Here is a 115343-nt window from a genome sequence, read left to right on the forward strand (position 1 = left end):
CCACAAATAGATTGACCAACCATTCAATTAAAAAAAGTTTACTGTATCGTTAAACTAACGTTAAAGAAGACTACCAAACGTTAATTAAATATTTTATAAACAACAGTATAACAGCAATACTAAAAACAAATTAAAACACTAAATATCAAATAGATAATCTCAAAAAAGGCATTCTATTATGTATCTACAATAAGAGTTTTAGAAAAACCACCTATACTATCGAATCATATTCCTAGTATAGTATTCTTAATTACAGAAAAGCTAAAAAATCGAGTTTAAAGCTATATTTTTGAAAAAAAACAAACAGTCAATGGGCAGAAAAAACCTAAGTGAAATAAGACAAAAAGAAATAATCATTGCTTTTTACACAGTAGCAAAAAAAATAGGCTTAGAAAATACTTCTATAGCAAAAGTAGCAGAAGAAATGGGGATTAGTAAAGGTTTAGTCATGCACTATTTTGAAACAAAGGAAAGCCTTCTCGTAGCTCTAAAAGATTATATTCTAGAAAAATATCTAAGTTTTATAGATTCAGAAAAACATAAATCTATCGATTGTAAAGAAAAACTAGAAGAATTTATTACACTACTATTCTCTAGAAAATGGAATGATTATGTGGATGATGGTCTTTTTTATAGTTTTTATGCCCAAGTATATAGAAATAAAGAGTTTAGTAAAAGTTTTAAATCTTTTTCAGAAACTCTTCATAACGTACTAAGAGAAAAACTCTTTGATGCAAAAAACAATGCTATCATCAGTAATACTAATATAGAGGAGCTTACAGAAATTATTTTTGCATTAATTGATGGTGCCTATTATTATCTAGGAACTTTTACCGAAAATGAAGAAGAATACGAAAAGCAGGTTACTATATATAGGAATCATGTACAGCAATTAATTAAATATACTTCTTATTAATATTTTATTTCTTTAGCTATCATTAGTCAATCGAAGGTGTGTGTTTTTATTATAATTTTAAATATAGATAGTATAGCAATTAAACCCCAAACTACATTTACTGCAATTGTGGGATAATCATTAACCGGCATTGCATTGATAATCAAACATAAGGCTCCCAAAGCATTTAAAACATGAAATGATTTTCTTTCTGATTTTAAAACCCCTAGACTCAAAAGTAAATATGCTACTACATAAGCTATAGCTCCAATCCAACCTATCAATTGTGTTATAGTCATCTTCTTTTTTTATATCAAATAAACTTCTATTTTTTCGAATTATATTTATATAACTACTCATATTTACATTTTAATAACATAACAATACTCCATAAACAATTCAGCCTAAAAATTCGACAGTTCAGTAGCTTTACTTCGTAAATAGGTAGATTTTTATAGACTTTTGAGTAAATCACTAAATATAATTCTATGAAAACCTTAGCTACATTAATTGCATTATTAATCTCTAATTTTTTTCTCCAAGCCCAAAAAGAAGATAAAGGAGTACCTATAACTGTAACTGTTGAGAATATTAAAAGTTCTGAAGGAGAAATTTTATTTGGGCTTTATGATCAGAATACTTTTATGAAAACTGCTCCTATAAAAAGTAAGAGTAGTAAGGTCATAAATGGTACTACTCAGATCACATTTACTGATATCCCTAAAGGAATCTATGCTATTTCTTGTTTTCATGATATGAATGGAAATCATAAAATGGATTTAGAATCTAATGGCATCCCAAAAGAGCGTTACGGAATATCTAATAATATAAAAAGTTATGGTCCTCCGCAATGGAATGATGCAAAATTTGAAGTAGAGGCAGAAAATCTAAACATTAAAATAAACTTACGAAATTGAATCATAAATAAGTAATCAAAAATCAAACAATTATGTAAACAAAAAGTGTAGTTTTGCCAACTAATATTTAATAAAAAAAATTATTTATGAGAATTATTATCAATAATTTATCAATTTTATTTAGCATCATATTTTTATTTTCCTGTAATACTGATGATGATGATACTCTAGAAAATCAGAGTAAGCTAGCTCTTATTACCGATTTTAAAGTTGCTCATAATAATGTTTTTATCAATGCTTATATTGACGATAAGTCATCTACCATACTTCTAGAAGTTCCTAATGATTTATCAATCAATTCAATTTCTCCAAAAATCTCTACTTCTATAAACGCTAGTGTTCATCCTAAATCAGGAGAATCAATAAATTTAAATAATTCCGCTATTTATACAGTTACTGCCGAAAACGGTGATAAGAAAGAATATAAAATTAATATGTATACAAAAAACTTATTAATTAATCCTAGAGGGGAAAATAATGGAGCAAACTGGGAGTTTACTAATAAAACAAATGCAGGAATTGAAAAAAACTCAAAAGGAGAAAACATCTTTTATATTATTCAACAGGATGATGGTAGAAATGAAACCATTAGTCAAAACATATCATTATCAAGAGATTACAGCAACAAATACATCTTATTTATCGGAGACATGACAACCGAAAAAGTCGTTAATAAATCAATTACCAGACATCCATATTTTTGGGGACTTCAGAAAGGAGATTTTAGTAGTGATATAGAACCAATTGACCAAGTAATACAAAGTGGTATGATGCATGATGAAGAAGCTAATGTTTGGCAAGTCGTATCTGGAACACATTTACTCTTACCAAATGTTAATGAAATATATTTTCAAATAGGTCAAGCATCAATGGTTGGTGATCCTAACGATGGCACAAAAAGTATGTGTAAAGATATTGAAGTTAGAATTTTTCAATCTAAACAAGATGCAGAAATTTATGTTAGTAAACTTTATCGATCATAATGATTAGTCAAAAAATACAATAGTTTTTAAATTGTTATAATATTACAAGGATTAAACAATAGATAAAATAAATTTTTAATATTTAATTAATAAATAATATCAATAGCTTTTATATTTTTGTTGTTCAAAATATAAACTATGACTATAACACAATTAAGATATGTTTTAGCAGTAGCAGAACACAAGAATTTTACGAAAGCAGCAGAAAAAACTTTTGTAACACAGCCTACATTAAGTATGCAAATCCAAAAGCTTGAAGAAGAATTAGATATTTTAATTTTTGACCGTTCTAAAAAACCAATCGAACTTACTGACATTGGCAATAAACTTGTACAACAAGCTAAAAATATTGTAAATGAAAGTGAGCGCATACAAGATATTGTAGACCAACAAAAAGGATTTATTGGAGGTGAGTTTAAATTAGGTGTAATCCCTACGATAATGCCTACTCTATTACCTATGTTCCTTAACAATTTTATAAAAAAATACCCGAAGGTAAAGTTAAAGATTGAAGAACTAAATACAGAGGCTATAATCGAACGACTTTTAGACGGTCATCTGGATGCCGCTATTGCAGCAACTCCTTTAGAAAATGAGAATATAAAAGAACGTGTATTATATTATGAACCATTTGTAGGATATATCCCATCGGTACATAGATTAAATCAAAAGAAAAAGATTGATATTATAGATCTTGATATTGATGATATGCTTTTACTTGAAGATGGGCATTGTTTTAGAGATGGCATTATAAATTTATGTAAGACTAAGAAAAGTTATGAGGAAGATCATTTTCAATTAGAAAGCGGGAGTTTTGAGACGCTTATAAAATTAGTAAATGAAGGTTTAGGAATGACACTTCTACCCTACTTACATTCATTAGATATAAAAGATAATGAAAAAAATAACCTTCATCACTTTAATGACCCCTCTCCTGCAAGAGAAGTAAGCTTAATATTTAATAAAAATGAGCTAAAAATGCAAATTATAGAAGCATTACACGCTACTATTGCCGGGGTTGTAAAAGGAGCAATTACATTTCAAAATGTAGAAATTATAAGTCCTATAAAAATAAAGAGCGACTAAAAAGTCGCTCTTTATTTTATGATTTTAAATAGATTAAACAAGATTGCAATTCTGGTTGTTTTACTGCAAGTGATTGAATCCAGATTTTTAATTCTTCAATCTCATGAGGAAGTAGTCTATTTAGTGCTTTTAAAACTTCCTTTGTAAATAAATTAACATCAAAACTTACTTTATTAAGAACAGTTTTGGTGTAATCGAACATTGCTCTAGCCATAAATTAATAGGGGTTTAAAAATGTTATGTTTAAACGAGTAATTGTAGGAATAATCTTATATTTTTTAAAGTTGTCTTTGCTAATGTATGTAAATATAACTAAAAAAAATGTCTTTTGGCGCTTATTTAACATTGTTAAAAACTATTATCACCATCTAACAGGTTTCCTATACCTCCTAAAATGCTCCCCTCTCCTTTACTTTTTCCTCCTGCTCTAGGTGCTAAAGCTAACACTCTATTAGCTAACCTACTAAATGGTAATGATTGAATGTAGACCACTCCTGGACCTGTCAATGTAGCAAAAAACAGTCCTTCTCCGCCAAAAATAGTATTCTTAATACCTCCTACAAATTCTATATCGTAATGCACTCCTTTAGAAAAGCCAATGATACAACCTGTATCTACTTTTAATTTCTCTCCAGATTGCAATTCCTTACGGCATGTAGTTCCTCCTGCATGAACAAAAGCCATACCATCACCTTCTAACTTTTGCATAATAAACCCTTCTCCGCCAAATAATCCTCTTCCTAATTTTCTAGAAAATTCTATTCCTACAGAAACTCCTTTAGCCGCGCATAAAAATGCATCTTTTTGACAAATAAATTTCCCTCCATAATTTCTTAAATCTACTGGAATAATTTTTCCAGGATATGGAGAAGCAAAACTCACTTTCTTTTTTCCACCTACTTGGTTATAAAAAGCGGTCATAAACAAGCTTTCACCTGTTAACAATCGTTTACCTGCACCAAATATTTTACTCATAACTCCCGTATCTTTTGCAGAGCCATCCCCAAATATTGTGTCCATTTTTATCCCATCGTCCATCATCATAAAACTTCCTGCTTCTGCAATTACTCCTTCTTGTGGATCTAGTTCTATCTCTACATATTGCATTTCTTCACCTATTATCTCATAATCGATTTCGTGTGCTGTCATAATAAATTTGTTTTTATATGATTTCTAAGAAAATAGAAATCATGTTATTAGATTGATTAATGAATGATTGTATACACTATATGCTGTTTGAATCTCTCAGAAAGGAAAAGCCAAAAAACATATACTACTATATGAGTAAACTATTATTAAAATATGTTACAGCATTATATTAAAAATAAGTTCTAAAATATAGCCTCATTCTTACAACTTATTATAAAGATGGTTTTTTTAAAAGCATATCATCTTTCCAGATTTTTTGATTTGTTACATGGTCTATATTACTTCCAGAAAGTAGTATCACTATTTTTTTCTTTTTAGATTGCTTCTGCATCCACTGTTTTGCGGCTTCCATTGATAGTGCACTTGTTGGCTCAATTCTTACTTTTAATAAATGGGTTAACCACTGAGTCCAGTAAATCATTTCTGATTCTTTTATTTCATAAAACTCGTCTAACTTTTTTAAATATTCAAAAGTAATATCGCCTACTGCTAGAGTCATTGCTCCATCAGCTAGAGTTTGTGGAGTTGATGTTAATCTTTGGATTGTATTTTTTTGCAATGACATCGAAGCATCATTAGCATTTAAAGGTTCTGCTCCTATTACTTTAGTTTTTGGAAACAATCCTTTTGCAGCAATTAAGGAACCTGATAACAATCCACCCCCTCCACATGGTGCAAATACAGCATCTACCTCTCCTATTTCCTGAAGTGTTTCATAGATAGCAGTACCTTGTCCTAAAATCACTTGCTCATGATTAAATGGTGGTATCCAGTATACATCATCTTTTTTTGATTCTTGTATTACTTTCTCATCTACCATCGCACGAGACTCGCATAGTACCACATTTGCACCATATGATGATGTAGCTTGTATTTTAACTTTTGAAGAAAAATCTGGCATATATATCGTAGCAGGTATATCAAAAATTTTTGATGCCCATGCCACAGCCTGAGCGTGATTACCTGAACTATTTGCTATAATATGATTAGGTCTTTGATTATTTTCTATCAACCATGCAATTGTATTACAGGCTCCTCTTGCTTTAAAAGCACCTATTTTCTGAAAACCTTCTGCTTTAAAATAAACTTCGTGTCCTAACCATTTATTTAACATAGATGATGTGAGAACAGGAGTATTATTAATTAATTTATTGATTCGGTTCTTTACAGTAATTATGTCTTTTATAGTAGCATTCATATTTTCTTAAAAAATCAACAACCTTAGAGTAAGTTTCCGGGGTATGTTTCTGAAAGTATATTTTGTTTTCGAGGCAAATCTCTACAAGTTAACCTCTCTATAAGGGATTACATCAATAAACTTATATCACTTCATTTTTACTGTCCATTCAAAATTAAATGTAGATACCTCTACTCCATCTTTATTAGTACCAATAGATTTCATCTGTATAATCTGTCCCTCTCCTGTTTTTATCGTTTTTTGTATCGCATCTTCTACCAAATATCCATCTGTACATAAAAAAGTAACTCTACCTGTAGCCTTTTTAGTAAAAGTAGCATTATTGTTTGCTACTAACATTGATATCTTCTTTCCACTGTTTCTTATATACCCCGTTACCAAAGCTCCAGTAGTCAGCTCTGCGGCCATACCCTGTACTGCCCAAAACATAGAATTAAAAGGGTTTTGATTGATCCATCGATGCTTGACACTTACTGTACAACTTGTATTATCTATACGCTTTACTCGTACGCCACAGAGCCAAGCAGAAGGTAATTTAAATAATAAGAATAGATTAAGTTTTCTAGGAGTGATATTCATAAGTTTCTTTTTTTATACATCACAATATAAACAAAAGAAAGCCTCTACAAAACAAATAAAAATCTTAAATTAATGTTAAAATATGGTACTATGTTTTGCATAATACCTTTTTTTAACCATATATTTGCATAAGAAACTATTATATACTTTATAAAATGTCAATCAAAAATCATAATAACATATCAACATTCATCCATTTAGGAGCATTCTCTAAATACTTTATTCCGTTTGGAAATTATATCATTCCGTTATTATTATGGACTACGAATAAAGAAAAATCTAACTTCATCAATGAGCACGGTAAAGAAGCTATAAATTTTCAATTAAGTATTTTATTATATACCATAATACTAGCATTATTCTCTTTTCCATTTTTAATTTTTAATATTTTTGGGGATGCTACAGTATATGATTTATTTCACTTAGATGATATCTCTATCAATCTCTCTAATGCAGGAGGGTTTAGAACTCTAATTGGTGCTTCATTTATTGGAGTTATAGCTTTAATTGGTTTTTTTCTAGAAATAATTTTTATAATTAAAGCTGCTATAAAAGCAAATAATGGAGAGAGTTATAAATATCCTTTATCAATACGATTTATAAAGTAATGACCATGATTATATAGAAAACAAGAAAATATCTCTAAAATCTAACTTCATCAATTATATTTTAAGATTTTCTACACTGTACACTTTATAGTACTGTCAATATTTAAAAATCATCAATCATCAAAATCAATCAAAAAATGAACAGTTTAACAATTAAAAATTAGTTTTATGAAGATCGAAAACACAAAAGCGCAAATGCGTAAAGGTGTTCTGGAATACTGCATACTTTCTATACTTAAGGATAATGATGCTTATGTAGCTGAGATTTTAGAAACCCTTAAAGATGCAAAGATGCTTGTGGTAGAAGGTACTATATATCCCTTACTAACCAGACTAAAAAATGCTGGATTACTAAGCTATCGTTGGGAAGAATCTACCTCAGGACCACCTCGAAAATATTACGGACTCACAGAAACAGGACAACTCTTTCTAAAAGAATTAAATATTACTTGGAGTGAATTACAGAATGCTGTAAACCTGGTAACCAAACAAAAAAAGAAGTAACATGAACAAGACAGTTAATATAAATTTAGCAGGCATATTTTTTCACATCGACGAAAACGCTTACCTAAAGCTGCAACGTTATCTAAATGCTATCAAACGTTCTTTTACCGATTCGCAAGGTAGAGATGAGATCATAGCTGATATCGAAGCTCGTATTGCAGAGTTGTTTAGTGAAAAAATAAAAGATGAAAGACAGGTTATCGGTAACAAAGAAGTAGAAGAAGTTATTGATGTAATGGGGCAACCTGAAGATTATAGATTAGATGAAGAGATTTTTGAAGATGATATCAATACACCTCTTCAAAAACCTAAAACATCAAAACAGCTTTTTAGAGATACTACAAATTCTTACATAGGAGGAGTAAGTTCTGGATTAGGAAATTACTTTGGTATTGATACAATTTGGATACGGTTAGCTTGGATATTATTTACTATTTTTTCTAGTGGAGCATTCATACTCATCTATATTGCATTCTGGATTTTTGTTAAAGAAGCAAAAACAACAGCAGATTTTTTAGCAATGAAAGGAGAGGCTGTTACCATAGGTAATATAGAAAAAAAAATTAAAGAAGGACTTAATGATGTAACAGATACTGTAAAAAGTGTCGATTATCAAAAATATAGTAGCAAAGTAAAAAGTAGTTCCACTACATTTTTTGAGGCCTTAGGAGATGTATTTCTTTTCTTTTTAAAAGCTTTTTCAAAATTTGCAGGTATATTTCTTATTCTATTTTTTGGAGCTACTTTAATTGGTTTATTTATTGGATTATTTACAATAGGAACATTCGGATTTATGGACACTCCCTGGACCGAATATTTCGAAGTAAGTAGCGCTCCCGAGGTTCCTTTATGGGTGATGTCATTACTAGGATTTTTGGCCATTGGAATACCATGTTTCTTTTTATTCATTATCGGATTAAAAATCTTAATAAAAAATCTAAAATCTATAGGTAAACCCACTAAACTAGGTTTATTAGGTGTTTGGATACTTTCGATTATAGGCTTAGTAATTCTAGGAATCAGACAAGCCACCCTAGAGGCTTATGATGCAGAGGTTATTATCGAAAAGAAAATGCTTCCGATTACACATAATGATACCCTAACCATAAAAATGGTAGGAAATAATCGATATACTAAGCAACTTGGACATAGACATAATTATAAAATCAAAAGAGATGACCAAGGAAATCGTGTGATCGTAATACAAGATATAGAGGTATACCTAAAAGCTGCAACAATAGACTCTACAGTAAGTATTGCAGTAGAAAAGAAAGCCGAAGGAAAATCATATGACGAAGCTTTAAAAAGAGCTAAAGATCTTAAATATACATATACAGTTGAAGGAAATACACTACTCCTTAATGGGTATGCTATCACTGATTATGTAAACAAATACAGAAGTCAAGAAGTAAAAGTAATTCTAACATTACCAGAAGGAATTACAGTATTTGCTGACGATAATACATCAGAGTATAATAACACTTGGACATATGATGATTATATCACAATTGATGGTAAAGAAGAATACTTCAATACACTAATCAATGGAAAATTAGAATGTGAGCAATGCCCAGATAATGAAAATGATTGGGAATATCATGAGTCTGATGATGATGGTATAAACATTAACCTAAATTCTGATGAAAATGATTTTAAACTAAAAATTAATGAAGATGGAGTAGAATTAAATAATGAACCCGTAAAAGTAAAAATAGACGAGAATGGAATAGAAATCAAAACCAAAAAATAATCCATACATATCAATCTACAAATACATCAAAAAACGAACAGTATATAAAAACAATCAATCATGACAACACTAGCCAAAATATTAGTAACTTTTTGTTTATCAATCTCTTGTTGCTCTTGTAATATCTCTTTTAATGGTATTAAAGGACAAGGAGAAATTATCAAAAAAGAAAAAACCATTAATGAAGATTTTACTGCCATAAAAGCCAGTAGAGGTTTAGATGTTATTCTAATACATAACTCTGATAAAAAAGTAACTGTAGAAGCCAATAAAAATCTACATGACTATATCAAAGTAACTGTAGAAAACAACACATTACATATAACTTCTGATAAAAATATATACGCTGCAGATAAAAAAAACGTATATGTATCATATCATCAGCTAAATAAAATATATGTTAATAGTGGTGCTAGCATATCTTCTAATGAAGCTGTTATTCAAAAAAACCTTGACCTTAGTGCTACCAGTGGTGCGGATATAAAGTTAAATATAAAGGCTAAAACTATAGCAACTTCTGTTACCAGTGGAGCTATGATGGATCTCGCCGGAAAAGTAAATAACCATAAAGCAAACGCTACTAGTGGTGCTAATCTCCGTGCAGAAGATCTGTTAAGCCTTAGATCAGAAGCAAAAGCGACTAGTGGAGCTTCTATTCGGATTCATGCAAAAAATGAATTTACAGGAAAAGCCACAAGTGGAGCAAATGTAGTATACTATGGTAAACCAGAAAAAGTATCCGAGGTAGATAACTCAGGAGGAAATGTTAGAAGACATTAAAATATAACAACCTAATCAATCAAAATCATACTGCCTAGTAAACAATCATTATGTATTGTTTACTAGGCAGTTTTTTACTACTGATCATCATTTGTTTTAATACTGATTTGTATTTCACACATTTATCATTCCTATTATTTTACAACTCTTATATAACTGATGAATCTATTATATTTGTAACAAGTTTTATACAACACTATACTTTACTATAAAAAAAACTGTTTAGTATATAAATTTTGCATCAATATGAGAACACTATCATTTATATGTATATGTCTTCTGGTTATAGGAAATACATATAGTCAAAAAGAAAAAATTAAAGGTAATAAAATCGTAAGTACAGAACGATTTGATGTTGATGGATTCCATACTATAGAAATATATGAAAACTTTGAAGTTACATTAGATGAAAGAAGTGACAATCAGGTAAAGCTTGAGACCGATAGTAATTTACAAAAAGTTATTCAGGTAGAAGTAAAAGATAGTATTCTAACGATTACATCCGACAAAGAATTACGACGTGCAAAAGCATTAAATTTAGACATTTCTTATGCTTCAGAATTAAAAAAAATAATACTCCATGATAAAGTTATTGTAAAATCATTATCTCCTATCAAAACCAATCAGCTTATACTAAATGTAAATGATTATGCAGATGTATTTCTATCAATAGATGCCAACAATATAAGCTGTACTGCTTATGGTAAACCAGAAATAGAATTACATAGTACTGCTAAAGAGGTGATGTATCAACTTAATGACAATTCAAAATTAAAAGGAATCGTTACCGCAGATCATCTTAAAGTAGATTTATACCAAAAAACATCTGCTAAACTCGAAGGAGAAGTACAGTCTATGTTAGTTCGAACAGATAACGATACTGATTTCTATGGTGAAAAATTAAATGCGATGAAGACATCATTAATCGCTGAAGGATCTAGCGATTGTTATATTCTAACCAATGAAGAAATTTCTATCGATGCCAAAGAAAAAACTGAAATTTACCTCATCGGAAACCCTAAAATTACTATAGAAAGTTTTACTAATGAAGCTATTTTATATAAAAAAGAAATAGACTATACTCCTAGTAGATTTAGATACTAATACTATTTATTGTTTAGGTTTAAAATAGAAATAAATTGTAGTTTTTACTACCATAAAAAAAGAGATATCTGTTAGTTTACAGATACCTCTTTTTTTTATGTATGTATATATATAAATTAAGATTTAGTATCAATTATGCCGACACTTCTTCATTAGTTTCTATAGTTGCTAAATACCGTTCTGCGTCTAGTGCTGCCATACATCCTGTTCCTGCTGCAGTAACAGCTTGTCTATATTCTTTGTCCTGTACATCTCCTGATGCAAATACTCCGGGTAAATTCGTTTTTGTAGACTTACCCTCGGTAATAATATACCCAGTATCATCCATATCAATCTGCCCCTTAAAAATATCGGTATTAGGCTTATGACCTATTGCGATAAACAAACCAGTAATTTCAATTTCTTCTTTTTCTCCAGACTGATTATTTACCGTACGTAATCCTTCTACAACCTGCTCTCCTAATACCTCATCTACCTCTGTATTATATTTTACAGTAAGATTCGGAGTATTATTTACACGATGTTGCATAGCCTTAGAAGCTCTCATAAAATCTTTACGCACCAACATAGTTACATGAGAACATATATTAGCCAGATATGTAGCTTCTTCTGCTGCAGTATCTCCTGCTCCTACTATAGCTACATTTTGATTTTTATAGAAAAAACCATCACATACTGCACAAGCTGATACTCCTCCTCCTCTTAATTTTTGCTCACTTGGCAAACCAAGATATTTAGCAGTAGCACCTGTAGAGATAATTACAGCTTCTGCTTCAATCTGCGTTGTATTATCAACAGTAACCTTATGGATACCTCCTACTTCTTTACTAAAATCAACCGCAGTTACCATTCCAATACGCACTTCTGTACCAAAACGCTCTGCTTGCTGTTGTAATTGCACCATCATTGTTGGACCATCAATACCTTCTGGATATCCAGGAAAATTGTCTACCTCTGTAGTTGTAGTCAATTGCCCACCAGGTTCCATACCAGTATACATAATGGGTTTAAGATCTGCTCTTGCTGCATATATTGCCGCAGTATACCCTGCAGGTCCTGAACCTATAATCAGGCATTTTATTCTCTCTATTGTATCAGACATATTCGCTATCTTTTTATGTACTGTAAAAGTAGCAATTTGATTAGAAACCTTACAGTAAAATTATTAAGAATTATTATCTACCTATAAAGACTAGTTATTAAACTTTTCTAAAAAACCTAAAACAATATAGCAATTATAGCTCTAAAAAAACGCCAAGATAAAAATACTCGACGTTTTTAAGAGCTATTATATTAATAATAGTATGTTACTATACAATCATTGTTTTTTTAGTATTTGTCTAAACTATTTTTAATTAAAAAAACTTATTTATGTAAGAGTTTTAAAAGCATTAGTTCTAATTTACATTTATCTTGCTTCCACAACTTTGATTAGCGGTAACAATTAAGGTACCATTACTTGCAGACGAATTTCCATCAAAGCTATAATATTGGTTTTTCTTACAATTAAAAGTGCCTCTTCCATTTGCAGAAACTCTTGATCCATTGCTAGAGCCTTCTTGATATATATAAATATCTTTTCCTGTATTATTATTAATAGTCACTTCGTTTTCAAGACTGCTTTGTCTAGCATCTGCATTTCTTTCTTTAATACGCTTATACTCTGCAGAATTATACCAATCATCTCTTTGCTTATTAATAGCTCCTATTATAAATTTTCTAATCTGATCTATATTTTCAATAAGTGCTTCATTTTTAGGAGTCTGTATCCATTTTGCATATACTTCTTGTTGTTTATTATATGCATTATCCAAATATTCCTGAAGGGTTTTATGAGGTTGCATCGCCTTCATTTTCTTAGGAGATTTCATCACTTCTTTCATCTTTTTTAATCCTCCCATTTTTTTAGCTTGATACTCTAATACAGCCTTGAGTTCATAATTATCCTTATCAACCCATTCTTTGATCACATAAATTTTACCCTCTATGAAAACCAATCGGTTTCCATCAGACAGTCTATTAATTCTAGGAGAGTACCCTATTTCTTTTTGCATTGCTGGGCTTCCTTCATAGACTTTTTGAACATAGGTTATCGGGAATGCTTCATTATCTGGTAAAAACATGGTTTCTTTATGGTCATCGGGACGATTAACATCTTCTCTAAATAACATATATACTTCCTTATGAACCCCAGGTTGAACTGTATAGTCTTTAAAATTGGTGATTTTATATAGTAATACATCCAATCCTCCTTCATAATCACCACTACTACTTTGCTGTGTTAAATACGCTGTATAATTTCCTAACTGTATCGACTCTAGTTGTTGGGTTTGATGTTTTATCTCTCCCTGTGCTTTTAGATTATGACTAAAAAACAGTATGCATACTACTGCTAATAATGTGATATTTTTCATAAAATATTTTTTAAAATTTTATATTTGATAAATAATGAGACATATTAGAAGTTATCTTCCCAAATCGCTTTTACTTCATCAACACCTAAGGTTCTGTCATAGAATGCCATATCATCAAGTATCCCAATGAATGGAACTTCGGAACACACCTCTCCATTACTGTTTAATCTATTTCCTAATCCCAAATGACTCGCTGTATCTTCTATATCAAACGGAAATGTTCCTCCACTTTCATTAGCAGTAAAAGACTCTGTTGCACCATTAAGAAAAATTTTAATTCGATCAGTACCGTCGTTTGTATCTACTGTACCATCATAATTTAATACCACATGATACCATTGATCTAACTGTACATCGGTCTCTCCTCTAAAACCTCTATAAGCATTAGTCGTATTACCGTAGTATACAGGTGCTATCTTACCATCTTTAATCCTCAGAATAAATTCCTGCTCATTCTCCCCACAGCTAGTATTTTGTGAAAGTTTTGATACTATGGTACTATTACTAACAAAGGTTGTTGGTTTCATCCAAAAAGATATTGCAAACTGCTTATCTTCTCCTGCAAAATGCATAACGTCTCCCAGACCTGCAAATACACCCGCTTCAGAAAAGTTTAGAGCTTTACCTGTTTTATCATTTCTATCATTTGCTGGAGTTAGTGCATTCATTGTACCATTGTTATTTGCTGTATCATCTACTACATCTCCCTCTAATTTATAATAACCTACTAATCCATTTTGTGGAATCTTTACATCATTAAGGGTTATAGTGATTTTAGCATTTTTTGAAGCATCACCAGTAGACACTTCCACAACAGCAGTTATAGAAGGGTTAGTTTCAAAATCGAACAACGCTTTATTTTTTACGGTAAGCTCGCCAGAAGTAGTGTTTATACTTAATGCTCCTGATGGTTTTTCGTCTTTAAGCTTAAACGTTACTTTACCCTGATTTGCAGTACCCGACACTTTGGTTATGCGTGCTCCCGATTGTGGGTTCTCATTGATAGAAACAGCTACATCCTTAGTGGATATTGTGGTAACAACAGTTACAGTAGCATCATCATCTTTGCTGCAATTGGTAAACATTAAAACAGCACTAATTGCAAATGGGATTAAAGTTTTTGATATTTTTTTCATTTTGTTTATTGTTTAAATTTTGGGTACATTATTGTTTTCTTATCCATCAACCTGAGATCAGGTTTATTCAATCTATTTCTAAGATGTTTGCTGAAAAGTTATTTTTCGAATGCTCTTATTTTTTATATCACCTACGTAAAGATTTCCAGAAGCGTCTATTGTTATACCCCCTAATTCATTAAATTTTGCCACGGTTCCATCACCATTTTGGTTACCTGCATTTCCTGATTGTCCTGCCACAGTGGTAACCTCTCCTGCAGGAGTTATTTTACGTATTGTATAGGTTTCGCTAACATATAGATTTCCAGAAGTATCTATTGTTATTCCTGTAAGATTATTAAACTTTGCTGCACTACCTGTTCCATCTGCATAACCTCTAGATGAACCTGCCAAAGTAGATACTTGACCAGAAGGGGTTATTTTTCTGATTCGATGATTACCATCTGTTACATAAAAATTACCCGAAGCATCTATAATCAAATCTTTTGGAATAGTAAATTCGGCAAAGTTTGCTCCTCCATTCATACTTCCAGCTCCATTTCCTCCAGCAAAAGTGGTTACCACTCCTGCAGGTGTAATTTTTCTGATAGCATGGTTATTACCGTCTGCTACATACAGATTTCCTGAAGCATCTATAACGATACCTGTTGGACTGGCAAAACGAGCTGCAGAGCCTGTACCATTAACCAACCCTCTATTGTTTGGAGATCCAGCAAAAGTGGTAACATCTCCTGCGGGTGTAATTTTTCTAATAACAGCTGTACCTTGATCACATACATAAAAATTACCTGAAGCATCTTTCACTATTCCCGAAGGGTTACCAAATCTAGCCGCTGTACCCATAGCATCTACTGTACCATATTGCCCACTACCTGCAAATGTACTTACTACTACTGAACCGGTTCCCTGTATCATTTTACGAATATGATTACGGTTTTTATCTGCTACATAAAAATTACCCGAAGCATCTATAATAAGATCTCTGGGGCTAAAAAGAACGTTTTTTGACGGTGATCCTACAAATGTACTTACCGTTATACCAGATGTTGTTTCTACTACATCGGTTACATTAATTTTTACACCATGCTGCAAAACTATTAGATCTCCATCGGTTACCTGTACTGTAACTGTATGACTTGTTTGGGTTTCGTAATCCAACATTTTTCCCGTTGCCAGACTTATTTCTCCTGAACTATTAATCTCAAAAAGATTACCTGGGTTATTATTAAGGGTATACATTAGAGTATCGCCATCAGGATCCGTTGCTGCTACCGTACCTATGATAACCGTATCATCGATATCTTCTGGTTGACTAAACGTATAATTCTGATCTGGGATTGTTGGTGCTTCATTTACATCGCTTACATTAATAGTAATCTGAGCAGATGCGGTAAGTGTACCATCATTTACAGTAACTGTTACCGTATGACTTGTAAGGACTTCATAATCTAAAAACCCTGATTTTAGTTTAATCTCATTACCTGTCATCTCAAACTCGGCTAAAGCTCCTGTTGAATTAGCGACAGTATAAGTTAGGTTATCGCCATCAGGATCCGTAGCAATTACAGTTCCTATCACAGTACCTAATGGTGAGTTTTCTGCTACACTAAACGTTTGGTCTGCAATTACCGGTGGCATGTTTTCATCTACATCGATAACAGTAATCGTTATTTTTGCAGCGGCTTTGGATTTACCATCGGTTACTTCTACAGTAATCTCATGAGTTGTTTTGGTTTCAAAATCTAATGTTTTTCCTGCTGCCAGGCTTAGTGCTCCTGTTTTGGTGATTTCGAATAGGTTATCACTGTTTGCTGTAATGCTATAACTTAATTCATCTTTATCTGCATCGGTAGCTTTTACAGTACCAAATATGTCTGCATCTGTTGCAGATTCTGATGCGTTAAAGGATTGCGCCTCAATCTTTGGTGCTTTATTCGTTGGTGTAGGAGTTGTTGCATCATCATCTTTGCTACAAGATAATGCTAGTATCGCTATAGATAGCAATAGTAGTTTAATTATTTTTATAGTATAGTTTCTCATTCTGGGTTACTTTTTTTGATTTTTGTATTCAATTTATAATAGGGAGTAATAGAAAAGCTAAAGGTTACCCTCTTAAATATTCTTTTTTTTAAGAACATCGTATTCTCTAGCATTTATCTAGTATTAAAACATAGGGTAAGATTTTGTTTTAGTGAAGTAATCAAACTCTGTTGTAGTATTAAAAAATGTATCACATATCATTGTAGAGATTCCATTTAGGGTAATTTTTTGTATCATACTTTTTGTTTTAGAATTTATAATTCTCAACAAGAATACAGACAACTGTGCAAAAGCATACAAATGAGTTTGTGAAACGCTATTTGAGTTTGTGAATGGAAAAAAAACGCCTAAAAAACATATAATCTATTGATAACATGAAATATAAAAAACAGAAGCCCTTTACATTTTTATAAAATTTACTCACACCCTTGCAACAGTTATTTACATTTTTGTGAAGAACTCTTGCACCCCTGTAACAGCTATTTACATTTTTGCGAAGAACTCTCGCACCTCTGCAACAGCTATTTACATTTTTGCGAAGAACTCTCGCACCCTTGCAACAGCTATTTACATTTTTGCGAAGAGCTCTCGCAGGGGTGCGAGAGCTATTTACATTGTTGATAATTAGTGTTTTGCAATAACAATGGATATCCTCTCCATAGTGCATCAAAATCTATACTAGATAGCATTAGAATAAAAGATAAAACTATAAACAACCAGAAACTAATAACTCAAAAATGATACGTAAAAACCACATAAGTTGTGTGGTTATTGATCATCGATTAAACCATGTTTTTATAATATATTTACCGACCTCGTTACCCCTTTACAATTTTAGTTAACATAAAGAATAGTAGTTAGATATAATCATAAACTAAAACCATAAACTAATCAAAGAATAAAGGATGGCATTACATAATATAAGTGTTTATATAGGCGGGAAACCACTATTACAGTATACCTATTTTAAAAGAAGTACCATTAAAGTAACACTCTCCGATAAAAATATCTTATAAAAACAGCACCATGCCACATGATTTAGAATATATCGTAAAAGACGCATTAATGATGTGTGATAAAGGAGCACTACCCGCCCCATTTACTCCCACATCTAATACCCATATAAAAATCAATAGCTGTTTAGTCACCACCAAATCCGATAAAGCCCCCATGACTAATATCCCTTCTTTTGGTGCATGCGCTGTAAAAAACGGGAACCCTTGCACACCTGCCCCAATAGATTGGACAGATACCTATAAGGTAAAAGTAAAAGGGCAAGAAACCATACTTTTTAAAAGTAAAATGCCCTGTAGTACAGGTGGTAAAATAGAATTTATTACCAGTGGACAAATACCCATACCCCCAGAAGAGTATGACAAACTCATGGAAGAACATGGAGAAGATGATGATAGTGGTTGGGGTTGGTGGGATACCGCAGAGTTAATACCCGTAGTAGGTAATATTATCGGTATGGTGCGCGAGGGAGCAAAAGGCAATTGGGGTATGGTTGCCCTTAATGCAGGGTTTTTGGTCTTAGATATTGTTACATTGGGTACAGCCTCCATTGGTACAGCTGCTGTAAAAGGAGCAATAAAAGGAGGTATAAAAGTAGCCGCTAAAAAAACAGCTCAAAAAGCATTACAAGGAGCTGTAAAATTAGGAACCAAACAAGGTCTAAAACAAGTAGGAAAAGGTTTTGCCAAAGCTGCTGCTAAAAGGGTAGATGCTATTGCTAGTCTCTCAAAAAAAGTTTGTGTCTTTGCTTGTTTTACTTCGGGTACAAAAGTTGCGATAAAAGAAGGGCATAAAAACATAGAAGATATACGAATAGGAGATCTCGTATGGGCATATAATGAAGAAACAGGAGAAAGTGACCTAAAGCCTGTAGTTACCATTATGGAAAAAGAAATTGATGCCACCATACAACTTACTTTAGGTAATGAAGTGATAGAGACCACCGCAGAACATCCATTCTATACCCAAAACGGATGGAAAGATGCCGCAGACCTTACCACTACCGATCAGGTAAAAACCAAGAATGGCAATTGGCAACGTATCGAAGCCACTAATTTTTTGTATAGCAAAAAGAAAGTCTATAACTTTGAGGTAGCAGATTGGCATACCTATTTTGTAGGGGCATGGGAGTGGTTAGTACATAATGCAAAGGTGTGTTTACACGCTCTAGCAAAGACAGGAGTAAAATATGCAAAGAACATTCTTAATGGACAGATGTTTGACAAGGCTATGCGAAAAGCATATGGAGCTGCCAATTCGCAGATTAAAATGGCGAATGGGAAGTTTCTAGATGTATTAAAAAATAACCAGATAATTTCTCATAAATTTACCCAACTATCAGACGTAACTTTTAATACCGCAAAAAAATATATCGATGAGATTGGTAGTAAATATGCTAATCAAACCACAAAAAGTAAAAAGCTGATAAAACAAGTCGAAACTAAAAAAATGAATCACATACTCGAAATCCCACCGCAGAAAAATGGGATTCCTGACGAGATTTTAAAATATGCAAAGAAGAAGGGAGTGAAAGTTAGAGAAATTAGTGGAGAAGCATTAAAACAATTTAATAAAATGAAATTCTGGTAAACAAATGAATATATATTTATATCAAAATTGGAACAGACCATATAACGAGATGCAAAGTGAAGAAGATACACTTTGGTATTATGGAGATCTATACAAACCCAAATACGACCCTAATCGTGGTGATATAAGCACCCAAAAAAAAGCTAATAAATTTTTAAAAACCTGTAAGAGTGGTGAAGAATGGGCACGATTCGCCTATGAACACGGCTTAGAATTTCAAGTTTGTAAAATGGATGGGCATTTAACAGAGTCTAATCTTGAACAAGATATTTTAAATGACATCGTAATTTCTTTTCTTGATGATGATAATGATATTTTTATGTACTATGTTTTTAGACCTCAAGAAAATGGAGATTATTTTCTTATCGGCATGAAATTTTGGGAATGGAAAGATGATAAAAAAACAGATGATGATTATACCAAAGAATGGGTCTATACCTTTGAGCCCAACGGTAACGTACAGGTAGTAGAAAGAGAAAAAGATGCAGAAGAAGAATGTGTATGGACTAGTAAAGAACCTCTAAATGTATCTAGTAACTGGGAGCCAAGACCAGAATTTGGTAACTGGGATGGCTTTTTTAAGATGAAACGTTGGGAAGAAGGAGAAATTGATGCCTTGTCACGATCACAGACACAAAAAAAATATATCTATAAAGATTTTAGTAGATTCTATAAAGATGAAGATGGTAACCTGATCGAAGATAATTAAGCATAAATCAAGAATATAATAAAGAGATAACACGCGACTACTGTTATCTCTTTTGGTTTAAAAACACAAGTATCTTGCTAGTATTAGTAGGTGTATACCCAACTATCAGAAGTAACTTTTAATACCGCAAAAAAATATATCGATGAGATCGCAAAAAAATATAAAAAAGGTAAAGCAATACAAAATACCAAACGGGCAGGTGCAAAGGAATTAGATGGAAAATATGTTTTACAAATCCCTAAACAGAATAAAGATATCCCAAAAAAGATAGTAGACTATGCTAAAAAGAAAAGGGTTGAAATTGATGAAATAAAAGATGTGACTATGGATATGCTAAAATGGTGGTAACAAATAATACGAAACTATGAAAAATTTAAAATATATATTAGAGGGCTGGAATGATGCCTATGGAGAGTTACAAAATGATGAAGACACCTTAGATTTCTATAGAACAACCTATGAGGATGAGATTGATAAAACAATCTTAGAAGAAGCACTATCTTCATTAGAGTCTTGGTCTAAGTATGCGTATAAAAACAAATTGTTGTTTCATGTAACCGCAATAATGGAGAATGACCAACCCTATGCTAATTTAATTTTTAATGAAGGACATTCTTCAGTAGAATTTATAGATGAATATAATAGAATATATTTAAGATATTCATTTGGAGGAAACCATCATCCTGAGCAACTTTTTTTAGAAAGTCTACACTATTTTATATACCCCGATAGTATTAAAGAATTTACTAATGATGATATCAGAGATGTACAATATATTTTTACCCCAGAGGGTAAATTAACAATCTGGGATCGATATCTAGAGAAGGGTAAATGGTATGAAGAAGCTAAAGAAGCAGAAGAGCCTGTTAATGTAGCTTCTAACTGGGAACCTTATCCACAATTAGGAGATTATCAGAGTATTATACGATTAGAACGCTGGGAAGATAATGAGCTAGCACAACCATGGGTAGAAAAATATATTAAAAAATATATCTATAAAGATGGTAGCAGATTCTATAAAGATGAAGATGGTAACCTGATCGAAGATAATTAAGTATAAATCAAGAATATAATAAAAGAGATAACACGACTACTGTCATCTCTTTTGGTTTAAAAACACAAGTATCTTGCTAGTATTAGTAGGTGTATACCCAACTATCAGAAGTAACTTTTAATACCGCAAAAAAATATATCGATGAGATTGGTAATAAATATGCAAATCAAGCCACTAAAAGTAGAAAATTAACAAATCAAACAAGAACTGATGATTTAAAACAAATCCTTGAAATCCCTCCGCAGAAAAATGGGATTCCTGACGAGATTTTAAAATATGCCGATAGAAAAAAGGTAGAAATACGTGAAATCAGCGGTGAGGCATTAAAACAATTTAATAAAGTTAAATTTTGGTAAATGAACATATATATATATCAAGACTGGTTTAGAGGTAAAAGAAAAATGCAAAGTAAAGAAGATACACTTTGGTATTATGGAGATCTATACAAACCCAAATACGACCCTAATCGTGGTGATATAAGCACCCAAAAAAAAGCTAATAAATTTTTAAAAACCTGCAATGATAGTGAGGAATGGGCACGATTCGCCTATGAACACGATTTAGAATTTAATGTTTGTAAAATGGATGGGCATTTAACAGAAGCATACCTATATCAAGATTTTTTAAAAGATATTGGAATTGCTTTTCTTGATGAAGATAATGATGTATTTATGATTTATACTTTCCGAAAAGAGGAAAATGGAAAATATTTTTTATTTGATATGATTTTTTGGGAATGGGCAGATAATAAAAAAACAGATGATGATTATACCAAAGAATGGATATACTCCTTTGAACCTAATGGAAACGTACAGGTAGTAGAAAGAGAAAAAGATGCAGAAGAAGAATGTGTATGGACTAGTAAAGAACCTCTAAATGTATCTAGTAATTGGGAGCCAAGACCAGAATTTGGTAACTGGGATGGCTTTTTTAAGATGAAACGTTGGGAAGAAGGAGAAATTGATGCCTTGTCACGATCACAGACACAAAAAAAATATATCTATAAAGATTTTAGCAGATTCTATAAAGATGAAGATGGTAACCTGATCGAAGATAATTAAGGATATAAATAAGCCGAGAGCAAAATCTGACAAGTGATTTAAAGTTAAAACTGGTTTCATCTACTGAAACAGAAAAATTTATTAATCTAATAATAAATTTTTCTTACTGCCTCGAAGATAATTTCTCACATCTATTAAGTTATATATTCTCAGAAAAGTGCTTTTCATATGTCAATACTATAGCAACATTAAATCAAAGTGATAATTACTTTTTGTTATACAAAAGCAATCATGAAAGCCCTATTGGTTATATAACACTACAAAATTTTCATCCTACATTGAACAGATGTGACCTCATTTTTTTTATCGACTCTAAATTTGAAAAACTTGGATATTGTACTTTAATGATCCGAGAAATTATTATTATTTGTTTTGAAAAACTCAATTTAGAAAAAATAATTGCAAAAGTAATACCATCAAATAAAGCAGCAAAAAACATCCTTGAAAAAGTTAATTTTTTGAAGGAAGCAACATTTTGCAATGAGATATTAACTTATAAGAATGAACTTAAAGATATTGAATTATATGGTTTAATTTCAGAAGATTTTGACATTGACTTTGATAATAGTCCTAATAAAACATTTTCTATTTGATGTGAATTCAATCTAACAAGAGATATTTATAAGTATCGAAAAAGTAAAACATTTTGTAAATAAAAATTTTAATTAAATAACATATATAACTCACTTAATAACATCACCATACAAAATAAAAAAGAGTATTGTTCTTCTACTCATATACACTTCTATTAATATTCCTTTTTATACGGCATTCTTATTTCTACCTTCGTACCCATTGCAAGCGCATCATCATATAAATCAAACACCTGATACCCTACATCTTTACCATATTGTTCTTTTAGGATTTCTAATCGCTGTTCTATGGCTTCTAAGGCAAAAGACTCATGATATCCTCCTTGTCTTTGTTGAATTTTCTTTGCTTCCTTTCTTCCAATACCATTATCGGTAACTGTACATAAAAGATGGTCTGTAAATGTAAAATCTATTGTGAGTTGCTTTTTACCTGATTTATGTAGTAACCCATGTATTAATGCATTTTCTATAAAAGGTTGTACAATTAATGACGGAACAGATAAACCTTCTGTATTAATATGCTGTATCGTATATGTAAGATCATCTTCAAATCTTAATTTCTCTAACTGAAGATAAATTTCTAAAAACTCTAACTCTTTTTCTATAGCAATAAAATTTTTGTTAGAATAGTTTAAGGTATTTCTAACCAATTGCGAGAACAATACTACATAATCGTATGATGAATCTGTATTTTGCTGAAGAATTAAGTCCTGTATCGAATTAAGAGAATTAAATATAAAATGGGGATTCATTTGTGATTTTAATGACTTAAGTTCTAAAAATGCCAACTCATTCTTTTTACTTAGCTCTAATTCTTTATAAGCGGCTTCAAGAGCTTGCTTACTTTTATTTAATTCAATTTCTTTTTTTCTATTTAATGATTGCGAATAATTTAGGATCACATAAGTAGCTATAAAAATGGCCAATATATAAATTGGATTCATCATTTTTTCTGGATACAACTCTGCAGTCGTTATAAGAGGGATACAATGTAACAACCAACAAAGTATCATTATGGATAAGGTTATCCACTTTTTATCGATTAACACAAGAGCTACCAAAGGGTATATAAAGTAAAAGCTCTCCATTAAACGAGAGGGTTCATAAAAATATGCAAAAACAAATGTGACAAAAATTATTACTAAAATAAACAAGACACGAGCAAACAACAACTTTTTATGTTTTTGTAAAAAAAACACACAACCAATTACCAAAATAGAAAAGAGATGCACTTTAAAATTATCTAAAAAACTTCTAGAAAAAAAAATGTCTGCTGTTATAAAAAAGAGAAGAAATACAAACCATGTTAAACCAAAGGCATTTAACAATCGTATCCTCTTATGTTCTGTTTTATTATCTGCATACACGCCAGTATTTATAAATTGTTTGTACCGTTTTTTTATTTTGATCATTTATTTATATTTATCTTTTTTTAATAAAAAATGCTTAAATCAACTAGTGTATTAAATTACATTTTGAGCATTTATCTAATAACATTTTCAAAGGCACTAAAACGAGTTCTTGATATTTTGGCTGTTATATTTTGTGCTAATTGTATGGTTAAACTCGATTTATTAACGATTTCAATATATTTTAAATTTATAATCCATGTTCTATGCGAGCGAAAAAAAGAAGTGTCTTCGGGAAGCAAGTTTTCAAAGTATTTTAGATTCTTGCTTGTCGTTACAGGATTACTTTCTGTTGTATACATCTTGCTATACGATCCATCTGCTTCTATAGCAATTATGCTATTAATGGCTATAATACGTCTATTTCCTAATTCAGGAAGTATAATCTGCTTGTACTCTTTTTCTTTTATAGTATTTAATAATATGCGGTAGTCCTCGATCTTTTTTTGCTTTTCTATTTTACTTTGCAGTTTTTCTACGGCTTCTATTAATCGTTTTCTATCTATTGGTTTTACCAGATAATCTATAGCCGATAGTTCAAAAGCTTTTATAGCATACTCATCAAAAGCAGTTACAAAAATGATTTCAAAATTCATTTCTTCAAAGAAATTTGCGATCTCATATCCTGCATAATTTGGCATCTGTACATCTAAAAAAACAACATCGGGTTGCAACTCTTTAATCTTTATAACAGCATCTTCAAGACAACTGCATTGCGCAAGAATATCGATATGCAAACTACAACGTTTTATCAAATTTGATAAAACATTCCTTGCTCTTTGCTCATCATCTACTAATATTGCTTTAATTACATTCATATAATAAAAATAAAGTATTTATTATTAGTGGTTATAAAACAGTTTACGAATCTCAATTTGAGTTTATGAATAGCAAAGATCATTATACATAAATGTTTCTTTTTTACTTAGAAAATAAGGCGGTTTATCAAATCGCTTTCACTTTGACTACGCTCAGTGACCGCTATACTTTATTCTTATTCAAATTCTCTTACTCCGAGGACTGCGCAAAGCCGAAGTCTAGTGCTCTAAAAACTATAGAATCTTAACTAAACGGCATTGCTATGATAATTAATTAGTATACGTACATTCTAAAATATTCTGACCAGGAACAATACCTTCTGTAAAAACTTTTTGATAACCACTACCATTATATTGTTGTGCAAATGTTGCATGATGAAAACTGCATTTACCATCTTTGCGTTTCATAACAATAACACCAGAAATTCGTCTACCCAACTGTGCCCCTGTTAGTGCATTTCTATAAATACTCCAATCATTACTTGTAAAATAGGCTTTAGTAATCGTTTCTTCCCAGTTATATTGATTTGCCCAGGATTTTGCAGCTATTGTAGCTTGCTTTTCTAAATCTGCATTGCTTACCCCTTTTGCTGGTAACCTTCTGCTTTTTATATCTTTTGCTACTTTGGCTGCATAGGTCTTTTCGGTGTACTCTTTTGCTTTTAATGACCAACCTGCCAGTTTTGTATCTATTTTATCCTGAGCTTCTTTACTCACCAATAAATTTCGTATTACTTTTTGATCTTTATGGAAGTAGTTAAATTTTTCATGGGCACCCCATGTAGATTTCCCTAAACCACTTCCTGAACTATATCTCCCCCATATAATAGAAAGTGGGCTTTCTACAAACATATATTCTCGTCTATTACCTCCAACATCATAAACATCAACCTCTAAAACCTTACTCAATTCTGCCATATAGCTATAACGCTCACCATAACCATTAGGAAAATTAAGACGTATCTCTTTTCCTTTTGTAATGTCTATAGTAACAGAATTAAATGACTCTCCATTATGTAGTTCTTTTCCCGCTGGATAATACAAGTTACTTTTACTATCTACGGCTTGTGCGCCAACTCCTCCTGTCATAATTTGTTTTGAAAAGTTTATCGCCCAAGCCTCTACTTTATTTTTAGTCATACCGGCAACTTTAGCTTTATCTGTGCTAAAAAAATTAGCATATAAAAAAGTCTCCCAAATTCCTTCTCCTATAGCTACCGCTGGCGTTTGGGGAGCTACAGCTACATAACTATTTTCATCATATGGAATCACATAAATACCCGATCCACCATAAATAAGTTTGCCTGATGCTTTACTAGCCTCTAGATTATGAACGAAAGCTGCTGGTACACACCGTTTACAAGAAGCCATTGCTAATATCTTTACTCCATTGTTTTCTCCAATTTGTAAAATTTGTTGTTTTTGACCATCTCGGGAAGGTTCTAATAAATGAACCACTTGATCTTGTGCATTAAGTTGATTACAAAGTATAAAACTTAATGCTAGTAATGTATGTAGGTAGTTTTTCATTTTCATAATATACGGTTTAAATAGGCTATTAGATTTATTAAGTTTTTAATAAATATATGTAGTTCATTATTAGTATATATAAAGCAGTTTGTGAATGGCAATTTGAGTTTATGAACCACATTGCTAAAATTACTTCATAGAGGACAGCTATTTTTCTTTATATGATAGTACACCTCATTTGAATATTTTAAAATTAAATTAGATAGCTTACATTTAACCCCAAATTATTTATTTAATGACATTGATAATTTGGGTTTAACTACAAAATAAATAAAATGACCATTTTTACCATTCTAGATATTTTAGGAACTATTGCATTTGTTATATCGGGGGCGCTAAGTGCAATGAATCGAAAGTTAGATCTCTTTGGTATTTTTATTATTGCATTTGTTACCTCTATTGGTGGAGGTACTATTAGAGATATACTCATTGGTAATACTCCTGTATCCTGGATGCAAAACACTACTACTATGTATCTAATAGGTGGAGTTACTGTATTCTCTATAATTTTTAGAAACAAACTTGATTATCTCAAAGGATCAATTTTCTTATTTGATACCATTGGACTGGGAATTTTTACAATTATAGGAGTAGAAACAGGAATCAATGCAGGATTAGAACCCATTATATCAATCGCATTAGGTACAACAACAGGATGTTTTGGAGGAGTAATCCGTGATATCTTATGTAATGAAATACCTGTTATTTTTAGAAAAGAGATTTATGCTACAGCTTCTATTGCTGGGGGGATTTGTTTTATGATCTTATATTCATTTTCTATAGATCAGAATATTATATATATTTCTACCGCACTACTCATCATTCTAATTCGTTTATTGGTTGTAAAATATAAAGTCTCTCTTCCATTATTCACAACCAAAAATCCGAATGATACAATCGTATAATTTTATAAAAACCTTAATACCTAAATTAAATCAAAATATTTATATTTCTTGATTATCAATACCATATAAACATGAAAGAAATTATACTATTTCTAGTACTTATTACATCACAGTTCACTATTAGTCAAGAAAAAAGCGATATTCACCCAGTATTAAAAAAAATAATGGTGCAATTTCCTACTGTAAGGGATTTTACAATAGCTCCAACTGAGGATGAAGCTTATTTTACAGTACAAGGCTACTCAGGAGAACTTTCTACTATTGTAAAAGTGTCTAAAAAAGATACAACTTGGTCTACACCAGAGGTAGCACCTTTTTCTGGTAGATTTACAGACCTAGAAGCCATGTTCTCTCCTGATGGATTAAAATTATTTTTTGTATCCAATCGCCCTCTTAATACTACTAGTACAGAAGTAAAAGATCATGATATCTGGTATATAGAGAGATCAGATCCTAATGCTAAATGGTCTACTCCTAAGAATATAGGAAAACCAATTAATACCGATGGAGATGAATTCTACCCTTCTATTGCTATGAATGGCAACTTATATTTTACCAGTACAGCTAATACATCCAAAGGAAAAGATGATATTTTTATGAGTCAATGGAAAAATAATATATATACCAATCCTATTTCTTTAAGCGAAGCCATTAATTCTAAAGGATATGAATACAATTCTTATATCGCACCAGACGAATCTTTTTTAATCTTTGGAGGATACAAACGAAAAGATGGTATGGGTAGTGGAGATTTATATATATCATATCGAGATACTCTAGGAGTTTGGTCTAAAGCTAAAAATCTAAGCTCAAAAATCAACTCTGATAAAATGGACTATTGTCCATTCTATGATATTAAAACACAAACCTTATACTTTACCAGTAAAAGAAACCTGATAAAAACCAACAATTATCAGTCTAAGAATCTAAAACAACTACTAGAAACAATGAATTCTTATAAAAATGGATTAAGTAGAATCTATAGTACTTCTATAAAACTATAGTTACAAAAAACATTCTATATTAACACTACCTTTTTACGTTAATAACGTACATAGAATAATTCTAATTCGTATTTTTGCCAAAAATTAGTACGTGCTGATGAGAATTGTATTCTCTATATTATTATTTGTAACTTTTGCTATACGACCCGCTATACAAATCAGTACGGTATTGTATTATCAATGTAATATTGATACTATTGTAGAAAAGTATTGTGTCAATAAAAAACGACCTAGACTTAATTGTAATGGTAAATGCTATTTGATGAGTCAGATGAAAGCTAAAACACAATCCTCCTCAAAAAGCAGTGATAGTATAATCATTACAGAAGCATTTATCCCTCTTTTTTTTCAGGATAATAGCATACAAATAAGTAATACAAATCTAACAGTTTTTAATACTAATCAAAATTGGAAGTTAAAAAACCTCCGAGTAAAAACTATTTCTAAAGATATTGATCACCCTCCACAATTTATATAAATCCATATTTAGATGATAAATCTTCCTTATCAATAACTATTGATATAGGGAACATATCTTGTACTATATAGAATTTGATTTCTAAAGGATAAACTATTGTTTACTGTTCAATTTAATATCTACATAGTCACATCTAAACATTTTTAAAAGGAATCGTTTACCTATTCAAATAGATTCAAAAGTATCTCTATACTATCTAGTTTTTTTACTAGTATATATTCTCTTATATAGCAATTATTATATAAGAGGATATATAATGCTATCAAAAAGAAATGACTACGATTATAGCACTTTAACATCTATCTGACACCTAGCTATGTATTACTATACGCTAATAGCTACCAAACATCCCTTTCTAGTATTTACATATTAAAATTAAGTAATGAAAAAATATATTGTACTCGTACTATCATTATGCACGAGTTTATTAAGCTACGCACAGCAATCCTATACAGGAACAATTGTAGATGATTCTAACACCCCAATATCAGGAGCAACTATTATTGATTCTAATAATAGTAGAAATGGCGTAATGAGTGATGAAAAAGGAAATTATGAAATCATTCTAAACAACACTACAGAAGTTACCATCAAATTTTTAGGATATATCACTAAAAAAGTAAACCTAATAAATACAAATACTATTAGCAAACTAAGCATAGATAATGTAGCCTTAGAAGAAGTTTTAGTAACCTCTGCCAGTCGAGAAATCCAAAAACGCTCTGAGGTACCTGGATCTATCGCTACAATTAATGCAAAAGGCATACAAGAAACCAAAGCTTTTGGTATTGATCAATTGGTAAATCAAGTCCCTGGAGTATTTATGGCTACCTCTAGAGCCGCCAGTAATGAGCAACATTTTATGTCTGTACGCTCCCCTATCTCTACAAAGGCATTATTTCTATATCTCGAAGATGGTTTACAAATCCGACCTACTTCAGTTTTTAATCATAATGCACTATTAGAAATGAATACGACCTCTTTTGAACGTATCGAAGTATTAAAAGGTCCTGCTTCTAGTATCTATGGTAGTGAAGCCATTGGAGGTAGTTTTAATTTTATAACCAAAAAACCTACAGAAAAGCTTAGTGGTAGTATTGGTTACCAAACTAATGATCTTGGAATAGATCGATATGATGTAGAAATCTCTGATCAAACCAGTGAGAAATTTGGGTTTTATATCGGTGGTCATCATGTACAACGAGAAAATGGACCGATAGCACATAGTGACTATGAGAAACTTGCTGTCACTTTTAAAACAGTTTACGACATCACTCCATCTACAAAATGGACTTCGGTAATAGATATCATAGACTTTAGATCAGATATGTCGGGATCTTTAAGTAAGAATGATTATGAAAAAGGAAATTATGAAAGTGACCAAACTTTTACTGAGCGAGAAGCAATCTCATTTAGAGCTAGAACTACTGTAGATCAGCTATGGAATGACAATCATAAAACATCATTCAATTTCGTCTTTAGAAATAATAGAATGGATCAGATCCCTTCATATAGAGTACGTCAGTTTAGAAACAAAGGAAAATTAACAGGATTTGGTTCTGGAGAAATAAACTCTAATAGATTCCAAAGTTTTGTAGGGCTAATACAGCATAAATTAGATTTTGATTTTGCAAACTCATCATTAATTATAGGAGCTACCGCAGATTATTCCCCACAAGATTATGAAGCCGAAACAATAACCGTTACTGTTGATACCGAAACAGGAAGAAACTCTAATTATACTGTAAACTCTGGAAACTTCATTCTTAATTATGAAGCCAATATACTTAACTATGCAGGCTTTTTTCAGTATGAAATATCTCCTATTACTGCTCTAAAAATTACTACAGCCTTGCGTTATGATAGTTTTGAGTATGATTATGATAACCAAAAAGATGGAATTAATAGCGTTGATGATACTATTGATACCTACACAAACTTAACTCCTAAGTTAGGAGTTAATTATAATTTTACAACTACAACTGGGGTATATGCAAACTATTCACAGGGGTTTACTCCTCCTCAGGTCTCTACACTATACCGTAATAGAAATGCACTACGAGGAATTACACCTAGTCGTTATCATAATTACGAAATTGGAGGATACTTTAATATTGCTTCTAAATTAAAATTAGATGCTGCCATCTATCTTCTTGAAGGCGAAAATACCTTGATTACACAACGAGATGAGAACGATAATTTCTTTAATACTAATGCCGGAAAAACAAGATCTTATGGTATTGAATATGGAATAACATGGAAACCGTTAAAAGAACTATCAATAACCCATAATGGCAGTTATGCACAGCACCGGTACATTAAGTTTTTTGATAAGGGTGTAGATTACTCTGATACTGATAGAGCAACAGCTCCAAATTTATTAGGAACTTCTTTAATTACCTATAAAAAAGAGTTTACTACTAATTTTGGATTTAGTATTACTGCAGAACATGAATTGGTAGGCACTTACAATACTAGCTTAGAAAAACAAGTAAAAAATGAAGATGGTACATCTAGTACAGCTACATATGACGGTCATAACATTTTTAATCTAAGAGCTGGGATATACTATAAAGGTTTTGAAATATGGGGGCATGCACTTAATGTATTTGATAAACTATATGCTGCAAGAGCTTCCTTTAATCGATTTAGAGGAGAAAATAGTTTTACAATAGGCAACCCTAGAGCTTTTCACTTAGGAGTTAAATATAATTTTTAACAACCAGATTTCGCAGGTTGCATACAACCTGCGAAATCTAACTGTATTTAAAGTATAGTCCTTATAAAAACAAGAGTATTTAATCTAAAAAATTATTCGTGTGAAAAAGAATGAAAAACTGAATAAATGGCTTTGGAAATGGCACTTTATCGCTGGTCTAATATCGCTTCCTTTTATACTAGTATTATCAATAACAGGGGGTATATATCTGTTTAAAACAGACTATGAAAAACCTAAGCAACAGCATATAAAAGAAGTTACTATCCAAGGTACACCTATTTCATTACAAGATCAATGGGAGATTGCAAGTAAGAATACTACTAAAAAACTAAACTCGGTAGTACTGTCAACCACCCCAAATCAAGCCACTGAATTTATTTCTGGGCGTTTTGGAGGTAAAAGTAGTGTCTACATAAATCCGTATACCGGTACTGTATCAGGAAAAATCAGCTCTCGAAAAACAGATATGTTTAAAGTCAGAAAATTACACGGGGAACTACTTCTTGGTAAATTTGGAACTACAATAGTAGAACTCATAGCGAGTTGGATGGTTGTTCTAATCCTTACTGGTTTATATATCTGGTGGCCTAGTCGAGGTTGGAAACTATCTGGTTTTTTTATTCCTAGAATCAAAGAAGGAAAAAGAACTTTTTTTAGAGATCTACATTCGATTATAGGATTTTGGTTTTCTGGAGTATTACTCCTAATATTAGCCGGAGGTTTTCCTTGGACAGATGTCTTTGGAGATAATTTTAAACAAATCCAAAAAATAACAAATACAGGTTTCCCTTCTACATGGCATGCATATCAAACAACACCTCAACCCAAAGAAAAGATCTTAACTTTAGATCAAATAGCCTCTAAAGCTAAAGAACTGAATCTCCCAGGAGTTACCACAATTCATTTTCCTAAAGGGCTAAAAGGGGTTTTTAGCATCTCTAATAATAACCTATCTGAACTAAACACTCAAAAGAAAATTCATGTAGACCCATACTCTGGCAAAGAACTATTATCTCATAATTGGAGTGATATAGGAATATTAATGCGAGGAAGAATGTGGGTAATGGCTTTTCATCAAGGACAGTTTGGAGCTTGGAGCTGGTGGTTGATGCTACTTACTGCAGTAGCATTAACTATAATGTGCATCTCTGGATTAATATCCTACATAATAAGAAAACGTAAAGGAGCTTGGGGAATCCCTAATGTACCTAAGTCTTTTAAAACTGGATATGGAATTATTATCATCATAGCAATTTTAGGAATCATATTTCCTTTATTCGGGATGAGTATACTTCCCATATTCTGTATCGAATACCTGAGGAAGAAAAAAAGAATCAAAAAAGAATTCTATCAACATAATATTTATAATTAATAAACATAACTCTAATGAATACGTTTTTAATTACAATACTAATAACTATCACAAGTTTCTCTATATATGCGCAATCAACACTAAATGGAGTCGTAAAAAATAAACTCGGAGAAAGCATACATTATGCAACTGTGAGAATAGTAAACTCATCTATTGGTACAGCTACAGATAGTAAAGGGATTTTTGAATTAAAAATCCCCTCAGAAAACGCCATTATCGAAGTCTCTGCAATAGGATATGCTACTAAAGTACTATCAACAAGCACTCCACAGATTACCATTATATTGTCTAAAAGTACCGAGACATTAGATGAAATTATCGTTTCTGCTCAAAAACGAGAAGAATCCCTAATAAATACTCCAATTGCTGTTACTTCATTAAATGCTCAAAAGGTAAAAGACACAAGAACATGGGATCTATCTAGTCTTAGTGCTCTTGTTCCTAATTATTTATATCAAGAATTAGGAGTCGGATTTCAACAGATACAATCTATACGAGGTATACAGGTATTTAGTGAAAACCCTGCTGTAGCCACTTATATAGATGAGGTAAACAATCTGGATATATTAGCTAATGGTTTTATACTAACAGATATAGAACGTATCGAAGTCCTTAGAGGACCACAAGGAACGCTTTTTGGAAGAAATACTATTGGAGGAGTTGTTACTATCACTACCAAAAAACCTAAAAATATTACAACAGGTTTTGTAACTCTAGGATTAGGAAACTTAAACCTTAATAGACATAGTATAGGAATTAAAACACCTATTATAAAAAACAAATTGTTTTTAGGATTTAATGGGCTATTTCAGGATCGTGATGGATATTGGAGAAATGACACATCATTATCTATGACTCCTAATCTAGATGCTAACAATAAAACTGTTGGGGATAGTAAGAACCTATTCGGAAACTTTTACCTAAAATGGTTAACCTCTGATAGGTTTAGTGTTTTATTAAATCTAAAAGCTCAAAAAGACTGGTCTAATGCTTCTAGTTTTTTTGTATCGCAACCTGATGAAAAAACTGCTTTTAAAAATCCTGATAAAATATATTTAGGGAAATTAGCAAGTCATGAGCGAAATATAATGAATACTTCTATGGTTCTAAAATATAACGCACCTACCGTTATCATTAACGCTATAACTACTTATCAAAACATCGGGTTATCGTTTAGAGACATTGATTTTAATGATGGCACTTATTATCATTCTTTTGCAAAAACCGAGTTTGGTGAAAAACTACCAAAACAAGAAGTTTGGAGCCAGGAATTTAGAATTAATTCTATAAACTCCTCTTCTAAACTAAACTATACAGCAGGAATATATGGTTTTAATCAATTAGCCTATGAACCCTCTACCAATCTAGCTCTAGAACCTGTAACAAGTCAGTCCTCACTTCTTTTAGGACTACCTCCTAATACCAGTATTATCAATACCAACAAAGGAGAAAATTACGGAACAGCTGTTTTTGGAGAACTCAGTTATAAGATTACTGAGCAGTTAAAGGTAACTACTGGTATACGATATGATTATGAAAAACGTAAAAATACATTTAATGGATATGGTGATCTACTACTAAGCAATGGAGTTCTTATAGAAAACAACTCCTTACTTACCAAAAGTAATTCTTATGAAGCCTTGTCTCCTAAATTTGCTTTATCATACGCTATAACGGATCGTTCTAATATATATGCTAGTTACAATCGAGGGTTTAGAGCTGGAGGAATCAATGTTCTACGATTACCAGAAGGAATTAAACAGACCTTTGATCCAGAGTACTCTAATAATTTTGAACTAGGATATAAACTAAATACACTAAATAATACACTTCATCTTGGTATAGCAACATTTTATATAGATTGGACTGACCTCCAGTTTTTTAATCAAGTATCTATAGGTACTTTTTCTAGAGAAAATGTTGGAGATGCAAAATCAATGGGAGTAGAATTAGAAGCCTCTGCAATTCCTGTAAAAGGATTACAAATAGAAGCTAGCCTAGGACTAACCGATACCGAATATAAAGACTTTATACTAAACCGAGATAAAATGACATCTCTTGTTCCTGTTACAATAGAAGAAAATAAAATCAATATCAGCGGCAATAAACTATCCAACACCCCTAACCACACATTATTTTTTGGTGCACAATACACTAGTAGTATTTCTAAAAAAACAAAAGCTACATTACGAGGTGAAATCAAAAATATTGGAGCATACTATACTGATATACAAAACGATTTAAAACAACCTTCTTATACACTTATAAATGCTAAACTAGGGATTAGTTTTGGTAAATATGAACTATCTCTATGGGGGCAGAACCTAACAGATCAAACTTATCTATCCTTTGGTAGTTCTGACACTAGTTTTGGAAGAAATGTAAGAACAGCGGCCCCAGTAACATATGGAACAACACTTAACATCAGATTTTAATATAAAACACTATATATGATAAACTATATATTAATATCCGCAATCTTTATCTGTCTTTTTTGTATTATTAAACAAATGCAAATAATGAATAGAATAGGAGAATCCTATAAAAACAGTAAACTACAGCAAGAAAAAATAATATCTTTGAAATAAGGTAAAATCATTTTAATTGAACCACAAAAAAATAAAAATTATGAAACGATCATTTGTATACTCAATCATAGGATTACTACTATTCATATCCTGTAATCAACTTTCTAAAGAAGAACAAGAGTTTGATGCACTTATGCAAAAAGTAATCAATGTACATGATGAAGTGATGCCCAAAATGGGAGAAATGAGTACTCTTATTAAAGAATTGGAAAGTAAAATAGATACTACTACACAAGGAAAATCATATGCAAAAGCACAACAAGATATAAAAGATTCATATGATTTTATGATGACTTGGATGAGTGATTTTAGTGATCAATTTCCTCATGAAACAGAAAGCAGTAAAACAGATTCAAAAAAAATAGCTTCTCAGATGGAACTTCTTAAAAAAGAAGAAGTCAAAGTTATTGAATTAAAAAATCAGATCAATTCTAGTATTAAAAACGCTAAAGAATTACTAAAAAAGTAGTCTTACTAGCTTGTTTTGATATTTACAAAAATGTTATACTTTAGCAATTGCAACAAATCATATGGAAAAACCGATGAAAAAAAATATTTTATTTGCTTGTGTATTATTTATTTCAACTATATCTATACAAGCTCAGAAAAAAAAAGATCTTCTTAAAGAAATAGATGATCTAAGATTAGAATTAAAAACAGCTAAAACTGAGATACACAATTCTAGAAAAAAGGAAAAAGCTACGCTTACAAAAGTTGAAAGCATGGAAGCACAAATGAAGGATCTAAAAGAAACTAATGCTTCTCTTTTAACCAATATGAGTAGTTTTACTCAATTATCTAATCAAAAAGCTAAAAATCTAGAAACATCTCTTAAAAATCTTCAAGAAAAAGATAAGCAAATTAAAACCATTAATGATGCTATTACTAAAAGTGATTCTATCAAATTAGCATCCTTAACCATTTTTAAAAATGCTATAGGTGGTGAAGCTAATATTGCTGTAAAAAACGGAGCTGTACTCATTACAATACCTAATACTAAACTATTTGGTAGTAATGATAAAAACTATAAAATAGAAGAAAAAGCTAAAGGTGTTTTAGGAAAAATTGCAACAGCTCTTAATGCTAAACCTGGTTTAAAAATTAGTATTGAAGGTAATAGTAATGCATTGAATATTAAAGATAAAAGTATTGCAGATAATTGGGATCTTAGCTCTAAACAGGCTGCTGCTGTAGTGAGAATGCTACAAAATGATTTTAAAGTAGACCCGAAAAGAATGGAAGTTATAGGGAAAAGTGAATATGGCTCACAGAGTATAGAAACTGCTACTAGAATTATAATCGATCCTAAGTTTGATGAATTCTATAGTCTTGTAAAAGAGAATATGAAGAATAATTCTAAAGGATAAAACGTAAGTAACAATCCTTGTTATATATAAAAAAATCCGATCTAATGATCGGATTTTTTTTATGGCCTTAATTGTTATTTCTCAATAATCACACACATTTTCATTTTAAAACAATCTCCTGATTTTATTCATTTTAAACATTATTTTTTTAATCATGTAGGTATCATTGCTATTAGTACTCGATTAAGAATCCTTAGCGAACGAATGACCTAGGATGCTACAAAAATTTATGAAATGTATAATGTAAATTTAAAACCAAAATGGTTTTCAGTTTTTTATATGGTATCTCATAATGATAAAAAATCAATTACAGAAATTGCTAACGAGACTGGTCACTCTCATCCTTCTGTGAGTAAAATAGTTAGTGAAATGGATTGAAGAATTTGAATTTCTTTTAGATCAAAAATCAATATACCAGCGTGTAAAAGAGGTTAAAAAATATAGAGAAGCAGATGACATCACCATCGTTTCTTATGACCCAAAATATAAATCAGCTTTCAAAAAACTGAATGAAGAATGTATTACAACATTTTTTAAGATGGAAGAAGCTGATTATAAAGCTTTAGATACCCCTAAAAAGTATATATTAGACTCTGGCGGAGGAATATTAATCGCTTTATATAACAATGAACCTGTAGGTGTATATGCTTTAATAAAGATGAATAGTTGTATTTATGATTATGAGCTAGCAAAGATAGCTGTTTTCCTAAAAACCAAAGGAAAAGGTATTGGGTGGATATTAAGCACCTCAATACTTAAAAAAACGAAAGTATTAGGCGCACAAAAAATATATTTAGAAAGTAATACTATTTTAAAACCTGCTATTAATTTGTATCACAAACTAGGGTTTAAAAAAGTAGTAGGAAGTACAACGCCATACGAAAGATGTAATATACAGATGGAATTAGAATTAGAATTATAAGAATACTATAAAATTATCTGATTAGTTCTTATCAGATACTAAAAAAAGAAGGTCGTACAATAAATGTACGACCTTCATCAATTAAATATTAAGATCTTATTTAGGTTATTGCTTATTAACGCTTAATAAACTTACCTGTTGTCTTATTTTTATTTGCCGAAATAGTATAAAAATACATTCCAGACTCTAAATTTCCAATATCAAATCTCTTAGTATCTTCACCCGCATTAAGTCTATTGTTTTCAAAACTTAACACTTCTAATCCACTAGTATTAAATATCTGAAGGCTAAAAGTAGTTGTAGCTCTTCCTGATTTAGCAACTGCTGGATCCATAGTAATACTAATTGAATTACCAGAAACTGGGTTAGGGAACACTTTTCCTATATCACTAGATTTAGAAGCAAGACCATTTCTACTAGAAAGTCCATCTAAATATGCTCTATGACTTGAAGAAAAAGAAGAGTTATTATGTAAATCCCAGTTTATAGACCACGTCATCAATCCTCTAAAAGTAGGATATGTTGATGCAGTAGTATATTTTCTATTAGGATAAGAAGTTCCTTTAATCAAGTAATCTAATGCCTGTTGTACAACAGCTTCAGAAGTATAACCGCTTCCTGCCGCATTTGTAGTTGATGGCAATCCGATAGCAACCTGATCTGCTCTAAGACCTGAGAAAGTAAGTCCTGTTTGTGCAACAGGGAATCCTGTAATTAACATTTCTGCCATTGCTACATGAAAATCTGCTGTTGCTGGTTGGTATACTTTACCATCTCTTCCAGCCATAGATCCTGTATTATAATGCTGTACATGTATATAATTCATTTCACTTCGCAATGCATCAATTAAAGGTAAATATGCTCCATATACACCTGTATAATTACCATAACCACCTTGTACATAAGCAGTTTCTGGAGCCATACTTAATATAAACTTACTAGCTCCTATATTAGCTCTAATTTCTTTTGTAGCTTCAATAAGATACTTAATTTTTGGTGTAGTTGGATTTCTAAAGTCAGTATCTCCATTATTTAATGAAAGTGAACTTCCTTCTAAATCAATATCTAAACCATCAAAACCATAGGTATTGATAATATTAATCATAGAACTTACGAACTCATTCTTCTCAACTTCATTATTTAATTCTACTCTAGCATTAGCTCCTCCTATAGAAATTAATACTTTCTTACCGCGGCTTCTTACTGTTGCAACATCATTAATAAAGGCCTGAGTATCGCCATTATAAATTTCGAATGGACTAAACTGCATATCTGCAGTACTACCAGACTTAGGCTCTGCAAAAGCAACACAAACTACATCCCAATCAGTAGATACTTCACTTAATCTTGGAGTAGTAGATCCGTTATCAAAATTATGCCAGTATCCTACTAATATTTTACTTGGTAAATCACTAGGAGTCACTATCACTTTTTCTCTAATATCAACTGCTTCTGATGTACCTTTTTTACCATCAGTATCCGTAGCTGTAGCAGTTAATGAATAACTTGTAGATTGTGCATTAGTAATTGTATATGAATATGGACTTGTAGTATCTTCTCCTAATTTAGTAGTTCCATTATAAAACTCTACTTTAGAAACAACTCCTTTAGCAGTAACATTAGCATTTACAACAATTGCACTTCCTTTTTCGTATGTTGATCCATTTACTGGAGAAGTTATTGTAACTACAGGTGCATCTCCTGCTCCACATTTACCAGTTTTAGTCCAAGCATCTTGCCAATGTAATCCAGTACCAGGTGCATATGCCCATGCAGATGCAGAAGAACACCATCCAGGAATATTACACTTAAATTTATATCCGTCATTTTGTACTTCTTCATCTTGTCCATAAGAAGTTCCTGCGCTATATTGTGATAATCCTGCGCAATCACTTCCATTGCCTCCGCCATCTTTTACTTTTACAATAATAGAAACTACAGCAGAAGTAGCTGTTTTGTTACCATCATCAGTTGCTTTAGCCGTTATAGAATAGTTACCTATAGCAGCATTTTCCCATACATACTCATATGGAGCCGTAGCATCTTCTCCTAATTTAGTCGTTCCATTATAAAATTCTACTTTAGAAACTGTACCATCTTTATCTGATGCATCTGCTGCTATAGTAACTGACGCTCCAGCCTCGTAAGTAGCTCCATTTTTAGGAAGAGTTAGACTAATAACTGGAGCAACATTTCCTGTATCATCTCCACAAGGACCTATTTTTTCCCATACTCCACCTTTTTCTGGATTCTGGTTTTGTGTCCACCACTTAGCTCTATAATGTACATTGTTATATTTCACATCTTTTCCTCCAGTATATACTGCTGTAGCTGACCATTCTGGATAAGCATCACATTTATTACCAACTACCTTAGTAACTACTATAGAAATTTCAGAAGATGTTGTCATCCCTCCTTTATCATCTGTTGCTTTAGCTGTTAATGTATATGTACCTGCTGCAACATCTGCCCATACATACTCATATGGAGCTGTAGTATCTTCTCCTAATTTAGTAGTTCCATTATAAAACTCTACTGTAGTAACTGTACCATCTTTATCTGATGCTTCAGCAGTTATAGAAACTGATGCTCCAGCTTTATAAGTAGCTCCATCTACAGGAGATGTAATACTAACTCTAGGAAGAACATTAACATCGTTTCCAACTGTTATAGAAACTTCAGTAGATGTTGTCATTCCATCTTTATCATCTGTGGCCTTAGCTGTTAATACATATGTCCCCGCAGCAACATTTGCCCATGAATATTCATATGGAGCAGTAGTATCTTCTCCTAGTTTAGTCGTTCCATTATAAAACTCTACTTTAGCAACTGTACCATCTTCATCAGACGCATTTGCAGTTATAGCAACTGATGCTCCTGTTTCAAAAGTAGCTCCATCTACAGGAGATGTAATACTAACTTTAGGTAATATGTTATCATTTTTATTAACTGTTATAGAAACAGCAGGGGAAGATCTTTTTGTTCCTCCTTTATTATCTGTCGCTTTAGCAGTTAGTTTATAAGTCCCTGCTTCAACACCTGCCCATACATACTCATATGGAGCTGTAGTGTCTTCTCCTAATTTAGTAGTTCCGTTATAAAACTCTACTTTAGTAATTGTACCATCTTCATCTGATGCAACTGCAGTAATCGTAACTGATGCTCCAGCCTCATAAGTAGCACCTTCTACAGGAGATGTAATACTAACTTTAGGTAATATGTTTCTAGGAGTTCCATCAGCAAATACCTCATTAATCTTATTAACTAAAGGAGATTTTACATCAGACCATCTTTTTAATTTTCTACCAAAAGATGTTACAGAACCTCCAAATTCTAAATCTCCATAAGCTGTCCAAATTATCGCTCCACCAAGATCATTGTCTTTAATAAATTGTGCTTTAATCCCTATAGATTCTTCATCATCATAGCTTAAGAAATATTTTCCTTTTACTAAATAAGGAACTTTAGCTTCATCATCCCATTTTCTAGTCCATCCACTATTTGGTGATAATGCTTTTTGTTTAATAAAGAAATAATTTGGTGTTCCGTCATATACTTCTTTTGGCCAGTTATCGTAATCCGCTGCAGTTTGTATAGGACCGTCAGGTTCTACTGTTTCTGCTCGTTTTACTGTTTCTCCATTAAGATCCGCTTCTCCTTTTGTTATTACCCCTCTTCCATAGAAAGGTGCTCCAAAACATATTTTATTTTTTGGAACCCCTAATTCTATAAGCTTGTCTAGGGTAGATTGCCAATTAAAGAAAGGTACTTCTGCTCCTGTGTGCGTATATAGAGGTGCATTATGATTTGCTTTATTTGACCAACCTCCATTAAAATCATAGGTCATCATATTAAAATAGTCCATATTACTAACTAAGTTTGACCAATTGAATCCTCCTAATTTTCTTGGATCTGCAGACATAGCTGCTGTAATTAATTTATCAGAACCTATTTCATTTCTTAGTTCTTTTATTAAATTTTCAAAGTTTCCAAAATCAGCTTCTGTTCCTGTAAAATTCATCCCTGAATAAGGTCCCGGGTACTCCCAGTCAAAATCAATACCATCAAAACCAATCGCTATCAATCTTTTACAATCAGCTATAAACTTTGCTCTTTTTACTGGATCAGCTGCCATTTCAGGAAAATGTTTGCACATACTCCATCCACCAAGTGACGCCATTAATTTCACTCCTTTTTGACGAGCCAATTCTATTATCCCAGGAGCTCCTCCTTCTTTTTTAAGAGGTAATGGTAAGCCACCACTTAACCCCCATACAGGATGTTCCCAAGTAGTACCTTCGAAATCTACAACAAAACCTTGAGCTTCCGCACGTTTTTTAATATCTTCATTGATATAATTAACATACTCTAACTCTCCGAATAAAAGGTGTAAATCCCAACTACTATACAAATCTGTATAAAACAAATCTGCTGGTTCTTGAGTTACCCCTTCTTGATGAATTTTTTTATTTCTATGGTCACCACTGTGTAATGATCCATCTCTAGCTACCCCAAAAAAGGAATAATTTAGGATCGTATACTTAGAATAATCAATATTTAAATGAGTTAAAGCTCCTGCACTAGGCACTCCTGCCTTACTATTTTTCCATGCATCCCAATTGGATACATATCCAATAATTTGCTTCTGATGATCCGAAGTTCTTGCTTTACCTCCCGTGTCTACTTGTGCAAAACTTATGCTAGACAAGCATAATAAGATTAAAAGCAAAGGTATTTTCAGTTGTGATTTTTGAAAACACCAGACTTTAAAAGTTTGTGTTGATTTTTTCATAATTTTCTAATTAAGTTAAGGTTTGTGTTATTTTATAAACGAAAACGTTATAGTTTAAAGTGAAATTAGAAAAAACATAAAAGCTCATGAAACTAATTAGCTGAATGGTTTAAAAACATAGACTTTCAGTTAAAAAAAAGTAATAAAATGCATTTATTAGTAATCTATATTCCCTATATAAATAGTAGATAATTGATTTTTAATGAAAAAATACCCCTATTTTAATCAACAATAAAAGAAGATATTGCTTACTTTTTATAATAAAAAACTATATAATTCACTAAAAAAACACTCTTACAACTTCTATGAAAGAAGCCTACATATTCTAAAATTAATTTTAAAACATGATACATCTAGTTTAAAGTCATTAGTTAACATCATACTATAATCTATACTTTTTTAATAGTATATCTCTTCTTGATTTTGCAAAAAGAACATCTCTTTAATAATCAGTGTCAATCCAAAATCATAGCCTTTTATAATTTATTTCCTGTTATAAAAAAATCGATAGTATTGCTTTTTTTGTATAAAACATAAATCTAAAACCCACAACTTTTGTACAAACAAAACTCTGTATAGTAATTATGTATGCTATAGTCGCATTTAGTTCTTTCATTATATTCATCGTACAGTATAATTTTGTTTTTAACTCTCTTACATTTAGCCACAAGTCCTAATTACCTGATTATAATACTCATAACAAATTGTAGATTAAAAATGAATTTACTTATCTTCATTCTCTAATAGTAAATATAGGATTGACTTAAGTAGTTGAATTTATAACTATTAATTATTTTATAATAGAGAACCCATAATAAACAAGGAATGATTTAATAAAAATCAGAGGTGAGATCATATACTATGATCATTTTTTTGAGGTCTAAAATGTTCATGTTTCTTTTTTTGTTATATCAGATCTAATGATCCTAATCATCTTATTTCTTATATAAAATGTTTAAGTATTTATAAAAATAGAATTGTCTGATTTCTTATATTATGTGTTCATTAATACAATTTGCTTTTTTTTGACTAAAGATTTAGTCAATCAATTTAGAAAGTCATAAAAACCAATTAAAACATTTGATTTTTGATATAATAGCAAAGTACTTTTGTTTCGTTTTTCTGAGCTAAAAATTTTCCTTAATAATTTTAAATAAAGAATAAAAGACCATAAATAGAAGTTTTTTTCTTATTTTTAAGAATAGATTTTTTACACAAACACAACTATTTACACATAAAAAGTTTGCTTTTCCTCCAAAAAAGCTTTAAAACAAGTTTTAATTTTATTAGTAAACAATAAAATACAATTAATCTAGTTTGGGTTACTAATTTGTAAATATTAACCTACTTATAACTGATATGGAATGTTCCCAAAGCAATCCGTATTGTTTTATCAATTTGCTATGAAAATAAAATGTTTATTACTTGACGATGATTCTTTGTCATTATATATTTTGAAAAAACACTTAGAGTCTTTTGAAAATTATGAAGTTGTTTCCACTTGTCATACTCCTAGTGAGGCTTTTGATATGCTGAGTAAACATTCAATTGATTTAATTTTTGTAGACATACATATGCCTCAAATCAATGGTTTAGAATTTATTAAAAAACTAAAAAAACCTCCAATACTTATTATAGTTACTTCTGATCCTGATTTTGCTGTACAAGGGTTTGAACTTGGAGTAATAGATTATTTAATAAAACCTATACATCTAGGGCGATTGGCTAAATCTCTAAATAAGGTATCACGAATGTTACAAAACAATGAAACATTAAAAGAATACCTTAATCAACAATCCGAAGATCACATTTTCATAAAAGTTGATAAAAAAATGATCAAAATACCTATTGATGAAATACTTTATATCGAAAGCTTGAAAGATTACGTAAGTATAAAAACAGTATCTAAGAATTATGTTACACATTACAATTTAGCTGCAATTACAAGACTACTTCCTGAATATCTTTTTATGAGAATTCATCGATCATATACTATAGCTATTAATAAAGTTAAAGCTATAAGCAAGAATTGTATCGAGATTGATAATAAATCAATTCCTATAGGTAGAAATTATATAAAAACTGTTAAAGGAAAAATTATCAATGGAGGAGTTGTCAATTACTTAATAAAGGATTAAAAAACATAAATTATATGATACTTATTCTATTTTTTACGAAGTGATTATATAAAATGTAATATATAATTTCAACAGATAAACTAAATAAATTTTAGATTTGACATCAATAAAAAAAGATCTGAGTCTCCTCAGATCTTTTTTTTGGTATAAATATTACTTATTCTAATAATAATTGAATTATTAATACCCCTAATCTTCTGCTAATATTCTACAGAAGATTAAGAGTTATTAATTTTTATTATTGTTTAATAATCTTTTCTGTATATACGTTTCCGTCTACACTGATTTTATAAATATACAGTCCGTTATCTAGACCCGATATATCTTGTAAATAAGTATTTACTCCTTCTTTTAATTGCTCATTAATAGATAATGTTCTTATATGCTTACCAGAAAAATCATAAAGATCAACACGAACTTCTGATGATTTCTGAGCAGTAACTTGTAATTGAACTTCATTATTTCTTTTAGCAATTACTAAATCTGAACTAGCACTTCTATTAGATGAATTGTTATTTGAACAATCTGAAACAAAGCTCCATACATCACTAGCATCCGGAATATTATTTTTAGTCCACCACTGAGCCTTATATGTTTTTTGTTCGTAATACACCTGATCTCCGCTATTATATGCTATTGCTGAAGCCCACTGAGATAATCCGCAAAACTCATCATCTCCATTAGAATCACCACCACATTTAGAAACAAACTCCCATACAGAACTACTACCTGGAGTTTCATTTTGTGACCACCATTTATTTTTGTACACATTACCTTCATAACTAACTTCTTCTCCTCCAGCAGCATAAACTTTACCAGGTTCCCATGCTGGAACAGTACAATCACCTATTATTATGTCTTTTTTCTTTATTTCAAAAACAACTGAAGTTTCCGTTTTTAATTCTTTATTATCCATAGCAGTAATTGCAAATGTTACTTCTCCAAATCCATTAGGAGTCCAAGAAGCTGTATACTGATCTCCATTACGAGATGCTGAAACTGCTACATTATTGACCATAAATTTTACAGAACTAACTTCAACATCATCTGTAACAGTTGCTTTTAATACAATTGAAGAAAGTTCAGTTTGCTTAATAATCGAAGTATTTTTAGGCTCAACCGAAGTTATTACTGGAGGTGTATTAGCTCCTATCACCTTTTCTTTTACAGTAAATGTAACTGATTTCTTTGTAATTGCATTTTTATCATCTGCTGCTGAAGCCACTATTGTATACTCTCCAAAAGCATCAGGGGTAAAACTTGCTGTATACATATCACCATCATTCGTAGTATTGATAGTTAAACCATTATGCTCAAGAGTTAAAGATTGAACACTACCATCCTCATCTGTAGCATTAACTTTTAATGTTATTGCTGATAATTCTTTTTGCTCTATAATTTGATTATCTGTTGGAGTATTCCAAACTACTACAGGAGATATATTATCAACAATTACTTTCTTTTTTACTGTAAAGGTAATTCTCTTTTTTGTAGTCGAATTCTTATCATCTGTCGCTGAAGCTACTATTGTATATTCTCCAAAAGCATCAGGAGTAAAACTTGCTGTATAGATATCTCCATTTCTAGTAGCATTGATAACTACGCCGTTATGCTTATAAACAAAAGATTGAACAGTACCATCGCTATCTGTAGCTTTAACGTTTAAAGTTATCGCTGATAATTCTTTTTGTTCTATAACTTGATTATCTGACGGAGTATTCCAAACTACTACAGGAGAGCTATTTATATCAATATTACCATTAATTGCTTTAAGTATACTAGATGATGAATTGTAATCTACATCTTGAGTAAGTTCCCAAACAATTAATCCTTGGTGACCATATTGTTTTGAATATTTAGCTTTCTCTGCAGCCATTTTTGGAGTATTATAATATATTTTTTTTCCATTTTCTCCGATATATCCTCCAAGACCATTAGGATCTTTAGGGTTATAAGATGTTGCTGCATTCGGAAACTCCTTTACGATATCTTTATAAGGTACAAATTTTGCTCCATTACCTCCATCAGGTTTTTTTTCAGAAAAATCATAACCATAAACTGGTAATCCAAAAGCTAATTTTGATTTTGGCACATTAAATCCACCTGAGTGATTCCATGCTGGTGGTGCAAATCCCATCCAATACTCTAATGCATCTTCTGCTGAATAAATAGGGTTATCTGCTGTTTGTTTTGGATAAGTTCCTGGTTTTACTTTATAAAGAGAAGAGTGAGGTCCTTCTGGTGATTTATCCCAAGATCCTGTAAAATCATAAGACATTAAACCTATCCAATCCATATATTTTGCTATACCATCATCGTAGTTATTACCATACCAAGAAGTACCAAAAACAGCTGCTGTAATCAACTTATTTGGCATTTTTGCTCTTAAACTTTTACTTAATTTTGTCAATCCAATACCTGCAGGGTGAGCTCCTCTATCTTTATCTCCCCATTTACTACCACGTATTCTACCACCTTGATCTTTTGTTCCACTAATTGCTTTATCAGCCCACCAACATTCCATATCTAAATCAATACCATCTATATCATTCTGCTTAACATAATTAGCAATTAAAGTTGCTATTTCATCAATCTTAGCATCATTATTATAATATTTTGTCATCAACCATAAAAAAGCATAATCTGTAGCTCCACCAAGTGCAACTGATACTTTTACTCCTTTAGCTTTTGATTTCTGTAGTACCCCTAAATCATTAAGTACAGAGTCAACTTTTCTTTCTTGAAATTCATCAAAAGATATAGAAGCAAAATCAGCACTATTATAGTTATTATTATTTTGCTTAAACATCAAAAATGAAATATTCAAATTTGTAACAACTTCTGGGTTAAATTTGTTTTCGATATCATATCCAGCAACCCAAGTAGGCAAATAACCTATAATTCTTTGTTTACCAGCATAATCTGGTCCTAACCCACCATCTCCACATGGTCCAACAAGCTGCCAAGACCCTGCTCCTGGAGCATCGTTAGTGTAATACTTACACTTATAATTTAGCCCCTCATAAGAAACTTCTTGTCCTTGCTTATAAGGATTATTACTTGCACTCCATTCTGGAGAACATTCAGGAAAATTGTATTGCGCTTGCATTAGCATAGCACAAAGGAACAAGCCGAAAAATGTATAAATTTTTTTCATGATTACTTAAATTAATTTGAGTTTGTATATATAATAGTTAATTAAAAACATTAAAATATCTTAAGTATGAGTACACACTTATTTCTGAATCATATTTTTTAATAAAATAATTATAGTCTAATAGAAGTTTATTTAGACTTTTTTTTAGTTTCTAAATCAAAAATAATTTGAACTAACTATATGATATTTTAAATATTGATATCATAAATCGAACAATTGCTCTTTACAGAGCAACTGTCCGAAATAGTTTTTTTCTAAAGATTAGTTTTTAAGAATTTTTTCTAAATAAACCTCTCCATCCATATAAATCTTGAATATATAAAGCCCTTTTTTGAGACCTGAAAGATCTTGCGTAAATGACTTTTCTGTATTTCCTTGAAGATTATTAAATGATTGAGTACGCACTAATTTACCTGCAAAATCATACAAATCTACTCGTGCCCATGATGCTTTTTCTGTATTCATTTTAAGATTAACAACATTTTCTGTTATTGTCGGATATAAAGAGTACTTCGCCGTAGCTTGCTGAGGAGTATTTCCTTTGCAGGCTCCTACTTTTGTCCAAGCTAATTGCCAATGAGCACCAGTACCTGGAGCATAAGCCCACGCAGCAGATGAAGAACACCATCCTGGAATATCGCATTTAAAGACTTCACTTTCATTAGCTACTTCTTCATTCAATCCATATGAAGTACCTGCCACATATTTATTGACTCCTGCACAATTTTGATCGCCATCATTACCTCCTGAAACTATAATTTTTACAGCTTCTGACACAGTAGATAACCCTTCATTATCTGTTGCTTTTGCTGTCAAAACATAATCCCCTACTACTGCATCTGTAATTGTATATGTATACGGATTAGTTAAACTTTCTCCTATTTTAGTATTCTTATTAAAGTATTCTATTTTATCAATAGTTCCGTCACTATCAGAAGCGTTTACTGTTATAGAAATAGAAGCTCCTGCTTTAAAAGTATCAGTCTCAACAGGAGAAGTTATACTCACTACTGGGGCTTTATTACCTATTATTGTTTCCTTTTTTATAGTAAAAGAAATTGATTTTTCGGTAGTTTTATTTTCGTTATCAGTAGCTTTTGCTATAATTGTAACTTCTCCAAATGCTGTAGGTGTAAAATTAGCAGTATAACTATTTCCTGAAAGAGTTGCTGGGATATCTGTACTATTATATTTAAAAATCAAAGATTCAACAGATCCATCAGAATCATTCGCACTAGCTTTTAAGTCAATTGATGTCAACTCTTTTTGCTCTATAATCTGACCATTACTAGGAGATTGCCAAGTTATTACAGGTCCTGAACCATTTGGTGCATCACAACTTTTTATCAATTCCCATACTCCATCAACTCCTGGAGTATTACTACTATCTGCATACCATTTATTTTTATATACTTTATTACTATACTTTACAAAAGTACCTTTATCTTTATAAATCTTTACAGGATTCCACTCAGGAACTTCTTGGCAATCAAGATTAACTCCATCCCAAATAATTACTTTTATTGATGAGCTTGCTGTAGTTCCATTCTCAAACTTAACATCAGCAGTTAAGATATGAGTAGCATAGCTAGATGGTGTCCAATTAAATGATTTTCCATTAAATGTTTGACTCCCTACAGTTGTAGTAACACTAAGTAATTTAGTATTTTTTTCATCTATCGATAAGCTTACTGAAATTGGAGAAAATGTAGTTTGCTTAATTATTTGATTATTTTTAGGGTTAGAAAAAGTAACTTGTGGTTTTTGAGCGCAAGGTTCTGCTGTTAAATCAGCTGAATCTCCTCCATATTTAGTCATATCTTTACAACCACAATCAGATAAATCATGTACTCCATCCATATCCGTCCCTATACCATACAGTTCGGTAAATCTTTCGTAATACCCTATTCTATCTAATACTTGAGGCTTCTCTGTTCCTTGTCCACATTCTACACCTCCATTAATAATATTTACAGTCATTCCTAATCCTGGAACTCTGTTTTTTGTTTTATCAAGTTCATTAGGCACCCATTTATCTACCATAACATTATGAGCTGACGGCTTAGGGTATTGAGGTGTCATCCAAAACCATATTGCTGTTTGAAATGCCAAAGCTGCATCTTCAATTACTTTTTCAGGATTATCTAATAATATTTGTTTATCTCCGAATATAAATTCACTTGCTGGTCCATAATTATAGTTATATGATAACTGTATTGGACCTCTACCCTTATATGATTTACCAGGAGTTGGAGGGTAGTTTGTATCAGGATAAGCATATGAAGCCTGTGTCGGCTCTTCTCTAAAATGTAACCCCCATGAGAATCGACCGCCTGGAGCTGTTGACCATCCTCCTGTAGTTTCATGAGAAATATTAGCAAAAAAAGCGGTAATCTCTCTTTTTCTAGTATCTAAATCTCCTTCTTCTAGAAACATTCCATAATCAACCTCTTCCGTAATTATTTCTTTTTCTGCGTGTCTAGGCGCATCAAAATCAACATCTGTCCTAATCACTTTAGATACCCCAGTAGTTTTATCTACACGTGTTACTTTATACGCATTTGTTCCACATCTTCTATCAAAAATTACTTTAATTTTACTCATTCTATTGATAGCTTCAATAAAAGATTCGTAGGTATAAAAGTCGTCTTTAGGGTCTAAAACCCATACTCCATTACCAATATCTTTAGAACCAAAACGATATGGGAATAATGTATTCCATAGCTCTTTATTTATTAAATCGGTAGCTTGATATACGGGTAATGACGATTCATTTAAAAAAAATGCATCTTCTGTTCCTCTAGAAAATACATTAGGCTCACTAGAAAACCCTGAGCTAGCAGTTAATAATAGTGTTGCAAAAATCATTATCCATGATTTATTGCATAAATCTCTAAAATACTTAGAGACAGTGAGTTTGTGTTTCATCGTTAAGATATTTTTTTGTATTAAGAAGTAGTTAATTTCTTTAATGAGTTATTTTTTATTATGAATAAAAATACCTTTTTTCGGTACTCTCGACGAAATAAAATATACGAGTAACACGATTTAACCTACAAAAACCATCAGATTAGAAACAAATGAAAACCTATTTTAAATTTTATTTCATATAAAATTTAATTTCACAAAACACAAATAAGAGATAATTAATATCAATAAAACGTAAAAAAAACGACTTCAAATGAATATATAACATATCAAAACACATATTATATGAATACTACTAAATTGATAAAGGACTAAATATATTTTTAAATATAAGTAGTAACCCTTATACTTAGTTCTAGTTATAGGGTATACCTAAAATATTTACAAAATATCTAATTTTATAATACACTTTACTCTCTCTCAGATTCTTTTCGTGAAGAGAAATTGAGAATGAGTAAAGCATGTTATTTTTTTAAATAATAGATATGATTATAATCTAATTGACTATATGACTATACTTTTATAAATATATTTTTCTTATACAAAAAATAAGCAAACAGAGTATAAAAACCAACAACAGAAATAGCATAAAAAAAAGAAGACAACAATTTATCCATAGATTGATAAACAAAAAAAGTTTCAAAAATAAATTGATGTACCGAAGTCTGAGAATCAATCTTAATGAGATAAAAAGATTTAGATAGTATACTCGACAAAAAATAAATACTAATTGCATTAGCACCTACATACTTCACCGCATTTCCAAAACGATACTCTTTAACATCCATTAAGTAATGAAATAATCCCAAAAATAAAGTAGCATAACCTGATGTTACCAAAACAAAACTACTACTCCACAATGCTTTATTTATAGGAAAAAAAATACTCCATAAATACCCTACTACTATAAAACAAGCCCCAATCACATATAAAAAAATATGCTTTCGCTGTATTTCACTAACTAAGACTTGTCCTATAAAGACTCCTGTAATTGTAGTAACTATAGCTGGTAACGTACTAAGAATCCCTTCTGGATCATAATCTGGTTTCCAAATGTGTCCTTTAAGAATACGATAATCTAAATAATTAGCCCAGTTATGCACTCCTCGTTCTAATGTTGGAGAAGTTCCATCAGGCAAAGGCATACACACTAACCACAACCAATATCCAATAAGTATTGTTATGGCTGTAAAAATTAATTGTTTCTTATTAAAGTTTAAATACAATACAGATACAATACAAAACACAATACCTATACGCTGTAACACACCTGGGATACGAATCGACGTTATTTCTAAAAAAGGAAAATAAGGCAAAAACACATTAAGAAACAATCCTAACATGATGAGTTTTAAACTACGTGTTACAATTTTCTTATATACATCAGTATTCCCTTTTTTATTTCTATATACAAATGAAATCGATATCCCGACAATAAATAAAAAAAAAGGAAATACAAAATCTGCTAAGGTAAGACCATTCCACTCTGCATGTAATAACGGAGTGTATACATACGACCAATCTCCCGGGGTATTTACTAATATCATAAGCATAATAGTAAGCCCCCGGAGAAAATCAACCGATTGTATTCGTTTTTTTATCATTATGACATCATACTCTTACCAAGAGATTTCCATACTCTTAATAATAAAAAGCCTGAAACTAAAGCCAATAAAGCTGTAATTCCTGCCATAGTATAATCACCATAAATTAGGTTACCTGTTGTAAAAAGACAGCTATACACCAAGACACAACCTAGTAACATTGCTAGAATCCCAGATGGGATAGACCATTTTCCTTTATCCTCAACAATATCTACCCCATCTTCTTTAGCTTCATCAATAACTTTTTTCCAACCTGGCCCTCCTGGTTGAATGCTTTTATAAAAAGATTGCAAAATTTCTTTTGATTCTGGTTTTGTAAGATATGTCGCTACTATCCAAACTATTGATGTTACAATTACCATCGCTATAAACCTAAACCAAGATGGAAAAACTCCTGAAACTACTTCTCCAGAATCATTAATATGTCCAAATAAAATATCACCAAGAGGAGTAAAAGTTAGAAGTAATGGAATAACCATAGCAGAAAACATAACAGAGATCTCACTCCATGCATTTATACGCCACCAAAACCAACGTAATATATATACTAATCCTGTTCCTGCTCCAAACATTAAAATAATATCAAATAATTGTTTTGCATTAGTAAGGAATAGTGCAAAAACTGCACTAGCAACCATAAGAACTACTGTTGTTACTCTTCCAATATTTACCAATTCTTTTTCGCTAGCATCTTTCTTAACCTGTTGCTTATAAAAATCATTAACAACATATGATGACCCCCAATTAAGGTGTGTAGACAATGTCGACATATATGCTGCCCCTAATGATGCTAATACCAATCCTAACAAACCTGCTGGAAGCTTTGTTAACATTGCAGAATAAGCTAAATCATGCCCTAGTTTACTTGATTCAACATTAGGGAAAGCTTCTTGAATACTCGCAATATCAGGATACATTACTAAAGATGCTAGCGCTACTAAAATCCAAGGCCAAGGACGTAAAGCATAATGCATAATATTAAAAAAGAAAGTCGCACCGATTGCATGGTTTTCGTTTTTAGCAGCAAGCATACGTTGTGCTATATACCCTCCACCCCCTGGCTCTGCTCCTGGATACCATGAACTCCACCACTGTATTGCTATTGGTATGATCAAAAGAGTTATTAATGTTTCTGTATTAGAAAAATCTGGAAAAAACGAAAGTTTATCAGACACATTTGGATGGGTAACCAAATTATTTAATCCTCCAACTTCAGGAAGATTAACTAAATAATAAGAAGCACCAACAGCACCAATTATAGCAACAAAAAAGAGAACAAAATCTGTGTAGATTACTCCTCTAAAACCTCCAAGAGAACTAAAAGCTGCAGTTACAACTCCTCCTATCAAAACAGTTTGTACCGGTGAAAGACCTAACATAATCTGCCCAATTTTAATCGCCGCAAGGTTTACCGCTGCCATCGCAATGATATTAAATACTACCCCAAGGTATATAGATCTAAATCCTCTTAAAAATCGAGCAGGTTTACCACTATATCTCAGAGAATAAAACTCCATATCTGTAGTAACGTTTGATTTACGCCATAACTTAGCATATACAAACACCGTTAAGAGTCCTGTTAATAGAAAAATCCACCATATCCAGTTACCAGCAACACCATCTTGTCTTACAATATCTGTAACCAAATTTGGAGTATCAGTAGAAAACGTAGTAGCTACCATAGAAAACCCCAGTAGCCACCATGGCATATTACGACCTGACAGAAAATACTCTGCGGTATTCTTCCCTGATCGCCTTGAAACCACGACGCCTATAATTAGAGTGGTTAAAAAAAATGAAGCGATAATTATGTAATCCAATGTAGTTAAAACCATTATTTTAAATTCTTATTTTAATAAATTTGATTTGTTTTTTAATATTCGTTGTTTTGCGTGAGCCGCATAATTTCTCCCTATAGGAATTCTTTTTTCACCTACCTCTACAAGATTTCCTTCTATAGATTTTACCTTATCTATTGCAATAGTATACGATTTATGAATTCTTATAAAATTTTCTGAAGGTAGTTCTTCACTAATACTAGATAAAGACTTGTGTGATAAAAATGTCCCTTCTAGTGTACTTACTCTTATATAGTCTTTTAAGCTTTCTATAAAAAAAATATCACTAAGAAGGATTTTTACTAATCTTTTATCCACTTTTAGAAAAACATGAGCAGGTTGAACCAAATCTATAGATGGTTCGTATTTCTTTATAGCAATAAGTCTTGCTGTTAATTTATTTATGGATTTCAAGAATCGATTAAATGAAATAGGCTTCACCAAGTAGTCAAGAACTTCTAGCTCATAACTCTCCAAAGCATACTCTTTATATGCAGTTGTAATTATGGCTTGAGGGTACTCCTTTAGACTTTTCAAAAACTCTAACCCATTCATTCTTGGTAAATTAATATCTAAAAATATAGCGTCAACATCACCTTGTTCTAATATAGATAAAGCCGCTACTGGATCTCTAAAAGTGCCTATAATTTCAATATTTTTAAACTCTTCTAAAAAAGATTCAATAATTTCGATCGCTAAAGGTTCATCATCAATTATGATACATTTAATAGTCATTATATAGGGATTTTAAGCAATATTGAATATTTATTATTTTTCTGTACTATTTCTAAAGCAAATTTTTTGGAATAAAGAATTTCTAAACGTCTTTTAATATTTTTAATTCCAATTCCATCAGGTTTTTTTGATTTTGATTTTTCTTCATAATTATTACTAGAGATAAATATCAACTCATTAGAATGTCTTTTAAAAGATATTTCTAAATTCATACTGTCATTATTATCCAGTCCATGCTTAAAAGCATTCTCTATAAATGGTAAAAACAGCATAGGAACTACTTTAACGCCATCAATGTCACCAATTATATCAATTGTGGACGTAACTCGATCTCCGTAACGCATTTTTTCAAGTTCAATATAATTATCTATATGATCAATTTCTTGTATTAAAGGTAGTTTTTTTTTGCTTGTTTCATATATAACATATCGCATAAAATCAGATAATTTTAATATTAAATTAGGTGCCAAGTCTGATTTTTTCAATGACAGTGCATATAAACTATTAAGTGTATTAAAAAAAAAATGAGGTTGTATCTGTGCTTTTAAATATTTTAATTCCGTTTTATACTGAAGTTCCATTAACTGTCTATTCTTATTATGCATAATACGAAAATCCACAGTATACTTAATTGCAGAAGTCAATCCTACTACATACAATTCTCCTATAGCCACTGCCATAATATGATTAAACCCAAATGGAGCATGCCTACCTCTCACTTCTGGCCATATGTCTTCTGTAACCAATAAAAGATTAAGACCTGACCTTAGTATATAGTGAATTGCAAGAGATAATAATAAGAATAAGACATAGTATACATATTTCTTCTTGAAGATATATTTAGGAACCAAATAGTATAGATTAAAATACACTAAAGCTATATGTAAAGGAAACTCTACTAAATTAGACTTTAACGAATACCAATAATCATTAAAATAACTCCCCCATCGAATTACATTAAATAAAAAATAAATAATCCAAAAATATAGATGATATTTTCGTTTAATAGTCTTTTTCACCTTATACTTCTTTTACCAAAAACATTAAATAGCACTGTCAAAACTTCTTAATTTAACAAAAATTTTTGAAAAATGTAAGGCTATTTGTACAGAAAAACAAAAAAAATAAGAATATCAATTTTTTAAAAAACCGTCATCTACTACTCAATGTCGATTGTTACTAAAACAATGTCGTTTGTCTAAAAAAAAATTTGTTAAAAATTTTATATATTACTTTGAGATCATTCAAAAAAACAACACTTTAATATGAAACAAAAATTTTTAATCTTAACAATCCTATCCTTTTTCTCTTTTCTGAGTTTTGGGCAAGGAACTCAAATTACAGGTACCGTAAAGGGAGCTTCTGATAGTAGCCCTCTACCTGGAGTTAACATTTTAGTAAAAGGGACTACAAACGGAGTACAAACAGATTTTGACGGAAACTACACAATTACAGCTTCAACTGGTGATATACTTGTTTTTTCTTATTTAGGAATGATGAACAAAGAAGTAATCATAGGTGGTAATACAGTAATAGATGTTATTCTGGAAGAAGACGCTGAACAACTTGAAGATGTAGTCGTAACTGCCCTTGGTATCAAAAAAACAAGAAAATCCTTAACATATGCTGCTCAGAATGTAAGTGCTGCTGAGTTAACAAAGGTAAAAGATGCTAATCCTATCAACAGTCTTTCTGGTAAAGTTGCCGGACTTGTTGTTAACAGAAGTGCTTCTGGAGTAGGGGGATCTGTAAAAATAACACTTAGAGGTAATACGTCTACCAGAAACAATCAACCGCTATATGTAATAGACGGTATTCCATTATTAAATAATTCGGCTACACAGCCTAATAGTACATTTGGATCTATTGAAGCTGCTGGTAATAGAGATGGAGGAGATGCTTTATCATTAATAAATCCTGATGATATTGAAAGTATCAATGTATTAAAAGGTGCATCCGCATCTGCTTTATATGGTAGTCAGGGATCTAATGGGGTAATCTTAATCACTACCAAAAAAGGAAAATCAGGAAGTTTTAAGACCAATGTATCTTCTAGTTTTACAATAGATGAAGCAGCTTATTTGATAGATTTTAATGATCGTGCTCAAGACAATGTAGATGACTTCTTAAAAACAGGAACAACTGCGATCAATTCTATCTCAGTTTCTGGAGGAACAGAAAATGCGCAAACCTATTTTTCTTATGCTAATACACAAGCATCAGGGATTATACCGACTCATAATGTAAAAAAGCATACTTTTAATGTTAGAGAAACTGCAAAACTTTTTGATAACAAATTAACTGTAGATGCTAATATTTTACTTTCTACTCAGAAAATACATAACAAGCCTATTTCTGGATTCTATTACAATCCACTAGTTGGAGCATACAATTTTAATTCTGAGACCGAGAATTTAAACGATTATAGCGTTTTTGAAGAATTTAATGCAAGCAGAAACTTAATGGCGCAACGCTGGTTTAGAGGAACTACTGACATTGAGCAAAATCCATATTGGATTATCAATAGAAATGCTAGTGATGATACAAATCAAAAAGTAATCGCTTCAGCCTCTTTAAAATACAAGGTTAACCCCTGGTTAACTATTGCAACACGTGGTAGCTATGATAAGAATTTCTATAAGTTTGAAAGAAGAATTCATGCAACTACTAATGGAACGTTATCGGCAAACAGAGGACGTTTTTTATTAAATGAAGTAGAAGACACACAAATCTATGCTGATGTTATTACTACTATTAACACGCCTATAGGAGAGAATTTTAATTTTACAGCAAATATTGGTACTAGCCTTAGACAATCAGATATAGGCAATGGTGTCTTATTAGATTCTGGTGTAGGTGGTAATTTAAAAATCCCTAATGTTTTTACTTTATCAAATTTTGAAGTTGGTACAGCTGGGTTTAATCCAGTAATAAAACAAACTCAAGCAGAACAAAAAGAAGTACAATCATTATTTGCCAGTACTACCTTAGGGTTTAAAGAGATGCTATACCTAGATATAACGGCTAGAAACGATTGGTCATCTACAGTTACCAAGTCTTTCTTTTATCCATCTTTTGGTCTTACAGGAGTAATCTCAGAAATGATAGAAATGCCAGAAGCTGTAACATATGCCAAAGTAAGAGCTTCGTATGCCGAAGTGGGTAATGATATTCAAAGTTTTTTAAACAATCCTATCAATACTATTGGCACAGGTCAGGGAGGATTAAATCCACCTAATACGATCCCATGGGTCGATTTAAAACCTGAAACTCAAACTTCTATAGAATTTGGTACAGAATGGCAGTTCTTTAATAACCGATTAGGGTTTGATATCGGATATTATAAAACCAATACTACAGATCAGTTTATGAGGTTCGCTACCTCTGGGGCTCTTGCAAATCCAGCAGGAATAACATCGCCTTTCTTTTCTATCAATGCTGGAGATATAGAAAACAAAGGAATTGAGATTTCTGTTACTGCGACTCCTATAGAAAATGATAATTTTTCCTGGGACACTTCTATAAATTATGCTAGTAATAAAAATACAATTATAGAATTAGACGATAGACTATCAAGTGATTTTATAACACTTACTCCATTTAGTGTTAATGCATATGCATTATTATTACAAAAAGGAGGATCTTTTGGAGATATCTGGGGGGCTCAACTGCTTAAAAATGAAAATGGACTACCTGTATTAAGAACAAACCCTGAGGATAATAGCACATCTTTCCCTACTGTAGAGCCAAGTGAAAGTACTCGTGGTGGTTTTGAAAAGTTAGGAAATTCCAATCCTGATTTCTCATTAGGTTTCAGTAACTCATTTACGTATAAAAATGTAACTCTAAATTTCTTAGTAGATGGAAAATTTGGTGGAGAAGTAATGAGTCTTACACAAGCAGAAGCGGATCTTAACGGAACCTCAAACAGAACAGGTACTGTACGAATTTTTGACGAAGCAACAAACTCAGAAACAACAATACCTGCTAAAGACTATTATCAAATTATTGGAGGTAGAAATGGAAGAACTAGTGAGTACATCTATGATGCAACAAATGTACGTTTAGCAGAATTATCATTAGGCTATAAATTCAATTTAGGAGAAGACAGCTTCTTTAATTCTATTAACGCTTCTTTAGTCGGTAGAAATTTATTCTTCTTTTATAAAGATGCTCCTTATGACCCAAATATATCGTTAAGTACAGGAAATGGACTTCAGGGTGTTGATATATTCGGATCACCATCTACCAGAAGTATTGGTTTAAACGTTGGATTATCATTTTAATTAAAAGGAATAGAATAATATTATGAAAAATATAATTAAAAAAACAATTATTACTGCTTTTGCATCATTAGTTGTACTCTCATGTACAGATGATTTTGAAGCATTAAACACAGATCCTAATGGTCTTACAGATGAACAAAGTGAAGGAGATTTTTTCAATGTAGGTGGGCCATTTAAACCTATATTTTTAAACCTATATCGATATGATCCTGCTTGGCATACACAGCTACAGCATAACTTAAATGCTGATACATTTTGTGGATATATGGCGCCCCCAAGACCATTTGTAGGAGGAGTAAACACTACAAATTATGGGTTTGTTGATTTTTGGGATCAATTCCCTTGGGATGTTCCATATTCTGAGACAGGAGTTATGAAAAGTGCAAGTCTAGTGCAACAACGTGGAGAAGAAAAATTCCCATTAATCTATGCAATTGCTCAAATACTAAGAGTAGAAGGAATGCATAGAGTAACAGATGTCTATGGACCAATAGTGTATTCAAAATTTGGAGAGATAGGAGCTTCTTTTGCAGAGTATGATTCACAGCAAGAAGTATATAATCAATTTTTTGATGAGCTAGATCAGGCAATTACTAAATTGTCTACAGATCTTACTAATGAGCAGTTCAAAAATTTTGATTTAGTATATGATGGAAAGTATGCACAATGGGTGAAATTTGCCAATTCATTACGATTACGATTAGCGATAAGAATTGCTAAAGTAGATCCTGCCAAAGCTAAAATACAAGGAGAAAAATCATTATCACATAGTGTCGGATTGTTAGCAAGTAACGACGATAATTTTATTATTCAAGGAGGAGCAACACATCCATTAACCGTTTTTAATTCAAGCTGGGATGATGTACGTATGAATGCATCTATGGAATCAATACTAGTAGGATATGATGATGCAAGAGGAAATGTTTTGTTTGAAGAATCTAAAGTAACAGCAGGGACTCTCAAAGGGTTACGAGGCGGAATGCCAAAATTAGGTAACTATTCTGATGAAGTAGCTCAAAAAGATGATTATATAAAGTTCTCTAGATTAGGAAACTCTTATATTGCTGATGAAAGTCCAACAACAAGTATTCAACTAATGACTGCTGCAGAAGTATACTTCTTAAAAGCAGAAGCTGCATTACGTGGATGGGCTGGTGCTGGAGATGCGCAAGCTAATTATGAAAAGGGAATTACAACCTCTTTTACTCAGCATGGAGTCTCTGGAAGTGCTGCAGCTTATATAGCTGATGCTACATCTACTCCTATTGATTATGTAGACCCTATTAATACTTCTAACAACATCAGCGCATTATCAAATATTACAATTAAATGGGATGGCGGAGCTTCTAATGAAGAAAAACTGGAGAGAATCATTACCCAAAAATGGATCGCTATGTTCCCTGATGGGCAAGAAGCATGGAGTGAATTTAGAAGAACTGGATATCCAAAAATATTCCCTGTTGTAGCTAATAATAGTGGAGGTACTATTGATACTAATATACAAGTAAGAAGGTTGCCTTTCCCTGCTAGTGAACGAAATTCAAACCCACAGGGAGTAGAACAAGCAAGAACACTTCTTGGAGATGCTGATGACGGAGGAACACGATTATGGTGGGATGTTGCAGGATCAAATTTTTAATTAGATTAATTAGCCAATAAATTGAGTTATAAAAGAGATGGATAGAGATCTTATAAAGATATAAACTCAACCCCATCTCTTTTATTAAAAGCCTTAAAATAATAATAACAATAAAAAAATCATCATCAAACTCTTGAGTAAATGATCCAGGAAATTGAATACAAACAGGTAGGACAGTTTGAAAAATCAAAATTTGAGAAAATTCACAGTGAGATTTTCCCAGATTCATCGATAGCTTCAAAACTAGTTGCAAATGAAATAGCAACACTTATTAAACAAAAACAACAGGAAGGTAATCCTTGCGTGCTTGGTCTTGCTACAGGTTCTTCGCCTATAAAAGTATATGAAGAATTAGTAAGTCTACACCGCTCTGGAGAATTAAGTTTTTCTAATGTGGTAACTTTTAATTTAGATGAATACTATCCAATGGATAGTACTCATCAACAAAGTTATTACCATTTTATGCATCAACATTTGTTTGATCATATAGATATCAATCCAGAGAATGTAAATATTCCTGACGGTACTGTTCCAATTTTAGAAATGGATCAGTATTGTATTGATTATGAAATGAAAATCAAAGAATATGGTGGATTAGATTTTCAACTTCTAGGAATTGGTAGAACAGGTCATATCGGCTTTAATGAACCAGGATCACACCCTAATTCTGGTACAAGAATAATCACTTTAGATCATGTTACCAGAACAGATGCCTCTTCTGATTTTAATGGATTAGAAAACGTGCCAAAAAAGGCCGTAACTATGGGTATTAGTACCATTATGAAATCAACAAGGGTACTACTATTAGCTTGGGGGCATAAAAAGGCTTCTATCGTTAAAGAAACTATAGAAGGTGAAGTGATATCGAATATCCCCGCATCATTCCTTCAAGAACACAAAAACACTACTATTATTCTCGATTCTGAAGCTGCATCAGAGCTTACACGTATAAAAACGCCATGGCTTGTAGATCAATGTATCTGGACAGAACAATTAAAGTTTAAAGCAGTTACTTGGCTTAGTGAAGAATTAACTAAACCTGTATTAAAACTTACAGATAAAGATTATAATGACAATGGAATGTCTAGTCTTTTAGCAGTAGAAGGATCTTCTTATAATCTTAATATTAAGATTTTTAATAAACTCCAACACTCTATAACAGGATGGCCTGGAGGAAAACCTAATGCTGATGACACCAATAGACCAGAAAGAGCATTACCCGCAAAAAAACGAGTATTGATTTTTAGTCCTCATCCTGATGATGATGTAATCTCTATGGGTGGAACCTTCTTACGATTAATTGATCAAGGACATGATGTACATGTGGTTTATCAAACATCTGGTAATATCGCAGTAACTGATGAAGAAGCTCTTAAGTTTGCTGAAGTAGCCAATAGTTTCCAATCTAGTAATGGAGACAACTCATCTTATGAAAAAGTGATTTCATTTCTAAAATCAAAAAACCAAGGAGATATTGATATTCTAGAAGTCCGACAGATTAAAGGATTAATAAGAAGAATGGAGTCTATCGGTGCTACTAGATATTTTGGATTAAATGATGATAAAGTTCACTTTTTAGATCTTCCTTTCTATGAAACAGGAAAAATTAAAAAGAATCCTCTAGGTGAAGAAGATATAAAAATAACAGAAAGTATTATTGAGAAAATAAAACCACATCAGATATATGCTGCGGGAGACTTAGCAGATCCACATGGTACTCATAAAGTTTGTTTAGATGCCGTTTTTAGCGCATTAAAAAACTTAAAACCAAAAGAATATATGGATGATTGTTGGTTATGGTTATATAGAGGTGCTTGGCAAGAATGGGATGTTTCTGAAATTGAAATGGCTGTACCTTTAAGCCCAGATGAAGTTAGTAAAAAAACAAATGCCATTTTATTTCATCAATCTCAAAAAGATAGAGTTATGTTTCAGGGAGAAGACTCCAGAGAATTCTGGTTAAGAGCTCGTGAAAGAAATAGAAATACCGCAAAATTATATGATCAGCTTGGACTCGCAGATTATGAAGCGATAGAAGCGTTTAAAAAATATGATTTTTAAAAATTGTTATGTTTTGTTAGTTTAAGTAAACCTTTTGCTTAAAAAAATCCTCCCCTCAATATTTGAGGGGAGGGTTGCTTTTATTCCTATTTTTTCATAAAAATAATTCTCTATTATACATAAATATAACTAATACATAACTAATGATATTATTTGCAGATAGTGGTTCTACAAAATGTGATTGGATTCTTCTTAATGACGCAGGAAGACTCATTCATAAAACCCAAACAGAAGGCATAAATCCTCTTTTACTTTCTGATAATAGCATCTTAGAGATTGTACAAAAAGCAAATATTATACTACAAAACAGAGACTCAATCAGTGAAATCTACTTTTATGGAGCTGGATGTAATGAAAATGATGCTAAAAAAAGAATAAAACTCGCACTTCAATCTATATTTAAAAACCTAACATCTATACTCATTGAAGAAGATATTAATGGAGCAGTAAAAGCAACAACCAAAGAACCTGGCATTGTATGTATTCTTGGGACAGGGACAAATTGTTGTTATTTTGATGGAGAAAAAATTATACAAAAATATCCTGCTTTAGGATATCTATTAGCAGATGAAGGAAGTGGTAATTATCTTGGAAAAAAGCTAATAAAGGACTATTTTATGAGTAAAATGCCTTTAGATGTAGCCTCTCTTTTTAAAGGTTATTATACTGCTCAACTCGATCAACTTCTAAATGAATTATACAGCACTGATTATCCAAACAGATATTTAGCGTCTTACGCTCAATTCATTTTTAAAAATCGAGGAAATGAATATTTAGAAGATGTATTAAATCAGGCTATCTCTGATTTTATAAAAACCTACCTTTTTCAATATAAAAAAGAATTATCACAACATCCAATACATTTTGTAGGCTCTGTTGCCTATTACTCTCAGGATGTTATCAAAAAATTATTGGATGATTATGGGTATCGAGTTAAAAGCTTTATTAAGAGTCCAATAGATCAATTAGTAAAAAATATAGTCACGCAAAGAAATTTTTAAAAAACACATTAATAATGAATTTACGAATCATACCACTCCTCTTTTTAATTTTTATAGGTTGTAAAAACCCAGAAAAATCATCACCGGTAATCGATCAATCACTAAACATCACACCTAAACCATTTAATATCACTAAAGGAAAAGGGTATTTTAAACTAAACGGAAACACTTCTTTTCTATATAATGATGAATCCTCTAAACTTATTGCAGATTTTTTTATTGAAAAAATAAAGACTTCAACAGGTCATGCCTTTTCTGTAACCAAGGGTAATGATATTAAAAATAGCATCCAACTAATTAAGGAAACGACTCTAAATTTTAGTGAAGAAGAATACCGTTTATCTATCTCAGAAGACAATATAAAAATAAAAGCAAGTACTGATAAAGGGTTATTTTATGGAATGCAGACTTTTATGCAACTCTTACCCTTCTATACTACTAATAGCCAGATTTCTTTCCCTATCAAAATTAAGGCTTTGGATATAGAAGATAAACCACGTTTTAGCTGGAGAGGAATGCATCTCGATGTTTCCAGACATTTTTTCTCTGCTGATTTTATAAAAAAACATCTTGATATTTTATCCCTTTTTAAAATAAATAAATTTCACTGGCACTTAACTGATGATCAGGGTTGGCGTGTAGAAATAAAAAAATACCCTAAACTTACAACAATAGGATCTAAAAGGAAAAATGCTGATGGATCTTATCATCAAGGATTTTATACTCAAGAAGAAATAAAAGAAGTGGTACAATATGCAAAAGAACGATTTATAGATATTGTTCCAGAATTTGATACTCCAGGTCATGCCATAGCTATTTTAGCAGGATATCCAGAACTTTCTTGTGACCAAAAAGAATATAAAGTAAGAAATTTATGGGGGGTTGAATCTAGTATCCTTTGTCCAGGGAAAGAAGAAACATACACATTTATAGAAGATGTAATTACAGAACTAGCTACTCTTTTCCCTTATGAATACTATCATATGGGAGGAGATGAAGTTCCTAAAGACCAATGGGAAAATTCTATTGAATGTCAAAAACTAAAAAAACGAGAAGGTTTAAAAGACGAAAAAGAAGTTCAAAGTTATTTTATGGCTAGGGTTGAAAAAATATTATCCAAGCATCATAAAAAAATGATTGGTTGGGATGAGATCCTAGAAGGCGGGATTACTGCTACAACAAATATCATGTCATGGCAAGGTGAAGAAGGAGGTATCAAAGCTGCTAATGAAGGGCATGATGTTATTATGACCCCTTCTGAATATTGTTATTTCAACTTTTATCAAGGTGATTTTAAAACAGAACCTTTGGCGTTTGGAGGATATATTCCTCTGGAAAAAGTATATAACTACGATCCAATACCTAAAGAAATTGAAGAAGATAAAAAGAAACATATCTTAGGTGCGCAAGGAAATGTATGGTCAGAATATACGTATAAGGACGAGACCATAGAATATTTGCTTTATCCTCGTATAATAGCATTAGCAGAGGTTACATGGACACAAAAAGAAAATAAAAAATTTGATGACTTTTTAAATAGATTAAATCCTATCTATACTATTCTGGACTATTACAAGACTAATCATCATATCCCTCTACCAGAAGGTCCTACGTCTAATACTATTGTATTTACGGACAGTATCAGTATACCGTTTACAACAACTCACCCTGTTAAAATGGTATATACTATAAATGGAACAAATCCGACCCAAAATAGTACCGTATATAAAGAACCTCTAAAATTTACTAAGACTACAGACTTACGTATAGCTTCTGTTCTTGATAATGGTAAAATGAGTAGTATTAGAAAACTTAATGTAACTAAAGAAAAAATTATTTCTGCTTCAAGTAAAACTACTGAATTATCCAAAGGATTAACGATGAAAGAAGTAAAAGGATATTTTAATACTGTTAATGATGTTCCTGATCACACTAATGCCTCTTCATCAATCATTAAAAAGATTGAGGAAAGTAACACTACTTATCATTGGGGGCACGAAGTAAAAGAAGAAAATTTTAGAGCAGTATTTTTAGATGGATATATTGATATTCCAGAAGATGGAGTATATTATTTTTCTAGTACTCAAGATCAAGTTTGGATAGCAGATCAATTAGTTCTTGATTATAAAACTCCTTTAAAGAAGCATCCAATAGAAAGTTCTATTGCATTACAAAAAGGAAAACATAAATTAAAAATAGTATACTTAAACAATATAGCTAAAGGATGGGCTACTGATTGGAATACGATAGAACTTAAATACCGAAAAGCTTCTGAAGTAGATTACAAAGCAGTAAATGAAGATATGATATATCATTAAAACAAAATATTTACGAATGCTATCGCATTAAGTGTATATAAAAAAAGTATCGAGAATCTATATAAATTCTCGATACTTTTATTTTATATTATACCTAAAACACTAAGTAATAGTTATATCAGAAATTCTAAAATAACTATTTAGTATATTATTATTTTTTAGGAATATTTTCTAAAATTTCTCTTACAAATTTCCAGTATTTCTGTACAGAAGAGATACTAGCTCTTTCATCTGGTGAATGTGCTCCTAAAATTGTTGGACCAAAAGATATCATATCCATATCTGGATAATTTTGTCCTAAAATACCACATTCTAATCCTGCATGACATGCAGCTACATGGGCTTTTTCTCCATTTAATTTTTGATATAATTCGTCTAATACTGTCAATATAGACGAATTCATATTAGGAGCCCATCCAGGATAATCACCACCAACGGTCACCTCACAACCTACTAACTCAAAAGTAGCTCTTAATTTATTTACTAAATCCTGCTTAGAAGACTCTACGCTACTCCTTGTTAAACATTCGATAACAATACTTCCGTCCTTGATAGTTATTTTAGCAATATTATTCGACGTTTCTACTAAATCAGGAATCGATGCACTCATGTTATACACTCCATTATGTGCAGCGTATAATGCTTTTAAAAATCCTTCCTGAACTCCTAGTTCCATCACTTTTACTGGCAGATCTGTTGTACTAATCTCTATAGTAAGGTTTGGATCTACTACAGATAACTCTGCCTGTATTATTTTAATCAACTCACCTATTTCAAATTCAAAAGCTTCTGCTTGTACCATGTCTACTACTATCTTAGCAAAACTCTCTCTAGGGATTGCATTACGTAAACTCCCTCCTCTAACTTCATTGATTTGTAATCCAAAATTCTCAAATCCATCAAATAATAGACGATTCATAATTTTATTGGCATTACCTAAACCTTTATGGATGTCCATTCCAGAATGCCCCCCGTTAAGTCCACGTATAGAAATGGTATATGCAAGCTTACCATCAGTGACAAGCTCTTCTTTATAATTTCGTTTTGCAGTAACATCAATACCACCAGCACATCCTACTCCTATTTCATCATCTTCTTCGGTATCAAGGTTTAGTAATATATCACCTTGTAACCACCCTCCTTCTAATCCCATTGCTCCAGTCATCCCTGTTTCTTCATCAATAGTAAACAATGCTTCGATTGCAGGATGTATAATATCTGTTGATTCTAAGATTGCCATAATTGTAGCTACTCCTAATCCATTATCTGCTCCTAAGGTTGTACCATTAGCTCTTACCCAGTCTCCATCTACATACATTTCTATACCTTGTGTATCAAAATCAAAATCAGTATCTGCATTCTTTTGATGTACCATATCCAAGTGAGATTGCATCACTACTATCTTTCGATCCTCCATCCCAGATGTTGCTGGTTTTCTGATCAAGACATTACCAACTTTATCAATCTCAACTGCCAATCCTAAAGATTCCCCAAAATCTTTCATAAATGCTATCACACGTTCCTCTTTTTTTGAAGGTCGTGGTACAGCATTAAGGTCTGCAAATTTATTCCAAAGGTTTTTAGGTTCTAAAACTCTTATTTCTGAATTCATAGGTGTATTGTGTTTAGATATGCGAAATTCTATATTTTAAATCAAGTATCAAAGTTTCTAGGTGTCAAAGTTTCAAGAGCTAAGAAAAAGAATACTAAAAAACTCTTAATTTATAATTCTTAATTAAGAAATGTAAATATATTTACTCAATGCAATCTAAGACAAAACTATATCTTACAATATTATTACCAATACAAATCATATTGATTAAAATTATATCATTTTTCCCTGATTTCATTGAGCAATTTTATAGTAATAGTTTATTTATTTATATTTCCCGAATTTTACGATACATATTTGGGTGGTTACCATTTTCTTTTGGAGATATTTTATATTGTATTTTGATCATTTTTCTCATTCGTTTTTTATTTAAAAAAGTCCTTATTAAAAAAATTATTTGGAAAGAGGTTTTCTTAGATATCGGAGCTACTTTATCTATCATTTATGCCCTCTTTCATATCCTATGGGGGATAAATTATTATAGATTACCTCTACATGAAATATTAAAAATAGATGACGAATACACAGAAAGTGAGTTGATCAGAGTTTCAGAAAAATTAATAACTAAAGCTAATACATTACATATAAAGCTTCAACCAAATGATTCTTTACCTATACGAATCCCATATTCTAAAAAAGAAATATTTCAGAAAACAGTACCTGCATATCAACAATTACAAAATATATTACCTACCCTACGCTACCACCCAAAAAGTATTAAAAAATCACTTTTAAGCCTACCGCTAACCTACATGGGTTTTAGTGGGTATTTAAATCCTATTACTAATGAAGCTCAGGTAAATAGCTTAATTCTTAATCATAAAACTCCAACAACAAGTGTCCATGAAGAAGCACATCAACTAGGTTTTGCTAAAGAAAATGAAGCTAATTTTATAGCCGTATTAGTTACGACAAATTACGATGATCTTTATTTTAAGTATAGTGGGATTACATTTGCCTTAAAATTTTGCCTTAACGATCTTTATCTTCGAGATGAACAAAAAGCAATATGCCTTATGGAAAAATTAAGACCTGGTATACAAGAAAATTATCGTGAAGTAAATGAATTCTGGGAATTCTATGAAAATCCTATCGAACCAATTTTTAAAAGTACTTATGATACCTATCTAAAAGCTAACGACCAACCCGACGGTATACATACATATAGTTATGTTGTCGCATTAGTCGTTAACTATTATAAGGCTAAAAAATTATAATAAAGTATTATAATAATTAATAATCTTTACAATATGTTTCTCTTTCTTATAACTTAGTTTATTAGAAGATGTAAATTTTTCTATTTCATTTTTTTTACCTAAAACATGAAGTATTTCTTTCTTTTTAAGTTTTACGTTCATCATTTCTCCTTTTTCACTATCAAATATAAAATACTTATTATCTTCAATATATTTAGAAGGAATACTATTTCCATATCCTCCTCTTCCCGGTCTTCCTTGTTTTATTTTTTTCGCTATTTTAAGTAATAAAGAAAATCTTCCTTTATTTTTGTTTTTTACAACAAAAAACTGTTTCAATCCTTCATGATCAAATATTGTATAAGTATATCCATCATCAAGAACAACTTTAACACCATCTCTTTTGATCATGTTATAAACCTTACCTCCCTCAACTGTCATTTCCATCTCACCATTAAAAGCATTATATCTAACAAAACTTCTAGTAGACTTTCTTTTGCCAATATAAATCGTAGCTAATTTATTACTCTCTTCATTGTACACATGACCTTTAATACGAGATTTTGTTGCTTTCTTGATTACTATTTGTGAATTATAAGGACTTAAGTTTGATGAAAAGTCTCCTCCTGAATCAGAGGTATTTATTATAGTAGATTGACCATAAACTAGGACATTGCTTAATAACAGGGTAATTAATAGTATTCTCATTCTAAATATAAAGTTTTATTCTTTTGGAGGTAATTACAAACAAAAAAAGGAAAACACAACAATATTTTTTGTTAAAAAATAATTAATTAACACTATTTTCTTTAGGTAACTACTATATTTAGTTTTCAATTTATTACACTTCTTTTCATGAAAAAAAAACTACTATTGCTCGTAGCAATATTTTGTTTTATATTAAACTTATATTCTCAGGATTATTTCCCAAAAAATGATGGGGTTAATATAATAAACTCTAACTATATTGTATTTAAAAACGGAACTATCCACACCACACCTAATTCTGAAATCAAAAATGGAACATTAATCATCCAAAAAGGTAAAATTGTTCAGGTGGGTAGTGCTATTTCTATTCCCAACAATAGTATAATTATTGATCTTAAAGGAAAACATATCTATGCCTCTTTTATAGATCCCTTTACTAACTTTGGTATCAAAAAACTTAGTACTAAAGGAGGGAATCCTTTTGCAGGAAACCCTCAGTATAAAGCCTCTAGAGAAGGTTATTATTGGAATGATCATATTCGTCCTGAAACAAATGCTCTTACACATTTTAAATATGATGCAAAAAAAGCTACAGAATATGTAAAAGAAGGATTTGGAGTTCTTAATACTCATATGCCAGATGGTATTATAAGAGGAACAGGATTATTAGTAGCTCTAAACAACAATGGTACAGAAGGAGATCGATTATTAAGTGACCGCTCTGCGCAATTTTTATCTTTTTATAAAAGTAACAAAAGTAAGCAGTTATATCCAACCTCATTAATGGGAGCTATGGCATTACTAAGACAGACGTATCATGATGCAAGATGGTATGCGGATGGTAATGCAAATAGCAAAGATTTATCATTAGAAGCACTGAACAGAAATAAAGCTCTTCCTCAAATTTTTGAAGCAGGAAGCCGAATTAATGGATTTAGAGCAGATAAAGTTGGAGATCAATTTAACACACAATATATTATAATTGGCGGTGGAGATGAATATGCAAGAATTGATGAAGTAAAAGCTACCAATGCCAAGTATATCATTCCATTAGATTTCCCTGATGCCTATGATGTATCTGACCCTTTTGCTGCTAATATTGTAAGTCTTGGAGATATGCGCCACTGGAATCAAGCTCCAACAAATCCTTCGGTTTTATCAAAAAATGGTATTACCTTTTCTCTAACTACACATAAATTAAAAAAGGTCGCAGATTTAAAAACCAGAATTATTAAAGCTATAGAACATGGTTTAGATAAAAAGACAGCTATTGCCGCGCTGACAACTATACCTGCTCAAATTCTGGGAAAAAGTGATCTTTTAGGAAGTATCAAAAAAGGAAGTTATGCCAATTTTTTAATTACCAAAGATGAGTTATTTACTAAAGACAATATCATTTATGAAAACTGGGTACAAGGTCATAAAAATGTAGTAAATGATATGAATATTACTGATATTAATGGAACATATGAATTAACCGTTGCCAGAACCACATATGAGCTGTCAATTTCAGGAAAACCGTCAAAACCAAAAGCCGAAATAAAATTAGGGAAAACCAAATTGAACTCTAAAATAAGTTATAAGAATGATTGGGTAACCATTACATTTACAGGTGCCGACACTACCAAAACCCAATACACAAGAATTGTATCTAAAATTGGGGACACCTCAAATTCCTGGAATGGCAAAGCAATTCTTCCAAACGGAACACAAGCTTCTTTTTCTGTAAAGAAAAAACCTAAAGAAACTTCGACTAAAAAAGAAGAAAAAAAATCTACTGATAATAAGAAAAAACCTCAAATCTTACCTATCACATACCCAAATATTGCATATGGTAATGCTGTTTTACCCAAATCAGAAACTATGCTATTAAAAAATGCAACGGTATGGACTAATGAAGCAAATGGTATTTTAACAGAAACGGATGTACTCATTAAAAATGGTAAAATTTCTGCAATTGGTAAAAACCTTAATTCTGGAGGTGCTAAAGTAATTGATGCTTCAGGGAAACATATTACTGCAGGTATTATTGATGAACATTCTCATATTGCAGCAGCTGCCATTAATGAAGCAGGACATAATTCTACAGCAGAAGTAACAATCGAAGATGTTATTTCTCCCGACGATATCAATATCTATAGAAATCTTGCCGGAGGAGTAACATCAATTCAAGTACTTCATGGTTCTGCTAATCCTATTGGGGGACGTTCTGCAATCCTAAAACTAAAATGGGGGGAGCGTGCTAATAACCTTATTTTTCCGAACACTCCTAAATTTATAAAATTTGCATTAGGAGAGAACGTAAAACAAAGTAATTGGCAAAGCTTTAGTCGTTTTCCACAATCAAGAATGGGAGTCGAGCAATTATATATAGATTACTTCTCACGAGCAAAAGAATATGAAAAACTTAAAAATAGCGGTAAACCATATCGTAAAGATACCGAAATGGAAACATTGGTAGAGATCCTAAATGGTAAACGATATATTAGTTGTCACTCTTATGTACAAAGTGAGATTAATATGCTTATGAAAGTGGCAGAAAAATTTAACTTTAGAATCAATACTTTTACCCATATCCTAGAAGGATATAAAGTAGCCGATAAGATGGCAGCACATGGTGTTGGCGGGTCTACTTTCTCTGATTGGTGGGCTTATAAATATGAGGTTAATGATGCTATACCATACAATGCTGCGATTATGCATAGTCAAGGAGTTTTAACGGCAATCAATAGTGATGATTCAGAAATGTCTCGTCGTCTTAATCAAGAAGCTGCAAAGTCTGTAAAATACGGAGGAGTTAGTGAAGAAGATGCTTTAAAATTTGTAACCTTAAATCCTGCCAAATTACTTCATATAGATCATCGTGTAGGAAGTATTAAAGTGGGTAAAGATGCAGATTTAGTTTTATGGACAGATCATCCTTTATCTATATATGCTAAAGCAGAAAAAACCATAATTGAAGGAGCTATTTATTTTGATCTTGAAAAAGATAAAGCAATGCGAAAATCTATTGCAGTAGAAAAAAATAAGCTTTCTACAATGATGCTAAAAGCAAAAAATAATGGTCTTAAGACACAACCCGTTAAGAAAAAAGAGAAACAGCATTTTGAATGTGAAACGTTAGAAACCATTCATTAAAAAAATATAGGTCAGACTTCGAATATTGTAGTTTAAAATTAAAAAAAACATGAACAAAATTATATATATAGTAGCCTTCTATATCTTCTTCTTTGGAAATATAACAGCTCAACAAACTCCTGCTAAGCCACAAAGTACCCCGATTACAATCACTGGCGCTACGGCACACATTGGTAATGGAAAAGTTATCGAAAATAGTATGATTATTTTTGAAAACGGAAAAATAACCGCTATAGATGCTATTGGCAGTACTCCTACAAAAGGAAAAATAATCGATGCGGCAGGAAAACATGTATATCCGGGTTTTATCGCCCCAAATTCTACATTAGGATTAGTAGAAATAGGTGCTGTTCGCGCCACAGATGATGATAGTGAAATCGGAAATTACAATCCCCACATACGAAGTATTATTGCCTATAATGCCGAAAGTAAAATTGTAGAAAGTATGCGCCCAAATGGTATTTTAATTGCACAAGTCACTCCTCGTGGCGGGAGAATTTCGGGAACTTCATCAATTGTACAATTAGATGCTTGGAACTGGGAAGATGCTGTTATAAAATTAGATGATGGAATTCATATAAACTGGCCTAGTACTTTTACCAGAGGTCGCTGGTGGATGGGAGAAGATCCAGGTTTTAAACCTAATAAAAACTACTCGAAACAGATTACAGAATTAGTAGATTTCATCCATCAATCTAAAGCGACTACGAACTCAAAAAACACTATGAACAACTTACCCTATCAGGCAATGCGTGGTATTTTTGATGGCTCCAAAACCTTATTTGTAAATGCTAATACTGAAAAACAAATTTTGGACATACTCACATTTGCTAAAGAAAATAATATTAAAAAATTAGTATTAGTTGGAGCTTATGAGGCATATAAAGTTGCTGCACAGTTAAAACAGAATAATGTTTCGGTTCTAACTACAAGAACACATAGTACTCCTACATTAGAAGATGATGATTACGATTTACCTTATAAAAACGCAAAATTACTAATGGAAGCTGGAGTACTTGTTGCATTGCAAAATAGTGGCTCAATGGAACGTGCTAATACTCGTAACCTACCTTTTCAGGCAGGAACTGTTGCGGCTCATGGATTAGACAAAGAAAAAGCACTACAACTTATTACTGGTAATAGTGCTAAAATTCTTGGTATTGATGATATTGTAGGAACTCTTGAAGTTGGTAAAGATGCAACTTTATTTATTAGTATTGGTGATGCTTTAGATATGCGTACCAATCAATTAGAAAAAGCATTTATCCAAGGACGTAATATTAGTTTAGAAAGTCATCAAACTAAATTATGGAAACGGTATCAAAATAAATACACTAAATAATGTAATAAAAATACAGAATGTAGATAATTAATTAAGTCTATGGAAGATGTTTCAAAAATCGATATATCAAAAACTTTGACAGACTCAATTTGATAACTCTTAGTTTTTCAGAAACCCCTATTCTTAAACCCCCATTTTTTTCATGTGATAATTGCTTTTATATTTTAATGCTACTGTAACTCGAACGGTTTCATAAATTTCATCTCCCCCTTTGGATCTCCATACTGCTTTTACCCCTTCTTTTATCAACCATTTAAATGAAGGCGTATAGGTTGGTCTAGGCACAAGGTGCATAGCTTGTGAGGCTTCTAAAGCCTCTGCATACATTTCTGCAGCTAAATCACGTAAATCATCAGTAACATCATAGGCTTTTATGTTGTTCTTTGGATAAAAGAAATTAAAGATTTCGGCAACCATTTCGTCATTTTGAATCGAACTCATAGTGATATATTTAAATATTGATTAATTTTTACTTTACAAAATTGACTAATCTCACTCAAAAATAACACCCTGTTTTCAGTGAAATCATCTAATTTTATAACCAAAGTCCTTTACCTATTCTAATATATAGAAATCAGTCCTTAAACTTCTTTGTATCCTCTAAAAGTATTAATCCTTTTTATATTTTACACACTATTATAGCTTTATTTTTTTATATATCTAATTGAGTAAGAAAATATAAGGTTAAATAATTTTATCTACTTTAAAACTTAGTAATGTGTTAGGTTTTGATTAAAATCTAACACATTACTATAAATTATTATCATAATAACTCAACACCATATAAAAAATGCAACGTTAAATTATTCATAATTTTTAGTATTCTATACCAATAATCAACTCGAATCATTTTTCGAAACAGTAAAACTATATTCATCCTTCAAAAAGCTCTGGATGATATCGTTTTTATATAAATTGAATAAAAAAAGTCATCAATATAGATTGATGACTTTTATGAATTTAAAATATCTTTATATCGTTTTATCTTTTTCTAATACAGTTTTTTGAAATAATGAGGGAAGTGGTTTTTCTTTACTTACACTAGCATTTACAAAATTTCTTTCGCCTTTAATTTCTCCAACTACACCATCTTTATACTCTCTCCATTTTAGTGTTTTAGGAAATAATAGTCCATCTATATTCTCCCAATCAGCATATTCAATCAAACTTATTTTTTTACTCTCTTCTTTACTAAAAAAAGTAACCGTATAGGCAAGATATTTCATCTTACCTGATACTTTATCATAGTACAAAAAATAATTATCTTTTGGTGAATCTCCTACTCCATCATCATAGGACACTTTATAGCCTAAATATGAACTATTTTCTACTTTAAGATCTTCTACTTTTTCATACGAAATCCCATCATCTCCTAAAACAAAAGGCATTGCATAAAAATAAAACATAAGATTATGATAAAAACGAGGGTTGCCATTAAAATATGTAGAATCTTGTTCTAACCAAGCCTCTTCACCATCAAAACCTAAAATAAACTGATCTGTTTCTATACGTGCATGACGAGTTTTAAGATCTATAGTATGCTTTTCATTCCCTTCTGGTTTAACCATCTCAAAAATCAAAGTATTCATTTGATCAAAAGCTTTGATACCACCATGAGCATTAAAAACTGCTGCAATATCTTTAGGAAAATCATTAGATCGATCTAGTATCGTTTCTTCTTTAATCTGAGTTTTTTTTTCAGATGTTGTTTCTTGTTTACAGGATATTACAGTAGTAATTAAAAGTAATCCTATGAGTAGGTTTTTCATGATCAACATTCTTATAATGAGTTAATTTTACAAACTATAGTCGCATTATCTAAATAACCTTACAACAATAGTTTATCATTTTTTTAATTTCCTCTGATTCATAAACATGATCTATAATGCCATTGTTGAATAGAGTCATAATTAGAAGCGCTTCCTTTGGAAATAGGTATTAAATAATTAGTCATATCTGATTCCGAAATTATCCTTCACAGAAACCCTATTCTTCTATTTAGTTTCATATTCTGTCGTATACTCAATATATTTTTTAGTCTTATCTTGTAGTTATTATATTTCTTCAAGAACTGATTCTATTAACATAAATTGTACCGTATGGATAATCTTATTCCAAACTCGAAAAATAGCTGAATCTATCTTCATTTCGTTCTCCTTTAATGAAAACTAGTTTTTATTGAGCTATATATGATCTCTGGTATAGCAATAGGAATAAAATTTATTTTCATTTACCAACTTACTCAAATGAATTAAAAACAATATAATTCACAAACTTTTAGGATAACAGTATTCTAAAAATTGAGACAATATAATCATCTCTCTTTTTATCATTTTATTTTACTTCATTTGGCTATAAAGGAAAATAAAGTCACAAAAAGTAATATGTAAATTTGTTTCTATAAACCATTATTAAAGAAAGAGTAATAGATAAAAAGTAGTTAAGTTTTTTGTTTTTTCTTTTTTGCTGCTGGAAAAAGTACGTTATTCAGGATCAAACGATATCCAGGTGAGTTAGGATGTAACTCCAGTTCGGTTTTCGGATCTCCTACTCTATGGGTATAATCTTCAGGATCGTGCCCTCCATAAAATGTAAAAAAACCTTTTCCTTTAATTCCGTGTATATAACGTGCTTCTGAATTGGTTTTATTCTCACCAAGTATTAATACATTAGATTTAATCTCATTAGGATTATATGCTGTTGTTTGTCCCATAAATCCTTTTACTAAAGCAGTGTGATTTTGGCAAAGCATTGTTGGAATTGGGTCCCACTTCGCAGAAAAATCCATAAGTGTAAAATAATCTGTAGTCTTAGTAATTCTACGTTTTCTAGTCATATCTATAGAAGAAAACTCATAAACATTGGGACTCCGTTCTAAAGTGAAATTTTTAAAAGCAAAAGTTTTATTGTAATCTATTTTTGATTGATACCCTGGTTCACTAGGATCTCCATCAAACATTGGTTCACAAATATCTACTCCTTCTGCTGCCAATGCTATCTCAAAACTATCTGTAGCACTACACATGGCAAACATAAATCCACCTCCTACAACGTAATCTCGGATTTTTAAAGCTACTCCTAGTTTTTCTTGTGAAACCTTCTGATATCCTAGTGATTTTGCTAGTTTTTCTGCAGATGCTTTTTCTCTAATATACCAAGGTGTAGCTCTATAGGAGGCATAGAACTTACCATACTGCCCTGTAAAATCTTCATGATGTAAATGTAACCAATCATACAAAATAAGGTTATCTTCTAGTACTTCTTTATCATAAATAGTTTTATAAGGGATTTCTGCAAAGGTTAACACCATAGTAACTGCATCATCCCACGGTTGATTCCCTTTAGGAGAATATACTGCTATCTTTGGCGCTTTTTCTAAGACTACAGCTTCCATATTCTGTGATGGACTACTAATCTCTTCTAAAATCTCATTAGTTTCAGCATCGCTAAGCACTTCATAAGAAACTCCTCGAATAGTACATTCTTTCCTAATACCTTCTGTATCGGGTAAAAGAAAAGATCCTCCTCTATAATTTAATAACCATTTTACTTTAAGATCTTTACTTAACGTCCAGTATGTAATCCCATAAGCTTTTAAATGATTTTGCTGCCCCTCGGCATCCATAGGCACTAATACATAAGAAGCATAGGACTGTAATGTTCCTAAAAGGAATAATGCAATTATAATTGGTTTTACTACTTTCTTATACATTAAGAAAAATTGAAAAACTGGTTTTTTCTTAGAACGGTACTTCGTCATCATCATTAGAATCATTTATGCTACTCCCAAAAGCTTCATCGGCACTAGGAAGATGACTTGTATTAAGCGATTCTTCTTCATTACCATCATTCATTTTAGAATGATACTCAAAAGGAGTATTAAAATCATCTAAGTTATCAAATTTACCTAAGTGTCCAATGAATTTTAACCTAATATTCTCTAAACCACCATTACGGTGTTTTGCTACTATGAATTCTCCTTGTCCTTGGGTAGGAGATCTTTCTTCGTCATCCCACTCATCTATTTTATAATATTCAGGTCTAAAGATAAATGCAACTATATCTGCATCCTGCTCGATTGCTCCAGATTCACGCAGATCACTAAGTAATGGTCTTTTACTCCCTCCACGAGTTTCTACCGCACGAGATAACTGAGATAAAGCAATTACAGGAATATTCAATTCTTTTGCTAAGGCTTTTAGGTTACGAGAAATCGTAGAAATTTCTTGTTCACGGTTTCCATTTTTACCACTTCCTCCTGCAGTCATTAATTGAAGATAATCAATAACAATCATTCTAATACCATGCTGTGATGCAAGACGACGTGCTTTTGCTCGTAAATCAAAAATAGATAATGAAGGTGTATCATCAATAAATAGAGGTGCTTTCTCTAGATCTTTTACTTTTACATTAAGCTGTTCCCACTCATGTTTTTCTAGTTTACCTGTACGTAATTTTTCTGAAGAAAGTCCTGTTTCTGAAGAAATTAAACGTGTAATCAATTGAACCGAGGACATCTCTAAAGAGAAAAAGGCTACAGGAATATTACTCCCTACCGCCATATTTCTAGCCATTGATAGGGTTAAGGCTGTTTTACCCATACCAGGACGTGCTGCTACAATGATTAAATCACTAGGTTGCCATCCAGAAGTGAGTTTATCCAATTTATCAAAACCAGATGGAACTCCACTCATCCCTTCTTTGTTTGATATCTCCTGTATCTTTTTCTTTGCTTGTATAACCAAATTCTGGGCTGACTCTGTAGATCGTTTTATATTTCCTTGAGTAACCTCATAGAGTCTAGATTCTGCCATATCCAAAAGATCAAAAACATCTGCAGTTTCATCATAAGATTCTTCGATAATTTCATTCGAAATTTTAATCAAACTTCGCTGTATATATTTCTGAAGAATAATCCTTGCATGAAACTCTATATGTGCAGAAGACGCTATTTTTTGGGTTAATTGTACTAAATAATAATCCCCCCCAGCTAGTTCTAATTTCGAATCTTTTTTTAATTGAGTAGAAACCGTTAATAAGTCTATTGGTTCAGAGTTTTCGAAGAGTTTAAATATTGCTTCGAAGATATATTGATGTGCTTCTCTATAAAAGACATCAGGATTAAGTATGTCAATAATTTCATCGACTCCTTTCTTATCAATCATCATTGCTCCGAGAACAACTTCTTCTAAATCAACGGCTTGAGGAGGTATTTTTCCTTTCTCAAGCGAAATTACGTTCCCCCGACCATAATTTTTTTGTTGAGTTTTTTGTACTTTTTCCATGACTGCGAATGTAAAAAAATTGTAAAGAGATGTATCTAAATATAAAGATACGAATGTTCACTAGTCTTCAACAAATGAACTGTTAATAACTTAAATTTATTGTTAATAAGCATAAAAAAATCTGAAACCGTAAGCTTCAGATTCAGTTAGTAAGTGGTTTTTTTAGGGTTTAATCTTTATAGACCCCCATATTTGCATATTTATCCATTCGCTTTTCGATCAATTCTTCTGGTGATAAGTTTTTTAATTCCTCAAACGAAGCCAGAATTCTATCTCTTACTTCTTCAAAAGTAGCTTTTCTATCACTATGAGCGCCTCCTAATGGTTCTTTAACAATTTCATCGACTACCTTATGCTTCACACTGTCTTTTGCAGTAAGTTTTAATGCTTCTGCTGCTTGTTCTTTCTGCTCCCAGCTTCTCCATAAAATAGAAGAGCAGTTTTCTGGAGAAATTACAGAATACCATGCATTTTCTAACATTAATACTTTATCTCCCACTCCAATTCCTAGGGCTCCACCGCTAGCTCCTTCTCCTATTATGATAACTATAACAGGAACTTTAAGGCGTGTCATTTCTAGTATATTACGTGCAATTGCTTCTCCTTGCCCGCGTTCTTCAGCTTCTAATCCTGGATAAGCCCCTGGAGTATCTATAAAACTTACTACAGGAATATTGAATTTCTCTGCGCTTTTCATTAAACGAAGCGCTTTACGATATCCTTCGGGATTTGCCATTCCAAAATTACGATACTGTCTGGTCTTAGTATTATATCCTTTCTGTTGACCTACAAACATAAAGCTCTGGTTGCCTATTTTTCCTAATCCTCCAATCATTGCTTTATCGTCACGAACATTTCGATCTCCATGCAATTCTAAGAAAGATTCTCCACAAATCGCATCTATATAATCCAGAGTATATGGTCTCGATGGATGCCTTGATAGCTGAACACGCTGCCAAGGTGTAAGATTTTTGTATATTTCTTTTTTGGTTTCTTTTAGTTTTTTTTCAATTTGTTTGCAAGTGTCAGTAACATCTACTTCACTTTCTTCTCCTATAGCGCAAGCTTTTTCAAATTGCTCTTCAAGCTCCTTAATGGGAAGTTCAAAATCTAAATATTCCATATCAAGAATATATTTTAATTAACTAGGGTTAGCCGACAAATATAAAAACTTTACTTCGTAATGTTATGTAAAGTTTCTTCTCTTTTTGTTTTTTTAGCATTTTTAAATATTCCGTTCAGAATTACTGTGCTCAAAATGATGAGTGCACCATAGTAAAACTGAGAGGTCATTTTTTCTGCTTCTCCAAAAATTAAAAATGCTAACACTATCCCATACACTGGTTCTAAATTAGTTGTTAGCATTACTGTATAAGGGCTTAAATACTTCATTACTTGTACCGATCCTATAAAAGCATATGCTGTACAAACTGATGCTAATACTATAATAAATAACCAGTCCGATGTCGATAATTGAAAGAATGAGGTTGTAAAACCATCTGTTTCCGTTCCAAAGAAAGTTACTGCCAGTAAATAAACAGTTACAACTCCTACTCCGCTCAAAAGTTCATAAAAAGAAATCATCGATGGATTGTATTCTGTTGCCATTTTTCCATTAATTAAAGAAAAAACAGATGATAAAAATGCTGAAGATAGCGCGTATAGAATACCCATGAGATAATCTCCTTCTACTTTAAATATGATATATAATCCCAAAATAACAATACCTCCAAAAACAACTTCATACCATATCATCTTCCTCTTATAAAAAATTGGTTCTAAAATCGAAGTAAAAAAGGCTCCTGTAGATAACATCGCTAATGTTATTGATATATTAGAGACTTTTATTGCTGCAAAAAATGTAATCCAATGTAGTGCAATAATAACTCCTGCTAGAAAAAGTGTAAAAAATAATCTTCTAGAAACTCTTAATTTTATATTCTTGAAATATATATAACTATAGATAAACCCTGAAGCTAATAGCATTCTATACCAGACTAACGGTAATGCTTCGATAGAGATTAGTTCTCCTAAAATTGCTGTAAACCCCCATACAAATACTATAAAGTGTAAGTGTAAATAGTTTTTAAATTTAACGTTTGGCATTATATAAAAGATAAATAGCTAAAATCCCAAAAGATATATTAGGAAACCATACTGCAACTATAGGAGGGAAATCTGATTGATTAGCTAATGTCCCTAATACTTTATCAAAAAAGATAAAAACAAATGCTAATGAAATCCCTACGGCGAGATTAACTCCCATACCTCCTCTTCTTTTCATAGAAGAAACAGCAACTCCTATTACAGTAAGAATAAATGCAGAAACAGGTATACTCCATCGTTTATATGCTACTACTTTATATCTGTTGATATCAGAGGATCCTCTTTTACTTTCTTTTTCTATAAATTTACTCAACTCTACATAATTGAGTGTTTCTGCAACATAAGTAACAGGAGTAAATTCATCTATATTAAAAGGTAATACGGTGTCTTTTGTTGTTGCTTTTTCTATAATATCTTTGTCATCTAATATTGTACGTTTTACATAGTTTTTTAACTCATAAATACTATCCTTAAATATAATTTCTCTGGCAGATATTTTTGTTTTTAATTTATTACCATTAAAATATTCTAATGTAAAATATGTTGCTGATTTTTCTAAAGGTCTAAAATTATTTGCATATAAATACATACTATCATTAAGCTGTCGGTATACATTTTTAGTCTCCTGTATTTTTTTACCTTTCTTAAGATAAGAATATTTAAATTCATTAAACCCTTGGCTTGCTTTTGGAGCTAAAAACAACCCCATAGCTAATGCTGATAGACAAATAATAATCGCACCGATCATATATGGTCTAAGAAATCTCCAAAAAGAAACTCCAGAGCTTAAAAAAGCAATAATTTCTGTTTTATTTGCTAGTTTAGAAGTAAACCAAATTACTGATAAAAACACAAAAAGAGGAAATAATAAATTAGCAAAATAAATAGTAAAATTTAAATAGTATCCTGCCACTATATCTATAGGCACTTGATGCTCTAGCATATTATCTATCTTTTCTGAAAGATCTACTATTATTCCTATAGGAATAAATAATAAAATCATCATAAAAAATGTTCCTAGATATCTTTTTAGTATATACCAGTCTAATATTTTCATAAAAATCACTCTAAATTCAAAATCCTATCTTTAGTTATCAATTGATCAAAGATCACTCCATAGGATTTAAATAATCTTAGTTTTTACAATCTTTTATCCATTTGTTTAACCATCATATTTTTCCAAGAGGTAAAATCCCCTGCTAATATATGCTTTCTCGCTTCTCTAACCAACCATAAGTAAAAACCTAAATTATGTATGGTTGCTATTTGTTTACCTAATAATTCATTTACTGAAAAAAGATGTTTCAAATATGCTTTTGAATACTCCGTATCAACAAAGGTGATTCCCATTTCGTCAATTGGAGAAAAATCATCTGCCCATTTTTTATTTTTCATATTAATAGTTCCATGTGCAGTAAATAACATACCATTACGAGCATTTCGTGTTGGCATTACACAATCAAACATATCTACTCCTAACGCTATATTTTCTAAAATATTAATCGGTGTTCCTACCCCCATTAAATATCTTGGTTTATCTTCTGGCAAAATAGTTGTCACTACTTCTGTCATAGCATACATTTCTTCTGCTGGTTCTCCTACAGATAGCCCTCCTATTGCATTCCCTACTGCTCCTGCATTTGCAATATACTCTGCTGACTGTTTTCTAAGATCTTTATAAGTACTTCCTTGTACTATTGGAAAAAAAGCTTGATCATACCCATACTTAACCGGAATTTTATTTAGATGTTGCATGCATCGATCTAACCACCTATGTGTCATATGCATGCTTCTCTTGGCATAATTATAGTCACAAGGGTATGGTGTACATTCATCAAATGCCATTATAATATCCGCTCCAATTGTACGTTGGATTTCCATTACATTTTCTGGAGTAAATACATGATAAGAACCATCTATATGAGATTTAAACTTCACTCCTTCTTCCTTAATTTTACGATTAGCAGATAGAGAATACACCTGATACCCACCGCTATCGGTAAGGATATTACGATCCCAGTTCATAAACTTATGTAAACCTCCTGCTTTTTCTAGAATAGGAGTCTGAGGTCTCAAATATAAATGATATGTATTTCCTAATATAATATCTGGATTGATATCTTCTTTCAGCTCCCTCTGATGCACCCCTTTTACAGTAGCTACTGTACCTACTGGCATAAAAATCGGTGTTTCTATAACACCATGATCTGTAGTTATTTTTCCTGCCCGAGCACTACTTTCCGGGTCTTTAGACAAAAGGTCAAATTGCATAATTATTGTTTGATCAAGCGCAAAGATAACTAACAAATTTAAGTTGTGGGACTATAGTCTTTTTTTTGTGTTATAACTCCCTACATCAATAATTAGATAAAATCTCTTTTAAGCTTTGATGTATTACAAATTATATTAAAATGTTACATATTAAAAGTGACAGTAAAAACAGTTGATTTTCTTCATGGATTACTCGTATTGAAAAAAAAAGAAGTATCAATTCTATTATGATAAAAATCAAGAAAGAGTTTGTATATATCTAAAAAAGCATGTTTTTAAAGACATAAACACCTATTGATCAGTTGTTTAAATAAATTTTTGCATTATTCTTAATTATCCCCCTTATTTTTCTTTACTCTATCAATATCATTATCAATAAATTAAAAAAAAATAAACTTTCTGTTATTAACCTCTGGATTTTAATTAAAAGCCTCTTTTACATTTTGCTACCGTATGCAAAACCTGTATTTTTGGATTTTTAAATCTAAGATAACAAATACTGTAATGCCAAAAACAAAGCAATTAGAAGATTTTGTAACACAAGTTCGTAGAGATATCCTACGTCAGGTACATAAAGTAAATTCAGGGCACCCCGGAGGTTCTCTAGGATGCGCCGAATTTTTTGTCGCGTTATACCAAGAAATTCTAGAAAGAAAAGATGGTTTCGATATGGATGGTATTGATGAAGATCTTTTTTTCTTATCTAACGGTCATATCTCTCCAGTTTACTATAGTGTGTTGGCTCGTAGTGGATATTTTCCGGTAGAAGAATTAAACACATTTAGACTTATTAACAGCAGATTACAAGGTCACCCTACTACTCACGAGGGACTTCCTGGTATTCGTATTGCTTCTGGATCTTTAGGTCAAGGAATGTCTGTTGCTCTAGGTGCTGCACAAGCAAAAAAACTTAACAAAGATCCACATCTGGTATACAGTCTACATGGTGATGGAGAACTTCAAGAAGGTCAAAATTGGGAAGCTATAATGTATGCTTCTGCAAAAAAGGTAGATAATATTATCGCTACTATAGATCTTAATGGTAAGCAAATAGATGGTGCTACAGATGATGTTCTTGCCATGGGTAGTTTAAAAGCTAAGTTTGAAGCTTTTGGATGGGATGTTATGGAAATTGAAGAAGGTAATAACATTACTGCTGTAATAGAAGGATTAAAAGAGGCAAAAAGCAGAACAGGAAAAGGAAAACCTGTTTGTATATTAATGCACACCGTAATGGGTAATGGTATTGATTTTATGATGCATACTCATGCTTGGCATGGAAAAGCTCCTAATGATGAACAATTAGCAATAGGACTAGAACAAAATCCTGAAACCTTAGGTGATTATTAATATACCAAATTAAAAAGAAAATGAAAAAATATATAGATACAGGAAAAAAAGATACTCGTTCAGGTTTTGGTGCAGGTCTAGAAGAATTAGGTAAAACCAATGAGAATGTTGTAGCATTATGTGCTGATTTAATTGGTTCTTTAAAAATGGATGCTTTTATAGCTAATCACCCTGAGCGTTTTTTCCAAATAGGTATTGCAGAAGCTAATATGATGGGAATTGCAGCTGGATTAACTATCGGAGGTAAAATACCTTTTACAGGAACATTTGCAAACTTCTCTACAGGACGTGTTTATGACCAAATCAGACAGTCTATTGCTTATAGTGATAAAAATGTAAAAATCTGTGCTTCACATGCAGGACTAACATTAGGAGAAGACGGTGCTACGCATCAAATTCTTGAAGATATAGGTCTTATGAAAATGTTACCAGGAATGACTGTAATCAATACTTGTGATTATAACCAAACTAAAGCAGCTACGATTGCTATCGCAGAACATGAGGGACCTGTATACCTGCGCTTCGGTAGACCAAAAGTAGCTAATTTTACTGCAGAAGATCAAAAGTTCGAAATAGGAAAAGCTGTTCTTTTACAAGAAGGTACTGATATAACTATCGTTGCTACTGGTCATTTGGTATGGGAAGCTTTACAGGCTGCAAAAGCGCTACAAGAACAAGGAATCAGCGCTGAAGTTATCAATATACATACTATAAAACCACTAGATGATGAGGCTATTATAGCTTCTGTAAAGAAAACACGATGTATTGTTACTGCAGAGGAACATAATTTCTTAGGTGGTCTAGGAGAAAGTGTTTCTAGAGTTTTAGCTCAACATTATCCTGTTCCTCAAGAATTTATTGCAACAAAGGATACTTTTGGAGAAAGTGGAACTCCAGATCAACTTATGGAAAAGTACGGTTTAAATGCCGAATCTATTACTAAAGCTGCACAAAATGTAATTAAGAGAAAACAATAAACCTCTCATACATAATAACAACAAAGCCTTCTAAATTAATTTAGAAGGCTTTTATTTTTATTTTTCTACAAGTTAATATCTAGTTAGTTAGTCATAAAGTAATATAACTATTCATTTTTTAAATCTCTATCATCAAAATCCAAATGATTCTTTATACCATCATTATCATCATCATAGAATGTAATTTCATCTAATGTAATCACTCCATCCCCATTAAGGTCTTTAACTGTTATTTCATCTTTAGTTAATGTACCATCCTTATCATCATCACTATCTGCATAATTTGGAGTTTTATCGCCATCCGTATCATCATCAAGATCAAAAACCACACCGTCTCCGTCTAAATCCTCTAAATAAGATGGTATCCCGTCACCGTCATGATCCGCTTGTTTTGCATTATACAATTGTATATTAAAAATCAAAGGAGAATATGCAGGAATATTAGGTTGATTAGTTGCATTAAAATATGCTAATCCCGAAGGCATAAACACTACCAACCTACCAAATCCAGTGTATGTAGTAGAACCATCATTATTAGGCATAGGATTAGGGTCAGTTGCCCCTTTAAAATCTACTACCGCTTCTCTAAATCCATCTACAACAGATGCTAAATCAAACCAAACAGGAGTAATTGCACTATCAAATACTTTAGTACTTTTACTATACAGCAACTCTCCTTTATATGTAGTATAAGCAAAATCTGCAAACGTCGGCTGAGACTTTCCTTCTCCTTTATCTAAATTTAAAATATACAATATATATTCTACGTCATTTTTTGTTACTTTTTTTGTAGTTAAAAGGCTAGAATTAAAAATTGCTTCTTTACTACTATTATCACCTGCTATTGTATCGAATTTTACTATCTGATATTCTACAACAGCATCATTATTAACATCTACATCTTCTGGAGTATAAAAATGTGTTTTAAGGTAGTCTTGTAACAACTTATCATCTGCTATTTGTTGCTCTCCTCTATCTCTTGGAGGAGTAACTGTTGCACCTCCATCATCATCTTTTTTACAACTATATAAAGCCAATACAACTAACACAATAGCACAACTATATTTTATCACATTCATCTATTTACTTTTTTTTAAAGGCGCAAGATACGATTTTCTTGTACTTTTGTTTCATCTGTTTATAGTTTTTATAATGTAGTATAAATAGAATTATACAAATACGTACTGTAAACCTTATTCTTAATTTATTATTTTAGTTCATTTTATTATATAAATACAAACAAACTTAACATCCTTTATGCGAGTCGATAAATACTTATGGTGCATCCGATATTTTAAAACACGAAGCATTTCTACAAAAGCATGTAAAGATGGTAAAATCCGTGTTAATGGAGATCTTATCAAACCATCTAGGGAAATTTACCCTATGGATAAAATTACTGTTCGCAAAAATCAAATTAATTATGAACTTGTAGTACTTGACACACCTGATAATCGAATTGGAGCTAAGCTCGTCGATATATATCGTAAAGACACCACTCCAAAAGAAGCGTTGCAAAAATTAGATCTTTTAAAATATTCTAAAGAGTATTATCGCAAAAAAGGTACAGGAAGACCTACTAAAAAAGATCGAAGAGATATTGATGATTGGTTTACAGAAGATACAGAAAAAGATAACAATACGGAAGATAACGAAGAATGAAATTAGATAAAAAGTATTGGAAAAACCGATACCATGATAAACAAACAAGATGGGATATTGGCTTTGCTTCGCCTCCTCTAATTACTTATTTTGATCAATTAATAAATTATAACACTAAAATCCTTATACCTGGTTGTGGAAATGCCTATGAAGCAGAATATCTATTCAGAAAAGGGTTTAAAAATGTCTATATATTAGATCATGTAGAAGATGTATTACTAAACTTTAAAAAACGATGCCCTGAGTTTCCTTCTGATAATCTAATCTGTGATGACTTTTTTAAACATACCAATACATTTGACTTAATTATAGAACAGACTTTTTTCTGTGCTATACCTCCTGAACAAAGAGAAGAATATGTCCAAAAAATGGCAGCTCTTCTTTCTTCTAAAGGAAAAATAGTTGGTCTTTTATTTGATACTAAGTTTAATCATAAAGGACCTCCCTTTGGTGGTCGTAAAAAAGAATATGAGTTATTGTTTTCAAACTATTTTACTATAAAAACACTAGAAAACTGTTATAATTCTATAGATCCACGCATGGGTAACGAACTCTTTTTTATATTTGAAAAACAATATTAATTTACCTCTGTCGTCACAAAAAACACTTATTAATAAATTACACACATGCAAACTAATCATAATATAATCCTTACACACCAACAAATACAACATAAAATAAGACGTATTGCGTATCAGATTTATGAGACTAACATTAATGAAAGAGAGATTATAATTGCAGGAATTGCTGAAAACGGATATATATTCGCTCAGCGATTAAAAACTATTTTAGAAGGGATTTCTGATTTACAAGTAATTTTATGTGAGGTAACTATGAATAAGAAATCTCCACATAATACTGTAAAAACCTCTATAACACCAGATAAATACAAAAATAAACCTATAATTCTTGCAGACGATGTACTCAATTCAGGAACTGCTCTTATCTATGGTGTAAAGCATTTTCTTGATGTTCCATTAACCAGATTTAAAACAGCCGTTTTAGTCAATCGAAATCATAAAAAATATCCTATTAAAGCTGATTTTAAAGGGATTTCTCTATCTACTTCCTTACATGAGCATATTGTTGTAAAATTCGGAGAGGAGGATATTGCTATTTTAAAATAGCGCAACCTTACACTCTTCTACTATTTGTGCTACATTTTTCTGATCTGTGGTCACCTTATAATCTGCCTGATTGTAATAAAAAGAACGTTCAAAAAGGTGTTTCCTAATAAAATCTTTAAGCTGATCTAATGTCTCTAGATGTGCTATTAATGGTCGTTTATCACGTTCTGTAAACAATCTTTTTGTTAGCTCTTCTAATGAGGTTTGTAAATATACACTTTTTACAGTTTCTTTATTTGTTATGATTTCTATATTTCCAGCAAAACAAGGCGTACCTCCTCCAAGAGAAATAATCGTATTTTGATGACTTTCTAAAACCTCTTTTAGGTATAAAGATTCCTTTTTCCTAAAATATATCTCTCCTTGGTCTTTAAAAATCTTAGAAATAGATTTTTTTTCTTGATTTTCTATATAATCATCTAAATCTAGATAGTTCAACTTTAAACTACTCGATAAACCACTACCTAACAGAGATTTACCACTCCCCATATATCCTATTAATACTATATTCATGTTGTCTAAATTAAGTAGATTTTGATAAAAAAACGCGTCATTTAAAATAAATTATAAAAATATATCAATTTCTTCTTGAAAAATAAATTAATGATAGTATATTTGCACCCGCATTCAAGGAAAAGAATGTATGACCTGGTAGCTCAGTTGGTAGAGCATCTCCCTTTTAAGGAGAGGGTCCTGGGTTCGAGCCCCAGCCCGGTCACTAAAAAAAATATGATTTATATTTTAAGTCTTATTTTTGGCTCATATAAATATTTGATAATAGAATTATCTATGACCTGGTAGCTCAGTTGGTAGAGCATCTCCCTTTTAAGGAGAGGGTCCTGGGTTCGAGCCCCAGCCCGGTCACTAAAAAGTATCGTAAATTATTACGATACTTTTTTAGTTTTATGTTATATTGTAATATCGTTACCGCCCAGGTGCTGAAACTGGTAGACAGGCATGGTTGAGGGCCATGTGTCCATTAGGGCGTGCGGGTTCGAATCCCGCTCTGGGCACTTTTTATAATAACTATATAGTAGTAAATTTTATACATTAAAGTATTATTAATTTCTAAACTATTTTATCTCCTTTATAATTATCTATTTTCTTACTCAAAGTTCTAGAGCATACACGATATTTCAGATAATTTTTTACATTAAGATTTTTTTTGTTTCTTTCTCTATAATAAAGAAAAAATCTTTATTTTATTTCTCTTAAAATAACTCAAAAGGTTTGCATAATTCTTTATTAACCAAAAAAATCTAAACAGCTAATGAACAGCTTTTCATTATCACAAAAAATTGGACTTCTTTTAGGTCCGTTACTATTTATAATATTCATCAATTTCCCTGTCGAGTTAGTATCAAAAGAAGCTGATAAAGTAGTTGCTATTGCACTATGGATGATTATTTGGTGGATAACAGAGGCTGTTTCTATTTCTGTAACAGCATTATTACCACTTGTTATATTTCCTTTAACAGGGATTATGGATATTAAAGAGGTATCTGCGAGTTATGGCAGCCCGATCATATTTCTTTTTTTTGGTGGTTTTATCATGGCATTAGCTTTAGAAAAAGTGAATTTACATAAACGGATTGCTCTAAATATTATTAAACTAACTGGTACAAGTCCTAACAAAATTATTCTCGGTTTTATGATATCAACAGCTTTTCTCAGTATGTGGATTAGTAATACCGCAAGTACTTTGGTTATGTTACCTATTGGTTTATCCGTGATACATTTATTGATAAATGACGAAGATGGGTTTACCAAAAAAGATAGGAATTTTGCATTAAGTATTATGCTAGGGATTGCTTTTTCTGCAAATGTAGGAGGTATTGCTACAATCATTGGCACTCCTCCTAATTCTGTTTTAATAGGTTTATTAGAACGTGAATATCAAATAGAAATTTCATTTTTAAAATGGATGTCAGTAGGATTACCATTCTCTATTATAATGATCGCCGTCATCTACATCATTATGGTAAAAGTAATTTACCCTAATCATTTACAATCTTTTAATGCATCAGAAAATGTAATTCAAAAAGAAATTGATTTATTAGGTTCTTTAAGAACTTCTGAAAGAAAAGTTATTGTCGTTTTTATTCTAGCTATTTTCTTTTGGATTTTTAGAACTCATATTAATAGCATATTTTCGAACTTTAGAATAACAGATACAGAAATTAGTATTTGGACAGCCATTATTCTATTTATAATTCCTGATAATTTTAAAAAAGGAACCTTCGTTTTAAAATGGGATGATACTTCTAAAATTGCATGGGGTATTTTAATTCTTTTTGGAGGTGGCTTAGCACTAGCTTCTGGTTTATCCAAAACTGGTTTAGTTGATCTTATTGCCACCAGTATAGCTTCGTATGAAAACATTAGTATTCTTGCAATTGTTTCATTACTTATTCTTCTTATGCTTTTTATGACAGAATTAATGAGTAATGTTGCTTTAGTAGCAGTTTTAGCACCTGTAGTAGCTGGGATTGCCATGGGGCTAAAAATCCCTATACTATATGCTCTCATTCCTGTAACGATGGCTTCGAGTTGTGCTTTTATGCTACCAATGGCTACTCCGCCTAATGCTATTGTTTTTTCTAGTGGTTATGTAAAAGTAAAAGATATGGTAAAAGCTGGTGTGTTTTTAAACCTTATTGCTGTAGGGTTATTAATCATATTATTCAATTATTTTATTCCTTTAGTTTTTTAGTTTTTATTCTTTTTAAAATTTTATTCAAAATTAACTCAGCATACAAATATTTAACCTGTAATATCTACAACTATTTTTAGCATTACTCATATTTATCTTCTATTTTTGAATTTCATATTTCTTTATATTATGATTAACTTTATGCAAAAACAACTTATAACCTTGTTTTGTACTTTAGTACTTCTTTCTTGTAGCAAACAAAAAAACACCCCTAAGACAACTCCTATTCTTAAAAATACTAATCCACTAGAAGGAGCTTGGAAAATGGTTTATGGAGAGATTAAAGAAGGGGATTCTATCCAGATTAAAGATATGACTTCATCAGATTTTATAAAGATTATAGGTAAGGATCATTTTGCATTTTTTAATCAAGATCAAGTTAATAATGATAATTTTTATGGAGGAGGGGGTATTTATACGTTAGATGGAGATACCTACACAGAGACATTACAATATTCTGCCGTAGAAGCTATTCGTAATCATGAGTTTCCATTTACAATACAAATAAAAGGAGATACCCTTATCCAATATGGGTTAGAAGAGATAAAAAAAGCAAACATCAAACGCCATATCGTAGAAAAATATGTTAAACTAAAGAAATAGAACTCAATGATTACTATGTTTTAGCATATATTGCTATAGAATATTCTTTCTGTTTAAATAAGGCGATATACATATAAATCTCTTATACTCTCTTGTTACTTTTTATTATACGTTCGTATACTATCCTTTTTTTTTAATTATTCTTAAGTTAAAAACTTTATAAAAAATCATCAGATTAATTAAGCATAAGAAAATTGTTTTTCAACATCATAGCAAACAAATTCTTTAAAAAATATATATTTTTAACAATAAATATCATTATTTTAACATTTACAGAAAAGGTATTCATTTTCTTTTACTTAGTTTTGTTTAACAATTTATCTAAAAAGGTGAACAATATTAAACAAACATTTAGTATAAAAGATTTAGAAAATCTTTGTGGTGTAAAAGCGCACACGATTAGGATATGGGAAAAAAGGTATGAATTGCTTTCTCCTGACCGCACAGAAACGAATATTAGGACTTATAATCTAAAAAGCCTCCAAAAATTACTTAATGTTACATATTTGGTAAATAGCGGTTATAAGATCTCTAGAATTTCTAAATTAGACCCATATGAAATCAATGAGTATGTAAGAAGTATTGTATCTGATAGTAGTACTAAAAGTCAATCTATCAATTCTTTTAAAATTGCAATGCTTAATTATGACTTAGAATTATTTCTAAAAACCTATGAGCAATTAGAAAAAAGAAGGAATTTTAGAGAAATATTTATTGATGTTTTTATCCCATTATTACAGGAAATAGGGTTGTTATGGCAAACAGATACTATTAATCCATCACACGAACATTTTATCTCTAATTTGATTAAGCAGAAAGTATTGCTTAACATTGAAAAGCTTCAATATTCTAAACCTACTAAAAAAGAAAAAGCATTCATTTTATTTCTTCCAGAAAATGAAATACACGAATTAGGGTTATTGTATATCAATTATGAAATACTATTACATGGTTATAAGGCTATTTATCTAGGATCTAGTATTCCATTAGATAGTTTATCTGACACCCTTTCGTTTCATGATAAAACTATATTTGTTTCTTATTTCACAATCAGGCCGGAGACAGCCAATATCAAGAAATATCTACAAGAGTTTGACACTATTGTATGTAAAGATAGGGTTAGTGAGTTTTGGATTCTTGGTAAACAAATTATAAATATATCTAACAATAATCTACATCCAAATCACCGTTATTTTAAATCAATTAACTCACTGATTTCAGAACTTTAACATATACTTATGTCAAAAAAAATAGCAATTATTGGGTCTGGGTTTTCATCACTCTCTGCATCATGCTACTTAGCTAAACTGGGATATGATGTTACTATTTTTGAAAAAAACACTACTGTTGGTGGCAGAGCTAGACAATTAGAAAAAGAAGGATTTACGTTTGATATAGGTCCATCTTGGTACTGGATGCCCGACGTATTCGAAAGTTTTTTTAATGATTTCAACAAGTCAGCATCCGATTATTATATTTTAGATAAATTAAATCCTGCATATAAAGTTTTCTTTAAAAATAATGAAAGTATTACTATAGAAGACTCTTTAGATAAAATATTTATAGCTTTTGAAAAAGAAGAAAAAGGAAGCGCTACTAAATTAAAAGAATTTATAAGAGTAGCACAAAATAATTATGATATTGCTATCAAGAATTTAGTATATCGACCTGGTGTATCCCCTTTAGAATTAGTAACCAAAGAGACTATTCTAAGAATAGGTCAGTTTTTTAGTACGATTTCTAAAGAAGTACGGAAAGAATTTAAAAATGAAAAACTTATCAAAATACTAGAGTTTCCTGTACTTTTTCTAGGAGCAAAACCTAGTGATACCCCTGCTTTTTATAGCTTTATGAATTATGCTGATTTTGGATTAGGCACTTGGCATCCTAGAGGAGGAATGTATCAGGTGATACTTAGCATAGAGAAATTAGCTAAATCATTAGGAGTAAAAATTCATACTAGTGCTACTGTCGAAAAAATACTGATTGAGAATAATTGTGCAAAAGGAATTATAGTAAATTCTAAAAAAACAGATACTGATATCGTATTATGTGGAGCAGATTATCACCATGGAGAGACGTTATTAGATCCTCTGTATCGACAATATTCTGAGACATATTGGAAGCACAAAACTTTTGCCCCCTCTTCATTATTATTTTATGTAGGTTTTGATAAAAAATTAAAAAATGTCAATCACCATAATTTATTTTTTGACACAGATTTTGATCAGCATGCAAGAGATATTTACGACTCTCCTAAGTGGCCTGAAAACCCATTGTTTTATGCCAATTTCACTTCTTTAACCGATTCTAATTCTGCTCCTGAGGGTAAAGAAAATGGATTTTTCTTAATACCACTAGCTCCAGGAATAGAAGATACTCTTCAGTTAAGAGAGTTTTATTTTGAAAAAATCATAACTCGCTTTGAAGCGATTACAAATCAAAGCATTAAAGATAGTATTTTATTTAAAGAATCATTTTGTATCAACGATTTTATAAAAGAGTATAATTCTTATAAAGGTAATGCATATGGTATGGCAAATACTCTTTTACAAACTGCTTTTTTACGACCTAAACTGAAAAGTAAAAAAATAAAAGATTTGTTTTTTACAGGGCAACTTACTGTACCAGGACCTGGTGTACCACCTTCCTTGATTTCGGGAAAATTAGTTGCTGGACTCATCGAAAATCAATACCAGATATCTAAAAAATCTAAACTACAACATAACACAAATTAAATCATAAATTCTGTCTCTATGAAATCTATTTTTGATACCGTATCCTATAGCTGTAGTAAGATTGTTACGAATTCATATAGTACATCTTTTTCACTGGCATCAAAAATGCTATCTGACTCTATACGACAAGATATTTATAATATTTATGGGTTTGTTAGGTTTGCAGATGAAATTGTAGATACATTTCATGAATATGATAAAGAAAAATTGTTCAATGATTTTGAACAAGAAATGTACAAAGCAATAGAGAGTAAAATTAGTCTAAATCCAATTCTAAACTCATTCCAAAAAACAGTTCATCAATATAATATTAATCCTGAGTTATATGAAGCTTTTATGAAAAGTATGAGATTGGATTTATCTAAAACTAAATATCTTACTGAGCAAGAGTACAAAGATTATATTTATGGATCAGCAGATGTAGTAGGGCTAATGTGCTTAAAAGTTTTTGTTAATGGCAATCAACAACAATATGATGCTCTAAAGCAAAGTGCTATGTATTTAGGTTCTGCGTTTCAAAAAGTTAATTTTTTGCGTGATCTAAAATCTGATTTTGAGAATCTAGACAGGTCTTATTTTCCTAACGCCGATTTAAACCAACTTGATGAGAGTACTAAACTTAGAATTATTAAAGAAATAGAAAATGATTTTGAAAAATCCCTAAAAGGTATTTTACAGCTTCCTGTAGAGGCTAAATTTGGCGTTTATACCGCTTTTGTATATTACCAAAAGTTATTAAAAAAACTAAAAAAAACTCCTTCTTTAGAAATAAAAAACACACGAATACGAGTATCTAATTATCAAAAATTTGGATTATTAGCTAAATCTTATTTTGAGTATCGATTAAACTTAATCTAACTCGTATTTTTGTATAAAATCTGGTATATGAAAATTTTCATTCAATTATTCGTATTTCTAACAACTTTCTGTATTATGGAATTTATGGCTTGGTTTTCTCATAAATATATCATGCATGGGTTTTTATGGTCATTACATAAAGATCATCATCATAAGGATCATAATAGCTGGTGGGAGCGTAATGATTTATTTTTTGTGTTTTATGCAATAATTAGTATGTCTTGTATCTTATTACATAATTCACAGACATTTTGGATAGGTATACCTATTGGTTTAGGTATTTTGGCATATGGGATTGCCTATTTTATAGTACATGATATTTTCATTCACCAACGCTTTAAATTATTCCGAAAAGCTAATAACTGGTATGCCAAAGGGGTAAGAAGAGCACATAAAATTCATCACAAAAATATCGGTAAAGAAAAAGGAGAATGCTTTGGTATGTTAGTTGTACCTTTTAAGTATTTTAAAAAATAAACTATTATAGCTTTTTTTAGTATCTAAATTCTATATCTAAGGTCAAACTAGGGGGGTACTTATTCTTCTAATAAAGCATCTATTGTTTCTCGTACTTTAGAACTATTCCAATCTGCAGCACCTACCTTATCTATAATAATATTCCCTTTTTTATCTAATATATATGTTGCTGGTATAGTTTTACTTATAAAAGGCTTTGGATGCTCTGATAATGATCTATATATAGGATAATCATAGCTCTTATTACTCATAAATTTATATAGCTCAGGATCATCATCTGTTGTTAAAAAAACAAATACAATCTTATTCTTATAATCATTATATAATTTTTGAAGAGAAGGCATTTCTGCAATACATGGAGGGCACCAAGTCGCCCAATAATTTACTAAAACAACCTTGTTTTTAGCTGTATTAAAATTAGTAGATTCTGTATTCACACCATGTAATTTCCAATCATAGGTCTCTATTTTCACCCTTTCTTCTACTGCTATCAGACTTGGGCTAAACGAAAAAATTCTGGTTAAAAATATTTGCATCATTCCTCTCGTATTAGGAATAAAAAACAATACTAATATGATTACAAAAATTACATTGGAGATATTTTTCTTGTTAAGTTTCATCTATTTATCCGTTTGTTATTTTAAAGCTATAGTTATCACCATCTACACTACATTTTTTATATAAAATAAGGGCTGATATAAAAAACATTTTTAAAAACACTATTTTTAGTCATTATCAAACATAACTCTAAAAACAATTTATTTGATAGTTTTGTCTTAAAACCTTAGTATACTTACAAAGTTATCATAAATTAAGTTGATTCTGCTATACTATTTTTATCTATCATAGATAGGTAAACTCACTTTTACTCATTAAAAATCATTATATGAGCTGAGTACTGGTATAAAAAAAGCTACCTCGGAAGGCAGCTTAGTTAAATAATAAAAAATAAACAAAGAATTATCGTGATACATTTCCTGAGGGAAATGATTTGCTATTAAGTTTAAATGGATAGCTAGTTGGTGCTGTATCCTTACCTGCTGTACCGACCAAAGGTTTTAATAAAAATGGCGCTGCTGAGTTATCTGGGAATGGTTCTACTGAAATTACCACTGTTTTTTCTCTAACGTCTAAAGGAAATGGTACTCCATCTGGTGCATTTCTAAAAAAGTCTTCTCCTGGCAAGTTTGGTCCATTAGAAGCTACCTCACTAAAACCATTTGCATCTCCTGCATTATCATCAGGGATAGTACTCATAGTAAATGTTCCTGTAGAAACTGGAACCCCTTCAGACACTACCCAACCTTCGTATTTCCATCCTGCATTAAGAACTGGCAATTTTAAATCTGCTACTGGTGGCATTCCTGGAGTACCGAACCATACTCCGAACTGATCATTTTTATTATTAGCTGTTCCTGAAGCTTCATCTGTTGGTGTTCTCAAGAAAAAATTTCCTGAAGAAGTAGAAAAATCTCCTTTCCCTACCGGTTCTAATCCTACAGTTGCTGTATTAGCTGTTCCAAAATCACCTTTTAATAATTTTGTATCTGCTGGTGCTGGGTTTGTATCAGGGTTAGGTTCTATTGTAAGTACAAATGATGTAGCTGTACTAAGTGATTTTGAATTAACTTTAAACGATGTACTTGATAGTTTTCCATCTTTATCTACAGAAAATGTTCCTGTAGAAACAGGAGCTCCATCAACAATAATCCAACCTTCATATAGATAATTACTCCCTAAATCTTCTAACCCCGTAAGGTTAAGTGTTAAATTAGATTCGGTTACTCCACTAGAATCATCATCACTACTACAAGAGGAGGCGATACATCCAATCACCAAGGCTCCCATTACTATTTTTCTAAACATTTTTTTTCTTTTTATAGTTTTACACTACAAAAATACTTGCCTTAATTGTATTAAAACGTTAGCTAGCTTACACTAAGCGACATTTTTTAATCGAATTTCTTTTCTATTAAAGTCAATAACATTAGATTCTTTGAGTTCGTTTAGAATAATATTTAGAGTTGGCCTCGATGTTCCTATCAGATTAGCTATGTCTTTTTGAGTATAAGGATGCTCTATAACCATATCACCTGTGTCTGGGCAACAATGTCCATAATCTTCTTTAAGTTCATTTAAAAACTCTAATAATCTTGTTTTTGTGTCTTTAAAAAGAAGTAATTGCAATCTTCTTTCTAAACGTTTAAAACGCATTCCTATAAACTTATAAATCCTAAGACTAAAAGAGTAATTATCTCGCATAAGTCCATGCATAGTTTCTACTCCAATAGGGCAAATAGAAGTTGTATTATCAACAGATTGTGCAAACTCTGTTCTTTTATTTTCTCCAAGAATAGCTTTCTCTCCAAAAATCTCTCCTTTAGTGAGAATAGCTTTTATCACCTCACACCCATCTTCAGCATAGTATCCTATTTTTACCTTACCTTTTTCTATAAGATAAACTTTGTTAGCAGAATCTTCTTCAAAATAGATATAATCATTTTTTCTATAGGCATCAAAATCATGCCCATCTTTAAACCTCTTAAACTTATGTGGACATAATAATTTAAAGAGATTAGAGTCCTCAAAAAACCAAATAGTGTTCATCATAACTGTTTTTTTAAGATATTAATTAATTTTTAGTCATAAAACGCTGAAATCCCTTACATTATTATACAAAAATACTCTCTCATAATTTTATTAACAGGGGCATTGTCAAGCAGGTATGCTACTTATTTAACAATTCTCTTTCTAATTACCGATAAGCTTTCATCAATCAATATTTCTCCATCTTTAAAGATAGTTTTTAATAAGCCTTCTTTTTCTTCTTCACTAGAAACCTGATCTTTATATTTAATCTGCCCTTGATCTTCATATAATTTGATACGTCCTTTTGCTGATTTCTTAGTTCCATCATCAGTAATAGGGTCTTTAAAAATCTCTCTTCCTTCTCCATTTATTTCTACATAGGTAGCTTTCATAGCAAAACCAAAAGTATCTCTGGTATTATATTGATATGTAAAACTTCCTATTCCTAAAACTACATTGGTAGATGCAAATCCTTTTGCTTTTAATCGTTCACAGATCTGAGTAGCTCTATGAATAGTAATACTATCTCCATAGATTGCTCCTATTTTAGGGTTCAAAACTTTATATCCCTGATCATTTATAGTTCCTCCAAATTCTTCCCAAAGCAATTCTATTACTCCTTTTGCAATAGTAACATCATTATGATCACAACCACAAATAATATCCACAGGATCACCGGAATCAGGTCTAATCACGAGCTTACCTTCTCTTTCTAAAATTTCATTTCTTAGTTTAGGTAAATACTCTGTTAATACTTTCCACAAATCCCATGTATCAGAAACTACTGATAGTATTCCTGTAGGGTATGTCTTTAATAATCTTCTAAAAGTTCCTATTTCATCGTCTTTACTACCTGCACACATCACACTATGCTCTGTTGCATTAACACTACCTACAACTAATTCTGTAGTAACATCTGCATTATAATATGTTTCAAAAGATTTTGCTACAGGTAATGTATCGCTTCCTGAAAAAGACAAAGCGTGCCCCATACCACTTAGAATAGAAGATTCTATTCCAGACATCCCCCTCATAGAAAAATCATGTCCTTGCCAAGTAATAAAATCTACATTATCCTTATCAGTCTCCATAGCAAAAGAAAATAAGATTTTTCTATACTGCTTCGCAATGGTAGCAGAGGTACAAGGCTGCCAAATAATATTAGATAGTAATGTTTCTAAGTAATTTGTAAGCCAAAAGAATTCTGGTTTTGTATTCATTACGGTAAACATTGGTACTCTAATAGGAACTTCTGTTCCTTCTGGTAAAGCTTTAATTGTAATAGGTAAATATCCTAAATCATGTAATTCTTCGATATGTGAAACATCATAATCTATACCTAGATAATGATCTACATATTTTTTATATGCTATAGTTACTTCTTTTTTAGGACCGCATCAACTGCTATTTTTATATTTTGGCGTATCATACACGCAAATTTAAGTAATTCTATTTTTGAAAAAAAACTTCTCTATATTATCAAGAACACCTACTATTTTCATACCAGAAGAACATTATAAATTGCTTAATTCGTTTTTCAAATCATTTTACTCCTTCTTAACACTAGTTTTATGGTAGTGTTAATATAACAATTGGCTAAAGAAAAAGCTGTATTTTTATGGATAAGCTCATATCCTGAGAGCCATATACAGTTCAGGGTTATTACACAAAAAATTATGAAAAACACACTTTTAAACCTAGGAAAAAAATTATCCAGAACAGCACAAAAACAAATTAATGGTGGCGGCAATCCATGTGATACATACAACGGTCCAATAATTGTTACCTGTAGCCAATACGAACAGCTTCCTCCTCAGCACAAATTTTGTGTAATGGTTAGTGTAGATTGTTTTCCTCGCTAATTCATTTCTAATTCAAACAAAAAAACTCCCAAAAGTTAGCTTTTGGGAGTCTGTTTTTTTTATAATATTTTCTTATATTATTTTAAGCATTTTCTTTTTTAATTAAGTTTAAGGCTGATCCTTCTTTATACCATTCAATTTGGGAATCATTATACGTATGATTTAGCATAATACTATCTTTAGTCCCATCTATATGAACAATTTCTAATGTTAACTGTTTTCCTGATGCAAATTGATTAAGATCTGTAAAATTAAACGTATCGTCTTCTTGTATCAAATCATAATCACTTTCGTTAGCAAATGTTAACCCAAGCATCCCTTGTTTTTTAAGGTTTGTTTCATGGATACGAGCAAATGATTTTACAATTACTGCACATACCCCTAAATGACGTGGTTCCATTGCTGCATGTTCTCGTGATGACCCTTCTCCGTAGTTATGATCTCCTACAACAATAGTAGGCACTCCTGCAGCTTTATATGCTCTTGCTGTATCTGGTACACCACCAAACTCTCCTGTTAATTGATTTTTAACAAAATTTGTCTTTTTACCAAATGCATTTACAGCTCCTATTAAACAGTTATTAGAGATATTATCTAAATGTCCTCTATAACGTAACCATGGACCTGCCATAGAAATATGATCTGTTGTACACTTACCAAATGCTTTTATAAGCAATTTAGCGCCTTTAATTTCTTCTCCTATTGGCTCAAATGGTGTTAGCAACTGTAATCTTTCTGAAGTTGGACTTACTTTTACTTCTACACTGCTACCATCTTCAACTGGGGCTAAATACCCGTTATCTTTTACTTCAAATCCTTTTGGAGGCAACTCCCATCCTGTTGGTTCATCAAACATCACCTCTTCACCGTTTTCGTTAATTAATTTATCTACTAACGGGTTGAAATCTAATCGTCCTGCAACGGCAATTGCAGCAGTTAATTCTGGTGATGCAACAAAAGCGTGTGTGTTAGGGTTACCATCTGCACGCTTAGCAAAGTTTCTATTAAAAGAATGTACTATACTGTTTTTTGGAGCATTTTTTGGATCACTATACCTTGCCCATTGCCCAATACAGGGTCCACATGCATTAGTGAATATTTTCGCATCTAGTTTCTCAAATATTCCAAGAATACCATCTCTATCTGCTGTATATCTTACTTGTTCAGAACCTGGATTAATCCCTAATTCTGCTTTCATTTTTAATCCTTTATCTAATGCCTGCTGTGCAATTGAAGAAGCACGAGATAAATCTTCGTATGAAGAGTTTGTACAAGAACCTATTAATCCCCATTCTACTTTTAGTGGCCAATCGTTAGATGACGCTTTTTCTGTCATTGTACTACCTACTGCTGTTGATAGATCTGGAGTAAAAGGTCCGTTTAATAGAGGTCCTAATTCAGATAAATTAATTTCGATTACTTCATCAAAATATTGCTCTGGATTAGCATATACTTCAGGATCTCCTGTTAGATGTTCTTTTACCTTATTTGCTGCATCAGCTACATCTGCTCTTTCTGTAGCTCTTAAGTAGCGTTCCATAGACTCATCATAGCCAAAAGTAGATGTTGTAGCACCAATTTCGGCTCCCATATTACAAATAGTACCTTTACCAGTACAGGACATTGACGTTGCCCCTGGGCCAAAATATTCAACGATCGCGCCTGTTCCTCCTTTTACGGTAAGAATTTCTGCTACTTTTAAAATCACATCTTTAGGTGCAGTCCAACCAGATAACTCTCCTATTAACTTTACTCCTATTAACTTAGGAAACTTTAATTCCCAAGCCATACCAGCCATAACATCTACTGCATCTGCTCCTCCTACACCAATTGCTATCATTCCTAATCCTCCTGCATTTACGGTATGAGAATCAGTACCAATCATCATTCCTCCTGGAAAAGCATAATTCTCTAGAACAACTTGATGAATAATACCCGCTCCCGGTTTCCAGAATCCAATTCCGTATTTATCTGATACTGATTCTAGGAAATTAAATACTTCACTACTAACATCATTAGCGTTTTTTAAATCTACTGCTGCTCCTTCTTTAGCTTGTATTAAGTGATCACAGTGCACAGTAGTCGGTACTGCTACTTTATTTTTTCCGGCCTGCATAAATTGTAGCAATGCCATCTGTGCTGTTGCATCTTGACAAGCAATACGATCTGGTGCAAAATCAACATAATCTTTTCCACGTGTAAACGCCTCTTTTGTTTTTACATCCCAAAGATGTGAATACAAAATTTTCTCTGCCAGGGTTAAAGGTTTACCTGTAACTTCTCGTGCTGCATTAACACGGTCTGCTACTTGACTGTATACCTTTTTAATCATATCGATATCGAATGCCATATCTAATTTTTTTAGTATTGAAAAGTTCTGCGAAAATACAAATTTTAAAGGATTTTCTTAAATGAATACTTATAATCCTTTTTTTTTGCATTTAAAGAAAAATAAGCCTTGTTATTCCTCTAAATTCATAAATTAATTCAATAAATATTATTAAATCATTAAAAATTAAGATAAGGAAATAGTTTAGTCCCTTTTTATATTACGAAAACGTTATAGCTACTATTAAAAAATAACTTAAAAAAAAAGCAGAAGTACTTAAAAAAAAGTAAAAGTGAAGCTCCATTGCCCCACTTTTTAATTCTATTCTTTTTTAATCTCTCGTTTCTTCTTTCTATTTTTTATCTTTCTATATTGTGCCAATTGAACTTCTGTGAGAGATGTTTTAAATTTTTCATTTTCGGTTTTCATAAACTGCTTATGATTCTTTAGCATCGTATGTTGTTTATCGCTAAATGTCATCATCAAAGCTTTTCTTTTTTCTTTCTTATCAATACTTTTATCTTTTACAATTGCTAATTGTTCTTCTGTAAAAGTAGCTCTCATTGCTTTTCTATGTTCTTTTCTCAATTGTTTTTTAGCATCTAATTGAGCCTTTTGACTTTCTGAAAGGTTTTGATAGAATTCTTTTTTCAATGCCTTATGATGAGCTCGTTTTTTCACTTTTTCTGATTGAGCTGATATGGACATAACTGCCATAACTAATAGTATGGTGCATATTATATTTTTCATCTATTTCTTTTTTTTATATTAAACAATAATCTATCGAACGTTCAATACCTAAGACTAATAAATGTAAAAAAGGTTTAATTATCGAGAAGAAAAAAAATAGTAAATTCAGTGCACTCTAGATCAAACTACGGGACAGAGAAATATCTCTCGTTATTTAGTCACTAAAAAATAATTTAAAAAATATTGGAAAAAACTTTAAGTACTAAAACAGACTCTGAATCACATCTTCTACACTGACGCCTTCTGCTTCTGCTTTATAGTTTTTTATAATACGATGACGAAGAATCCCCATAGCAACTGCCTGAACATCTTCTATATCAGGAGAGTATTTCCCTTTTATTGCAGCATTTGCTTTTGCTGCTAAAATTAAATTTTGAGAAGCTCTCGGTCCCGCTCCCCAATCTATATAATTTTTCACTAATTCGTTAGCAGTATCTCCATTAGGTCTAGTTTTTCCTACCATAGAAACAGCATATTCAATTACATTATCTGCTACTGGAATACGACGAATCAAGTGCTGAAGATCAATAATTTCTTGTGCTGTAAATAATGAATTCACTGTAGCTGAATGATCTCCTGTTGTGCTCTTTACAACTGCTACTTCTTCTTCAAAGCTTGGATATTTTAATTCTATCGCAAACATAAATCGGTCCAATTGCGCTTCTGGTAATGGATAAGTTCCTTCTTGCTCAATAGGGTTTTGTGTAGCAAGAACAAAATATGGCAAATCTAATTTATAATGATGACCTGCTACAGTTACTGATCTTTCTTGCATTGCTTCCAAAAGTGCTGCTTGAGTTTTTGGAGGAGTACGGTTAATCTCATCTGCCAGAATTATATTAGAAAACACTGGACCTTTTATAAATTTAAAATGTCTTGTCTCATCTAATATTTCACTTCCTAATATATCACTAGGCATCAAATCTGGGGTAAATTGAATTCTTTTAAATTCTAAACCCAGAGCTTTTGATATCGTATTTACCATAAGAGTTTTTGCTAGTCCTGGCACACCAATCAACAGGGCATGACCTCCTGAAAAAACAGAAATAAGTATTTGGTCTATTACTTTTTCTTGACCAATAATTACTTTAGAAATCTCATTCTTGAGTTCTGAATGTTTTCTTACTAGTTTCTCTATAGCTACTACGTCGTCTGACATCTTATATTTATTTTTTTAACCAGTTACCACTATATTCACAATCTCTATATTCGCCGTTTACCTTTATATAGGTATCCATTATCTTCTCACTCTGCCATTTTCGAATAGCATCAATTTGTTTTTTTCTCAATGCTAATTCTCTAATTTTAAGATAATCATTTGCGTAATCTGCTATATGCTCATCATGTCTATTAAGCACTGTGATTAGTTTAAATTTTTTACGTCCTTGACGATCTTGATCAGGAATAACTAAGGAAACTTCATTAGTTTTTAGTTTAGAAACCTGATCATACAATATAGGGTCTATTTTTGAAAGCTCAAAATGAGTATCTCCTGTTGTAGGGTTTAATAATTGTCCTCCATCTTCACGGGTCTCTTTCTCATCACTAAATTTTCTTGCTGCTTCTTTAAAATCTATAGTTTTTGAAACAATCTCTCTACGTAGAGAGTCTACTAATTTTTTAGCTTCTTCTACAGTTGCTCTAGTTACATCTGGGATAAGAAGGATATGCCTTACATCTATTTCTTCTCCTCTTATCTTATCTACTTTTACAATATGCCATCCAAAATCTGTTTTAAAAGGTTCGCTTACCTCTCCTTCTTGCAAGCTAAAAGCTACATCTTTAAATTCTTTTGCAAAGTTCGTCTGGCGATCCATTGTATATTTCCCTCCTTTAGATTTAGAGCCTGGATCTTGAGAATATAATACTGCTTTAGTAGCAAAACTACTTCCGTTTTCTACGATATCTTCTCTAAACTGCTTTAATCTATCTACTACTTTTTCTTCTTCTTCTTCTGGTATCTCTGGTTCTATTACAATCTGAGCCAACTCGACCTCTGTCCCGAAAAGTGGTCTTTCTTCTTTTGGGATATCATCAAAAAATTCTCTAACCTCTTCTGGAGTAACCTCTATATCTTTAATAATTTTAGTTCTCATTTGTTCTGCTAGTCTATTTGCTTTATTAATCTCAAATAGTTCGCTCTTAAATTCTGCTAAATTATCTTTTTTATAAAATTTTAGTACTTTTTCTACTGTCCCTAACTCATTTGTCATATAATTTAGTTGCTGGTCCACCATAGAATTAACTTCAGCATCTTTTACTATGATACTATCCTGTATGGCGTGATGTGCATATAGTTTACTTTCGAACAAGCTTCCTGCAAGCTCACAACGACTTACATCAGAGGTGGAAACTCCTTCGCTCACCAATTGTTTATAAGCAGTTTCTACATCACTATCTAAAATTACATTTTCTCCAATTACTGCTGCTACACCGTCTATTTTGGTTCTTTGAAATGATTCGTTTAAGGGTGCTACAGCGGTAGCTTCTGTTGTTGTTGTATCAACTTCTTGTGTTACACTCTCTATTATTTCTTGAGCATAAAGCCCTGCATTCACATTAAAGGTAAGTATCGCGCATAGCACGGTAATTTTAATCATAAACTTCAAATTGTTTGTTCTCAACTGCATCTCTTGTAATGTCTTTTTCTATTTTTTTTATCAGTTCTAGCTTTCTTCGATTTAATATAATTTGCCTTATTGTAGGTTTAATATATTCTAAAGGTGCTATTTCGCCACGCTTTAACACCTCTTTTATTTTGATCATGTATACTCCTGTAGAATCTTCAAGCTTACTATACTTTCCACTTTTCAGGAACTTTGTTTTATCTTGTTTTTTAAAAATCGCAACTTTATTAAGAACTTGATCTAACTTCACCCAAGTAGAATCATTTAGTGAATAGGCTATATAATCTAACTTATTCTCTTGTAACTCTTCAACATCCTCTTCATTAAAACGATCAAATTGTCGCTGCGTTGCACTCCTATTTTTATAATCAAGTGGCAAATGTAAGTAACGTAATTTTACTAACTCCTCATTAAGGTTAAAATTTTTTAAGTTTTGATCATAATATAGCTTAAGATCTTGCTCTGTAATCTCCATATTAATAGATTTATTGATTACAGCATTCTTATACGCGTTAATATATAAAGTACTTTGGTAACTCTCGACAAGGTCATCAAATTCTCCAAGCTCTTCTTTACTAAGATTTAGTTTAGCCTTGTCTATAAATAATTGACGTGTCGCCCATCTATTAATATAATTATTAATGATATTAACGCTATCGTTTTTAGAAGTATTTAGAGGTACTATTTTTTCAATATCACTTTTATACAAATAACTGTCATTAACTCTAGCAATAGCTTCTTGCTTAATCTGAGTTTTAAAATTCTGACAAGAAACAACTCCTAGGCATAGAAGTATTAATTTATAATATTTCACATTTTTCAATCTTTTCTACTGCTTAAAATTCGAAATTAATTGCAAAATATAAGGATATATAATTAACTTCTCGTTATTAAAGAATAATTAATGAAGAGCTTTCTTAGATAGACAGTTCTTTTTTAGCCTTTTTTAAGGTCTTTTTATTGACTTTTATTGAGTATTTAGTTTTCAAATACTCAATCCATTCATTTTCTGCATTTTTTTGAAAATCATTAATAACCTCTCCTTTTGTTTCTTCAAAAGCCTTTATTCGTGGAGGTAAAACTTCTTTTACCATAATCAAAGTCATAAAATTCTCTTCTTCTAAAATCATTGTTTTCCCTTTTTCTGCAGAAAAGTCTTTAGGCAATATATCTCTTCCCTTAATTAATTCTTCTTCTGAAAAAAGTACTAATGATGTATTTCCTTTATTAATTTCATTTTTTATTTCTCCAATAGATTTTTCTTTCTTTAATAGTTCTTGAACTCTATGTATTGCTTCTTGCTTTGAAGATGAAGCTTTAAACACTTTATATGTTTCATTTTGGGTATAGCTCTCTTTATGAGTTTCATAATATTTTTTAAGTCCTATAGAATCTGTCTTAGATACATTCCATATTTTTGATTCCATCAGATCAAAAAGCAAAAGTCCATCACGGTATTCTTGGATTATATTTGCAAATTCTGAATTATCTTCTTCTAAATGCTCTTCATAATACCTTAACAATGTCAAAGATTCAAATTTTGTATAACTATCCTCTACAAAAGCTAAAACATCTACATGTTCTGCGATTTTATTTTGATTAATTTTTAAGAATTCTGCAAAATCTTTATAGGTATATATTTCTTTTTTTATGTTAAAAAGGTGTTTTTCCTGTTCTTTGTCTCCTAACGTATTACTTTCGTTATTTAAGGATGCTGATGAAGAAATAAATTCTTTAAAATATGCAATCGCTTTTTCATTTTTAGGTACTGAATATTTTTCTTTTAATGAGTTAATAAACGACTTTGTTACTAACTTTGATCTACTATCTCTTTCTACTTTTTTGGTTAGTTCGCTTTTTTGTTCTTCAAAAGTTTTGGGAGCATGCTTTTCTATTAATTGTATAATATGCCAACCATATTTAGTTTGTATTGGTGCTGATATTTCGTCTTTCTTTTGTAGGCTAAAAGCTGTTTCTTCGAACTTCTTAGAATTAAGCGCTCCTTGACCAAAACGTCTAATCTTACCTCCATCTACTGCTGTACTAGGGTCATCACTATATTGTTTTGCTAAAGAAGCAAAAGAAACTCCTTGCTTAAGCTGTTGATCAATTGTTTTTATTTTTTCTTCTGCCTCTTCAGTAGTTCGATTCTGATTAATCCCTACCATGATATGTGCCACTGTTACTTCTCCCAACTTCTGTTCTCTATTATTAACTTTGACGATATGATATCCAAATTGAGTTCTGAATGGTTCTGAAACCTCTCCTATCTTAGTCTTGTATGCAGCTTCTTCAAATGGATATACCATTCTAAAAGCAGAAAACCATCCTAAATCTCCATTGTTTTGACTCACCGAAGGATCTTGGCTATATTCTTTGGCTACGCTACCAAAAGGCACTCCACTATCAATTTTGTCTTTTGCTTCTTTTATTTTTTGATAAGCCAAAATAGTATCTTTTGCTAATGCATTAGGCTTTACCATAACCAGAATATGACTTGCATTAACTCGTTCGAGAGAACGCTCATATGCTTGTTTTATCAATGCAGCAGAAGTTCTTGTATCTGTAAGATATCCTTTTGCTAATTGTTTTTTATATCCTTCCAACTCTTTTTGGTACGTAGCTTTCTTATCTAATCCTAAGTCTTTTGCTTCTTCTATTTTTAATTTATAATTAATAAATAAATCTAGGTAATCATCTATATTTTTCTGTGAATTATCCTTAACCAAATCTATATTCTTAAGGTACACCCTTTTAAATTCTGATATATATATTGGTGTTTCATCTATTGTAAACAGTACTTCTTTTGATTGTTGAGCATTTGCTAGTGTAAAAAGAATACCTGTCAGAAAAAATAATAATGATTTTTTGTACATAATTTCTATATAATAAGCCCTGAATTGGACAAAAATAATACTATTAAAATGTTTTGCAAGCTCCTTTCTAACGATGTAAGTATAGTATATAGTATTCATTGTTTAAAAAAAAATACATTCAGAACATGTTCTAATTACATTATTTATGTCATAGCATAAAAAAGTTATCGAATATCATTTAATGATTCGATTGTTTAAAGTCAATAAATTTAAAGTTTCTTTTTCTGAATTATTATATTGTTTTATTTTTAGCGAATACTATATTATAATATTATTTTGGAACGAAAATTAAAATTAATTTGGGATTTTAGAGGACCTAACGCAAGTAAAACAGCGCAACATCATGAAATCCACCTTAAAGAATATATTTCTTTAGAAAAACTATCTCTAAACATTACTGGATACCAAGATCTTAACGATTCATATAGTTTAGCATATATGATCGTCACTGATTCTGAAATGAAAATTGTTCGTGATGCTTTAAAACCTCATCGAGGACAACTATATGAGGAATAGCTAAAAAAAATAATTTATGGCATGCATATTGTCTATCTGCTTATATATATATTTGTAGCACTTAAAAATTAGAAAATAAAAAATAGAATGAAAAAAATAATTGTATCAATCTTACTATTGGTTGTTAGCATTCAATTAAATGCTCAGTCAAAAACCGGAACAATCGATTCTGAGTTTATTCTTTCTCAAATGCCCGAACTTAATAAAGTTAAAGAAGACTTAAAAGCTTACAACACTAAACTTGAAGCTCAATTAAAAGTAAAGGTAGATGATTACCAAGGTAAAGTAAAAGCATATCAAGAAAATGTAGCTTCTTTTACAGAGCCTGTAAAAAAAACTAAACAAGAAGAAATTATCACTTTAGAAAATGACATTGCAAAATTTCGTCAAAATGGAGCTCAACTAGTTCAGTTAGAACAGAACAAATTATTACAACCATTATACAAGAAAATTGGAACTGCACTGGAGCAAATAGCTAAAGCTGAAAAATATACTCAAGTATTCACTATTACTTCTAGCGGTTTAGCTTTTGTTGATCCTGCTTATGATCTTACTAAAGCGGTTATGACCAAACTTGGAATTGAGATAAAAGAGCCTAAAAAATAGGTAAAAAACGAAACTATTTTTCATAAAAAAAACGCATCAAATTGATTTGATGCGTTTTTTTATTGCTTAGACAATTCTTTTTTGTGTTATCTCCTACTATAATTAGGAGCTTCTTTTGTTATAGTAACATCATGAGGATGGCTTTCATTTATACCGCTAGCGGTGATTTTTACAAAGCGTCCTTTATCCTTTAATGTCGGGATATCTTTTGCTCCGCAATACCCCATACCTGCACGCAAACCTCCTATAAACTGATGAATACTTTCTACAAGATCTCCTTTATAAGCTACACGACCTACAATCCCTTCTGGAACTAATTTTTTAATATCATCTTCTACATCCTGAAAATATCGGTCTTTAGATCCTTTTTTCATAGCTTCTACAGATCCCATACCTCTATATGTTTTAAACTTTCTTCCTTCATAGATTACTGTTTCTCCAGGAGATTCTTTAGTTCCTGCCAATAGTGAACCTAACATTACCGTATCTGCTCCTGCAGCTATAGCTTTAGGAATATCGCCCGTGTATCTAATTCCTCCATCTGCTATTACCGGAACTCCTGAGCCTTTTATAGCATTAGCTACTTCTAATACGGCAGAAAACTGAGGAAACCCTACTCCTGCAACTACCCTTGTTGTACAGATAGATCCTGGTCCAATACCTACTTTTACGGCATCAGCACCAGCTTCTACTAAATATTTTGCTGCCTCGGCTGTAGCGATATTACCAACTACCACTTCTAATTCTGGAAATTTTGCTTTTACGTCTTTTAATATTTCAACAACTCCTTTGGTATGTCCATGAGCTGTATCAATAACAACTGCATCTACACCAGATTTCACCAATGCTTCTGCTCGCTCAATCGCATCGCCAGTAACACCAATAGCAGCAGCAACACGAAGACGACCTAAATTATCTTTATTAGCCATTGGCTTTAAAGTTAATTTGGTAATATCTCTAAATGTAATTAATCCTACTAATGTATTTTCTTTATTTACTACTGGTAATTTTTCTATTTTATTATTTTGTAGAATCACTTCTGCTTGCTGTAGAGATGTTCCTTCTGATACTGTCACCAAATTTTCACTGGTCATTACCTCAGATATTGGGCGCTGATCATTTTTCTCAAAACGAAGATCTCTATTCGTAACAATACCTATCAGTTTATAATTATCATCTACAATTGGTATTCCTCCAATACTATGCTCTCGCATATTATTTTTGGCATCAATTACTTTTGCATCTATAGGCAATGTAACGGGATCGATAATCATACCGCTCTCTGCACGTTTTACCTTACGGACTTTAATTGCCTGCTCCTCGATTGTCATGTTCTTATGCAATACTCCAATACCTCCTTCTTGAGCCATAGCAATAGCCATTTTACTCTCTGTAACTGTATCCATCGCTGCAGATACAATAGGAACATTAAGAATGATATTTTTTGTAAACTTAGTCTGAATACTAACTTCTCTAGGGAGCACTTCGGAAAAGGCTGGGACTAAAAGGACGTCGTCATAGGTTAAACCTTCTCCAACGATTTTGGTTTCATGTGCTGTCATCGCAATTAAAATTTAATTGCGTGCAAATATATGCCTTTTTTAATGAACATCAGACTGATATCATTTTATTTTACTGTAAATTTCTTCTGTTTGATGTCTACTTACAGATTCTATATTTTTCAACTTATATTACATTCTCCTATTTTACACCTCTAATCATCTATATGTCACAAAAACAGTGTAAAAAAATTATAATTACCTGACTGGCAATCTATTTACAGAAATACATAACGTTTATTTGATGAGCAGTATGTTATTATTTCGCAAAACATTTTGATATTATGCACTATAGTAGTTTATGATCTTTTTTATCATTAAAAACAATCAATTAACATTGCTATAACAATTAGTACTTATATTTAACAAAATATCCTTAATGAACTACACTAAATTTTGCCTATCCTTATATATCAAAAACTCATTACCTATAGTCGTATTATTTTTATATTTCGGCATCACAAATGCACAATTCACTACAACTTCTATTACGGATTCAACTTTTAATACTTCTAGCCAAATAGAGTCTACTCCAAGAAAAAGATTATTTTTAAAAAGGATTTTACCTATTACCTTAATCTCTACAGGGATATTTATATCCTCTAGTAATTTTGAAAAGTCGCTCCAACAAGATTTAAGAAAAATAACAGGGGATGATTTTTATTCTAATGTAGATGATTATACTAGATATACTCCTGTAATAGAGATGTATACCGCAGATATCATAGGCATAAAATCCAAAAATCATTGGTTTGATCAAACCAAGAATCTCATTTTATCATCTATTATAAGTAAAGGAACTACAGCATTATTAAAAAAGGAGATTTCTAAAAATAGACCTGGAGCGTCTACGAATACCAACTCTTTTCCTTCAGGGCATACTTCTACAGCATTTACTACAGCTACAGTAGTATATGAAGAGTTTAAAAATTCTAATCTTCTTATTGCGTATAGTGGCTATTTTTTTGCTATTGCAACTGGAAGTTTAAGAATGCTTAATAATATGCATTATCTCTCTGATGTTTTGGTAGGATCAGGTATAGGAATAATATCTGTACAGTTAGTATATCATTTTGATCACCTCATCTCATGGAATCCTTTTAAAAAATCAAAAGGGTTAACTTTTATTCCTCAGTTTAATAAAAGCACTATGGGTTTTTATTTTACAAAGACGTTTTAAGAATAGTACTCAATCATTTACATCTAATAAATACTTAGGTTCTTATTTTAAAAACAATCAACAGGGGAAATACACCCTATAAAATTGCGTGTTTTCCCTCTACCGTATAATGATAATCTATAGTATTTTTGAATATACAGAATAGTTAAATTTATAATTCATAAACAATGGTTGTTTCGTATCAAATAGAAAATTATAACCTCCAAATTGTTAGTAATTATGCTGGAGGTGGTGGATATCAAATGGGCTTTATATATCTATATGGTAAGCATCAAGAACGCCTAGGAAGTATCGGTATTATTAAAGAGGAAAAAACACTACCTCAAAACAGACAACACAGTAATGGTACGCTCACTATTTATTTTCACGAAACCGAATTATCATCTATTCTCGAAACACTTAAACATGAGAGTTCTGTATCTATAAAATTTAATACAAGTTCGAAATGGGGAGCTATTGAAACAGGTAAAGAAACAGTAGGCAGTGGGGAGCTTGCTGCATAGCAATTAGAAGGTCTGAAAAACTAACAAGGTCATTCTCTTAATTAGCACATGGGCCAACCAGAAGTAAGAGACTGAAAAAAATATAAATTGTGAAGAATGTAATTGGTTCACAATCTGGTGACAGTGGAAGTGTGTTAAATTAATGACACCTAGTTTTTCAGATCTTTTAGTTGCTTTTTCTTTATAAGAATAACTGAATAGATTTTATATCTACTAGATATGGACTATTAGTTCTAGATATAATAGCATACTCTTCAGGAATTTCATTAACAAAAACTCTACCTATAACTTTTATATATTTATTACCATTGTGTTTTATCAATACTTTTTCTGTATCCTCATCATCTTTTAAAGAAAGAATTATTTTCGTCTTATCTTTTAAGATTATTTTGTAAGTAGAAAAAGGTTTTTTTTCTTTTTGGTGTTCGAACTTACCTATAAAAACAGTTTGTTTTCCTTCATTTTTCAGCACATACTCTAGATCCATTAGTTCTTGTTTTTTTAATTCCTTTGGGATTTTACAAGATTCAAAAAATGACGTATTACATTATAAGAAATCTACAACCCCAGAGCAAGATCACGAGGTATGCTTCTGAAAAAAATATTTTGATGTCGGGGCAAGCCTACGTGGATTTTATGAAATACGCAGCAGCATAATAGATAAACAAAATATCCGTATAAAGTTTGTTTTAATCATAGAATACGAGGAATTAAATCCTCAATAAGGGATTAATGTCTATTTTATAATTTATACTGACAATTTTTAATCTTTCAATTGTTTTCCATAATCACAATCCTTTGATAAGGCTTTTGAGTAGCTTGTTTTTGTATTCATATCCATAATAAGATATGTTTTCTTCTTTATTAGTATGGTTATACTTTCTTTTTGCCATTGAATCTTAATATTTTTTTTCTTTAGATTCTTAACATAACTATATTTACTTGCATAAGCAGTTGGCAATGGTATCTCTTTTTTAATTTTAGAGATTTCTTTTAGATCTATTGGCAAT

General features: G+C 31.4%; 94 protein-coding genes, 3 tRNA genes and 1 pseudogene (1 of these 98 cut by a window edge). 54 read left to right on the plus strand and 44 right to left on the minus strand.

The genetic code is table 11. The annotated features are described in order from the left end of the window. Positions 1–310 precede the first annotated feature (310 nt). The gene (locus N456_RS19525) at positions 311–916 is read left to right on the plus strand and encodes a TetR family transcriptional regulator (RefSeq protein WP_062060868.1); all 606 of its coding nucleotides are present in this window, start codon (positions 311–313) and stop codon (positions 914–916) included. Between the two features lie 26 nt (positions 917–942). Here the strand turns inward: N456_RS19525 and N456_RS19530 are convergent, their stop codons facing one another. Beyond that, positions 943–1194 (minus strand): CBU_0592 family membrane protein, encoded by a 252-nt coding sequence (locus tag N456_RS19530; protein ID WP_062060870.1) that lies wholly within the window; start codon positions 1192–1194, stop codon positions 943–945. A 189-nt stretch (positions 1195–1383) separates the two neighbouring features. Between N456_RS19530 and N456_RS19535 the strand changes: the two genes are divergently transcribed. From N456_RS19535 to N456_RS19545, 3 genes are all read left to right on the plus strand, one after another. Further along, positions 1384–1812, plus strand: coding sequence for a DUF2141 domain-containing protein (locus tag N456_RS19535; protein WP_062060872.1), 429 nt, complete (start codon positions 1384–1386; stop codon positions 1810–1812). 86 nt (positions 1813–1898) lie between these two features. Further along, positions 1899–2795 (plus strand): hypothetical protein, encoded by an 897-nt coding sequence (locus N456_RS19540; protein WP_062060875.1) that lies wholly within the window; start codon positions 1899–1901, stop codon positions 2793–2795. Between the two features lie 138 nt (positions 2796–2933). Next, positions 2934–3881 carry a LysR family transcriptional regulator gene (locus N456_RS19545; protein WP_062060878.1) on the plus strand — a complete coding sequence of 316 codons (948 nt, stop codon included), beginning with the start codon at positions 2934–2936 and terminating at the stop codon, positions 3879–3881. A gap of 16 nt (positions 3882–3897) precedes the next feature. Here N456_RS19545 and N456_RS19550 read toward each other — a convergent pair whose 3' ends face one another. The 4 genes from N456_RS19550 to N456_RS19565 all read right to left on the minus strand — a co-directional run bounded on the left by N456_RS19550 (position 3898) and on the right by N456_RS19565 (position 6807). Further along, positions 3898–4095, minus strand: a complete 198-nt coding sequence (locus N456_RS19550; RefSeq protein ID WP_062060881.1) for a hypothetical protein — start codon at positions 4093–4095, stop codon at positions 3898–3900. A gap of 134 nt (positions 4096–4229) precedes the next feature. After that, on the minus strand, positions 4230–5030 hold the full coding sequence (locus N456_RS19555; protein ID WP_062060884.1) for a TIGR00266 family protein: 801 nt from the start codon (positions 5028–5030) through the stop codon (positions 4230–4232). 211 nt (positions 5031–5241) lie between these two features. Then, positions 5242–6228, minus strand: a complete 987-nt coding sequence (locus tag N456_RS19560; protein ID WP_062060887.1) for a serine/threonine dehydratase — start codon at positions 6226–6228, stop codon at positions 5242–5244. A gap of 126 nt (positions 6229–6354) precedes the next feature. Next, positions 6355–6807 carry a DUF4442 domain-containing protein gene (locus N456_RS19565; protein WP_062060890.1) on the minus strand — a complete coding sequence of 151 codons (453 nt, stop codon included), beginning with the start codon at positions 6805–6807 and terminating at the stop codon, positions 6355–6357. A 155-nt stretch (positions 6808–6962) separates the two neighbouring features. Between N456_RS19565 and N456_RS19570 the strand changes: the two genes are divergently transcribed. From N456_RS19570 to N456_RS19590, 5 genes are all read left to right on the plus strand, one after another. Beyond that, positions 6963–7415, plus strand: a complete 453-nt coding sequence (locus N456_RS19570; RefSeq protein ID WP_062060894.1) for a DUF4870 domain-containing protein — start codon at positions 6963–6965, stop codon at positions 7413–7415. A gap of 168 nt (positions 7416–7583) precedes the next feature. Beyond that, positions 7584–7919 carry a PadR family transcriptional regulator gene (locus N456_RS19575; RefSeq protein ID WP_062060897.1) on the plus strand — a complete coding sequence of 112 codons (336 nt, stop codon included), beginning with the start codon at positions 7584–7586 and terminating at the stop codon, positions 7917–7919. 1 nt (position 7920) lies between these two features. Further along, complete coding sequence (locus tag N456_RS19580; RefSeq protein ID WP_062060900.1) at positions 7921–9669, plus strand: PspC domain-containing protein; 1749 nt, start codon at positions 7921–7923, stop codon at positions 9667–9669. 60 nt (positions 9670–9729) lie between these two features. Beyond that, positions 9730–10449: a head GIN domain-containing protein gene (locus tag N456_RS19585; protein ID WP_062060902.1), complete on the plus strand. Its 720-nt coding sequence runs from the start codon at positions 9730–9732 to the stop codon at positions 10447–10449. 246 nt (positions 10450–10695) lie between these two features. Continuing rightward, on the plus strand, positions 10696–11553 hold the full coding sequence (locus tag N456_RS19590) for a GIN domain-containing protein (RefSeq protein WP_062060905.1): 858 nt from the start codon (positions 10696–10698) through the stop codon (positions 11551–11553). Positions 11554–11686: 133 nt separating this feature from the next. On the opposite strand, the gene trxB is transcribed toward N456_RS19590, so the two are convergent. From trxB to N456_RS19610, 4 genes are all read right to left on the minus strand, one after another. After that, positions 11687–12655 carry a thioredoxin-disulfide reductase gene (trxB, locus tag N456_RS19595; RefSeq protein WP_062060908.1) on the minus strand — a complete coding sequence of 323 codons (969 nt, stop codon included), beginning with the start codon at positions 12653–12655 and terminating at the stop codon, positions 11687–11689. 295 nt (positions 12656–12950) lie between these two features. After that, entirely contained in the window at positions 12951–13967 is a 1017-nt protein-coding gene (locus N456_RS19600) for a hypothetical protein (RefSeq protein ID WP_062060911.1), read from the minus strand. A gap of 44 nt (positions 13968–14011) precedes the next feature. After that, complete coding sequence (locus tag N456_RS19605; protein WP_062060914.1) at positions 14012–15103, minus strand: LamG-like jellyroll fold domain-containing protein; 1092 nt, start codon at positions 15101–15103, stop codon at positions 14012–14014. 78 nt (positions 15104–15181) lie between these two features. Then, positions 15182–17143: an NHL repeat-containing protein gene (locus N456_RS19610; RefSeq protein ID WP_062060916.1), complete on the minus strand. Its 1962-nt coding sequence runs from the start codon at positions 17141–17143 to the stop codon at positions 15182–15184. A gap of 1026 nt (positions 17144–18169) precedes the next feature. Here N456_RS19610 and N456_RS19615 point away from each other — a divergent pair. From N456_RS19615 to N456_RS19645, 7 genes are all read left to right on the plus strand, one after another. Then, positions 18170–19747 (plus strand): polymorphic toxin-type HINT domain-containing protein, encoded by a 1578-nt coding sequence (locus N456_RS19615; RefSeq protein ID WP_062060918.1) that lies wholly within the window; start codon positions 18170–18172, stop codon positions 19745–19747. Positions 19748–19751: 4 nt separating this feature from the next. Further along, positions 19752–20456, plus strand: coding sequence for a hypothetical protein (locus N456_RS19620; protein WP_062060921.1), 705 nt, complete (start codon positions 19752–19754; stop codon positions 20454–20456). Between the two features lie 90 nt (positions 20457–20546). Continuing rightward, complete coding sequence (locus N456_RS19625) at positions 20547–20804, plus strand: hypothetical protein (protein WP_062060924.1); 258 nt, start codon at positions 20547–20549, stop codon at positions 20802–20804. A 16-nt stretch (positions 20805–20820) separates the two neighbouring features. Beyond that, positions 20821–21510 carry a hypothetical protein gene (locus N456_RS19630; protein ID WP_062060927.1) on the plus strand — a complete coding sequence of 230 codons (690 nt, stop codon included), beginning with the start codon at positions 20821–20823 and terminating at the stop codon, positions 21508–21510. 89 nt (positions 21511–21599) lie between these two features. Further along, positions 21600–21866 (plus strand): hypothetical protein, encoded by a 267-nt coding sequence (locus N456_RS19635; RefSeq protein ID WP_062060930.1) that lies wholly within the window; start codon positions 21600–21602, stop codon positions 21864–21866. Then, on the plus strand, positions 21867–22571 hold the full coding sequence (locus N456_RS19640) for a hypothetical protein (protein WP_062060933.1): 705 nt from the start codon (positions 21867–21869) through the stop codon (positions 22569–22571). Positions 22572–22714: 143 nt separating this feature from the next. Beyond that, complete coding sequence (locus tag N456_RS19645) at positions 22715–23164, plus strand: GNAT family N-acetyltransferase (RefSeq protein WP_338021439.1); 450 nt, start codon at positions 22715–22717, stop codon at positions 23162–23164. Positions 23165–23319: 155 nt separating this feature from the next. Here N456_RS19645 and N456_RS19650 read toward each other — a convergent pair whose 3' ends face one another. The 3 genes from N456_RS19650 to N456_RS19660 form a co-directional block, all read right to left on the minus strand. After that, the gene (locus tag N456_RS19650; RefSeq protein ID WP_062060938.1) at positions 23320–24576 is read right to left on the minus strand and encodes a sensor histidine kinase; all 1257 of its coding nucleotides are present in this window, start codon (positions 24574–24576) and stop codon (positions 23320–23322) included. A 71-nt stretch (positions 24577–24647) separates the two neighbouring features. Further along, entirely contained in the window at positions 24648–25391 is a 744-nt protein-coding gene (locus tag N456_RS19655; protein ID WP_062060941.1) for a LytR/AlgR family response regulator transcription factor, read from the minus strand. Between the two features lie 270 nt (positions 25392–25661). Further along, a complete protein-coding gene (locus tag N456_RS19660) occupies positions 25662–26921 on the minus strand; it encodes a hypothetical protein (protein WP_205410288.1) in 1260 nt (419 codons plus the stop codon). Positions 26922–27196: 275 nt separating this feature from the next. Between N456_RS19660 and N456_RS19665 the strand changes: the two genes are divergently transcribed. The 10 genes from N456_RS19665 to N456_RS19705 all read left to right on the plus strand — a co-directional run bounded on the left by N456_RS19665 (position 27197) and on the right by N456_RS19705 (position 38276). Continuing rightward, complete coding sequence (locus tag N456_RS19665) at positions 27197–27826, plus strand: trimeric intracellular cation channel family protein (protein WP_062060947.1); 630 nt, start codon at positions 27197–27199, stop codon at positions 27824–27826. A 71-nt stretch (positions 27827–27897) separates the two neighbouring features. Beyond that, entirely contained in the window at positions 27898–28830 is a 933-nt protein-coding gene (locus tag N456_RS19670; RefSeq protein WP_062060950.1) for a TolB-like translocation protein, read from the plus strand. Positions 28831–28927: 97 nt separating this feature from the next. Beyond that, positions 28928–29308, plus strand: a complete 381-nt coding sequence (locus N456_RS19675; protein ID WP_062060952.1) for a hypothetical protein — start codon at positions 28928–28930, stop codon at positions 29306–29308. Positions 29309–29690: 382 nt separating this feature from the next. Then, positions 29691–32027, plus strand: coding sequence for a TonB-dependent receptor domain-containing protein (locus N456_RS19680; protein ID WP_062060955.1), 2337 nt, complete (start codon positions 29691–29693; stop codon positions 32025–32027). A gap of 100 nt (positions 32028–32127) precedes the next feature. After that, positions 32128–33399 carry a PepSY-associated TM helix domain-containing protein gene (locus N456_RS19685; RefSeq protein ID WP_062060958.1) on the plus strand — a complete coding sequence of 424 codons (1272 nt, stop codon included), beginning with the start codon at positions 32128–32130 and terminating at the stop codon, positions 33397–33399. Positions 33400–33413: 14 nt separating this feature from the next. Next, on the plus strand, positions 33414–35834 hold the full coding sequence (locus N456_RS19690) for a TonB-dependent receptor (RefSeq protein ID WP_062060960.1): 2421 nt from the start codon (positions 33414–33416) through the stop codon (positions 35832–35834). 193 nt (positions 35835–36027) lie between these two features. Further along, on the plus strand, positions 36028–36456 hold the full coding sequence (locus N456_RS19695; protein WP_062060963.1) for a hypothetical protein: 429 nt from the start codon (positions 36028–36030) through the stop codon (positions 36454–36456). A gap of 73 nt (positions 36457–36529) precedes the next feature. Next, entirely contained in the window at positions 36530–37354 is an 825-nt protein-coding gene (locus tag N456_RS19700) for an OmpA/MotB family protein (RefSeq protein ID WP_158447938.1), read from the plus strand. Between the two features lie 234 nt (positions 37355–37588). Further along, complete coding sequence (locus N456_RS25275) at positions 37589–37732, plus strand: MarR family transcriptional regulator (protein ID WP_338021438.1); 144 nt, start codon at positions 37589–37591, stop codon at positions 37730–37732. Then, complete coding sequence (locus N456_RS19705; protein WP_062060969.1) at positions 37719–38276, plus strand: GNAT family N-acetyltransferase; 558 nt, start codon at positions 37719–37721, stop codon at positions 38274–38276. Before N456_RS25275 ends, N456_RS19705 begins: the two co-directional genes overlap by 14 nt. A 115-nt stretch (positions 38277–38391) precedes the next feature. On the opposite strand, the gene N456_RS19710 is transcribed toward N456_RS19705, so the two are convergent. Further along, positions 38392–43068 carry an Ig-like domain-containing protein gene (locus N456_RS19710; RefSeq protein ID WP_082422602.1) on the minus strand — a complete coding sequence of 1559 codons (4677 nt, stop codon included), beginning with the start codon at positions 43066–43068 and terminating at the stop codon, positions 38392–38394. A gap of 1403 nt (positions 43069–44471) precedes the next feature. Between N456_RS19710 and N456_RS19715 the strand changes: the two genes are divergently transcribed. Continuing rightward, a complete protein-coding gene (locus tag N456_RS19715; protein ID WP_158447939.1) occupies positions 44472–45206 on the plus strand; it encodes a LytR/AlgR family response regulator transcription factor in 735 nt (244 codons plus the stop codon). A gap of 238 nt (positions 45207–45444) precedes the next feature. On the opposite strand, the gene N456_RS19720 is transcribed toward N456_RS19715, so the two are convergent. The 6 genes from N456_RS19720 to N456_RS19745 all read right to left on the minus strand — a co-directional run bounded on the left by N456_RS19720 (position 45445) and on the right by N456_RS19745 (position 56487). Continuing rightward, positions 45445–48363, minus strand: coding sequence for a glycosyl hydrolase family 18 protein (locus N456_RS19720; protein ID WP_082422603.1), 2919 nt, complete (start codon positions 48361–48363; stop codon positions 45445–45447). A 261-nt stretch (positions 48364–48624) separates the two neighbouring features. Beyond that, complete coding sequence (locus tag N456_RS19725; RefSeq protein ID WP_082422604.1) at positions 48625–51291, minus strand: glycoside hydrolase family 19 protein; 2667 nt, start codon at positions 51289–51291, stop codon at positions 48625–48627. A gap of 512 nt (positions 51292–51803) precedes the next feature. Next, positions 51804–52895: a heparan-alpha-glucosaminide N-acetyltransferase domain-containing protein gene (locus tag N456_RS19730; RefSeq protein ID WP_062060984.1), complete on the minus strand. Its 1092-nt coding sequence runs from the start codon at positions 52893–52895 to the stop codon at positions 51804–51806. After that, positions 52895–54730, minus strand: coding sequence for a sodium:solute symporter family protein (locus N456_RS19735; RefSeq protein WP_062060987.1), 1836 nt, complete (start codon positions 54728–54730; stop codon positions 52895–52897). Before N456_RS19735 ends, N456_RS19730 begins: the two co-directional genes overlap by 1 nt. A 12-nt stretch (positions 54731–54742) precedes the next feature. Continuing rightward, entirely contained in the window at positions 54743–55468 is a 726-nt protein-coding gene (locus tag N456_RS19740; RefSeq protein ID WP_062060990.1) for a LytR/AlgR family response regulator transcription factor, read from the minus strand. Continuing rightward, complete coding sequence (locus N456_RS19745; protein WP_062060992.1) at positions 55468–56487, minus strand: sensor histidine kinase; 1020 nt, start codon at positions 56485–56487, stop codon at positions 55468–55470. The genes N456_RS19740 and N456_RS19745 overlap by 1 nt, the downstream gene beginning before the upstream one ends. A gap of 246 nt (positions 56488–56733) precedes the next feature. On the opposite strand from N456_RS19745, the gene N456_RS19750 reads away from it, so the two are divergent. The 5 genes from N456_RS19750 to N456_RS19770 all read left to right on the plus strand — a co-directional run bounded on the left by N456_RS19750 (position 56734) and on the right by N456_RS19770 (position 66773). Next, positions 56734–59754, plus strand: a complete 3021-nt coding sequence (locus N456_RS19750; RefSeq protein WP_062060994.1) for a carboxypeptidase-like regulatory domain-containing protein — start codon at positions 56734–56736, stop codon at positions 59752–59754. A 22-nt stretch (positions 59755–59776) separates the two neighbouring features. Next, positions 59777–61393, plus strand: coding sequence for a RagB/SusD family nutrient uptake outer membrane protein (locus N456_RS19755; RefSeq protein WP_062060997.1), 1617 nt, complete (start codon positions 59777–59779; stop codon positions 61391–61393). A 141-nt stretch (positions 61394–61534) separates the two neighbouring features. Continuing rightward, the gene (gene nagB, locus N456_RS19760) at positions 61535–63454 is read left to right on the plus strand and encodes a glucosamine-6-phosphate deaminase (protein WP_062061000.1); all 1920 of its coding nucleotides are present in this window, start codon (positions 61535–61537) and stop codon (positions 63452–63454) included. A 143-nt stretch (positions 63455–63597) separates the two neighbouring features. Next, positions 63598–64455 (plus strand): BadF/BadG/BcrA/BcrD ATPase family protein, encoded by an 858-nt coding sequence (locus N456_RS19765; protein WP_062061002.1) that lies wholly within the window; start codon positions 63598–63600, stop codon positions 64453–64455. Between the two features lie 14 nt (positions 64456–64469). Next, a complete protein-coding gene (locus tag N456_RS19770; RefSeq protein WP_062061005.1) occupies positions 64470–66773 on the plus strand; it encodes a family 20 glycosylhydrolase in 2304 nt (767 codons plus the stop codon). Positions 66774–66924: 151 nt separating this feature from the next. Here the strand turns inward: N456_RS19770 and N456_RS19775 are convergent, their stop codons facing one another. Then, positions 66925–68385 carry an aminoacyl-histidine dipeptidase gene (locus N456_RS19775; protein WP_062061008.1) on the minus strand — a complete coding sequence of 487 codons (1461 nt, stop codon included), beginning with the start codon at positions 68383–68385 and terminating at the stop codon, positions 66925–66927. Between the two features lie 149 nt (positions 68386–68534). On the opposite strand from N456_RS19775, the gene N456_RS19780 reads away from it, so the two are divergent. Further along, positions 68535–69602: a DUF3810 domain-containing protein gene (locus N456_RS19780; RefSeq protein ID WP_062061011.1), complete on the plus strand. Its 1068-nt coding sequence runs from the start codon at positions 68535–68537 to the stop codon at positions 69600–69602. Here N456_RS19780 and N456_RS19785 read toward each other — a convergent pair. Next, positions 69597–70289 carry a hypothetical protein gene (locus N456_RS19785; protein ID WP_062061014.1) on the minus strand — a complete coding sequence of 231 codons (693 nt, stop codon included), beginning with the start codon at positions 70287–70289 and terminating at the stop codon, positions 69597–69599. The genes N456_RS19780 and N456_RS19785 overlap by 6 nt on opposite strands. 147 nt (positions 70290–70436) lie before the next feature. Between N456_RS19785 and N456_RS19790 the strand changes: the two genes are divergently transcribed. Beyond that, complete coding sequence (locus tag N456_RS19790; protein WP_062061017.1) at positions 70437–73427, plus strand: amidohydrolase family protein; 2991 nt, start codon at positions 70437–70439, stop codon at positions 73425–73427. A gap of 49 nt (positions 73428–73476) precedes the next feature. After that, complete coding sequence (locus tag N456_RS19795) at positions 73477–74769, plus strand: amidohydrolase family protein (protein ID WP_062061020.1); 1293 nt, start codon at positions 73477–73479, stop codon at positions 74767–74769. Positions 74770–74892: 123 nt separating this feature from the next. Here the strand turns inward: N456_RS19795 and N456_RS19800 are convergent, their stop codons facing one another. From N456_RS19800 to tgt, 8 genes are all read right to left on the minus strand, one after another. Then, positions 74893–75210 carry a hypothetical protein gene (locus N456_RS19800; protein WP_062061023.1) on the minus strand — a complete coding sequence of 106 codons (318 nt, stop codon included), beginning with the start codon at positions 75208–75210 and terminating at the stop codon, positions 74893–74895. 530 nt (positions 75211–75740) lie between these two features. Then, complete coding sequence (locus tag N456_RS19805) at positions 75741–76538, minus strand: DUF6503 family protein (protein WP_062061026.1); 798 nt, start codon at positions 76536–76538, stop codon at positions 75741–75743. A 671-nt stretch (positions 76539–77209) separates the two neighbouring features. Beyond that, a complete protein-coding gene (locus N456_RS19810; protein ID WP_205410291.1) occupies positions 77210–78481 on the minus strand; it encodes an asparagine synthetase B in 1272 nt (423 codons plus the stop codon). A gap of 28 nt (positions 78482–78509) precedes the next feature. Beyond that, positions 78510–80054, minus strand: a complete 1545-nt coding sequence (gene dnaB / locus N456_RS19815; protein WP_062061029.1) for a replicative DNA helicase — start codon at positions 80052–80054, stop codon at positions 78510–78512. Positions 80055–80223: 169 nt separating this feature from the next. Continuing rightward, positions 80224–81177: an acetyl-CoA carboxylase carboxyltransferase subunit alpha gene (locus N456_RS19820; protein WP_062061032.1), complete on the minus strand. Its 954-nt coding sequence runs from the start codon at positions 81175–81177 to the stop codon at positions 80224–80226. A 50-nt stretch (positions 81178–81227) separates the two neighbouring features. Then, positions 81228–82160, minus strand: coding sequence for a DMT family transporter (locus N456_RS19825; protein WP_062061034.1), 933 nt, complete (start codon positions 82158–82160; stop codon positions 81228–81230). Next, entirely contained in the window at positions 82147–83217 is a 1071-nt protein-coding gene (locus tag N456_RS19830) for an LptF/LptG family permease (protein WP_062061037.1), read from the minus strand. The genes N456_RS19825 and N456_RS19830 overlap by 14 nt, the downstream gene beginning before the upstream one ends. Positions 83218–83300: 83 nt before the next feature. Then, positions 83301–84431 carry a tRNA guanosine(34) transglycosylase Tgt gene (gene tgt / locus N456_RS19835; RefSeq protein WP_062061040.1) on the minus strand — a complete coding sequence of 377 codons (1131 nt, stop codon included), beginning with the start codon at positions 84429–84431 and terminating at the stop codon, positions 83301–83303. A gap of 504 nt (positions 84432–84935) precedes the next feature. Here tgt and N456_RS19840 point away from each other — a divergent pair. Both N456_RS19840 and N456_RS19845 read left to right on the plus strand, forming a co-directional pair. Next, positions 84936–85781 (plus strand): transketolase, encoded by an 846-nt coding sequence (locus tag N456_RS19840; RefSeq protein WP_062061162.1) that lies wholly within the window; start codon positions 84936–84938, stop codon positions 85779–85781. A gap of 20 nt (positions 85782–85801) precedes the next feature. Continuing rightward, the gene (locus tag N456_RS19845; protein ID WP_062061042.1) at positions 85802–86758 is read left to right on the plus strand and encodes a transketolase family protein; all 957 of its coding nucleotides are present in this window, start codon (positions 85802–85804) and stop codon (positions 86756–86758) included. Positions 86759–86865: 107 nt separating this feature from the next. On the opposite strand, the gene N456_RS19850 is transcribed toward N456_RS19845, so the two are convergent. Next, positions 86866–87837, minus strand: coding sequence for an FKBP-type peptidyl-prolyl cis-trans isomerase (locus N456_RS19850; protein ID WP_062061045.1), 972 nt, complete (start codon positions 87835–87837; stop codon positions 86866–86868). A gap of 178 nt (positions 87838–88015) precedes the next feature. Here N456_RS19850 and N456_RS19855 point away from each other — a divergent pair, with 178 nt between their 5' ends. Genes N456_RS19855 through N456_RS19865 form a run of 3 tightly spaced genes read left to right on the plus strand, consistent with a single transcriptional unit; the run spans position 88016 to position 89547 of the window. Beyond that, complete coding sequence (locus tag N456_RS19855; protein ID WP_062061048.1) at positions 88016–88420, plus strand: RNA-binding S4 domain-containing protein; 405 nt, start codon at positions 88016–88018, stop codon at positions 88418–88420. Further along, positions 88417–89001 carry a methyltransferase domain-containing protein gene (locus N456_RS19860; RefSeq protein ID WP_062061051.1) on the plus strand — a complete coding sequence of 195 codons (585 nt, stop codon included), beginning with the start codon at positions 88417–88419 and terminating at the stop codon, positions 88999–89001. Before N456_RS19855 ends, N456_RS19860 begins: the two co-directional genes overlap by 4 nt. Positions 89002–89046: 45 nt before the next feature. Then, positions 89047–89547 (plus strand): phosphoribosyltransferase family protein, encoded by a 501-nt coding sequence (locus N456_RS19865; RefSeq protein WP_062061054.1) that lies wholly within the window; start codon positions 89047–89049, stop codon positions 89545–89547. Here N456_RS19865 and N456_RS19870 read toward each other — a convergent pair. Continuing rightward, positions 89539–90060 (minus strand): shikimate kinase, encoded by a 522-nt coding sequence (locus N456_RS19870; RefSeq protein WP_062061057.1) that lies wholly within the window; start codon positions 90058–90060, stop codon positions 89539–89541. The genes N456_RS19865 and N456_RS19870 overlap by 9 nt on opposite strands. 132 nt (positions 90061–90192) lie before the next feature. On the opposite strand from N456_RS19870, the gene N456_RS19875 reads away from it, so the two are divergent. The 9 genes from N456_RS19875 (at position 90193) to N456_RS19915 (ending at position 96936) form a co-directional block, all read left to right on the plus strand. Further along, positions 90193–90265: transfer RNA gene (locus N456_RS19875), tRNA-Lys, on the plus strand. Between the two features lie 73 nt (positions 90266–90338). Then, positions 90339–90411 (plus strand) — tRNA-Lys (locus N456_RS19880). A 65-nt stretch (positions 90412–90476) separates the two neighbouring features. Beyond that, positions 90477–90560: transfer RNA gene (locus N456_RS19885), tRNA-Leu, on the plus strand. Positions 90561–90817: 257 nt separating this feature from the next. Continuing rightward, entirely contained in the window at positions 90818–92260 is a 1443-nt protein-coding gene (locus N456_RS19890; protein WP_062061059.1) for an SLC13 family permease, read from the plus strand. Between the two features lie 141 nt (positions 92261–92401). Continuing rightward, on the plus strand, positions 92402–92863 hold the full coding sequence (locus N456_RS19895) for a hypothetical protein (RefSeq protein ID WP_062061062.1): 462 nt from the start codon (positions 92402–92404) through the stop codon (positions 92861–92863). A 329-nt stretch (positions 92864–93192) separates the two neighbouring features. After that, on the plus strand, positions 93193–94092 hold the full coding sequence (locus tag N456_RS19900) for a MerR family transcriptional regulator (RefSeq protein ID WP_062061065.1): 900 nt from the start codon (positions 93193–93195) through the stop codon (positions 94090–94092). A 9-nt stretch (positions 94093–94101) separates the two neighbouring features. Further along, complete coding sequence (locus N456_RS19905) at positions 94102–95601, plus strand: phytoene desaturase family protein (RefSeq protein WP_062061068.1); 1500 nt, start codon at positions 94102–94104, stop codon at positions 95599–95601. Between the two features lie 18 nt (positions 95602–95619). Beyond that, entirely contained in the window at positions 95620–96459 is an 840-nt protein-coding gene (locus N456_RS19910) for a phytoene/squalene synthase family protein (protein ID WP_062061071.1), read from the plus strand. Between the two features lie 27 nt (positions 96460–96486). Further along, positions 96487–96936 carry a sterol desaturase family protein gene (locus N456_RS19915; RefSeq protein WP_062061073.1) on the plus strand — a complete coding sequence of 150 codons (450 nt, stop codon included), beginning with the start codon at positions 96487–96489 and terminating at the stop codon, positions 96934–96936. Between the two features lie 59 nt (positions 96937–96995). Here N456_RS19915 and N456_RS19920 read toward each other — a convergent pair whose 3' ends face one another. The 4 genes and pseudogenes from N456_RS19920 to N456_RS19935 form a co-directional block, all read right to left on the minus strand. Next, entirely contained in the window at positions 96996–97556 is a 561-nt protein-coding gene (locus N456_RS19920) for a TlpA family protein disulfide reductase (RefSeq protein ID WP_062061076.1), read from the minus strand. A gap of 340 nt (positions 97557–97896) precedes the next feature. Beyond that, positions 97897–98802 (minus strand): anti-sigma factor, encoded by a 906-nt coding sequence (locus N456_RS19925; RefSeq protein ID WP_062061078.1) that lies wholly within the window; start codon positions 98800–98802, stop codon positions 97897–97899. A gap of 72 nt (positions 98803–98874) precedes the next feature. Next, positions 98875–99543, minus strand: coding sequence for a Crp/Fnr family transcriptional regulator (locus N456_RS19930; protein WP_062061081.1), 669 nt, complete (start codon positions 99541–99543; stop codon positions 98875–98877). A 125-nt stretch (positions 99544–99668) separates the two neighbouring features. Beyond that, positions 99669–100916, minus strand: a pseudogene (locus N456_RS19935) (nicotinate phosphoribosyltransferase); the annotation flags it as partial. Positions 100917–101201: 285 nt separating this feature from the next. On the opposite strand from N456_RS19935, the gene N456_RS19940 reads away from it, so the two are divergent. Then, positions 101202–101387, plus strand: coding sequence for a hypothetical protein (locus tag N456_RS19940; RefSeq protein WP_148639388.1), 186 nt, complete (start codon positions 101202–101204; stop codon positions 101385–101387). Between the two features lie 82 nt (positions 101388–101469). Here N456_RS19940 and N456_RS19945 read toward each other — a convergent pair whose 3' ends face one another. The 6 genes from N456_RS19945 to N456_RS19970 form a co-directional block, all read right to left on the minus strand. Next, entirely contained in the window at positions 101470–103737 is a 2268-nt protein-coding gene (locus tag N456_RS19945; RefSeq protein WP_062061086.1) for an aconitate hydratase, read from the minus strand. A gap of 300 nt (positions 103738–104037) precedes the next feature. Further along, positions 104038–104466 (minus strand): hypothetical protein, encoded by a 429-nt coding sequence (locus N456_RS19950; RefSeq protein ID WP_062061089.1) that lies wholly within the window; start codon positions 104464–104466, stop codon positions 104038–104040. 202 nt (positions 104467–104668) lie between these two features. Beyond that, on the minus strand, positions 104669–105625 hold the full coding sequence (locus tag N456_RS19955) for an AAA family ATPase (RefSeq protein ID WP_062061093.1): 957 nt from the start codon (positions 105623–105625) through the stop codon (positions 104669–104671). Between the two features lie 7 nt (positions 105626–105632). Then, entirely contained in the window at positions 105633–107066 is a 1434-nt protein-coding gene (locus N456_RS19960) for a peptidylprolyl isomerase (protein ID WP_240315565.1), read from the minus strand. Further along, the gene (locus N456_RS19965; protein WP_062061163.1) at positions 107059–107907 is read right to left on the minus strand and encodes a hypothetical protein; all 849 of its coding nucleotides are present in this window, start codon (positions 107905–107907) and stop codon (positions 107059–107061) included. The genes N456_RS19960 and N456_RS19965 overlap by 8 nt, the downstream gene beginning before the upstream one ends. A 103-nt stretch (positions 107908–108010) precedes the next feature. Continuing rightward, on the minus strand, positions 108011–110068 hold the full coding sequence (locus tag N456_RS19970) for a peptidylprolyl isomerase (protein WP_082422606.1): 2058 nt from the start codon (positions 110066–110068) through the stop codon (positions 108011–108013). A gap of 177 nt (positions 110069–110245) precedes the next feature. Here N456_RS19970 and N456_RS19975 point away from each other — a divergent pair, with 177 nt between their 5' ends. Together N456_RS19975 and N456_RS19980 are read left to right on the plus strand one after the other, a co-directional pair. Beyond that, the gene (locus N456_RS19975) at positions 110246–110485 is read left to right on the plus strand and encodes a hypothetical protein (RefSeq protein WP_062061102.1); all 240 of its coding nucleotides are present in this window, start codon (positions 110246–110248) and stop codon (positions 110483–110485) included. Positions 110486–110572: 87 nt separating this feature from the next. Then, a complete protein-coding gene (locus tag N456_RS19980) occupies positions 110573–111091 on the plus strand; it encodes an OmpH/Skp family outer membrane protein (RefSeq protein ID WP_062061105.1) in 519 nt (172 codons plus the stop codon). An 86-nt stretch (positions 111092–111177) separates the two neighbouring features. On the opposite strand, the gene guaB is transcribed toward N456_RS19980, so the two are convergent. Next, complete coding sequence (gene guaB, locus N456_RS19985; RefSeq protein WP_062061108.1) at positions 111178–112653, minus strand: IMP dehydrogenase; 1476 nt, start codon at positions 112651–112653, stop codon at positions 111178–111180. Between the two features lie 376 nt (positions 112654–113029). Between guaB and N456_RS19990 the strand changes: the two genes are divergently transcribed. Then, positions 113030–113830, plus strand: a complete 801-nt coding sequence (locus tag N456_RS19990) for a phosphatase PAP2 family protein (RefSeq protein WP_062061111.1) — start codon at positions 113030–113032, stop codon at positions 113828–113830. A gap of 167 nt (positions 113831–113997) precedes the next feature. After that, on the plus strand, positions 113998–114333 hold the full coding sequence (locus N456_RS19995; RefSeq protein WP_062061116.1) for a hypothetical protein: 336 nt from the start codon (positions 113998–114000) through the stop codon (positions 114331–114333). 181 nt (positions 114334–114514) lie between these two features. Here N456_RS19995 and N456_RS20000 read toward each other — a convergent pair whose 3' ends face one another. After that, positions 114515–114820, minus strand: a complete 306-nt coding sequence (locus N456_RS20000) for a hypothetical protein (protein ID WP_062061118.1) — start codon at positions 114818–114820, stop codon at positions 114515–114517. Positions 114821–115096: 276 nt separating this feature from the next. After that, positions 115097–115343, minus strand: the 3' portion of a protein-coding gene (locus tag N456_RS20005) for a hypothetical protein (protein ID WP_062061121.1). 230 nt of this gene lie beyond the right edge of the window; the window shows 247 of its 477 coding nt (coding positions 231–477); its start codon lies off the right edge, out of view; the stop codon is at positions 115097–115099.

The sequence above is a fragment of the Aquimarina longa SW024 genome, assembly GCF_001401755.1.
GTDB classification, from domain to species: Bacteria; Bacteroidota; Bacteroidia; order Flavobacteriales; family Flavobacteriaceae; genus Aquimarina; species Aquimarina longa.

Bases quoted from the DNA above. Each gene is read 5' to 3' on its own strand.
- N456_RS25275 (WP_338021438.1), top strand. From the start codon at position 37,589: ATGTATAATGTAAATTTAAAACCAAAATGGTTTTCAGTTTTTTATATG.
- N456_RS19715 (WP_158447939.1), top strand. From the start codon at position 44,472: ATGAAAATAAAATGTTTATTACTTGACGATGATTCTTTGTCATTATAT.
- N456_RS19590 (WP_062060905.1), top strand. From the start codon at position 10,696: ATGAGAACACTATCATTTATATGTATATGTCTTCTGGTTATAGGAAAT.
- N456_RS19845 (WP_062061042.1), top strand. From the start codon at position 85,802: ATGAAAAAATATATAGATACAGGAAAAAAAGATACTCGTTCAGGTTTT.
- N456_RS19850 (WP_062061045.1), bottom strand. From the start codon at position 87,837: ATGAATGTGATAAAATATAGTTGTGCTATTGTGTTAGTTGTATTGGCT.
- N456_RS19990 (WP_062061111.1), top strand. From the start codon at position 113,030: ATGAACTACACTAAATTTTGCCTATCCTTATATATCAAAAACTCATTA.
- N456_RS19750 (WP_062060994.1), top strand. From the start codon at position 56,734: ATGAAACAAAAATTTTTAATCTTAACAATCCTATCCTTTTTCTCTTTT.
- N456_RS19800 (WP_062061023.1), bottom strand. From the start codon at position 75,210: ATGAGTTCGATTCAAAATGACGAAATGGTTGCCGAAATCTTTAATTTC.
- N456_RS19865 (WP_062061054.1), top strand. From the start codon at position 89,047: ATGCAAACTAATCATAATATAATCCTTACACACCAACAAATACAACAT.
- nagB (WP_062061000.1), top strand. From the start codon at position 61,535: ATGATCCAGGAAATTGAATACAAACAGGTAGGACAGTTTGAAAAATCA.
- N456_RS19785 (WP_062061014.1), bottom strand. From the start codon at position 70,289: ATGAGAATACTATTAATTACCCTGTTATTAAGCAATGTCCTAGTTTAT.
- N456_RS19535 (WP_062060872.1), top strand. From the start codon at position 1,384: ATGAAAACCTTAGCTACATTAATTGCATTATTAATCTCTAATTTTTTT.
- N456_RS19905 (WP_062061068.1), top strand. From the start codon at position 94,102: ATGTCAAAAAAAATAGCAATTATTGGGTCTGGGTTTTCATCACTCTCT.
- N456_RS19930 (WP_062061081.1), bottom strand. From the start codon at position 99,543: ATGAACACTATTTGGTTTTTTGAGGACTCTAATCTCTTTAAATTATTA.
- N456_RS19860 (WP_062061051.1), top strand. From the start codon at position 88,417: ATGAAATTAGATAAAAAGTATTGGAAAAACCGATACCATGATAAACAA.
- N456_RS19910 (WP_062061071.1), top strand. From the start codon at position 95,620: ATGAAATCTATTTTTGATACCGTATCCTATAGCTGTAGTAAGATTGTT.
- N456_RS19665 (WP_062060947.1), top strand. From the start codon at position 27,197: ATGACCATTTTTACCATTCTAGATATTTTAGGAACTATTGCATTTGTT.
- N456_RS19545 (WP_062060878.1), top strand. From the start codon at position 2,934: ATGACTATAACACAATTAAGATATGTTTTAGCAGTAGCAGAACACAAG.
- N456_RS19600 (WP_062060911.1), bottom strand. From the start codon at position 13,967: ATGAAAAATATCACATTATTAGCAGTAGTATGCATACTGTTTTTTAGT.
- N456_RS19915 (WP_062061073.1), top strand. From the start codon at position 96,487: ATGAAAATTTTCATTCAATTATTCGTATTTCTAACAACTTTCTGTATT.
- N456_RS19570 (WP_062060894.1), top strand. From the start codon at position 6,963: ATGTCAATCAAAAATCATAATAACATATCAACATTCATCCATTTAGGA.
- dnaB (WP_062061029.1), bottom strand. From the start codon at position 80,054: ATGGAAAAAGTACAAAAAACTCAACAAAAAAATTATGGTCGGGGGAAC.
- N456_RS19725 (WP_082422604.1), bottom strand. From the start codon at position 51,291: ATGAAACACAAACTCACTGTCTCTAAGTATTTTAGAGATTTATGCAAT.
- N456_RS19955 (WP_062061093.1), bottom strand. From the start codon at position 105,625: ATGTCAGACGACGTAGTAGCTATAGAGAAACTAGTAAGAAAACATTCA.
- N456_RS19855 (WP_062061048.1), top strand. From the start codon at position 88,016: ATGCGAGTCGATAAATACTTATGGTGCATCCGATATTTTAAAACACGA.
- N456_RS19690 (WP_062060960.1), top strand. From the start codon at position 33,414: ATGAATACGTTTTTAATTACAATACTAATAACTATCACAAGTTTCTCT.
- N456_RS19810 (WP_205410291.1), bottom strand. From the start codon at position 78,481: ATGTATAAGAAAGTAGTAAAACCAATTATAATTGCATTATTCCTTTTA.
- N456_RS19735 (WP_062060987.1), bottom strand. From the start codon at position 54,730: ATGGTTTTAACTACATTGGATTACATAATTATCGCTTCATTTTTTTTA.
- N456_RS19695 (WP_062060963.1), top strand. From the start codon at position 36,028: ATGAAACGATCATTTGTATACTCAATCATAGGATTACTACTATTCATA.
- N456_RS19575 (WP_062060897.1), top strand. From the start codon at position 7,584: ATGAAGATCGAAAACACAAAAGCGCAAATGCGTAAAGGTGTTCTGGAA.
- N456_RS19700 (WP_158447938.1), top strand. From the start codon at position 36,530: ATGAAAAAAAATATTTTATTTGCTTGTGTATTATTTATTTCAACTATA.
- tgt (WP_062061040.1), bottom strand. From the start codon at position 84,431: ATGCAATTTGACCTTTTGTCTAAAGACCCGGAAAGTAGTGCTCGGGCA.
- N456_RS20000 (WP_062061118.1), bottom strand. From the start codon at position 114,820: ATGGATCTAGAGTATGTGCTGAAAAATGAAGGAAAACAAACTGTTTTT.
- N456_RS19540 (WP_062060875.1), top strand. From the start codon at position 1,899: ATGAGAATTATTATCAATAATTTATCAATTTTATTTAGCATCATATTT.
- N456_RS19945 (WP_062061086.1), bottom strand. From the start codon at position 103,737: ATGGCATTCGATATCGATATGATTAAAAAGGTATACAGTCAAGTAGCA.
- N456_RS19680 (WP_062060955.1), top strand. From the start codon at position 29,691: ATGAAAAAATATATTGTACTCGTACTATCATTATGCACGAGTTTATTA.
- N456_RS19720 (WP_082422603.1), bottom strand. From the start codon at position 48,363: ATGAAAAAAATTTATACATTTTTCGGCTTGTTCCTTTGTGCTATGCTA.
- N456_RS19620 (WP_062060921.1), top strand. From the start codon at position 19,752: ATGAATATATATTTATATCAAAATTGGAACAGACCATATAACGAGATG.
- N456_RS19585 (WP_062060902.1), top strand. From the start codon at position 9,730: ATGACAACACTAGCCAAAATATTAGTAACTTTTTGTTTATCAATCTCT.
- N456_RS19615 (WP_062060918.1), top strand. From the start codon at position 18,170: ATGCCACATGATTTAGAATATATCGTAAAAGACGCATTAATGATGTGT.
- N456_RS19670 (WP_062060950.1), top strand. From the start codon at position 27,898: ATGAAAGAAATTATACTATTTCTAGTACTTATTACATCACAGTTCACT.
- N456_RS19825 (WP_062061034.1), bottom strand. From the start codon at position 82,160: ATGCCAAACGTTAAATTTAAAAACTATTTACACTTACACTTTATAGTA.
- N456_RS19530 (WP_062060870.1), bottom strand. From the start codon at position 1,194: ATGACTATAACACAATTGATAGGTTGGATTGGAGCTATAGCTTATGTA.
- trxB (WP_062060908.1), bottom strand. From the start codon at position 12,655: ATGTCTGATACAATAGAGAGAATAAAATGCCTGATTATAGGTTCAGGA.
- N456_RS19960 (WP_240315565.1), bottom strand. From the start codon at position 107,066: ATGATTAAAATTACCGTGCTATGCGCGATACTTACCTTTAATGTGAAT.
- N456_RS19795 (WP_062061020.1), top strand. From the start codon at position 73,477: ATGAACAAAATTATATATATAGTAGCCTTCTATATCTTCTTCTTTGGA.
- N456_RS19675 (WP_062060952.1), top strand. From the start codon at position 28,928: ATGAGAATTGTATTCTCTATATTATTATTTGTAACTTTTGCTATACGA.
- N456_RS19610 (WP_062060916.1), bottom strand. From the start codon at position 17,143: ATGAGAAACTATACTATAAAAATAATTAAACTACTATTGCTATCTATA.
- N456_RS19890 (WP_062061059.1), top strand. From the start codon at position 90,818: ATGAACAGCTTTTCATTATCACAAAAAATTGGACTTCTTTTAGGTCCG.
- N456_RS19550 (WP_062060881.1), bottom strand. From the start codon at position 4,095: ATGGCTAGAGCAATGTTCGATTACACCAAAACTGTTCTTAATAAAGTA.
- N456_RS19780 (WP_062061011.1), top strand. From the start codon at position 68,535: ATGCAATCTAAGACAAAACTATATCTTACAATATTATTACCAATACAA.
- N456_RS19655 (WP_062060941.1), bottom strand. From the start codon at position 25,391: ATGAATGTAATTAAAGCAATATTAGTAGATGATGAGCAAAGAGCAAGG.
- N456_RS19630 (WP_062060927.1), top strand. From the start codon at position 20,821: ATGAAAAATTTAAAATATATATTAGAGGGCTGGAATGATGCCTATGGA.
- N456_RS19870 (WP_062061057.1), bottom strand. From the start codon at position 90,060: ATGAATATAGTATTAATAGGATATATGGGGAGTGGTAAATCTCTGTTA.
- N456_RS19740 (WP_062060990.1), bottom strand. From the start codon at position 55,468: ATGACTATTAAATGTATCATAATTGATGATGAACCTTTAGCGATCGAA.
- N456_RS19560 (WP_062060887.1), bottom strand. From the start codon at position 6,228: ATGAATGCTACTATAAAAGACATAATTACTGTAAAGAACCGAATCAAT.
- N456_RS19730 (WP_062060984.1), bottom strand. From the start codon at position 52,895: ATGATAAAAAAACGAATACAATCGGTTGATTTTCTCCGGGGGCTTACT.
- N456_RS19940 (WP_148639388.1), top strand. From the start codon at position 101,202: ATGAAAAACACACTTTTAAACCTAGGAAAAAAATTATCCAGAACAGCA.
- guaB (WP_062061108.1), bottom strand. From the start codon at position 112,653: ATGACAGCACATGAAACCAAAATCGTTGGAGAAGGTTTAACCTATGAC.
- N456_RS19805 (WP_062061026.1), bottom strand. From the start codon at position 76,538: ATGAAAAACCTACTCATAGGATTACTTTTAATTACTACTGTAATATCC.
- N456_RS19995 (WP_062061116.1), top strand. From the start codon at position 113,998: ATGGTTGTTTCGTATCAAATAGAAAATTATAACCTCCAAATTGTTAGT.
- N456_RS19790 (WP_062061017.1), top strand. From the start codon at position 70,437: ATGAAAAAAAAACTACTATTGCTCGTAGCAATATTTTGTTTTATATTA.
- N456_RS19755 (WP_062060997.1), top strand. From the start codon at position 59,777: ATGAAAAATATAATTAAAAAAACAATTATTACTGCTTTTGCATCATTA.
- N456_RS19840 (WP_062061162.1), top strand. From the start codon at position 84,936: ATGCCAAAAACAAAGCAATTAGAAGATTTTGTAACACAAGTTCGTAGA.
- N456_RS19565 (WP_062060890.1), bottom strand. From the start codon at position 6,807: ATGAATATCACTCCTAGAAAACTTAATCTATTCTTATTATTTAAATTA.
- N456_RS19970 (WP_082422606.1), bottom strand. From the start codon at position 110,068: ATGAATACTATATACTATACTTACATCGTTAGAAAGGAGCTTGCAAAA.
- N456_RS19765 (WP_062061002.1), top strand. From the start codon at position 63,598: ATGATATTATTTGCAGATAGTGGTTCTACAAAATGTGATTGGATTCTT.
- N456_RS19980 (WP_062061105.1), top strand. From the start codon at position 110,573: ATGAAAAAAATAATTGTATCAATCTTACTATTGGTTGTTAGCATTCAA.
- N456_RS19710 (WP_082422602.1), bottom strand. From the start codon at position 43,068: ATGAAAAAATCAACACAAACTTTTAAAGTCTGGTGTTTTCAAAAATCA.
- N456_RS19830 (WP_062061037.1), bottom strand. From the start codon at position 83,217: ATGAAAATATTAGACTGGTATATACTAAAAAGATATCTAGGAACATTT.
- N456_RS19920 (WP_062061076.1), bottom strand. From the start codon at position 97,556: ATGAAACTTAACAAGAAAAATATCTCCAATGTAATTTTTGTAATCATA.
- N456_RS19775 (WP_062061008.1), bottom strand. From the start codon at position 68,385: ATGAATTCAGAAATAAGAGTTTTAGAACCTAAAAACCTTTGGAATAAA.
- N456_RS19820 (WP_062061032.1), bottom strand. From the start codon at position 81,177: ATGGAATATTTAGATTTTGAACTTCCCATTAAGGAGCTTGAAGAGCAA.
- N456_RS19555 (WP_062060884.1), bottom strand. From the start codon at position 5,030: ATGACAGCACACGAAATCGATTATGAGATAATAGGTGAAGAAATGCAA.
- N456_RS19525 (WP_062060868.1), top strand. From the start codon at position 311: ATGGGCAGAAAAAACCTAAGTGAAATAAGACAAAAAGAAATAATCATT.
- N456_RS19770 (WP_062061005.1), top strand. From the start codon at position 64,470: ATGAATTTACGAATCATACCACTCCTCTTTTTAATTTTTATAGGTTGT.
- N456_RS19605 (WP_062060914.1), bottom strand. From the start codon at position 15,103: ATGAAAAAAATATCAAAAACTTTAATCCCATTTGCAATTAGTGCTGTT.
- N456_RS19925 (WP_062061078.1), bottom strand. From the start codon at position 98,802: ATGTTTAGAAAAATAGTAATGGGAGCCTTGGTGATTGGATGTATCGCC.
- N456_RS19650 (WP_062060938.1), bottom strand. From the start codon at position 24,576: ATGATCAAAATAAAAAAACGGTACAAACAATTTATAAATACTGGCGTG.
- N456_RS19895 (WP_062061062.1), top strand. From the start codon at position 92,402: ATGCAAAAACAACTTATAACCTTGTTTTGTACTTTAGTACTTCTTTCT.
- N456_RS19660 (WP_205410288.1), bottom strand. From the start codon at position 26,921: ATGAAAAACTACCTACATACATTACTAGCATTAAGTTTTATACTTTGT.
- N456_RS19580 (WP_062060900.1), top strand. From the start codon at position 7,921: ATGAACAAGACAGTTAATATAAATTTAGCAGGCATATTTTTTCACATC.
- N456_RS19950 (WP_062061089.1), bottom strand. From the start codon at position 104,466: ATGAAAAATATAATATGCACCATACTATTAGTTATGGCAGTTATGTCC.
- N456_RS19640 (WP_062060933.1), top strand. From the start codon at position 21,867: ATGAACATATATATATATCAAGACTGGTTTAGAGGTAAAAGAAAAATG.